Below are 111,176 nucleotides of genomic sequence, written 5' to 3' on the forward strand. Positions count from 1 at the left end.
GGCGAACGGCGGGGCGCCCGATGCGCGCCTCGCCCCGGCGCTCGAGCTGCTCCTCGCCCAGCGGCGAGCCGACGGGCGGTGGCCGGCCGGTCCGCAGCGGCCGACGCTCCGCGGCTACGTCGTCGAGGTGCCCGAGGGGCAGCCGAGCCGGTGGAACACGCTGCGCGCACTCCGCGTGCTGCGCTGGGCGGATCCCGCCGCGCTCGCGCGCCGTTGAGGCATCCGCCGCGCGCAGCCGACCGCGCGCGGACCGTCGCGCCCCCGCCGACCCCGCACCCGCCGACCCCGCGCCCGCCGACCCAACGCCGAGTTGCCCGACTTTCATGAAAGTCGGGCAACACCGCGCTGGGGCGGCTCAGCTGAGCTTCTTCCGGTAGATCGCGATCGCCGCGGCGTACGCGACGGCGAGGATGCCGACGAGCCAGGCGAGGGCGATCCAGATCTCGGTGCCGACCGGCTGTCCGGCGAACAGCGCCCGGATCGTGTTCACGATCGAGGTGACCGGCTGGTTCTCGGCGACCCAGGCGACCGGGCCGGGCATCGAGTCGGTCGGCACGAACGCCGAGCTGATGAACGGCAGGAAGATCAGCGGGTAGCTGAACGCGCTCGCCCCGTCGACCGACTTCGCCGAGAGGCCGGCCACGACCGCCAGCCAGGTCAGCGCCAGGATGAACAGCACCAGGATGCCGGCGACCCCGAGCCATGCGCCAACGGACGCCCCGGTGCGGAACCCCATGATCAGGGCGACGCCCACGACGATCGCGACGGAGACGAGGTTCGCGACGACCGAGGTGAGCACGTGCGCCCAGAGCACGCTCGACCGCGCGATCGGCATCGACTGGAAGCGGTCGAAGATGCCGCCCTGCAGGTCGAGGAACAGCCGGTACGAGGTGTACGCGACGCCCGAGGCGATCGTGATGAGCAGGATGCCCGGCAGCAGGTAGTTGATGTACGACTCGTCGGACCCGGTGTTGATGGCCCCGCCGAGCACGTAGACGAAGAGCAGCATGAGCGCGATCGGGGTGACCGCGGTCGTGATGATCGTGTCGGGGCTGCGGAGGATGTGGCGCAACGAGCGCCCGGTGAGCACGCCGGTGTCGGCGATCGCGTGGCTGGTCATCGTGCGTCCTTTCGTGTCGAGGCATCCGCCGCCGCGTCGGCGTTCTCCGCCGCGTCGGCCTCGCCCGTGTCGCCGACGAGGGCCAGGAAGACGTCCTCGAGGGAGGGCTGCTTCTCGACGTACTCGATCTCGGCGGGCGGGAGGAGCTGCTTGAGCTCGGCCAGGGTGCCGTTCTGGATGATGGTGCCGCGGTGCAGGATCGCGATGCGGTCGGCGAGCTGCTCGGCCTCGTCGAGGTACTGCGTGGTGAGCAGCACGGTGGTGCCGCCGTCGGCGAGCTGCTTGACGGTGCGCCAGACGTCGATGCGCGCCTGCGGGTCGAGCCCGGTGGTGGGCTCGTCGAGGAAGATGATCTTCGGCTCCCCGATGAGGCTCATGGCGATGTCGAGCCGGCGGCGCATGCCGCCCGAGTAGGTCGCCGCGCGGCGGTCGCCCGCCTCGGTGAGCGAGAACCGGGCGAGCAGCTCGTCGGCGATCGCGCCGGGGTTCTTCACGTGCCGGAGCTTCGCGACGAGCACGAGGTTCTCCCGCCCGCTCAGCACCTCGTCGACCGCGGCGAACTGCCCGGTGAGGCTGATCGACTCGCGCACCTCGCCGGGCGCTCGGGTCACGTCGTGGCCCTGCACGGTCGCGGCGCCGGCGCCGGCCTTCAGCAGCGTCGACAGGATGCGGACGAGGGTCGTCTTGCCCGCGCCGTTCGAGCCGAGCAGGGCGAAGATGCTGCCCCGCTCGATGTCGAAGTCGACGCCCCGGAGCACGTGGACATCCTTGAAGGACTTCTCGATGCCCCGCACCCGGATGGCAGTGTCGCTCACTTCCGATCACCTCGCTTCGCCTGGTCGATGTCCTTGACGAGCCGCGCCCGCTCCTTGTCGATCCACTGGGTGCCGCCGTAGGCCTGGGCGAACGTCTCGGCGAACTCCACGGGGTCGTCGCCCACGATCTCGGCGACGGGCGTGCCGTCGACGGCCGCGCGCTCCCAGAGGTCGGCGAGGTCGACGAACATCTGCACGAGGGTGTCGCCGTCGGTGATGCCGCCGTAGTACATGAAGTACCGGTGGCAGGCGTTCGCGGCGGTGCGGTACGGCTCGGGCAGCGCCTCGAGGCGGGCCTTCGTCTGGCGGTACTGCTTCTTCTGCTCGAGGGAGCCGGTGAGGGCTTCGATCCACTTTGCAGCCATGGTCACTTCTCTCCTTCGTGGAGCTGTTCGATACGTTCTGCGAGGAAGCTCCACGTCCTCCAGAACTCGGCGAGTTCGTCGTGCCCCTTGGCGTTCAGGGTGAACACCTTGCGGGGCGGGCCCTTCTCGGAGGGGACCTTCTCGACGTCGACGAGGCCGCGCTGCTCGACTCGGACGAGCAGGGCGTAGATGGTGCCCTCGGCGATGTCGGTGAAGCCGCGCTCGCGGAGCCGCGCGGTGATGTCGTAGCCGTAGGCCGGCTGCACCGCGATGATCGCGAGGACGATGCCCTCGAGCGTGCCCTTGAGCATCTCGGTCATCTGCTTGCCCATCGGGATGCTCCCTTCTTCTGTGTGCTCTCGGTGGTGCCTGATTCCCCAGCGCTTACTATTCAGTGTTGCTGAGTACCACTAGAAAGTAACACTGAGTACCGGTACTTAGCAACACCGAATACCAAACTTCTTCTCTTCCCCTTCGGACGTGCCCGACCTTCGGGAAAGTCGGGCAACTCGGGAGTGGTCGGGGCAGGATGAAGTCATGGCCGACGACGGCGCACTGGCCGAGATCGCCGGGGAGCTCTACGGGCTGCTCCCCGCGGAGTTCGTCGCGGCCCGGAACGCCAGGGCGAAGGAGCTGAAGCGGGGCGACCCGGCGCTCGCCGCCGCCGCCGCCGAGCTGCGCCGGCCCGCCCCGGCCGCCTGGCTCGTGAACCAGCTCGTGCGGCACCGGCGCGACGAGCTCGACTCGCTGCTCGAGCTCGGGGCCGAGCTGCGGGCCGCACAGGCCGAACTCGACGCCGCCGCGCTCACCGCCCTCGCCCGGCAGCGCCGCAGCGTCGTCGCCGCCCTCGCCCGGGACGCGGCCGAACTCGCGGAGGAGCTCGGGGCACCCGTGCGCCAGCCGGTCGTCGACGAGGTCGCCGGGACGCTGCAGGCCGCGATGACGGATGCCTCGGCCGCCGACGCCGTGCGCACCGGACGGCTGGTGCGCGGGCTGGAAGCCGTGGGCACCGAGGTTGACCTCGACGGCGCGGTCGCCGGGGGGCCCGATGCCGCCGGGCTCGGGGCCGCGTCGGCCGCCCCGCCACGGACCGCCCCGCCCGACGAGCTCGCCGAGCGCCGCAGTCGCAAGCAGCGCGAGGCGAGGGAACGCGCCGCGCGCGAGCTCGCCACGGCCGAGCGGCGGGCGGATGCCGCGGAGCAGGCGGCCGCCGAGGCATCCGCCCGGCTCGACGCGGCCGGGTCCGCGGCCGGCCGCGCCGCCGCCGAACGCGACGCGCTCCTCGCCGAGCGGCGCGAGCTCGAGCGCCGGCTGAGCGACGCCGAGGGCGAGCTGGCCCGCGCCGAGCAGGCGGTGCCGCCACTCGAGCGGGACCGCGCCCGGACCGCCCGCGCGGCCGCCGAGGCGCGCGCCGCCGCCGAGGCCCTCCGCGCCCAGCTCGACTGAGCCCGTCGACGGGAACGCTGGTTCCCTGAGCCCGTCGATGGGAAGGGCTGGCGCCCTGAGCCCGTCGAAGGGAGCGCTGGCTCCCTGAGCCCGTCGAAGGGAGCGCTGGCTCCCTGAGCCCGTCGAAGGGAGCGGCACCGACCTCGCTTCGACAGGCTCAGCGAACCACTCCCGCGTCGACACGCTCGGCGAACCACTCCCGCTTCGACACGCTCAGCGAACCACTCCCGCTTCGAAAGGCTCAGCGAACCCGCTCGCGCGTCGACACGCTCAGCGAACCAGATCATCGACCCGTCGAAACGGACCGGACTCGTCGATTTGCGGCCCGCGCCGCACTCTGGCAGGATCCCGGTACCTCGCGGCGCTCAGCGTTTCGAGGACATCGGATCGCGGCGTTTCCCTTGCTGCCCCGATGGCACGGCCGGCCCGGGCAAGCATCCCCCCGATCTCGCCCGGGTCGACCCCCCACCGCGGTGCGCTCGCACGCCGCTCGAACGGTTGACGTGCCGCAACCACCGCAGTGCGCGTCAGCATACTCCCACGCGGCACTCAGCCGACACCCCCGAACGGGCGACGCGGTCCGGTCGCATGGAACCGCTCTCAGCCAGTGCCGACGGGCGGCGGCGACGGGGAGCTCAGCGCCGCCGGCGGCGCAGCTCGGGCAGCACGGCGACGGCGCCCACCACGACCGCCGCGGCCAGCACGGCGGTGGCGAACCCGCCCGGCGCGGGGGCCGCCGCGATCGTGCCGAACACGGCGATGCCGAGCCCGGCGCCGAGCGCGAAGCCGATCTCCTGGATCGCCCCGACCTGCCCGGCCTGATCGGCGGTGGTCGCCTCGAACAGCGCCGTCGCGGCCAGCGTCCCCGCGATGCCGAAGCCGAGCCCGACGAGCACGAGCGGCGCCGCGACGAACGCCGGGTCGCTCGCCAGCCAACCGAGCCCCGCGGCCTGCACGAGCAGCGCGAGCACCGTGAGCGTGTTCGCCGACAGCCACCTGAGCAGGAACGGGGTGACGACGCCGCCCGCGGCGATCGCGGCGGCCTGCGGCAGGAGGGCGAGCCCGGCCTCCGCGGCGCTCGCGCCCCGCGCGTCCTGCAGCTGCAGGCTCACGAGGAGCACCGCCGCCGACGAGGTGCCGGCGCTCACGAGGATGCGAGTGATCGCGGGCGAGAAGCCCGCGAGGCCGAACAGCCGGACGTCGATGAGCGGCTCGCGGAGCCGGCGCTGCCGCAGCACGAAGAACACGAGGCTCGCGACGGCGACCGCCCCGGCGACCACGGCGACGAGCGGCGCGGCGACCGCCTCGTGCAGCGCGAGCACCAGCCCGCCGAGTGCGAGCATCGAGGCGAGGATGCTGGGCACGTCCCAGCTCGGCCGGCGGCTGCTGCGCGAGTCGGGCACGAGCCACGCGGCGAGCACGATCGCGACGAGCGCGAGCGGCACGGCGCCGAGGAACAGCCAGCGCCACCCCGGGCCTTCCGCGAGCGCCCCGCCGAGCACCGGGCCGAGGGCGTTGCCGACGCCGAAGGTCGCCGTCCAGAGCCCGTAGGCGACGACCCGGTCGCGCCCTGCGTAGCGGGCGCCGATGGTGGCGACGACGCCGGCGATGACGAACGCCTCCGCGATGCCGAGCAGGGTTCGCGCCCCGATGAGCATCGCGCCGCCGGTGGCGAGCCCGCCGGCGAGGTTCAGGATGGCGAAGCCCGCCAGTCCGATGAGGATGATCCGCTTGCGGCCGAACGCGTCGCCGACCCTGGCCGCGATGATGAGCGTCGCGGCCATCGCCAGCGAGTAGCTGTCGACGAGCCAGAGCGCCTCGGTGTCGCCGAGCGCGAGCTCCGCGCGGATGGCCGGCAGCGCGGTCGAGGCGCTGCTGATCGCGAGGGCCCCGATCAGGATGCCGAGGAGCATCGGCACCATCGCGAGCCACCGGCGGATCGAGGAACGGGAGTCTGGGAGCGCCGGGGAGAGGGTCACTCGACCATTCTGTGGAGTACCGTTCAGAGTGACAAGTACGGTCATTCCTGTCAGGTAGTGACCGTTCGGATACTGTGGTGGCGAGCCCGCCCTGGAGGTCAGCGATGCGCGAGAAGACGGAGCGGGTCATCCGCGAGTGGACCGACACCTGCGACGCGGAGGTGTCGATCGCCGTGCTCGGCGGCGCCTGGAAGCCGAGCATCCTGAGCCTCCTCGCCGAGCGCGAGGTGCTCCGCTTCGGCGAGCTCGGCCGCCTGCTCGACAATCCGACGGCGCGCGTGCTCACCCGCCAGTTGCGCGAGCTCGAGCAGGACGGCCTCGTCACCCGCACCGTGTACCAGCAGGTTCCGCCGAAGGTCGAGTACCGGCTGAGCGAGCTCGGCCGGAGCGCCGGTCCCCTCGTCGAGGCGCTGACGCAGTGGGGCGGGCACTACGCCGGGCTCCAGCGGGCAGCGCTCGGCTAGATCGCCGAACCGCGCAGCGCTGGGCTAACCGCAGAGCCGGGCAGCGCTCGGCTAGATCGCCGAGCCGCGCAGCACCTCGCGCAGCCGCGCCGTCTCCGCCTCCGTGAGCCCGCCGGACCGCAGGTAGCCGGCCGCGTCGCCGTGCTCGACGGCGATCCATTCGAGCGCGGCGTCGATCGCCGCCGCGGGCGACTCGGTCGCGAGGCTCCGCAGTTGCGGCACCACCGGCAGCCCGAGCGCGGTGATCAGCCCCAGGAGCGACTCGGCGAACGGGCCGGCGAGGTTCTCCCCGGTGCGGGTGTAGTCGTCGATGATCGCCCGGCGCTCCGCCCCCGCGACGGAGAGCAGGATGGCGGCCGACAGTCCGGTGCGGTCCTTCCCGGCCGTGCAGTGGAACAGCACCCCGGGTCGCGGGGTCCCCGCGGCGTCGAGCACGGTCCGGGCGAGCGTCGCGAACGCCGGTGCGCTCGAGGCGAGGATCGCGACGTATAGCTCCGCGAGGCTCGGGATCTGCGCGACGATGGCCTGCACCTCGTCGTCGGTGAAGGCGTGCGCCGCGCCGTCGGCCGGCAGCAGCCGCGCCACGAGCTCGTCCATCGCGCCGCCCTGCACCGGGAGGGCGAGGAACGCGACCCCGTCGGGCACGACGTCGGGCGCGCGATGGCGCTCGCCGTCGGTGCGCAGGTCGACGATCGTGCCGACGCCGAGCTCGGCGAGCGCGGCCGCGCCCGCCTCGGTCAGCCGGTCGAGGGCGTCGGAGCGGAACAGGATGCCGGACGCGGTCACCCCGCCTCCGGCGAGCGGGATGCCGCCGAGCTCCCGGGCGTTGTGGGTGACTTCGAGCTTCGATCGCAGGTCCACGTTCCTCCTCGGTTCCCCGCCATCGTATGCGGAGCGGGGCGCCCGGTTCGGGGGCGGCGGGGCGATCGCACCCGAACGGGGTGCGCGCCCGCCTCGCGAAGCGGCAGACTGAGAGGCCCGGCATCCCTCACTTCGACCAAGGAGCCCGCGCGCATGCCACTCTCGGAGACCTCGGAACGGGTCCGGCTGGAGATCTACACGCGCCTCGCGCGAGACGGAGCCCTGCCCGACCACGAGACCCTCGCCCACGCCGCCGGCCTCGGCCGGGCCGCGTACGACGAGGCGATCCGCGAGCTCGCCGAGACCCGCAACGTCGTGCTGCGCGACGGCGAGATCGAGATGGCCCACCCCTTCGCGACGCGCTCGTTCGGCTTCTCGGTGATGGGGCCGGCCACGCTCTGGTGGGGCGGCTGCGCCTGGGATGCCTTCGCGGTGCCGAACCTCGTGCCGGACGCGCCGTCCGTGCTGGTCGCGACGACCTGCCCGACGTGCGCCACCCCGCACGCCTGGACGGTGACGAACGAGGGCCCGCCCGCCGGCGAGCAGCTCGCGCACTTCCTGACCCCGGTCGACCGGATCTGGCCCGACGCGGCGCACGCCTGCGAGAACCAGCTCATCTTCTGCGGCCGCGAGTGCATCGACCGCTGGCTCGAGCGCACCGGCCACGAGCCCGGCTACGTGATGAGCCTCGAGACGCTCTGGAACCTCGCCTCGGAGTGGTACGCGGGTCGCCTCGACTCGCCGTACGTGCGGCGCGAGCCGGCCGCGGCGGCCGAGTACTTCCGCTCGGTCGGGCTGCACGGCCCGTTCTGGGGTCTGCCCGACTGAGCCGGGCCCGGCGCCGGCGCGGTACCGCACCGGCATCCGATCGATCCGGACCGCGGAAGTCGGGCGCCGAGCTGAGGCGACGAGCAGGCTGGACGGCGAAGGAGGAACCGTGATCGCGACGCTCAACCGCGTCGTCGAGCTGGTCGAGCAGACGCTCGACGGCCCGATGGAGCTGGCGGCGCTCGCCCGGCAGCTGGGCACCACCGAGTACCACCTGCGCCGCATGTTCTCGTCGCTCGCGGGGATGCCGCTCTCGGAGTACGTCCGACGACGGCGGATGACCCTCGCCGCCGCGGACGTGCTCGGCGACGGCGAGCTGCTCGGCATCGCCGTGCGGTACGGCTACGGCTCGACGGAGGCGTTCGGCCGGGCGTTCCGCGCGGTGCACGGCGCGTCCCCGGCCGAGGTGCGACGCGACGGCGGCCCCCTTCGCACGCAATCACAACTCAGGTTCCGCCTGACCGTCGAAGGGAGTGCACGGATGGACACCCGCATCACCGACCGCCCCGCGTTCACGCTCGCCGGGCACGCCGCACGCGTCCCGCTCATCCACGAGGGGGTGAACCCGCACATCCAGGCCCACATCGCCGCCATCGAGCCGAGCGAGCACGCCCGCTTGAAGCAGCTCGGCGACACCGAGCCACGCGGGCTGCTCCAGGTGAGCGCCGACGTCGACCCCGACGCTCGCGAGGGCACGCCGCTCACCTACCTGCACGGCGTCGCGCTCGCCGACGCCGCCGCGGCGCCCGACGGCCTCGACACGATCGAGGTGCCCGCCGGGGAGTGGGCGGTGTTCCGCGTGGCCGGGGAGTACCCGGCCGCCCTCCAGACGGCGTGGGCCGCGACCGCGACCGACTGGTTCCCGTCGAACCCGTGGCGGCTCCGCCCCGGCCCCTCGATCGTCGCGGTGCTCGACCGATCGGACGACTTCGCCACGGCGACGTGCGAGCTCTGGCTCCCGGTCGAGCGCGCCTGAGCACCCGTCCGCCTCTCCCTCCCTCACACAACTCAGGAAGCCCACCCGGCGAGCCCCGGGTTCACGGGGCTCGCCGGATCCACGACCGGCATAACCGCCAGATGTTCCTGAGTTGTGTGACGGGACGGAGGAGAGCGCTCAGACTCAGCTCGCCGCGCGGATCGCCGTGAGCACCCGTTCGATGTCGCCGAGGTCGTTGAAGCCGTGCACGCCGATGCGGAGCCGCGTCGACGCGGCGCCACTAGCGGGCCGCCGCCCCCGTCTGCCGCGCGGCCAGTTCCGCTCCCGCCCGTCGCAGCCACCGGGGCGCATCCGACCGCGCCGCCGCGGTCGACCCCGCCAGCTCGCTCAGGCTGATCGCGGCGGCGAAGTCCGTGCTCGGCGCCGAGACGCTCCCGGCGACGAGCGCGACGGGCGCGCCGACCGCCCGGGCGATGCGGACGACCTCGGAGGGCACCTTCCCGGCGGCGGACTGCCGGTCGTAGCGGCCCTCCCCCGTGATCAGCAGCTGCGCGCCGGCCGCGGCCTCGCGCAGGCCGATCACCTCCGCCACGGCCGCGGCGCCCGACGCCGCGCGGGCGCCCCAGGCGAGCAGGGCGTAGCCGGTGCCGCCCGCCGCACCCGCGCCCGACGTCTCCGGCGCGACCCGGACGCCGGCCCGCTCGAGCACCGCGGCGTAGTTCGCCAGGGCGTCCTCCAGCCGGCGCACCGTCTCGGCATCCGCCCCCTTCTGCGGCCCGAACACGGCGGCGGCGCCGTCTGCTCCGAGCAGCGGATTCGTCACGTCGCCGAGCACGGTCGCGCCACCCGCAGGGAGCGCGAGGAGCCCCGCGAGCTCGGCCGTGCGCAGCTCGGCCAGGCCGCGCCCGCCCGGCGCGATCGGCCGGCCGTCGCCCGTGCGGAAGCGCGCCCCGAGCGCGGTCAGCATCCCCGCCCCGCCGTCGGTGGACGCGCTCGAGCCGAGCGCGAGCAGCACCCGCTCGACGCCCGCGTCGAGGGCCGCGCGGATGGCCTGGCCGAAGCCGGTCGTGTGCGCGTCGAGCGGCGCGAGCTCCGCCATCAGGGTGATGCCCGAGGTGCTCGCCAGCTCGACCGCGCCGGTGCCGTCGGCCAGCCGGAGCCACCAGGTCTCGACCCGGCGGCCGTCCGGCCCGGTCACGCGCACGTGCTCCCGCCGCGCCCCCGGCGCCGCGGTCTCGAGCGCGGCGAGCGTGCCCTCGCCGCCGTCGGCCATCGGCGCCAGGACGAGCTCGTCCGCGGGCCGCTCCGCGTGCCAGCCCTCCGCGATGAAGGCCGCGGCGGCCGCGGCGTCGACGGTGCCCTTGAAGGAGTCCGGCGCGATGACGACCTTCCTGCGCGCTGCGGGGTTCACCCCTCGCGGGCAGCGGAACGCCGGGTCGCGTCGGCGAGCTCCGCCGGGCTCGCGAGCTCCGCGGCGATGGCGGCGCCGAGCGCGACCGTGGTGCCCGCGCCGCCGAGGTCGGGCGTCAGGACGGCGCCGTCGGATGTCGCGAGCACCGACTCGATCGCCGCGACCGTCGCGTCGGCGGCCTCCTGGTGGCCGAGGTGCTCGAGGAGCATCGCGCCCGACCAGATCTGCCCGATCGGGTTCGCGATGCCGCGTCCGGCGATGTCCGGGGCGGAGCCGTGCACCGGCTCGAACAGGCTCGGGAAGCTGCGCTCGGGGTTGATGTTCGCGCTCGGGGCGATGCCGATCGTGCCGGTGCACGCCGGTCCGAGATCGGAGAGGATGTCGCCGAAGAGGTTGCTCGCCACGACGACGTCGAACCAGTCGGGGTGCAGCACGAAGTTGGCCGCGAGGATGTCGATGTGGAACTGGTCGCGCCGCACCTCCGGGTGCTCGGCGGCGATCGCCTCGACCCGCTCGTCCCAGTACGGCATCGAGATCGTGATGCCGTTGCTCTTCGTCGCGGAGGTGAGGTGCCGCTTCGGCCGCCGCTCGGCGAGTTCGAAGGCGTAGCGCAGCACCCGGTCGACGCCGGTGCGGGTCATCACCGTCTGCTGCATCACGACCTCGCGGTCGGTGCCGTCGAAGATGCGGCCGCCGATCGAGGAGTACTCCCCCTCGGTGTTCTCGCGGACGACGACGAAGTCGATGTCGCCGGGCTCGCGGCCGGCGAGGGGCGAGTCGACGCCCGGCATCAGCCGGCACGGCCGCAGGCTGATGTACTGGTCGAACGCGCGGCGGAACTGGATCAGGCTGCCCCAGAGCGACACGTGGTCGGGCACGACGTCGGGCCAGCCGACGGCGCCGAAGAAGATCGCGTCGAAGCCGCGGAGCGTCTCGAACCAGTCGTCGGGGAGCATCCGCCCGTGCCGCTGCCAGTAGTCGGCCGAGGCGAAGTCGAACCACTCGTACTCGAGCGCGATGCCGAAGCGGGCCGCCGCGGCATCCAGCGCCCGGATGCCCTCCGGGACGACCTCGGTGCCGATGCCGTCGCCGGGGATCACGGCGATGCGGTGGACGGGTGCGGACATGCGGGGTTCCTGCTTTCGTGCGTCGGTCGGGAGGACGGGGAGGTGCGCGGCGCGCGGGCTCAGACGGTCGCGCGCTCCTCCGGGTAGTGGCAGGCGACGCGCTGGCCGTCGCCGAGCTCCGCGAGCGGCGGTTCGACGGCGGCGCAGAGCTCGGTCGCCTTCCAACACCGGGTGCGGAAGCGGCAGCCGGACGGCGGATCGACCGGGCTCGGCACGTCGCCGCTCAGCACGATCCGCTGGCGCCCGCGCTCGACCTTCGGGTCGGGGACGGGGATGGCCGAGAGCAGCGCCTGGGTGTACGGATGCTTCGCGTGCTCGAAGAGCTGGTCGACGGGCGCCTCCTCGACGAGCTTGCCGAGGTACATGACCCCGACCGTGTCGCTCAGGTGGCGCACCACCGAGAGGTCGTGCGCGATGAAGAGGTAGCCGAGGCCGAGGTCGCGCTGGAGGTCGTCGAGCAGGTTCAGCACACCGGCCTGGACGCTGACGTCGAGGGCGCTCACCGGCTCGTCGAGGACGATGAGCGAGGGCTCGACGGCGAGGGCGCGGGCGATGCCGATCCGCTGGCGCTGACCGCCGGAGAACTCGTGCGGGAAGCGGTCGCCGTGTCGCGGGTCGAGGCCGACCTGCTCGAGCAGCTCGTTCACCCGCGCCGCCCGGTCGCCCCGGTGCAGCCCGTGGATCTCCAGCGGCTCGGTGAGCGTCGCCCGCACGGTCTTGCGCGGGTTCAGGGAGGCGTAGGGGTCCTGGAACACGAACTGCACGCGGCGCCGCAGGCCCCGCAGCGCCGAGCCGGCGATCGCGGTGATGTCCTCGCCGTCGAGGGTGATCGTGCCCGCGCTCGGCGCCTGCAGGCGGGCCACGGTGCGACCGAGGGTGGACTTGCCGCAGCCGGACTCGCCGACGAGTCCGTACGTGCGGCCCGCGTCGACCGCGAGCCCGACGCCCGAGACGGCGCGGACGACCTCGCCGCCGCGGCCGAACAGGCCCCCGCCGCCGACGCGGTACTCCTTCACCAGGCCATCGACCTGCAGCGTCGCCGTCATCGCCCGTCCTCCTGCCATTCGCCGACGCGCACGCACGCGGCGGTGTGATCGGGCCCGACCGCGACCGGGTCGGGTACCGCGACGTCGCAGCGCCCGGCGATCGCGTGCGCGCAGCGCGGGGCGAAGCGGCAGCCGGGCGGCCAGGCCGTCGCCACGGGCGGCTGCCCGGGGATCTGGAAGAGCCGCTCGTCGCGCGAGCGCCGGTCGAGCCGCGGCAGCGAGGCGAGCAGGCCGGCCGTGTAGGGGTGCGCCGTCTCGGCGAAGAGCGGCTCGACCGGGGCCGACTCCACCACCCCGCCGGCGTACATGACGAGCACGCGGTCGGCGCTGCCCGCGACGACGCCGAGGTCGTGCGTGATCAGCATGACCGTGGTGCCCGTGCGGGCCTGCACCTCGCGGAGCACCTCGAGGATCTGGGCCTGGACCGTGACGTCGAGCGCCGTCGTCGGCTCGTCCGCGATGAGCAGCTCGGGCTCGTTCGCGATGCTCATGCCGATCATGACGCGCTGCCGCATCCCGCCGGAGAACTCGTGCGGGTAGCGCGCCATCCGCTGCTCCGGGGAGGGGATGCCGACGAGGGTCAGCAGTTCGATCGCGCGGGCCCGCCGCTCCTCGGCGCTCGAGTCGGGCCGGTGCACGCGGACGGCTTCGATGAGCTGCTCGCCGACGGTCATCACGGGGTTCAGCGCGGTGAGGGCGTCCTGGAACACGATGGCGATCTCGCGGCCGCGCACGTCGCGCAGCTCGTCGTCCGAGAGTCCGAGCAGCTCCCGCCCCCGGAAGCGGATCGAGCCGCTCACGACGGCCGTGCTCGGCAGGATGCCCATGATCGCCATCGCGGTCATCGACTTGCCGGAGCCCGACTCGCCGACGATGCCGAGGGTCTCCCCCGCGCGGAGCACGAACGAGACGTCCTCGACGGTGCGGGCGAGCCCGGCCTCGCCGGGGAAGGAGACGGAGAGGTGCTCGACCTCGAGCAGGACGTCGGCGCTCACAGGTGCTTCCCTTGCGGATCGAGGGCGTCGCGGAGCCCGTCGCCGATGAAGTTCACGGCGAGGACGGTGACGAGGATGAACAGGCCGGGGAAGTAGAGGAGGTACACCTGCGGGGTGCCCACGTAGCCCGCGGCCTGGCTCAGCATCGAGCCCCAGCTCGTCTGCGGCGACTGCACGCCGAAGCCGAGGAAGCTGAGCGTCGACTCGGCGATGATCGCGGAGGCGACGGCGAGGCTCATGCCGACGGCGATGACGCCGGCGAGGTTCGGCAGCAGGTGGGACAGGATGATCCGGAGGTTCGACGCCCCGATGCCGCGCGCCGCCTCGATGAAGTCCTTCTCCCGCAGCGAGAGGACCTGCGCGCGCACCACGCGGGCGATGTAGGTCCAGCCGAGCGCGGTGAGCGCGAAGACGATCGTGACGGGCGAGGGCCCGAGCCCCTGCACGATGACCGCGAGGAGCGCGATCGCCGGGATGATGAGGAAGAGGTCGGTGATGCGCATGAGGAGCTCGCCGAGCCATCCGCCGACGTAGCCGGCGACCGCGCCGAGCGCCGTGCCGACGAGCGTCGAGAGCAGCGCCACGAAGAGTCCGATCGCGAGCGAGATCCGGCCCGCGTAGAGGATCTCGCTCAGGAAGTCTCGACCGAGCTCGTCGGTGCCGAGCAGGTGCTCGGCGGACGGCGGGGTCGGCCCGAGCAGGAGGTCCTGCTTGCCCTGCGGGAACGGTGCGATCCAGTCGGCGCCGAAGCACACGACGATGAGCACGAGCAGCACGATGGCGCTCGCGAAGGCGAGGCGATGCTTCAGGAAGCGCCGGAGGAGCTGGCGCGCCGACCCCTGCTGCACCGCCTGATCGGCGAGCAGCTCCTCGCTCCCGGCCAGTCCAGCTCCGCTCATCGCAGCCTCACTCTCGGGTCCAGTAGTGCGTAGCCGATGTCGGCCAGCAGGTTGCAGATGACGACGGCGATCGCGACGACGATCATCCACGGCAGCAGCACGAAGACGTCGCCCGCGACGAGCGAGTCGAGGAAGAGCCGGCCCATGCCGGGGATGGCGAAGATCTGCTCGGTGACGACGAGCCCGCCGATGAGGACGGCGGAGTCGAGCGCGACGACGGTCACGAACGGGGCGAGCGAGTTGCGCACGGCGTGCCGCCAGATGATCTGCCGCCGCGGTACGCCCTTCGCCCGGGCGGTGCGCACGTAGTCGCTCGACAGGGCGTCGAGCATGGCCGCCCGGCCGAACCGGCTCCAGGTCGCGACGAGCGCGATCATGAGCGCGGCGACCGGCAGCACCAGGTGCCTCAGGTAGTCGAGGTCGAAGCCGGACTGCCCCGGGGAGTGCAGGCCGATGAAGTAGAGCGGCGGCTCCGCGAGCCCGAACTGCTGCTTCGGCCAGACCGCGAAGGTCTGGATGAGGATGAGCCCGAACCAGAACGCCGGCATCGCGATGCCGAGGTAGGAGGCGCCGGTCAGCAGGTTGTCGCCGAGCGAGTAGCGCCGCACAGCGGAGTAGACGCTGACGAGTCCGGCGATCACGATCGCGACGAGCAGGCCCCAGAAGGCGAGCTGAGCCGTCGGCCAGAGCGCCTCGCCGATGAGCTGGAACACGGGCGAGCCGGTGCGCGAGCTCGTCCCCCAGTCCCCGGTGGCGAAGTCGCGCAGCCAGAGGAAGTACTGCTCGACGATCGAGCGGTCGAGCCCGAGCCGTTCGATCTCGCGCGCCACGGCGCCGGGGTCGTGCGCCTGCCGCAGCTTCGCGAGCGGATCGAAGGTCGAGCGGACGGCCCAGAAGAGCACGAACGAGGCCACCAGGATCACCGGGATCGAATACAGCACGCGTCGGATGATGAAGGTGAACACCGTCGTCCTCTCCTGGGCCGTTCCCCGCCCGGCGTCAGCCGGCGAGACCCCAGGCCGCGAGGTTCCAGAAGGGGCCCTCGACCGGGTTGATGCTCAGCGGGCCGCCGACCTTGTCGCTCCAGAGCAGCACGTTCGGCACGGTGTCGATCGGGATCGACGGCACCTCGTCCGCGATGATGGCGTCCGCCTGCTTCGAGGCCTCGACGCGGGCGTCCTGGTCGAGCTCGGCATCGATCGTCGCGAGGAGCGAGTCGAGCTCGGGGATGTCGGCGCGGAAGAAGTTGATGCCGGAGAAGCCGTTCGCCTCGCTCGGGATGTTCGTCGAGGCGAAGGAGGCGCTGAGCGTGGGGTCCGGGAAGGTGTCGACGATCGCCCACAGCCCGGCCTGGAAGTCGCCCGCCGGGGCGATGGTGCCGAACAGGTCGGCCGGCGTGACCGCCTTGATGTCCATCGCGAAGCCGGCCTCCTGCAGCTGCGCCTGGATGACCTGCACGGTGAGGTCGCGCCGCTTGTTGCCCGCGAGGGTGTCGAGGGTGAAGGAGGCGGTCTGCCCGTCCTTCGCCCAGACGCCGTCCGCGTTCTTCTTCCACCCGTCGCCCGTCATGAGCTCGTCGACCTGATCGAGGTCGGTGGTGTACTTCGCGAAGTCGTCGCTGCCGAAGGCGCCCACGATCGGGGTGTTGAAGCTCTGCTGGGCCGACTCGATGCCGAGCTCGCCGAACAGCCGCTTCACGATCGCGTCGCGGTCGAGCGAGTAGGCGATGGCGGTGCGGACGGCCTTCGAGTCGAACGGGGCGACCGAGTTGTTGAACCAGAGCGCCTCGAGGTTGCCGCTGCGGGCGTCGATGGCCGAGCTGATGCCGGGCAGGCCCGCGTCGATCTGCTTCAGCGCGTCGAGCTGGGCGGAGGGGTAGAGCGCGTCGACCTGGCCGCTCTTCAGGGCCTGGAACGCGGCCGCCGTGTCGGGCAGGAACATGAAGGTGACCTTGTCGAGGTGCGGCTTCTCGCCCCAGTAGTTCTCGTTCGGCACTAGCGTCACCGAGGTGCCGCGGTTCCACGCCTCGATCTTCCACGGGCCACCGCTGAAGTCGTAGCCGTCCTTCATGATGGCGGCGCGGTCCTGCCCGTCGAGCAGGTGCGCCGGGAGCACGCCGTAGACGCTGAAGAGCGAGCGCCATCCGGCGTACGAGCTGCCGAGCGTCACGATCGCCGTCTGCGGGTCGGGCGTCTCGATGGACTCGATGCCGGTGTAGCCGGTCTTGTCGAAGATGTCGTCGCCGTCGCGGATCTGGAGGGCGGTGTACGCGAGGTCGGCGGAGGTGATGGGCGTGCCGTCCGACCAGACGGCGTCGGGGTTCAGGCGGTAGGTGATGACCTGCTTGTCCCCCGCCATGACCGCCTCGGGCTCCTCGCTCATGAGGTCGGAGGCGACCGGCGACCAGACGTCGTCGACGAGGCGGGTCTCGAACACGACCGGCATCGTGGGCACCTGCATGATGTAGCTGCCCCAGATGGACCCCGCGCACGTGGCGATCCAGTCGGCGCAGTCCGGCTCCTGCTCGGCGCCGATGACGAGCTCGCCGCCCTCGGTGACCGTGGTGTTGGGGGTGTCGCTCGGCGCGGTGCTCGTCGTCGAGCAGGCCGAGAACGACACGACGGCGAGCGTCGCGACGAGCGCGGCGGCGGTGCGCACGAGCCGTCGGCGCTGGGGCGGTGATACCTGGGACCTCTGCATTGGGGAACTCCGTGATCGTGTGGGAAACGTCCGGTGCCGCCACCGGCGGGGGCCGGTGGGTGGTTTGACTATAGGCGTGTTGGGTGCGGTTAGCAATGCTCATAGTCAATGTGAGTGACTAACTGTGATCGAGCGGCGCGGCGGCGGTCGGCCGCTCCGCGCCGTCGCTCCAGCGACGGCCGTCGAGCGCCCGGTGGGCGAGCTCGATCATGATCCGCTGCTCGGATTCGAGCAGCTCCAGCCCGGTCGGCTCGTGGCCGCCGTCGAAGATCCGCAGGACGACGTCGCCGCCGCGGGCGGCGAGCTCGTCGACGAAGCGCTGCACCCCGACCACCGGGGTCCTGGTGTCGAGGGCGCCCTGGTTGATCCAGACCGAGCCGCGCACCCGGTCGAGGTAGCTCACGGCCGAGTAGCGGGGCACCGCCTCCGGCGGCACCCAGGTCTGCCAGACGCCGCGGACGGCCGGGTTCATCGCGGCGATGGCCGCCTCCCAGTCCGCGATGGCGACGTGCGCGAAGCCGCCGGCGAAGAGCTCGGGCAGCCGGCCGAGGCTCAGCAGCGTGAGATGCCCGCCGAAGGAGGCGCCGGTGATGAACGTCGAGGCCGGATCGCCGAGCCCCTGCTCGCGCAGCCAGCCGACGGCCGCGGCGATGTCCTCGATCTCGCGGTCGCCGCCCGAACCCCAGAAGCCCTCGCGGAACGCCCGCCCGAAGGTCACGGAGCCGCGGTAGTTGACGGTCGCGTAGGCGAAGCCCGCGTCGATCCAGGCCTGGGCGCTCGGGCTGTACTCGTCGAGGAACACGAGGTTCGGCCCGCCGTGCACCTCGAGCACCGTGCCGACCGGCTCGCGATCCTCCGGCAGGCCGAGCCACAGCTGCACCGGGGTGCCGTCGGCGCTCGGCACCATCCGCGAGGTGAAGGCGACCCCCGGCGGGGTCGCGGCGGGCGGCAGGCCCGCGCTCGTGCCGCCGTCGGGGCCGAGCAGCTCCGCGTGGAGGGGCACGTCCCAGGCCGAGCGGAGGAGCGTGATGCCGCCGTCCCCGCGGTACCAGGACGCCCACTGGAACGCGTGCACGTCGGCGACGTCGGGATTCGCGAAGCTGCCGCCGGTCGCGACCACCCGGTGCCCGCCCGTCCGCTCGTCGAACTCCAGCAGCCGCTGGATGCCGTCCTCGACCTGGATGGCGAGGATCCGCCCGCTCGCCGCGTGCCAGTCGAGGGGGATCACCTCGCCGCGGAGCTCGGGGGCGTCGAAGTCGGTGCGGGCGCCGCTCAGCGGGTCCCACACGGCCGGACGCGCGAAGCCCGTGCGCTCGGTCGCGACGAGGAGCCGCTCGTCGCCCGGCTCCGACGAGAAGCGCACGGCGCGCACGGGACCGGCCGGCAGGTCGTCGAGGACCGCGACGGGCTCGCCGCTCGCGACCTCGAAGACGCTGACGGCGGCGCGCCGGACCCCGGGGTTGTGGTCGGTGGTGTCGTAGGAGGCCAGCCGGCCGTCGGCGGAGGGCTGGCCGTACCAGGCCTCGGCGCTCGTGCGGTGCACGAGGGTCGCGGGTCCCCAGGGGCGCGCGGGGATGGCGAGCAGGTGGTAGCCCTCCTCGTCGACGATCGAGGCGAGCACGAGCGAGCCGTCGGCGCTCGCCTCGAGCCCGCGGAGCACGAAGGGCTCGCGCCCCGGGGTGAGGTCGACGCGCTCGGCGCCGTCGAGGCTCGTCGCGACGAGCGATCCCACCTCGGAGCCCCCGCCGTCGGCGAGGTCGACGATCCAGCCGTCGCCCTCGCCCGCGATGATCGCTCCGACGGCCACCGGGAAGGGCAGCGCTCCGGACGGCGCCGCGCCGGCCCGCCAGAGCCGGGCGAACGACTCGCTCCGCTCGTCCTCCACGACGAGCGCGAGCTCGGGGTCGGCCTGGGACGGCCGGATGGCGAGCGTGTGCGGCACCGCGAACCGGGCGCGCAGCCGCTCCTCGTGGAGGTCGTTCGTTCCGGTCATCCGCCGCTCCTTCGCAAGGCCGAGTCATAGTCAGTAACGATGACTATATCGCTGACTTGAGGATGCCGACAGCCCCGGCGTCGCAAATGTCGTTGACTACGGGGAAGGCTCCCGTGGGGTACGGTGGGTGCGAATCCGCACAGATCGGGCTGCTGGCCCACCCGGGACGGCTCTGACGGGAGGACCCACGTGTCGACGGCGAAACCAGTGCAGGCGGGGGCCGCCGGCTCCGGCCGGAAGCGACGCGCGCGCGACTCCCTGAGCCGGGAGCTCATCGTCGCCGCCGCGGAGGACATCGCCCAGCGCGAGGGGCTCGACCGGCTCACCTTCCAGGCGATCGGCGAGAAGCTCGGCGCGCACCCCACCTCGATCTACCGGCACTTCCGCGACAAGGACGAGCTCATGCTCGTGCTCATCGACACCCTCCGCGCCCGCTCCTACGCGGGCGCGATGATCGCCACCGACGACTGGGTCGCCGACATCCGCGCCCAGGCGCACCTGATCCACGACCACTACATGCGCTACCCGGAGTTCGCCCTGCAGATGGCGACCCGCCGGCCCACCGACTTCGGCTCGGTCGAGTTCATGATCGGCGCGCTCCGCCGCGGCGGCTACGGTCCCGAGGAGTCCGCGCTCTACGCGCGGGCCCTCGGCCAGCTGGTCCGCTCGGCGACGAGCATCCAGGCGGCCATCGAGGCTCAGCCCGCCGAGATCCGCGAGGCCGACGAGCTCACCTGGGAGCTCGACTACCGCAGGCTCGACCCCGAGGACCACCCGAACATCGCCTGGGTCGGCCAGAGCCTCCCCGGCATCCGCGACCCGCGCGCCTGGGAGACGGCCCTCGACCTCATGATCGAGAGCATTGTGCGCCGCGCGCCCGGCCGCGACGGCGCTCAGCCGGCCTGAGCCGCGGCGAGCGCGTCGAGCGTCCCGGCGATCAGCTCGATGCGCTCGAGCGTCGAGGCGAGCGAGACCCACTCGTCCACCGCGTGGGCGCCGCCGCCGTTCGGCCCCAGGCCATCGAGGGTGGCGGCCCCGACCGCGGCCGTGAAGTTGCCGTCGGAGGCGCCGCCCACCGCGACGTCGACGAGCTCGGGCTGGCCGAGCCCCGCGCCGACGGAGCGCGCGACGGCGAGGAGTTCCCGCGCGGCGTGCGGCTCCATCGGCGGCCGGTTGATGCCGCCGTGCAGCACGAGCTCCACCTCGGGGGTGTGCGCGGGCAGGGCGAGCATCGCGCGGTGCACCCGTTCCAGCTCGGCGAGCGACCAGGCGCGCACGTCGATGCGCAGCTCGGCGTGGTCGGGGATGGCGTTCGTGACCGTCCCGGCCCGGGCGACGGTCGGGCTCACGGTGGTGCCGAGGCGGGCGTCGGCGAGCGCCGGGAGCGCCAGCACCTGATGCGCGAGCTCGGTGAGCGCGTTCCGGCCGCGCTCCGGCTCGAGCCCGGCGTGCGCCGCACGGCCGTGAACCTCGACGCGGTAGATGCTGCCGCCGCGGCGCGCGGTCTTCACGGCGCCGTCGAGGCTCGGCTCGAGCACGAGCACCGCGCCGCAGCGCACCGCCTCCTGCTCGATCAGCGCCCGCGAGGTCGTGGAGCCCGTCTCCTCGTCGCTCGTGAGGAGGATCGCGACCTCCTCCGGCCTGGCGATGCGCGCGAGGGCCTCCGCCATGACGACGATGCCGGCCTTCATGTCGAAGACGCCGGGGCCGGTGATGCGGTCGCCGTCCAGGCGGAACGGCCGCTCCGCCGCGGTGCCGCGCGGCCACACGGTGTCGAGGTGCCCGAGGAGGAGCACCGAGGGCGCGGGACCGCCGGCCCAGCGCAGATGGCGCACCCCGTCGACCTCGACGGGCTCGCCGGGACCGACGAGCGGGGCGATCCAGGCGTCGATGAGCGCGTGCGCCGCGGCCATCCCCTCGGCATCCCCCGTCGGCGTCTCGATCGAGACCAGGTCCCGCAGCCGCTCGAGCACGCGCCGCTCGCCCGCGCTCACGCGGCGTGCTCCCGTCCGAGGAAGTCGAGCAGCGCGGCCGCCGTCTCGGCGGGCGCCTCTTCGGCGAGGTAGTGGTCGGCGTCGATCGGCCTGCCTTCGACACCGGCGGCGAACCCGCGCCAGACGGCGGCGACGTCGAAGTTCCGCCCGACGTAGCTCGAGGCGCCCCAGAGGGCGAGGAGCGGGGCGGCGATCGCGCGCCCGGACTCGCGGTCGGCGCGGTCGTGCTCGAAGTCGAGACCGGCCGCGGCCCGGTAGTCGGCGCAGGATGCCGCGATCGTGGCGTCGTCGAAGCAGCGGGCGTACTCGTCGAGCACCTCGGGCGGGAACACCCCGGGCCGGACGGACCGCCCGAGGAACCGGCTCTCGAGCCAGGTCCGCGGCGCCCCGGAGATCAGGGTTTCGGGGAGGCCGCCGGGCTGGGTCAGGAAGAACCAGTGGAAGTAGCCCGTGGCCATCGCCCGGTCGACGTGCTCGAACATGTGCAGCGTCGGCACGATGTCGAGCACCGCGAGCGCCGAGACCGCCTCGGGGGCGTCGAGCGCCAGCCGGTGGCCGACCCGTCCGCCGCGATCGTGGCCGACCACGGCGAAGCGCTCGTAGCCGAGTGCCCGCATGAGCGCGAGCTGGTCGGCGGCCATCGCGCGCTTGTCGTAGCGCTCGCCCGCGGGCTTCGCCGAGTCGCCGTAGCCCCGGAGGTCGCTCGCGACGACGGTGAACCGCTCGGCGAGGAGCGGGGCGACGAGCCGCCACATCGAACTGGTCTGCGGGTACCCGTGCAGGAGCAGGACGGGCGGCCCGTCGCCCCGCACGGTCGCCGCGATGCGCACGCCGTCGCCGACGTCGACCGTCGTGCGGTCGCCCTCCACCAGCCCCATGATCGCTCCGCTCAGCATCGTTGCTTGTCAATGGCATTGACTATAACACTGGCGATCGCGCCGCCGACTCAGCGCCCGGCCTCCGCGAGGGCGAGCAGGAACTCCTCGGCGATCCCCCGGGCCTCGGGCCGGACGACGGCCGCGATGGTCCGCGACGCGAGCGGATCCTCGATCGGGATCTCGACCGTGCCGTCGCCGATCCCGCCGGAGGCGCGCGGCAGGATCGCGACGCCGAGCCCGGCGGCGGCGAGCCCGCGGGCGACCCGGTAGTCGTCGACGTGGAACGCCGCCTCGGGCACCGGACCGGCGCCGCCGAGCAGGCGGAGCACGGAGTCGTGCAGCCCGTATCCGCGGTTCAGCCGGATCGACGGCTCCTGCAGCAGCCGGGCCGCGGTGACGGATGCCGTACTCGCGAGCGGATGCCCCGCCGGCACCACGGCGACGAGGGGCTCCACGTACAGCGGCAGCACCTCGACCGTGTCGAGCTCGGGCGGATCCGCGACGAGGGCGATCATCACCTCGCCGGCCACGGCGGCCTCGATGCAGGCATCCCTCGAGCCGTGGATGAGCGAGAAGGTCACGTGCGGACGCTGCGAGCGGTAGCGTCCGATCGCCCGCGGCAGGAGGCGCTCCCCGAGCTGCGTCTGGAAGGCGACCGAGAGCTCCGTGCGCGAGAGGTCGTCCTGGGTGCGGGCCGCCGCGATCCCGAGGCGCAGCGCGGCGACCGCCTCCTGCGCGGCGCGGGCGAGCTCCTGGCCGGCCGGGGTGAGCCGGATCGTCCGGCCGTCGGGTTGGACGATCGGGATGCCGAGCGCCTCGGACAGCGCCTTCAGCCCCCGGCTCGCGGACGGCTGCGGGATGCCGAGCTCGTCGGCCGCACCGCCGACCGATTCGGTGGCGGCGACGGCCGCGAGGAGCGGTGCGTAGCGCGCGAGGGCGCGGAGCTGGCCGGTTTCCATACCGAAATGATATGAGTTCCGGTGAAACGTGCATTAGTGCCACGCACATGGCATCGGTACGGTCGGGCGCATGGCCGAACGCACCACCGCGCGCATGACGCTCGTGCTCGTCTGCGCCGGGCTCGCGACCTTCGCCGACCTCTACGCGATCCAGGGCGTCCTGCCGCTCGTCGCCGCCGAGTTCGGGGTCGATGCCGCGACGGCCGGGCTCACCGTCTCCGCCGCGACCCTGGGGCTCGGCCTCGCCGTGCTGCCCTGGGTCGCGATCGGCGAGCGCATCGGCCGGGTGCGCGCGATGCGGATCGCCGTGCTCGGCGCGGCCGCGCTCTCGCTCCTGTCCGCCGCCGCGCCGACGATCGAGTCCCTGCTCGTCGCCCGCCTCCTCTGCGGCGCCCTGCTCGCCGCGGTGCCCGTGCTGGCGATCGCCTACGTGCACGAGCAGCTCGGCGGGACCGCGGCCGCTCGGGCGGTCGCGGCCTACGTCGCCGGCACGACGCTCGGCGGCGCGAGCGGCCGTCTGCTCGCGGGGGTCATCGCGGACCCCCTCGGCTGGCGCACCGCGCTCGTCCTCGTCGCGATGCTGAGCGCGGCCGCAGCGGTGACGTTCTCCCTGCTCGCCCGCGGCGGCGCACGTACGGGACTCGCCCGCCCCGGCCTCGTCCGCGGGGTGCGGACCGCGCTCGCGAACCCGGGCCTCAGCACGATCGCGCTGCAGACGTTCCTGCTCATCGGCGTCTTCGTCGGCATGTACAGCTATCTGACGTTCCGCCTGCAGGAGGAGCCGTACTCGTTCTCCCCCGCGACCATCGCCCTGCTGACGCTCTGCTACCTCGTCGGCACCGTCACCGCGCGGCTCTCGGCGGGCTTCGTCGCCCGGCTCGGCTACCGCCGCACCGTCGTCCTGGGCGTGGCGGGGATGGCCGCCGGACTCGGGCTCACCTGTTTCGAGCCGATCCTCGCCGTCGTCGCGGGCCTCGCCGTCTTCACCGGCGCCTGGTTCCTCACGCACGCCGCCGCTTCGGCCGAGACCGGCGCGCGTGCGCCCGCCGACTACCGGGCGCACGCGAGCGCCGTCTACACGATCGCCTTCTACCTCGGCAGCGCGGTCGGCGGCTGGGCGCTCGGGCTCCTGTTCCACGCCGGCGGCTGGGCCGGCTTCGCGCTCGGCGGGGGCGCGCTCGTCGCCGTGGCCGGCGTCATCGCGCTCGCGTCGGGACCGCGCCGCGAGCCCTCGGCGGCGGCCGCGTAGCCGCGGGCGACCGCGGCTGCGGAGCTATGCCCTCCGGCGGCGGACGAGCAGCAGGCCCGCTCCCGCAGCGGCCATCGCGAGCGCGGCGATCAGGGCGCCGGCCGGAGCCGCACCGGTCTCGGCGAGCTGCTGGCCGCCGCGCGACGGCGGGGTGACCGTGCTCGGCTTCGCCGCCTCGACGGTCACCGTCTGCGAGACCGCGTCGAGGTCGTGGTGCACGGCGACCGGCGCGGACACCTCGGCCTGGAACAGGGTCTCGAAGGCGACGAGCTGCTGTCCCGCGTAGCCCGCCGGCACGGTGAAGGCCACCTCGACGCTGCCGTTCGGGGCGGTGGGCGTGAAGCTCGCGCTGCCGACGAGGCCCGTCGCGCTGCCGTCCGACTTGCGCATCAGCTCCCCCTCGAGGGTGTACGGCACCCCCGGGATCAGGTGCTCGTACTCGACTGTGTCGACGAGCCGGCCTCCGCCGGCCGGGAGCACCTGGTCGCCGTCGGCGGCATCGACCAGCGTGGTGCCGATCGCCGGGGCCGGTGCGGGTCCCGCCCACTCGGCGAGCGCGTCCGCCGTCGTCGTCGCACCGGCGGGTGCGACGAGGATGATCGACTGGGCATGGTCTGCCGCGGTCGGCGTCGCCCCGGGCGTGGTCGGCACCGAGATGACGTGCCCGTTCGCGGAGGACCCCGCGGCGGTCGCCGTGATCGTCGCCCTCCCCGCGGTCGTCGCGCCGCGCGCATCGAGGTACAGCGCCTGCCCGTCCACGACGGCGTTCACGTCGACCGGGACTCCGCCCGCGTCGGTCACGACCGTCGCCGGGTCGACCGTCACCCGCACCGTCGCCCGGTTCGTCGAGACGACGAACGGGCCGATGAGCGATCCGGCCTCCTGCGCCCCGCCGGGCGAGGAGATCGAGACGGCCGTGGCGAGCTCGGCCGGGTCGAGGCCCGCGTTCGCCTCGGCGCCGTCGGCGAGGTAGTGGTACGCAGCCTCCGAGTCGGCGTTCTCCCACGGCCAGTTGGTGTCGTACCCGACGTCGGTGTAGCGCCAGATCGCGTACTGGGTGGCCTCGACGGCATCGTTGAGCGCGATGCCGGGAGCGCCCGCGGCCGCGCCGAGCTCCTCGAGCGACACCGCGGGATAGCTGTGCGCGAGCACCCACAGCACCTTGCCCTGCACCACCGGGTCGGTGAACAGGTTCTCGCCGAGGAAGGAGCCGAGCTCGCCGACCGTGCCGTGCACGCGGGTGAGCGCCGGGATGTCGTGCTCGATGCAGTACGCCCAGAGGTCGGGCTCGCCGGGTGCGCCCGGGTCCGCCGGGGTCTCCTCGTAGATCGTGAAGGCGCCGGTGCCGCCGTAGCCCTGCTTGCCCCCGATGTAGACGGTGTCGCCGTCGTACACCGCCGCGGATGCCGCCAGGGGCGAGACGATCGCACCGGCGAGCGTCACCGCCGCCAGAGCGGCGATCCGAGCGATCCGAGACGAGTTCTTCGACCGTGCGCGCAACATTCCCCCCGAGCCGTGCTGATCCGTCGAACCGCGGGGCGCGGCACCGCACCGGCGCCGCATGCTCCCCCGCCGGGACACACGCTATCGACCGGCTCCAGGGCGGCGCTCGCGAACACGCGAACATCCCCCCGGAGACGGGGCATCCGTCCCCGATCACCCCGCCTACCGGGCGGGACGCCGCTCCCGCACCGTCGGTCCGAACAGCTCCCCGAAGCCCTCGTCCGCGTGCACCGGCTCGCCGCGGATCACGGTCAGCGCGCAGTCGTGCTGGTCCTCTTCCAGGAGCTGCTCGAGCGGCGCGATGCCCGGTTCCGCGCGGAAGACGGCGAAGTTCGCCGCCCGTCCGACGGCGATGGCGCCGTAGCCGTCCCGGCCGCCGTGCCCGAGCGCGACGGCCCCGCCCAGGGTGGCCGCCTCGAAGACCCGCACGAGCAGGTCGGGATCGCGGTAACCCTGCCGCCGCGCGATCCGCACCGCGGCGGCGGCGTCGGCGAGGACATCCAGCGACGGGCTCGACGCGAGCGAGTCCGTGCCGATGGCCAGACGGTTCCCCTCCCGGAGGTACGCGGCGATCGGCGCCTCGTCGAGACCGATCACGGCGTTCGATCTCGGGCACAGCGCGACCGACGTCTCCCGGCGCCGGAGGAGCGCACGCTCCTCCTGGTCGAAGTAGATCCCGTGCGCGACGTGCGTCGAGGAGCCGAGCAGCTCGATCGAGTCCGAGAACGCGCCGGTGCCGCATCCCGCACCGCCCGACCGCACGAGCGCGAACTCCGCGCGCATCGCCCCGTAGATCGCGAGCACGCCCGGCTTGCCGTCGACGTAGAGCGCTCGCTCCAGTGCCGACTCGGCGACGTGGCTGTGGATGCGGAGCCCCGCGTCCCGCGCGAACCGGCAGAGCTCGCGGGTGACCTCCGGATCGACGCTGTACGGCGCGTGCGGGGAGACGCCCACCTCGACCGCCGGGGCGGCTGCCGCGACCCGTTCCAGGAAACGGTCGCGTCCGCCCGCGTGCCACGACGACTCGAGCTCCGCGATGACCTCGAGGAACTCGATCCCGTCGGCGCCGACGCTCGCCACGGCCCCGCGCGCCGAGTCGTCGGTGACGATGTCGGAGAACGCGGTCGTGCCCGCCGCCACGCCGAGCCTGGCCCCGGCCAGCGCAGCCGCGCGCCACTCCGACGGATCCGCGACGAGCTCGTAGCGCGCCTCGAACGCCTCGGACCAGTCCTCGAACCCCGCGTACGCCGTACCGGCCACCTCCGCGAAGCCCGTGTACTGGAGATGCGTGTGGGCGTTGACCAGGCCCGGGGTCATCACTCCGGGCACCCGGTGCTGCGGCGCATCGGCGTACTCCGCGGGCAGCTCGGCGGCCGGTCCGACCCAGGCGAACCGCCCGCCGCGGACCGCGACGGCCGGCTGGGCCGGCGTCTCCCGGAGCTGAGGCGAGAGCAGCGCGTCGGGCCGGACGACGTAGTCGGCTACCATGCGCGCATCGCCTGCCGGATGGTCTCGGTGAGCGGCTCGAGCGCGCCGCCGTCCGCCGCGAGCCGCAGCCGCGCCACCTCCTCCTCCGCGTCGTCGTCCATCCGATGGACGCCGGCGGCGGTCGGGATGGCGCCGGTCGAGATGCGCGCGGCGGCGATCGCCTGCAGCGACAGCGAGAGGTCCATGACCTCGATGGGGTTGCCCTCGGCGGCCGAGACGTTCATGCACTCCCCGTCGGCGATCACGGAGACCGTGCGCCCGTCGACGAGATACTCGTCGACGCCCGGCCGCACCGGCGTCCGGGAGCCGGAGGCACGGAGCCGGGCCATCGGGATCTCCTCCTCCTCCCCGCCCGCGACGGCCAGGAAGACGCCGTCGCGGAGGAACGCGAGGTGCTCTGGGGTGATCGTGTCGCGGAGCCCGGTGGCGGTGAACACCACGTCGGCGTCCCGACCCGCGACGGAGATCGGAGCGACCTCGTGCCCGTCGTAGGCGGCCTGGAGCGCCTTGATCGGGTCGATCTCGGAGACGACGATGCGCGCCCCCATCGCCGCGGCGTGCCGCGCGACCCCGCGTCCCACCCAGCCGTAGCCGACGACGAGGCATGTCCGGCCCGCGAGCTGCAGGTTCGTCAGGTCGAGGAACGTCATCACGCACGACTGCCCGGTGCCGTAGAGGTTGTCGAAGAGGTACTTCGAGCGGGCGTCGTTCACGGCGAGGACGGGGATCCGGAGCTCGCCGTCCTCGGCCATCGCGCGGAGCGGCCGGACGCCGCTCGTCGTCTCCTCCGCAGCGCCCAGGAGCGTGCCGAGCAGCTCCGCGTGGTGGCTGTGCAGGCGACGGATCATCGTCGCGCCGTCGTCGATGAGCACTTCGAGGCCGCTGCTGAGGAACGCGTCCGCCAGCGCGTCGTTCTCGGCCGGGGACGCGGTGGCGGAGGCGTATACGTCGACGCCCCGCCGCGCGAGCGCCGCCGCGACGTCGTCGCTCGTGCCGCTCGGGGGGCAGTGCACCGCGACATCGGCGCCGGCGCGGGCGAGCGCGAGCGCGAGGTTCGCCGTCTTCGGCTCGAGCGTCAGGCAGATCCCGATCCGCTTGCCCGCCACGCCGCCCGCGGCCGCGATCTCCGCGGACACCGACGCCAGCACCGGCATCCGGGCCGCCGCCCAATCGAGCTTGAGGTCTCCGTCGTCCTCGAACATCGTCATTCCAGTCCTTCGCTCAGGCCCGCGAGCACGTCGTCGACGTGTCGCTGGTCGGGTTCGTCGAGAGTGATGCCGCCGGCGCGGAGCCGCGCGGCGGCGATGGCGTCATCGAGGTGCTTCGGGAGCACGTTGACCCCCACCGGCAGCTCGGTGCCCGCGAGGTGGTGGGCGCCGAGGCCCTGGACCGCGAACGTGAGGTCCATGATCTCGATGGGGTGGCCGCTGCCGCCCGCGATGTTGACCAGGGCGCCCTCGCTCAGGACGTTCACGACGCGACCGGACAGGTCGAAGGCGCGGATCTGCGGGCGCGCCTGGCGGGACGACGTCGCCGCCGACTCGAGCGCCGGCACGTCGATCTCGAGGTCGTGATGGCCGGCGTTCGCGAGGATCGCCCCGTCGGACAGCAGGTCGAACTCCGGGAGTCCGACCGCTCGGATCCCACCGGTCGCGGTGATGACCGCGGCGGCCCCGGGCAGGAGGTCCGCGGCGCTGCCGACGGCGTGACCGTCCATCATCGCCTCGAGCGCTCGGACGGGATCGACCTCGAGCACGCCGACGCGTGCGCCGAGCGCCTTCGCGTACGTCGCGATGCCGCGACCGACCCAGCCGTAGCCGACCACGACGATGCGCATCCCGGCGATCTGCATGTTGGTCAGCGCGAGCAGCGCCTGCACGGTGGTCTGGCCGGTGCCGTACCGGTTGTCGAACAGGTGCTTGCACCGGGCGTTGTTGGCGGTGAGCGCGGGGAACGGCAGCATGCCGGCGCTCGCCATCCGCTCGAGCCGGTGCGTGCCGGTCGTCGTCTCCTCGGTCACGCCCGCGAGCCGCCGGAACGCGTCGGGACGATGCTTCGCCATCCGGACGGTGAGCTCGGCCCCGTCGTCGATGACGATCTCGGGCTCGGTGTCGGCGAGCGCGAGCAGGTCCTCCTCCCACTCCGGATACCCGCCGCCCTCGCGGCCGATCACGGTGAGCCCGTCCGCCCGGAGCGCCTCGACGACGTCGTTGCGGGTGGTGAATGGGTTGCTGCCCCCGACCACGACCTCGGCGCCGGCCTCGGCGAGGATCTTCGCCAGGAAGGCGGTCTTCGCCTCGAGGTGCACGACGACCGCGACCCTCCGCCCGCGGAGGGCGCCGTCGGCGAGCGTCTCGCGGACGTACCCGTCGAGGACGGGCGAGTTGCGGCGCACCCACTCGATCTTCCGTCGTCCCTCGGCGATCGCCTCGTCCACAGCCTGCCCCGTCATCGTCGTCCTCCTACCAAAGCGGTCTCGGTGCACATCTCGTAGAGCATCGCCAGGAAGCGATCCCTGGACATCTCGCGCAGCAGTCGCACGCGAGGGGCCTCGCGTGCGGTGCGCCGGTCGATCATCAGCTGCCCGCGCGACTCGTCCGCCAGGCCGACCCGGACCGGGCGCGCCTCGGCGCCGGTCACGATCGCGGGGTCGAGCGCGACGGTCATCGCGAGCGGGTCGGGCAGATCGAACCCGCCGAGCCCCTGGACCTCGCGGCAGTACCGGTCGAGCTCCGACACGAGGGCCAGCACGAACGCGCCGGTCTCGGTGCCCAGCGCCTCGATCGCACGGCATTCCTCGGAGCCGATCACGGCGGCCTGGCGCGAGGCGTCCCAGCCGACGAGCTCGACCTCCCCGTCCGCGGAGAGCACGATGTGCGCGGCTTCCGGGTCCGCCCACATGTTGTACTCGGCGACATCCGAGATGTTGCCGTGGCCGTCGGCCGCCCCGGCCATGCTGACGACGCGGTCGAAGCGGGTCAGGAAGGCCGGATCGAGGAGCACCGCGGTCGCGATGTTCGTGAGCGGCCCGAGGGTGACGAGCGTCAGCTCGCCTTCGTGGGCGCGGGCCAGTCGCACGAGCTCCGCGGCCGCGGAGGGCTCCGACCGGGGTGCGGGCTGGCGCGGCGGTTCCGCGCTGCCCATCCCCGACTCGCCGTGCACGTCCTGCCCGGTCGTGAGGGGTCGCACCATCGGCGACGCCGCCCCGGGATGCACCGGCACGTCGCCGAGTCCGCTCCGCTCCAGCACCCAGCGTGCGTTCCGTGTGGCGACCTCGACGGGGACGTTCCCCGCGACGGTCGTGACGGCCACGATCTCGGCATCCCGGTCGAACGCGGCGAGCATGATCGCGATCGCATCATCGGCCGCAGTATCGGTGTCGATCACCAACTTGACCCCTGCGCGCTCCAGTGGCATCTTTCCTCCTGATTTCGATTGCCCGACTCTAAACGTTTAGAGCTTGCGATGTCAACGAAATCAAATCCGCCGGAAATTCAAGGAACAAGGCTTGACCTCATCTCACTAAACGTTTAGATTTGGCGACCAACGCCAGAGCTGCTGGTACGACGACGTGCACGAACTCCCCCGAAGGCCGTCGTCGTCGAGAGAGGAGATCTCCCCATGCATTCGAGTACACGCGGCGCCGTATCGCGACGAGTCATCGCGACGCTCACCAGCGCGGCGATCGCCGGCGCCCTCATCGGCTGCGCCTCGTCCGCCGAGTCGAGCGCGCTGACGGGCGGCGCCGTCCCCGACAACGAGACCACCCTCACCGTCTGGTCCTTCCTCCCCTCGAACTACGACGGCGGCGCGGAGGCCTACGCCGAGCTCATCGACCGCTTCGAGGAGCGCTATCCCCAGGTCACCGTCGACCTCGTGGACCAGCCCTACCCGACCTACTTCGACCAGCTCCGCAACGCCAGCGTGGCACGCAAAGGCCCCGACGTGGTGACGATGTACGGCGCGGCCCAGGCGTTCAGCTTCAAGAACGCGCTGTTCCCGCTGCAGGACGCGCTCGACCCGGAGGTGCTCGACGCGCTCCGCTTCGTCCCGGAGACGTACTCGAAGGACGGCAACCTGTACGTGGCGCCCGTCGGCACGTACGGGTACACGATGATGGCCAACGACGAGCTCCTCGCGGCGAACGGCGTGGACCCGGCGGAGGCCCTCTCCTCCTGGGACGCGCTCCTCGACACCTGCACCACGCTCGCGGACGCGGGCGTCCAGCCGATCGCGACCGGCTGGAAGGACGGCATCCTCCTCGAGACCTACCTCTACATGTTCACGGCCCAGCTGATGGACGAGACCCAGCTGAGCGCCTGGATCGACGGGACGATGCAGATCGACGATCCGCTCTTCGCCGAGGCGGTCGACGCGACCCTCGAGATGCGGGACGCCGGATGCTTCGGCGGCGACGCCTCGCTCGGCCGCACCATGTACACCGACAGCTTCGACCAGTTCGACACGGGCGCCGCCGCGTTCGGCATCGGCTCGACGAGCGACCAGGTGGTTCGCGCCGAGGGCGTGCTGCCGGCGGTGTCGGTGCACGCCTTCCCGCAGCTGCCCGGTTCGCACTACGAGCAGCTCATCGACGCGGGCCCCGAGGCCGGCTGGGGCGTGACCCGCTGGACGAAGTCGCCGGAGGCGGCGGTCGCGTTCGTGGACTTCCTCGCGAGCGAGGAGGCCCAGATGGTGCTGTGGGAACAGACCCGGGTCGTGCCGAACGTCGAGGGCTTCGCCGAGCCCGCCAGCACCCCGACCCAGCAGCAGTTCATCGATCTCATCCAGATGCCGGAGAACCACACGGGCTTCGCCGCGTTCCCCGTGCCGGTGCTCGCCTCGCTCGAGCGCAACGCGGTCCCGCTGATGGCCGGCGACCTCAGCACCGAGGAGCTGCTCGCGAAGGCCGCGACCGCGTCGAGGGCGGGCTAGTGGCGGTGCGAACACCGGCGGCCGCGCGAACGCGCACGCGTTCGACCGCCGAGTCGAAGACGGCGTTCCTGGTCCTGCTACTGCCGGCGATCCTGCTCGAGACCGCCGTCTTCTTCCTCCCCATGGTGTACGTGTTCGTGCAGTCGTTCTTCGACTGGCAGCCCGGGTTCGACTCCGCCTTCATCGGCGTGGAGAACTACGCGGTCCTGTTCACGAGCGCGGACTTCTGGCAGGTCGTCGGCAACCAGCTGTTCTACCTGCTCGGAGTGCCGGTGTTCGTCTTCGCCCCGCTCGTCGTCGGCTTCGCTCTCCGCGAGAAGGTGCCGGCGTCCGGCTTCTTCCGCTCGGTGTACTTCCTGCCGGCGGTGATGTCGCCCGCGATCGTGGGGCTCGTGTTCCGCACGCTCTTCGCGACCGACGGTCCGCTCAACGCCGTCATCGTCGGCCTCGGCGGCGCACCCGTCGGCTGGCTGACGGACTCCGCGATCGTGAAGCCCGTCATCGTGCTGCTGGTGCTGTGGGCCGGGTTCGGCACCGGGGTCCTGATCTTCTCCGCCGCGTTCTCGGCGGTGCCCAGCTCCCAGTTCGAGGCGGCCCGCCTCGACGGGGTGGGGTTCTGGGGCGAGTTCTGGCACATCGCGATCCCCAGCGTGCGGCCCACGATCTCGTTTTGGACGATGTTCCAGATCGTCTCGCTGTTCCTCTTCATGTTCGGCTGGGTCTACGTCCTCACCGGGGGCGGACCCGGCCTGGCGAGCGCGACCATGGACTTCTCGATCTACCAGACCTTCATGCGATTCGGGTTCTTCGGGCAGGCGGCGGCGCAGTCGGTCGTCCTGATCCTGCTGATCGTCGCGAGCGCCGCGCTCGTCGGGCTCGTCCAGCTCCCGCGCGCGATCCGAGGCCGCCGCGCGGCGGAAGGAGTCGTCCGATGAAGACGCGTACGAGCTGGGCTCGCACCGCCATCGCGATCGCGATCTGCGTGCCCTTCGTCATCCCGTTCCTGTCGCTCGTCTCGACCGCGACGCGGGAGTCCCAGGATTTCAAGAGCGCCCCCGGCGGCCTCCCGCACTCGTTCACCCTCGACCACCTGATCGAGGCGTGGACCACTGCCGACCTCGGGCGCGCGCTCGTGTCGACCCTGGTGATGGCGACCATCGCCTGCGTGATCGCGACCGGCGGCGGTCTCGCCGCCGCGTTCTGGCTGCGGCTGCACGACGGCAGGATCGCCGGGATGCTCCGGGGCCTGCTGATGATCGGGTACGCGGTTCCCGCCGTCGCCTGGCTGATCCCGGTGTTCGTCACCCTCTCCACGGCGGGTCTCACCGACAACGTCGCGGTCGCCGGCGCGGTCTACGGCATCTCGGCCATCCCGTTCTCGATCTACCTGTTCAGCACCTTCTACCGGCAGGTGCTGAACGAGGAGCTCCTGGAGGCCTGCTCCCTGGACGGCGCCGGCGTCCTGCGGACCTTCTGGAGCATCGGCGTCCCGCTCGCCCGCCCGGTCATCGCCTCGGTCGTCGCGCTCGTGTTCGTGTGGTGCTTCGGCGATCTCCTCGTGCCGGCCACCCTGCTGCAGGGGGATCCGGCGAACTACCCGCTCACCCTCGCGACGACCACCCTCACGACGCGGGAAGAGGTGAACCTGCAGGGCCAGGCGGCAGCGGCGCTCGTCTCGCTGCTCCCCGTCCTCGTCGTCTTCGCGTTCGCGCAGAAGTCGCTCGCCGCGGGCTTCGCCGAAGGGTCGGAGAAATGAGTCCGCGACACCTCCAGCCGATGCCGATATCATCGGGGCCGGCCGGGTACGGGCGCAGCTGCGTCCGCCGGGCTCGCCCGCACGACAGAGGGAGCAGCGCATGACTCGACGGCCGACGCTCGTCGATGTGGCGCGACTCGCGGGCACCTCCACCGCCGTCGTCAGCTACGTCGTCAACAATGGGCCGCGGCCGGTCTCGCCGGAGACGCGGGAGAAGGTGGAGCAGGCGATCTCGCAGCTCAACTACCGCCGCAACAATCTGGCCGGCGCGCTCGTCCGCGGCGAGTCCAACCTGATCGGGCTGCTGGTTCCGAACGCGTCGAACGCGTTCTTCGGCGAGCTCTCCCACGAGGTCGAGCGGGCGGCGCGCGCGAACGGCCTCCTCACCCTGCTCGGCAACACCGGCTACGACCGCGACGTCGAGCGCGGCTACTCCCGGGCGTTCGCCGACTTGAACCCGCGCGCGCTGATCACGGTCGCGACGAGCGAACCCGACTCCGACGACGCCGGGCCCCCGCGGGTGTACGTGCACTCGGCCCCGCGATCGACGTCGTGGCCGTCCATCGTCGCCGCCGACTTCGACGGCGCGCGTGACGCGGTCGAGCACCTCTTCGCCCACGGCTATCCGAGCATCGCGTGCGCCACGGGACCGGACGACGACGGCCCGGCCGGACTCCGCCTGGCCGGGTGGGAGGCCGCCGTGCGTGCGCACCCGGGCGGCCGCGGCAGCGTGTACCGGGTCCCGTTCGAGCGCGTCGACGCGGAGGCGGCCGCGCTCGACATCCTGCGCTCGGCCGAGCGGCCGCGGGCGGTGTTCGCGACGACCGACGAGATCGCGCTGGCCTTCGTCCGGGCGGCGCGGGTGCTGAACGTCCAGCTGCCGGGCGAGCTCGCGGTCGTCGGCTTCGACGGCATCCCCGAGGCCGTGCACGGGAGCACCCGGCTGACGACGATGGTGGTCCCGATCCACGAGATCGCGGTGCGCGCGGTCGAGGCGGCGATCGGCGAGGTGCCGGAGCAGCGCGCGGTGCTCGAGGTGACCCTGTCGCTCGGGGAGACCTGCGGGACCCACGAGCCGTCCGCCTGAGCCGGATGCGAACGCTCGCGCGGTGGAGGAGCAGCGTCAGCCGGCTCAGGCCACCGGCGCCGGCGCCGCGGCCCGGAGCCGGCGCAGCATCCGCGCGTCCTCGAAGCCGACCTCGCGCGCGGCCGCGTCGGCCGTGAGCCCCTGGGCCATCAGGTACTCGGCGCGCTCCCGGCGCAGCAGCTGCTGGTACCGCAGCGGCGTGAGGCCTGTGGCCGCGACGAAGGCGCGCGTCACCGTGCGCGGGCTCGCGTGCACTCCCTCGGCGAGTTCGGCGAGCGGGAGCGGCTGATCGAAGGCGCGGTCGATGAGATCCTGCACCCGGTGCACCAGCTCGTCGACGTGGGACCGGTGCCGCAGCAGGGCGCTGAGCTGCGCCGCGTCGCCGTTGCGCCGGGCGTAGACGACCATCTCGCGGGCGACCCCGGCTGCGAAGGCGGGCCCGTGCCGTTGCGCGAGCACGAAGAGCGCGAGGTCGATGCCGCTCGCGATGCCGGCCGAGCTCAGCACCCGGTCGTCGTCGACGTACAGCACGTCGTGGATGACGCGCGCCCCGGGGTTCCGGCGCTGCAGCTCGTGCTGGATGTCGTGGTGCGTCGTGCAGCGCCGACCCTCGAGCAGCCCGGCGCGACCGAGCGCGAACGCACCGGAGCACACGCTCACCACCGTGCCGCCGCCCTCGTGATGCGCGCGGATCCGGTGCAGCGTCGGGTCGGCGAAGCCGCCGCTGCCGGGCTGGAGCGGGGCCCGCCAGCCGGGCACGACGAGGAGATCCTCCGGCTCGAGCGTCGGCCAGGCGGTGGCGGCCTCGAGGATCAGCCCGTGCCCGGAGGCGACCCTCGCGGTCTCGGCGACGTAGTCCAGCCGGTAGTCGGCGCCCGCCCCGGCGGCCGTCGCGAACACCTGCGCCGGCCCGGCGAGGTCGAGCAGGAGCACGCCGGGTGCGAGGAGGAAGACGACGCGGGTCATGCCGGGATCGGCGCACCCGTGAGCTGCTCGGTCGTGACGATCTCGGCGAAGCCCCGCCCGCCGAGGATCGACGCGCTGCGCGCCATCAGCTCCTCGCCGGAGATCGCCCCGAAGCCGTCGCCGGCGCGGATCGGCGACGTGGTGGTGGCGTCGAGGACGAACGCGACCTCGTAGCCGAGGTCGCTCGCGACCCGCGTCGTCGTCTCGCAGCACTGCTCGGTGCGGATGCCGCAGACGAGCAGTCGGCGGATGCCGCGCTGCATCAGCTGCTGGTGCAGGTTCGTCGTGGTGAACGCGTTGATCGAGGTCTTCGTCACCTGCGGCTCGTCGGCGGCGGGCGCGAACTCCTCCATCACCCGCACGAAGCCGAGCGCGGGGTCGAAGACGTGGCCGGTGCCGGGTTCCGCGTGGGTCACCCACACGATCAGGTCACCGTCCTCGCGCGACCGTTCGACGAGTCGTGCGACGTTGGACAGGACGAGCGGGTTGGCCGTCGCGGCCCAGTCATCGGCGCGCTGGCGGAAGGACTCCTGCACGTCGATGACGAGGAGGGCGGTGTCGGTGCGATCGGTCATGCCACCATCCTCCGCGCCGCCGGGCCATCCGACGAGGTCGGATTCGGCCACGACGCGGTACGATCCGGTCACTGGCGCACCGGGCGCTTCGACACGCTCAGCGAACCGGTCGGTGGTTCCCCGAGCTGGTCGAGGGGTGCTCATTCGGCCGCCGCACCGCGCCCGATGCCGCGGCCCGCGCCGCGGGCCGGCAGCATGCCGAGCACGCCGAATGCGGCGAAGACCAGCATGAGCAGCTGCGCGGAGCGCACGAGCTCGGGGGCGGCCAGGTTGACGAGCACGCCGGCGAGCGCCGCGGCGAACGCACTCGCGATGAGGAGGACGGTGTTCACGGCCGCGGCGGCCTTCGCCCCCTCCTCCTCGCCGCTCGTGCTGCCGAGCGCGGCGACGGTGAGGTGCGGGAAGCCGAGCCCGATACCGGCGCCGGCGACGAAGAGGGTGACGAACCAGAGCACGATCACCGCGAGGGAGGGCGCGTCGTGCTGCAGCAGCCCGTACGCGGCGAGGCCGGCGGCGAGGACGAGCGGGCCGAGCAGGATGAGCGCGCGACGCGCGGTCGCCGTGACGGCGTTCGCGGTGACGACCTGCGTCACCGACCAGCCGAGCGAGAGGGCTGCGCCGAGCAGGCCGGCGGTGAAGGGGATGAGTCCGCCGATCTCCTGGCCGAACAAGGGGATGAACGCCTCGGTGCCGATGCCGAACGCGAGCACCGCGACCGTGAGGTAGACCCAGCGCAGCGAGGAGCTGCGGGCGAAGGTGACGCGGGGCAGGATGCCGTTGCCCGTCCGCCGCTCGTGCGCGACGAAGCCCGTGCCGAGCGCGATGCCGGTGAGCAGCACGACCGCGGTCCAGACACCAACGGGCAGGATGCTGGCGACGCCCACCGCCCCGACGGCTCCCGCGAGGAGCAGGAGCGAGGCCCACGGCAGCCGCTCGCTCGAGGCGGCCCGTGCGGTGCGCGGCATCCACCGGAGCACGACGAGCGCGATCACGGCCGACACGATCGCGAGCACCGCGAAGGCCCAGCGCCAGGCGTCGAGCTGCGCGAAACCGCCGCCGACGACGGGCCCGACGATGTTGCCGACGCCCCACATCGCCGAGACGAGGGCGGCGGCCCGCGCCCACAGCCGTTCGGGGAGGGCGCGCTGGATGAGCGCGTAGCCGAGCCCGGCGAGGAGGCCGCCGCCGAGCCCCTGCACGGCGCGGCCGAGGAGGAGCACGAGCATCGACGGGCTCGCGGCGCAGAGGAGGGAGCCCGCGGCGAAGAGTCCGAGGGCGAGCAGGTAGGCCTGCACGGCGCCGCGCCGGGTGAGCACGCGGCTCACGAGCATGGAGCTGACGACCGAGGCGAGCAGGAACACCGTCATCGTCCAGGCGTAGAACTCCGCCCCGCCGATCTCGGCGACGATCGTCGGCAGCAGGCTGGTGGTCAGGTAGACGTTGCTCGCCTCGAGCAGCACGCCTCCGGCGAGCACGGCGGCGATCGGCGCGTACCGACCGCCGAGCAGTTCCCGCCACGTCCCCGTGGCGGCCGAGTCCTGGTCCAGCGCGGTCATCCGTCGTCCTTCGCTTCGAGGGTCGGATGCCTCGGCATCCGAGCGCCTGAACGGCGCCGTCGGCCACGCTAATACCTCGAGTAAACTTGAGGTCAAGGAGGCGCCATGTCACTGGAACCCGAGGACCTGCTCGCGATCGGCGAGGTCTCACGACGCACCGGCGTGCCCGCCTCCGCGCTGCACTTCTACGAGCAGCTCGGACTGATCGCCTCGACCCGCACGACCGGCAACCAGCGCCGCTACCCGCGCCACATGCTCCGGCGCATCTCCCTGATCGTGGTCGCGAAGCGGCTCGGCATCCCACTCAGCGACGTGCAGGAGCTGTTCGCCGGCCTCCCGCTCGACCACGCGCCCTCGCAGCAGGACTGGCGCCGGCTCGCGAAGATCTGGCGCGCCGAACTCGACGCGCGCCGCACCCAGCTGGAGCACCTGCAACGCGAGCTCACCGGCTGCATCGGCTGCGGCTGCCTGTCACTGAAGGCGTGCCGGCTGCTGAACCCCGACGACGCACTGAGCGCCGACGGCCCGGGGCCGCGGCGCATCTGACCGCGGGCGCTCCTCGCGGGCTACGCCGACGGGCGCGCCCGCAGCCGGTCCGCAACGAGTTCCGGATCCTGCAGCGGGAGGCCGTGCCCGGCATCCGGGACGATCTCGAGCGCACCGCGTCCCGCGGCCGCCGCGAGCCGCTCGGCGGATGCGCGCATCACCCCGCGCTCCCGTCCGCCCGCCATGACGAGCGCCGCACCGGGGTACGCGGACCAGCCGTCGGGAACGGTGAAGCGGATGTTCTCGCCGACCGCGGCGAGCAGCGTGCGCCGGGAGATCCCGCGCGAGGTGCGCAGGTAGTCATCGAAGGACTCCGCGGGGACGAAGAGCTCGGCGGCCTGCAGCCGCGCGAACCACTGCAGCTTCGCGAGCCCGGCGGTCGCGCCGAGCAGCGCCAGGGTGAGCCCCGGGGCGGGGGTCGGGATGGCCTGCGCGCTCAGGACCACGACCCGGTCCACGAGTTCCGGCGCGCGCGCCGCGAGCAGGACGGCGAGCTGCGCGCCGAGGGAGAAGCCGGCGACCGCGACTGGCCCGTGAGCGCGGTCGCGGAGGAGCTGCAGCAACTCCTCGACCGTGCGGTCGTGCGAGACGTAGTCCTCCGCGGCGCTGCGATCGTGCCCGGGCAGATCCGGGACGAGGAGACGGTGATCGCCCTGGAGGCGATCGACGACCCGGTCCCACATCCAGCCGCCGACCCCGCCGCCGTGGAGCAGCAGGACGGGGGCCGCATCGGGCGGCCCCGACTCTCGTACGTGCATCGTCATGTGCCGTCCTCTCGGGTCGCGGCGAGCGGGGATCGGCACGCCTCTGGTGGCAGTCCTATCGAAGCAGAGGCGGGCGGATCATGCCCGGGCGACCGCCGGCGCGCTCAGGCGTTCGCCGGCGCCCCGATCACCGCGAGGAGCTGCAGCTTGTCCTGGCTCTCCGTTCCCGGCTCGGCCGTGTACACGAGGAGGGCGTGCGACTGCTCCGGATCGAGGAGCCGTTGGCAGGCCAGCTCGATCGGGCCGACCTCGGGGTGGATGAAGTGCTTGGTCTCGGCCGGCCGCAGCCCCACCTGCTTCTCGCCCCAGAGCTCACGGAACTCCGAACTCCGCCCGAGCAGGAGCTCCGCGTACTGCGCGGCCCGTGAGTCCGGCCCTCGGAGCGCCGTGAGTTCCCGCAGCCCCGAGGTGAAGAGCCGGCCGAGGGCGTCGTGATCCTCCGGCGCATACCGGTCTCGACTCGACGGTTCGGCGAACCAGCGGAACCCGATGCTCCGGTACGGCCCGGTCCACTCGTCCGCCGGCCCGGTGAGGGCGGCCCCGAGCGGCGTCTGGCGCAGCGACTCACCGAGTTCCGTGACGATCTCCGCCGGGGTGTCCTGGAGGCGGTCGAAGATGCGCAGCAGACCTGGGCTGATGTGCTCGCTCGCCGTCCCCCGCGCGGGCGGCCGGTGTCCGGCGAGGCGGAAGACGTGATCGCGCTCGTCGAGCGTCAGGTGCAGGCCCTGGGCGAGGGCGGCCAGCATCTGCTCGGATGGCCTCGGGCCCCGGTGCTGCTCGATCCGCGTGTAGTAGTCGGCCGACATGTGGCTCAGCGCGGCGACCTCTTCGCGGCGCAGACCGCTGGTGCGTCGACGGGCACCCCTCGGCAGGCCGACGTCCTCGGGCTGCAACGACTCGCGGCGGAGCCGCAGGAACTCGGCGAGCGCGGCACGGTCGGTCATCCCACTCCTTCCCCGGATGCGTCCTGCCAGTCTGCTCGATCGGCATCCCGGTATCCAGGGATCGGCGGACCCTGGATCCCCGGCGGCGGTGCGCCGAGAGTGGAGGCATGTCCACGAGAACACGCCACCCGCTCCCGCTCCCCGATCTCACCGGCACCCGGGCGGTCGTCACCGGCGGCAGCGACGGCATCGGCCTGGGCATCGCCGCGCGCCTCGCCGGGGCGGGCGCGGAGCTGCTGCTCCCGGTGCGGAACGCCGAGAAGGGTGCCGCGGCCGTCGACCGCATCCGCTCCGCCGCTCCCGACGCCCTGGTCTCACTGGCGCAGCTCGACCTCTCCTCGCTCGCCTCGGTGGCCGCGCTCGCGGACACCCTGCTCGCCCGGGGCGAGCCCATCCACCTCCTGATCGACAACGCCGGCGTGATGACGCCGCCGACCCGGCAGTCGACGGCCGATGGCTTCGAGCTGCAGTTCGGCACGAACCACCTCGGCCACGTCGCGCTCGTGCTGCGCCTGCTGCCGCTGCTCAGGGCGGGCTCGGCCCGGGTGGTGTCGCAGACGAGCGTCGCCGCCAACGAGGGCGCGGTGAACTGGGACGACCTGAACTGGGAGCACCGGTACGACCCCATGGGCGCCTACCGGCAATCGAAGATCGCGGTCGGGCTCTTCGGGCTCGAGCTGGACCGCCGCAGCCGCGCGGCCGGCTGGGGCATCACGAGCGCGCTGTCGCATCCGGGCGTCGCACCGACGTCATTGCTCGCCGCCCGCCCCGAACTCGGCCGCCCGCGCGAGACGACCGCGCGCCGCGTCATCGGGGCGCTGTCGCGCCGCGGCCTCCTCTTCGGCACCGCGGAGAGCGCCGGCGAGCCGGCCCTCCTCGCGGCCATCGAGCCGGACGCCGGCGGTTCGTTCTTCGGGCCGAGCGGTCCCGGCCATCTCGGCGGACGGCCGGCACGGCAGCAGCTCTACCGCCGCCTCCGCAGCGAGACCGACGCGGCGCGCATGTGGGCCGCGTCGACCGCGCTCGTCGGGGTCGCGGTCGAGTGACCGCGGGGGATGGCATGCTGGTGCGGTGGGCATCCTGAGCTATCGCTTCATCCGGACCATCGAGATCGAGGACCGGTCGCTCGCCCATCTCCGCAGCGTCATCCTCGCGAAGCTGCGCCGCGGCGAGTCCTTCGCGTTCTCGTGGGAGGTGCCCGCCGAACAGGGCAGCGGGCGGAACTCGATCTGGCTCGGTCCGGACATCCCGGTGGTGTTCGAGTTCTTCGATCAGCGCGAGCCGCGCCTCAACCCGCTCTGGCTGCGCGAGCTGACGCGTGCGGCGAACTCGCCCGCCGGACTCACTCTGGTTCCCGAGCCGGACGACCCCGCCGCGGCGGGGTAGCGCCCTCGGCGCTCAGGCCGCGGGTTCCCGCCCGGCCTCGAGCGGCTCGGGCACGATCGTGAGCCCGCCCGCGGAGTTCGCCGAACGGTTCATCGCCTGCACCCAGGCCGGGTTCAGCCGCGGGGCGCGGCCGCCGAAGTACTCGAACGCGACCGGGATCGCCGGCGAGAGCCAGACCGAGGTGCGACCGAAGCCGCTGGCGGAGGCCGACTCCGTCCAGGTGAAGGCGAAGGGCTCGCCGCGGCGCAGCTTCGCCCAGATCGCCGCCTGCAGGTGCGCGAGCACCCGATCGTCGAACGAGACGACCAGCTTGGAGTCGTAGGTGAGCGTGCCCATCAGGGGAAGGATACCCGGCGGACGACCGCCGGTCGGCATCGGCCCGCAGGAGGCCCGATCAGGCGGGCGCTGAAGCGGCGGGGCGGTACGGTACACCCTCAAGCTGAGAACGAACGATCCTTGCGCAAGGGGGTTGACATCGCGATTCTTGGGGGATGGAGCGCCGCGCATCGACCCCCGCCGCCGACGGATCGGCCGAGGAGCTGCGCCGCGCCGTCGGCCGCGGCGAGCTGATCGCGTACTTCCAGCCGCAGTACGATCTCGCGTCCGGTCGGCCGGTGGTCGTCGAGGCGCTGTGCCGCTGGCTGCATCCGGCCCGCGGTCTGGTGATGCCGGACCGATTCATCCCCGTCGCCGAACGCACGGGCCTCATCGGCGACGTCAGCCGGACCGTGCTCGACCAGGCCGGCCGCCGTGTCGCCGACTGGCACCGGCACGGGCGACGCATCGGCCTCGCCGTGAACGTCTCGCCAACCCAGCTCCGCGCCGACTTCGCCGCGGCGGTGCTGGGATTCGTCCGCGAGCTCGGGCTCCCGGCGGGCACCGTGACCGCCGAGATCACCGAGACCCCGGCGCTCACCGAGAGCTGCGAGGAGGTCGAGGCCCTGCAGTCGCTCATCGACGGCGGCGTCGGCGTCTCCGTCGACGACTTCGGCGCGGGCTTCACCTCGATCGAGGCGCTGAAGCGGATGCCGCTCACCGAGGTGAAGATCGACCGCTCGCTCATGCGGAACCACGACACCGCCGCGGACGCCCTCGCGATCGAGGCGGTCGATGTCGCCCACGCGCGGCACGCGGTGGTGGTGGCGGAGGGCATCGAGACCGCTCGCGATCTCGAACGCGCCAGGCGATGGGGCTGCGACCGCGGGCAGGGCTTCTACTTCTCGCCCGCGCTGCCGCCCGCGGAGGCGGAACGGCTGCTCAGCGCCGCCTAGGTCTCCGAGCGCCGCCGAGGACTCCGAGCGCCGCCGAGAGAACCCCTAGAGGACGATCTCGTCGCCGGATCCGCCGCCGGCCTTCTCCTCGTCGCGCTCCGAGAGGTCGCCGCCGACGTCGATCTGCGACCACGTCACCGGCATGCCGGGCGAGAAGAGGATGTCGATGCCGGGGCCCCCGCGCAGCGGCGGGATGTTGACGTACCCGCCGCCCGCCCGGATCGCCTCGAGGACCTGCTGCTTCAGCTCGGTCACGGGGTCGGGCAGGAAGTAGTCGCGGCCGTCCACGGTCAGTCGGTGCACAAGAGTCACCGGTTCAGGCTACCCCGCTCGCTTCCGCCTAGGATCGGAGCGATGGGACATCTCCACTACGGCTCGCCGCCCGCCTCCTTCGCGATCCCCGATCGCACCCTCGCGCACGTCGAGTTCGTCGTGCTCGCGAAGCTCCGCCGCAAGGAGGCCTTCGCGCTCTCCGTCGACGGCGACGCGGGGGCGCGCCAGCAGGTCTGGATCAATCCGTCCTCGACCCTGCGCTTCGAGTTCGACGGCGCGCCCGGCGAGATCAACCGGGTCTGGCTGGAGGAGCTGATCGACTCGGCGAACGGCGCGGCCGGCATGCGGATCACGCCGGAGCCATCCGCCTGAGCGGCACGCCCTGAGCTGAGCCGCCGCTCAGAGCGAGACGCGGTTGCGCCCGGCGTGCTTCGCCCGGTACATCGCCGCGTCGGCCGCCTCGAGCAGCCCGACCCGGGGCGATCCGGCCTCGGCCACGACGACCCCGCACGAGGCGGTGATCGAGAGCACGGCGCGGCTCGTCACGATGGGCGCGGCGATCGACTCGACCAGTCGCCCGGCGATCGCCTCGACGTCCTCGCCGACGACGCCGTCGAGCAGCACCACGAACTCGTCGCCGCCGAGCCGCACCACGACGTCCTGCTCCCTCGACGACTCGGTGAGCCGGTTCGCGACCTCGAGGATGACCGTGTCGCCCGCGTCGTGGCCATGCTCGTCGTTCACGCGCTTGAAGTCGTCGAGGTCGACGAAGAGCATCGCCTTCCCGCCCTCGCCCACCGGCCCGCGGGTGGCGAGCCGTTCGACGAGGTAACGGCGGTTGTACAGGCCGGTGAGCGCATCGCGCATGGCGAGCTCCGCGAGCTGCGCCTCGGCGCGCCGCTGCAGGGCGACCTCGAGCTCGTGACCGAGCTCCGCCGCCTCGTCGACGACCGTGCCCCACGGCTCGCTCCGGTCGCGCACGGTGCGCTGCCAGGCTGCGAAGGAGGTGCGCGGCGAGAGGCCGTCGGGTCGGTTCGTCCCGCTGGGGTCGCCGAGCCAGGTGATCTCGTGGGCGACCTCGCGGCGGAAGAACACCAGGACATCGCCCGTCTCGGCGAGCGGCACGATCAGCAGGCCCGCGACGCCCGGGACGAGCTCGGCGAGCTCCGGCCGGTCGGCCCGCAGGCACTCGGACGCGAAGCGGGTGCTCCCCACCCGTTCGAGCACCCGGAGGATCGCCCCGAGCGCGGGGGTCTCCCCCGCCATCCGCGAGGTCCCGGCGATGCGCACGAGCACGCCGTCGGCGGGGACGAGGTCGAGCACGGTCGACGAGCCGCCGAGGAGCGCCGCGTGGATGTCGTCGGAAGCATAGAGCGGCGCGAGCAGCTCTGCTCGCCGCTCGCGCACGTCGACCATGTGCTGGAGCCGGCTGATCTGCCGCATCGAGGCGAGCTGCAGGGCGATCTGCCCGGCCAGCACCTCGAGCGCCCGGCGGAGGAGGACCGGCAGGCGGCGCTCCCCCCGGTCGGCGCAGGTGATCATGCCGACCAGTCGGCCGCTCTCGACGATCGAGAGCGAGAAGCTGGAGCCCTGCCCCATGTTCCGCATGTACTGCAGGTGGTACGGCGAGACGGTGCGCAGCTCGGCATCCGACAGATCGATCGTCCGCGGGTCGTCGGCGAGCGAGACGAGCGGGATGCCCGGAGCCTCGGTGCTCGCGATCGTGCGCCCGATCTTCGAGATGTAGAGGGCCCGCGCCTGCGGCGGGATGTCGGAGGAGGGGAAGTGCAGCCCGAGATACGGCGGCAGCTCGTCCGTGCGCGCCTCGGCGACCACCTCGCCGTGCCCGTCGTCGTGGAAGTGGTACATCACGACCCGGTCGAAGCCGGTGATCTCGCGGATCTCGGCGACGACGGACTCGCGGAGCTCGGCCTCCGAGCTCGTCCGCGAGGTGCGCATGATCGCCCCGACGACGGCGGTTCGGGCATACTCGCCGCTCTCCGGCAGGGGCTCGATCTCGACGATCGTCAGGGCATCCCGGTGGTGCACGATCGCGTCGCACGCCTCGCCCTGCCAGGTGATCCGCACCGGGTCGATCGCCTGACCGCTGCGCACCGCGTACTCGAGCTCGACGTTGCCGAGTTCGGCAACCAGATGCCCCAGCCATCCGCTCGCGTTCTCGCTCGCGACCGCGATCAGACCGGTGCGGTCGATGCCGAGCAGGGTGCCGTGCGCCTGGATCGACCCGGGCGTTCGGATCGGCTCCTTGGCGCATTCGTCGAGCCTGCGGAGCTCATCGGGGTCGAGGGCGAGTTCGGCCGGGTCCACTGTCACTCCGTCTGCCGGAAGGGATAGGGGCGACCGGTGTGGCCAGCTTAACCGACTTGCCTGAAGCGCGCCCCGTGTCAAGGGCCCACTGCGCGGGGCGGGGTCGCGGCAGGATGCCATCGGGAAGAGGAGGCCGACCATGGAGCAGACACTGGGCATGGAGCAGACCCCGGGCACGGAGCAGACGCTGATCTGGGAGCCGCTCGCGCCGGGCGGATGGCGGCTCTGCGACTCGCGCTACCCCGCGGGTCAGGTGCAGCGGCTCGTCGCGTACGTCGAGCGGGGCGCGCGCGGCGGCTACGAGGCCGTGTGGATCGCGCGGCGTTCGGCGCCGACCTGGCACTCCTCCCGCGCGGACGTCATCCGCGAGGCGCAGCGCACCGGGTCCGAGGCGCGGACCGCCCCTGTCACCGCCCTGCGACCGGACGCCGCGTTCACTCCGACGGACGGCCCCGACCGGCATCGCGTCCTCGTCGCGTAGGCGACCCGCGGACGACCGAACGCCCTCGCTGCGCGGGGGCGTTTCGCGTGCCGGGCGCCGCGCGGCGGAGCCCGATCGGCGGGGCTCGATCGGCGGGGCTCGATCGACGGAGCCCGATCGGCGGGCACATCGGCCGAGCCTGCACTGAACTTCTCTACTTGTCTGAGGAGTTGTAGGGTGGTGCGCAGCCCGCGACCACTCCGCTCGCGGCTCGACGAGAGGACCCCATGCGCACGACCGCGACGGCGAGCCCGCCCCGCTCCCGCACGACCCTGTGGGCGCTCACCGCAACCCACGCGGGGAACGACTTCTTCACCGGCGCCGTCGCGGCGCTGCTCCCCTTCTTCGTCCTGTACGCGGGCTACAGCTACGCGGCGGTCGCGGGGATCACCCTCGCCGCGACCGCGCTCTCGAGCATCGCTCAGCCCGCATTCGGCTACCTGGGCGACCGCTTCGGATTGCGCTGGATGAGCCTCGCCGGGCTGCTCGTCGCCGGCGCGGGCGTGGCCGTCAGCGGCCTGCTGGCCGACTGGTACCCCGCCGTCTGGGCGGCCATCGCGCTCTCCGGCATCGGGGTCGCCGCGTACCACCCCGCCGCGACGATGGAGGCGCGGACCGCCGGCGGCGGCACGAGCGGGGCGATGAGCCTCTTCTCGGTCGGCGGGAACGTCGGCGTCGCGCTCGCACCCGCGGCGGTCGTGCTCGTGGTCGGCTGGTTCGGGCTGTCCGGCACCGCCCTGCTCGCCGCGCCGGCGGTCGTGCTCGGGGCCGTCTACGTGCTCGCCGCGCGGCGCGCGGCGCGATCGGTCGAGCCCTGTGCGGCCGCTTCGGAGCGGACGCCCGCCGCGGCGCCGCCGCACGCCGAGCCAGTCGTGGCGGTGCGCGAACGGGATGACTGGCGCTCGTTCGGCTGGCTCACCGCGGTCCTGGCGATGTGGTCCGTCGCCTACGTCGGGACGTCGGCCTTCGTGGCGCTGTACGCGATCGACCGCTTCGGTGCGACCCCGGAGTTCGCCTCGCTCGCGCTGTCCCTCTTCCCGGCGGCGGGGGCCGTCGGGACCCTGCTCGGCGGCTGGCTCGCCGACCGGATCGGACGGCTCCACGTCGTTCGCGGCGGCTATCTGCTCGCGGTGCTGTCGATCCTCGGGATCATCCTGGCGCCCGGCGCCGAGGCGGTCGTCGTGGCGACCGCGGCGCTCGGCTTCAGCCTGTTCCTCCCGTTCGCCCCGCAGATCACGCTCTCGCACACCTACCTCCCGAACCGCATCGGCGTCGCGAGCGGCCTGACGCTCGGCCTCACCCTCTCCCTCGGCGGGCTCGCCACGCCACTGCTCGGCGCACTCGCCGACGCGAGCGGACTGCAGTCCGTGTTCGTCGCGATGGCGTGCCTGGTGGCGGCCGGCCTCGCGCTGTCGTTCACCCTCGGCGAGCGACGCCGCCCGGGCGCGCCGAACCCGGCGCCGGAGGATGCCGCGATCCCGGCCTGATCGCGGCATCCGCTCGGGATATCCTGCGGGGATGCCGCACTCCGGTGAATTCCGCCCGCCCGCCGAGCCGACGATCGGCCACGTCGACCTCGTCGCCCTGGAGCAGTCGGTCCTGCCCGACGGCGGCCCCTTCCCGCCCAGCTACCGCGCCTTCGTGCGCACGGCGGGCTGGGGCCGGCTCTTCGGGCTCTGGCTCGTCTACCCGCCCGTGCGGGCCGGATACGCCGACGGCTGGCCCGGGCGCACGAGCCGGCTCACCGAGCGGTTCCGCGCCGCCTTTGCGGACGGCCGGGCCGAGGGCTTCGACTGGATGGTCGAGCCGGACGGCGACTGGCCGCTCGCCGAGCGCCTGCAGGTCTTCGCCTGGAGCGAGAACGGCGACGCGCTGCTCTGGGAGCTCGGCTCGAGGGACGAGCAGGGCGAACTCGTCGTCTGGGAGTCGCGGGGCCTCAACTCGCTGCACCGGCTCGGCGTCGGGCTGAACACCGCCCTCGCGATCCTCCGCGAGCGCAGGGAAGCGCTCGCGGAGGGCAGGCCGGAGCTGGACCCCCTGCCGGGAGTGCGCATCGCCGAGTGACCGGCACTGCCCGGGGGCTCCGCCGACGGAGGACGCGCACTCAATCCCAGGGCAGCTCGGCGGCAGCCCCGCTCGGAGGCCGGTGAGCACCGGGCCATCCGCCTGCCGAGCCCGCCTGCCGAGCCCGCGCCGGCTTCCGTGCTGCGGGTTACCAGCTGGAGATGTACGACGAGACGGGACGGACCTGCCCGATGACGACGGGCGCCCCCCGCTGCACCGCCTGCGTGATCCGCTCGGCGAGCGCGGGCGAGTCGATGCGGTAGTCGACGAAGTCGGCGTCGCTCCCGTAGACGCCGATCGGCAGCGTGAGCGCCTGGAAGAAGGAGAACAGCGGCCGGAACTGGTGCTCGATGATGAGCGCGTGCCGGTCGCTGCCGCCCGTCGCCGCGAGCAGCACCGGCTTGTCGATCAGCGCGTACTGTCCGACGAAGTCGAAGACGTGCTTGAACAGCCCGGTGAAGCTCGCCCGGTAGACCGGGCTCGCGACGATGAGCAGCGTCGCCTGCTCGATCGTGCGGATCGCCTCCTCGGCCGCCGGGCTCAGTTCGTCGCGGGTGAGCGCACCGGAGAACTCGCGCCCGATCTCGGAGAGCTCGATCAGCCGGGTGTCGACCGCGGCCTCCGGGCCGAGGGCGCGCTCGAGGGCCTCCGCGAAGCGCTCGAGGAGCACCCGACTCAGCACGGTGGTCTTGGACGGGGAGTGGAGGCTGCCGGAGACGGCGACCAGGGAGATGTTCGACATGGCTCGAAGCTAGGTCGCCGACCCGGTCGCCACCACCGGCGACGACGCGCCCGGTAAGGCGGTGCAACAGCGCGCCACGCGGCGCCGTACGGCGCAATGTTCCGATCCGCTCCGACGTCACGGGACGACGCGCCGGACCGTCATCCGTGCTGGTGGTCCCCCGCGAGCTTGAACGCCAGACGGCCGTGCGCATAGCCGCCGCCGGCGCGGATCGCCGTGGCCACCCACGCCGCCTCGGCGAGCTCGGCCGACGAGGCCCCGGCGGCGCTCGCCTGCTTCGCGTGCGCGTCGATGCAGTAGCCGCACTGCGTCGTGATCGCCACGGCGAGCGCGATCAGCTCGCGGAACTTGAGCGGGATCTCCCGCCCCTCCGCGGCGAACACGGCGCCGTCGAAGGCGGCGAACGCGGCGAGGATGTCGGGGGTGTGCTCCTTGTACACCCGGGTGTAGCTGCGGTCCTCGGAGTCGAAGTAGCCGGTCATGGGGTTCCCTTCCGTTCGGCCTGGGCGGCAGGCGCCCTTTCGACTCTCCCGGCGCCGCGCGACGCGGGCAACGCGTGTTCCGCCACGTCACCGCGCGTGAAGCCGGATTGCGGTGCGCGTCGTCGCGTGACCCCGCAGCCGTGCCCTCGATGTCGAACGATGACGAGCGGGACGCCCCGGATGAAGCCCGATGACCGCGCGCGGCAGCGCATGACACCGGCGCTTGCGCGAGCCGGTGCCGCCGCCGATCGTGGCCCCATGACTCCGCGACCCATCCTCGCCGTCGCCCTCGACGGGGCCGGCTGGCACCCCGCCGCCTGGCGCGATCCCTCCGCCCGGCCCGGCGAGCTCTTCAGCGCCCGCTACTGGCGCGACCTCGTGCAGTCCGCCGAGCGGGCCGACCTCGACCTGGTCACGATCGAGGACGCGCTCGGCCTGCAATCCGCTCGGCTGTGGACGCCCGACGAACGCACCGACGAGGTCCGCGGGCGGCTCGACGCGCTCCTCATCGCCTCGTCCGTCGCGCCGCTGACCTCACGCATCGGCCTGGTCCCCACGGTGACGACGACCCACACCGAGCCGTTCCACGTCGCCACCGCGCTGCAGACGCTCGACCACACGAGCCGAGGACGGGCCGGCTGGCGCGCCCAGCTGTCCGGTGCCCCGCACGAGGCCGAGCACCTCGGCCGCCGCACCCTCCCCGCCGTCGACCTCGACGCGCTCCGCCGAGGGGACTCGGAGGGCCTGCGCGCGGCGTTCGACGAGGCCGGCGAGGTGGTCGAGGTCGTCCGCCGGCTCTGGGACAGCTGGGAGGAGGGCGCGATCATCCAGGATGCCGCCACCGGGCGTTTCATCGATCGCACCCGGATCCACGGCGCCGAGTTCACCGGCCGCTGGTTCAGCGTCGCGGGCGCCTCGATCGTGCCGCGCTCGCCGCAGGGCCAGCCGCTCGTCACCGCCCTCGCCCACGCCGCGATCCCCTACGAGTTCGCGGCGGCGAGCGCCGACCTCGTCTTCGTCACGCCGCTCGAGGCCGCCGACGACGCCCGTGTTCTCCGCGAGGTCCGGGAGGCGGAGGAGCGCGTCGGCCGGAGCGGGATCGCCGAGTTCCGCGGCGAACCGCTGCGCGTGCTCGCCGACGCCGTCGTCGTGCTGGAGTCCACCGAGGCCGGTGCCCGCGCCGCCCTCGACCGGCTCGACGCGCTGCACGGCGCCCCGCTCGCCTCCGACGCGACGGTGTTCGCCGGCACGCCGGCGCAGCTCCTCGAGCGGATCGAGGCCTGGACCGCCGCCGGCTATGCGGGCGTCCGCCTGCGCCCCGCGCGGCTGCCGCGCGATCTCGAGCAGCTCGCCGACTGGGTGCTGCCGGCGCTCGGGCGGCGCGACGGCGCGGCGGCGACGCTGCGCGCCCGCCTCGGATTCCCCGAGGCGATCACCCGGCACCGCACTCGAGCAGAGGAGGCCGCCTGATGGCGACGACGAAGCGGCAGGTCCATCTCGCCGCGCACTTCCCGGGCGTGAACAGCACGACGCTCTGGGCCGATCCCTTGCACCGCAGCCAGATCGACTTCACGGCTTTCGAGCACTTCGCCCGCACCGCCGAGCGCGGCCGCTTCGACTACCTCTTCCTGGCGGAGGGGCTGCGGCTGCGCGAGCACAAGGGCGAGCTGCACGAGCTCGACGTGGTGGGCCGGCCGAACACCCTCGCGGTGCTCGCGGCGCTCGCCGCCGTGACGAGCCACATCGGGCTCGTCGGCACCCTGAGCGCGACGTTCAACGAGCCGTACGAGCTGGCCCGGCAGCTCGCGACCCTCGACCACCTCTCCGACGGCCGGGCGGGCTGGAACGTCGTCACGAGCTCCGACGCGTTCCACGGCGCCAACTTCCGGCGCGGCGGCTTCCTCGACCACGCCGACCGCTACGCCCGCGCGAACGAGTTCGTGCGGCTCGCGAAGCAGCTCTGGGAGAGCTGGCCCGCCGACGCGGTGCTCGCCGACCGGGCCGGCGGGCGGTTCCTCTCGGACGGCGCCGCCGGCGCCTTCGGCCACCGCGGTGCGCAGTTCGACGTGCGCGGCCGCTTCACGACCCCGCGCAGCCCGCAAGGCTCCCCGGTCATCGTGCAGGCGGGCGACTCGGCCGACGGGCGCGACTTCGCCTCGGAGCACGCCGAGGTGATCTTCTCGCGGCACAGCGCCTTCGACGAGGCCCGCTCCTTCTACGACGACGTCAAGGGCCGGCTCGCCGGCTGGGGCCGCACGGAGGACTCGCTGAAGATCCTCCCGGCGGTCACCTTCGCGATCGGCGACACGCAGGCGGAGGCCGAGGAGCTCGCGCGCGAGGTCTCGCTCGCCCAGGTGACGCCGCGGAACGCGATCACGGTGCTCGAGCAGCTCTGGGGCGGCGATCTCTCGGGTTACGACGCCGACGGCCCGCTGCCGGCCTTCGACCCGGGCGATGGCCCGGAGGGCACGGTCGCCAAGGGCTGGGCGCCGCGCTACCCGGATGCCGTGCGGATCGCGCGGGCCTGGCGGGAGCGGGCCGAGGCCGAGGGCCTCTCCATCCGCGAGCTGGTGATCGCGCTCACGGGCCGGCAGTCCTTCGTCGGCACGCCGTCGACGATCGCCGCCGAGCTCGACCGCTACGTGCAGCAGCGTGCGACGGACGGGTTCGTCATCGTCGGCACGACGTCGCCGCACGGCCTCGACGAGTTCGTGGACCGCGTGGTGCCCGAGCTCCAGGACCGCGGCGTGCTGCGCCGCGAGTACACCCCGGGCGCCACGCTGCGCCAGAACCTCGGCCTGCCGGAGCCGGCGGCCGCCGACCAGGAGGAGCTGTCCCATGCCGGGTGACCCCATCACCGCCAGAGCGGAGCTCTCGGTGCTCGATCTCGTGCCCATCGCGGCTGGGTCGACCGCCGGCGAGGCGCTGCACCGTTCGATCGACCTCGCCCGCGCGGCGGAAGCGGCGGGGTACGCGCGCTACTGGCTCGCCGAGCACCACCTGAACCCGGGCGTGGCCGGCTCCGCGCCGCACGTCTTCCTCGGCATCCTCGCCGCGTCCACCGAACGCATCCGGGTGGGCACCGCGGCGACGATCGTCGGCAACTCGCGGCCGCTGCAGATCGCCGAGGCGGCGGGCACCGTGGCCGCCCTCTACCCCGGTCGGGTCGATCTGGGCTTCGGCCGCTCCGGGCTGCCGCCCGCGAAGGATGCCGCGGCGCCGGCCGCGCCTGTGGCCGAAGCGCCCGGGAGCGGGGAGGCCTCGAACGATGCGCCCGTGGCCGAGGCGCCGAACACCGTGGTCGACGGCCTCGTCGTGCCGCCGGCCCGGCCGTTCCGCTTCGACCGGGCGCGGTTCGCCGCCCAGGCCCGGCTGCTCGGCCGCGTGCCCGGCGACGCAGCCCGCTTCGCCGAGGACGTCGACGCCGTGCGGGCGTTCCTCGCCGGCCCGGTGGGGGTGCAGCTCGAGGACGGGCGCGAGGGCGACGGCGCCGAGGTGCTCGTCGACGCGCAACCGGCGACGGGCGCCGACGTGCAGTTCTGGGTGCACGGATCGAGCGCCGGCGAGAGCGCGCGTCTCGCCGGGCGGCTGGGCCTCCGCTTCGGCACGAACTACCACGTCGCGCCGAGCGGCGTGCTCGACGCGGTCGCCGAGTACCGGCGCAGCTTCCGGCCCTCCGCCGAGCTCGAGCGCCCGCACGTCATCGTCTCGGTCGATGTCGTCGTCGCGGAGACGGATGCCGAGGCCGAGCGACTCGCCGCCGGCTACGCCGAGTGGGTGCTCTCCATCCGCGAGGGCGCCGGCGCGGTGCCGTATCCGGCGCCGGAGCAGGCGCGCCCGCTCGCCGACTTCGCCCCGGCGGAGCTCGCCGCGGTGCGCGACCGGCTCGACACCCGGTTCGTCGGCTCGCCGGCCACCGTGGTGGCCGCGCTCGAGACGCTGCAGCGCGTGACGGGCGCCGACGAGCTGCTCGTCACGACGATCGTGCACGACCACGAGCTGCGGGTCGCCTCCTACCGGCTCCTCGCCGAGGCGTGGCGGTCCGGCGCGGGCGGGCGGCCCGCCGCCGATGGGCGAACGACCGCGGACACCGCCGCGACGGGGCTCGACCGCGCGGCGTTCGCCCGCGACTGGGAGACCTGGCACCGCGCCCACGAAGCGGCCCGCGCGGCCGAGCACGGCTTCCTCGCCGTCACCGGGCTGCACTGGCTCGGCTCGGAGCCCGCCCGCTTCCCCGGCACGCCCGGAGCCTGGTCCACCGGCCCCGGCGGCCCCGTCGTGGAACTCGACCCCGGCGAGGTGCTCGAGCTCGACGGCGCGCCGCTCGAGGGCCGGCACGCCTTCGGCCCCGTGCCCGAGCGCGGCGGGCTCACGCTCCGCTCCGGGCCGCTCGCCATCGAGCTCGCTCGGCGCGGCGGCCGCGATCTCGTCCGGCCGCGCGATCCCGCGTTCCCGTTCCGGGCGGCGTACCCGGGCACGCCGAGCTACCTGCCGAACCCGCGCTGGCTGGCCTCCGGCCGCTTCGTGCCGTTCGACGAGCCCGAGCAGGTGACCGTCGACGCCGCCGTCGAGGGGCAGCAGCACGTCTACGAGGCGCCGGGACGGGTCGAGTTCGAGCTGCGCGGCGAGCCCTTCGCGCTCACCGTCTTCAACGGCGCGACGCCCGGCTCCCTCTTCGCCCTGTTCACCGACGCGACGAGCGGGCTCACGACGTACGCGGCGAACCGCAGCCTCGCCATCGACGCCCCGGACGAGGACGGCGCCGTCCAGCTCGACTTCAACCGCGCGGTCAACCTGCCCTGCGCGTACACGGACTTCGCGACGTGCCCGCTGCCGCCGGCCGGCAACCGGCTGCCGATCGGCATCGAAGCGGGCGAGAAGACGCCGCTCGCCAGGCAGGGGGCGTGAGCCGTGCGCTTCCAGCTGCTCGACATCGTCCCGTACACCCCGAACCCGGTCACCGCTCGGCTCGTGAGCCCGGCCGAGCGGCTCGAGCAGACCGTCGAGTCCGCCCGACGGGCCGAACGCCTGGGCTTCGACGTCTTCTCGGTCGGCGAGCGCCACGCCGGGCGCTTCCTCTCCTCGGCCCCGTCGGTGCTGCTCGGCGCCGTCGCGGCCTCGACCTCGCGCATCCGCCTCCAGACCGGGGTGACCGTGCTGTCCGTGCTCGACCCGGTGCGGGTCGCCGAGGACTACGCGACGGTCGACCAGCTCTCCCGCGGCCGGCTGGAGCTCACCATCGGCAAGGGCAACGAGGCGGCGCAGTTCCCGCTCTTCGGGCTCGAGATCGACGAGCAGTGGGAGCTGCTCGCCGACAAGTACGCGCTGCTCCGCCGGCTCTGGCGGGAGACCGAGGTCGACTGGCCGGGCACCGCGTACACCCGCCCGCAGCGCGGGACGACGACCCTGCCGAGACCCTTCGCCGGGCCGCCGCGGGTGTGGCACGGTTCCGCGACGACCCTCGCCTCGGCGGCGCTCGCCGCGAAGTGGGGCGATCCACTGTTCAGTGCGAACGCGATCCAGCCGCTGCCGAACTACGCCGTGCTCGTGCGGCACTACCGCGACGAGTACGCCCGGCACGGGCACGATCCGCGGGGCGCCTACGTCGGCGCCGGGTCCGGGGCGCTGTTCATCGCGGACACCACGCAGGAGGCGAAGGCCAAGTACGGGCCGGTCTACGATGCCTTGGTGAGCGCCACGAACGTCCCGGGGAACAACACCCCCTTCCGCGACATCGATCATGCGATCGCCGAGGGGCCCGCGCTCGTCGGGAGCCCCCAGCAGGTGATCGACAAGATCGCACGGTTCCACGAGGCGCTCGGCCACGACCTGCAGTCGGTGAGCCTGCCCACGACGCTCCCCGTCGAGGAGCAGCACGAGCAGCTGGAGCGGCTCGCGGGCGAGGTCTTCCCCGCGCTCCGCGAGGCGCTGCCGACGACGCTCTGGGGGGCGGGCGACCCGTACGCCGCGCGCCCCGCCTTCGCCGGCGGCGTCGAACCCCGGACGACGGATGACGCGGGGCGGCCCGAGTCCGCCGGCCGTCTCGCCGGCGTCCCGGTGGCGAGCCGGTGAGCGCCGCCGCACCGGTGCTCGTCCGCGACGCACGGCCCGAGGAGTACCCGGCCGTCGGCCGGCTGACGGAGCGCGCCTTCGCGCACGGGCCGTACGGCCACCTGCCGGTGTCGGCGGCACGGCGCGAGCTCGTCCACGGCGTCGGCGTGCGCGCCGCGACCGGTTCGGTGCTCGTCGCGACGGGCGCCGACGGCGCGCTCCTCGGCACCGCGAGCGTGCTCCGCCACGATTCGCCGCACGCGCGCCTCGCCCGGGCGGGCGAGGCGGAGCTGCGGCTGCTCGCCACGGCACCGGAGGCGCGCGGCCGCGGCATCGCTCGCGCGCTCGCGCTCGCCGCCCAGGAGGACGCCCTCGCCTGGGGCGCCGACGCGCTCGTGCTCGACACGGGCACCCTGAACCACGCCTCGCAGCGGCTCTACGCCCGTCTCGGCTACCGGGAGTTCCGCCCCGCCGCGACCGGCGGTGCCGCGCCCGAGGCATCCGCTTCGACGACCGGCCCGGATGCCGACGGCGGCATCGACCACCTCGACTTCCGCCTGCCGCTGCAGCCGCGCGCGGACGTCGTCGTCCGCCTCGCCCGCCCGGACGAGGTCGAGGAGATCGCCGGGCTCTCGCTGCGCGCCTACGAGGCGGCCTACGAGCTGTCGGCCGAGTACCGGGCGTCGATCCTGGACGTCGGCGAGCGGGTCCGCGAGCACCAGGTGTGGGTCGCCGCGGATGCCGCGAGCGGCCGGCTCCTCGGCACGGTCGCGACGCCGCGGCGCGGTCGCACGATCTCTCCGCTCGCCCGCGACGGCGAGCTCGACTTCCGCCTCCTCGCCGTCGATCCCCCGGCGCGCGGTCGCGGGATCGGCGCCCTGCTCACCCGGCACGCGGTGGAGCTCGCCCGGCTTCGCGGCCTCGACCGGGTCGTCATGAACAGCGGCGAGCAGATGACCGGCGCGCACCGGCTGTACGAACGGCTCGGCTTCGCCCGGCTCCCGGAGCGGGAGCACGACCTCGTCGTCGACGGCGGCCGGCGCATCCGGCTCTTCGCCTTCTCGCTCGACGTCCCGGCGGAGCGCGGGAGCATCGCCGCCTGACGCCCCTCGCCGGCCGGTCGCCCCTCGGCGCGGACGCGCGGATGCCGCGCGGGCACGAAGCCCGCGCGGCATCCGCCTGCGACCCGGCGCTCAGTCGGTCTTCGGCAGCCCCGGCGGGTTGAGCTCCGAGGCGTCCACGGCCTCGCTCGTGAGGCCCCAGCGCTGCAGCACCTCGTCGTAGGTGCCGTCGTCGATGATCGACTGCAGCACGAGCTGCACCGGCTCGATGAGCCCGTTGCCCTTCGCGGTGCCCGCCGCGATCGGCGCCGTCTCCGGCCAGCCGCCGTTCAGCGTGCCGACGAGCTTCGTCTCGCCCGTCGTCGCCGCCTTGTAGGCCGCCGTCGCGTTCGGCCCGAACGTCGCGTCGACCCGGCCGGAGGCGACCGCGAGGTCCCCGGCGGCCTGGTCGTCGTAGTAGACGAGCTCGGCGGGCTCCTCGCCGGCCGACTCGAGCTCCTCGTTCCAGGCGAGCAGGATCTTCTCCTGGTTCGTGCCGGAGCCCACGACGATGCTGAGGCCGGAGATGTCCGCGGCCTCCTCGATGCGGTCGATGTCGCTGTCGGCCTTCACGTAGAAGCCGAGGAGGTCCTGCCGGTAGCTCGCGAAGTCGTAGAGCTCCTTGCGCTCCTCGGTCACCGTCACGTTCGAGATGACGAGGTCGTACTTGCCCGACTGCACGCCGAGCGGCCAGTCGGCCCAGTTCACCGCGACCGGGTGGTACTCGAGGCCGAGCCCGTCGGCGACGAGCGAGCCGAAGTCCGGCTCGGTGCCGATCGGCGTCGCGTCGTCGTCCGAGGCGAGCACGCCGAGCGGCGCGGCGAAGGGCGAGACGGCGACGGTGAGCTTGCCCGGCTCGATCGGCGTGAACCCGCTCGCGGCGAGCGCGTCGACCGCGGCCTGCACCGGTTCGATGCGGGGGCGGTCGGCCGCGTTCTTCGAGGTGAGGTCGAACTGGGTCGCCGCCTCCACCTGCTCCTCCGTGGCCGGCTTCTCCGCGGCATCCGCGGTTCCCGCGCCGGCGGCCACCGCCCAGGCGATGCCGCCGCCCGCGAGGGCGAGCGCGGCGACGCCGGCCACGATCACCCCGATCTGCTTCCTGTTGAGTGCCATGGGCCTCTCCTCGTGTCTCGTGTCGTGCCTGTCCCGGGCGCCGGGCGGCGCGCGGGGTCCCCGGTGCGGCGCTGCGTGCCGCACCGGACTCTTCTCGCGGGGCGCTACAGCACCTTCGCGAGGAAGTCCTTGGTGCGCTGCTGCCTGGGGGCGCGCAGCACCTGCGCCGGCGGGCCCTCCTCGACGATCTCGCCGGCGTCGAGGAAGACGACCCGGTCGGCGACCTCGCGGGCGAAGCCGATCTCGTGGGTGACGATGATGAGCGTCGTGCCCTCGCGGGCGAGCGTGCGGATGACGTCGAGCACCTCGCCCACGAGCTCCGGGTCGAGCGCGCTCGTCGGCTCGTCGAACAGCAGCACCTTCGGCGACAGTGCCAGCGCGCGGGCGATCGCGACCCGCTGCTGCTGGCCGCCGGAGAGCTGCCGCGGGTACTGCTCGGCGTGCTCGGCGAGCCCCACCCTGGCGAGGAGCGCCCGCGCCGACGCGATCGCCTCGGCCTTCGTCTGCCGCTTCAGCGCGAGGGGCGCCTCGATGACGTTCTCGATGGCCGTGAGGTGCGGGAACAGGTTGAAGTTCTGGAAGACCAGCCCGAACTGGGTGCGCCGGCGCAGCACCTCCGCCTCGCGGAGTTCGTACAGCCGCTCGCCGCGCCGCTCGTAGCCGATGTACTGGCCGTCGAGCGTGACGGCGCCGCGGTCCACGGTCTCGAGGTGGTTGATCGCCCGGAGCAGGGTGGACTTGCCCGAGCCCGAGGGGCCGAGCAGCACGACGACCTGACCGGGTTCGACGGTGAGCGAGACGTCCCGGAGCACGCGGTGGACGCCGTAGGACTTCGAGACGTCCTCGACGACGACGCGGCCGACGGTCGCCGCCGGCCGTCCCGGCGTCCACTGCTCGTCGAAGGAGGGGGCGAGATACGTGGTCACTTGGCACCTCCGGTGCGTGAACGGGTGGCGTCGGCGAGGGCGATGGCGAGCCCGGCGTCGGCCGCGGCCTCGGTCCGCTCCGCCGGCGCGGACGAGGCGGCGGGGGTGCGGTCCGGCGTCCGGGTCCGGGGCGGCGCCGTCGATGCGGTCGGGGGTCCGTCCGGCGGGTCCGCCGCCGCGGCATCCCCGAGTCCGGCCCAGGCGGCCGCGATCCAGCGCCGCGCCCGCTGGATCGGGGTCGGGGGCAGCTCGCGCACGGTTCCGCGGGCGAAGCGCCGCTCGACGTAGTACTGGGCGATCGAGAGCACGGTCGTGATCACCGCGTACCAGACCACCGCGACGAGGAGCAGCGGGATGACCCGCTGGTTCCGGTTGTAGATCACCTGCACGGTGTAGAAGAGCTCCGGCAGCGCCACGATGAACACGACCGAGGTGCCCTTCACGAGGCCGATGATCTCGTTGAACGCGTTCGGGACGATCGCCCGCGCCGCCTGCGGGAGGACGATGCGGAAGAAGCGCACGCGCCGCGGCAGGCCGAGCGCGGCGGCCGCCTCGAGCTGGCCCTGGTCGACGGACAGGATGCCGGCGCGGATGATCTCGGCCGAGTACGCCGCCTGGTGCAGGGAGAGTCCGATCGTCGCCGCGGCGAACGCGCTGACGAGCGTCGTGGTGGGGAACTCGACCAGCCAGAAGTCGGTCGTGAACGGAGTCCCGAGGCCGAGCGTCGGGTAGAGGTAGCCCAGGTTGTACCAGACGAGGATCTGCACGACGAGGGGCACAGAGCGGAAGAACCAGATGTACCACCACGCGGCCGCGTTCAGCAGCGGGGAGCGGGTCAGCCGGAAGACGGCGAGCACCGCGCCGAGCACGAAGCCGATGACCCCGGAGATCGCGGTGAGGCCGAGGGTGAGCAGCAGCGAGTTCAGCACGGAGGGGCTGAAGAAGTACTCCCCGAACACGTCCCACTGCCACTGCGGATTCGCGCCGAGCGACCAGAGGAACTGCAGCACGACGAAGGCGACGAGCGCCGACAGCGCCCACCTCCCCCAGTGCTTCACGGGGACCACCTTCAGGCCGTGGTGGGTGGCGGTGGCGGTCATGCCGGGACTCCTTCGGGTCGCAGGGACTTGCGGAACGCGTGGATGCCGATCTCGGCGGCCGGCTGCGTCTGGTCGAACAGGGGCGCGTAGCCGCTGCGGAGGTAGAGGCGCACCGCCTCGGGCTGCTTCGGCCCGGTCGTGAGGAAGACCGCCGAGTAGCCCCGGCGCACCGCCTCGGCCTCGAGCGCCGCGACGACGGCGCCGGCGAGCCCCCGCCCCCGCCGGTCCGACCGGGTCCAGATCCGCTTCAGCTCCGCGGTCCGCTCGTCGAAGCGGCGGAACGCGCCACCCGCGACGACCTCCTCGCCGCCGCTCGCGCCCGGCTCCGTCAGCACCACGAACGCGCCCGACGGCGGGGCGAACTCGCTCACCGGGTACCGGGCGAGCTCCGCGCTCGCGGGCTCGCCGAAGTCGTCGCCGTAGCGGGCGTCGTACTCGCGCTCGAGGTCCTCGAGCATGGGTCGCGCCAGCGGGTCGTCCGCTGCGACGAAGCGCACGATCGTCTCGCTCATCGCGCCTCCAGGTCGTCATCCGCCGGGGCTCTCCCGGTGCGGTGCCTCGAAGCTAGGCAGTCGCCGGAGCGGGTGCAATCGGCCGGTTCACGGGGTGACCGATACGGTCACCGTCGGTCACGAGGCGCCCCGCGGGCGCGGCATCCGGATGTCGTATTCGTCACGCTTCGACATCGCCCGACGCGGTGGGCCGCCGTGTTACGCCGCGGGTCGCCGGGCGATCGGGATGGCCGGACGGCGGGGACGGCCGGGGAATGGGGATGGCCGGATCCGCTGGATGCCGCGCCCGGCGGGCCTCCCCCGCCGTCGGACCGGGCGCTGCCACACTGGGTCGCGTGCCGACCCGTGTGAACGTAGACAACTTCGCCGCCGCCGAGACCCACCGGATGATGCGCGACCTGCAGCTCGACGCCGGCGGGGTGAACCGGTTCCTCCACAACCGGACCCCGGCGGCCGTCGACAAGCAGACCGTGATCCGCCTGAACCGCGACACGCTCTACAGCTTCGCCGTCGTCGACCTCCAGGGCGGCGCATCCTTCACGATCCCCGAGCACGGCGAGCGGTACCAGTCCGCCATGATCGTGAACGAGGGGCACTACGTGCCCGAGATCCTGCACGACCCGGGCCGATACGAGCTCACGGCCGACCGCTTCGGCTCGCGCTACGTCGTGCTCGCCGTCCGCACCCTCGTCGATCCGAGCGACCCGGCGGACGTCGCGGCGGTGGCCGCGATCCAGGACGGCCTGGCGCTCACCGCGGCGTCGGCGGAGCCGTTCGAGATGCCCGACTACGAGGAGCAGAGCTTCGACGAGACCCGGTCCTCGCTCCTGGCGCTCGCCCGGAACCTCTCCTCGTTCGACCGGACGTTCGGCTCGCCGGAGGAGGTCGGCGAGGTGCGTCACCTCATCGGCACCGCCGCGGGCTGGGGCGGGCTGCCGACGAGCGAGGCGGTCTACGTCGGCGTCGATCCGCGGCTGCCGGTCGGGCGCTACGAACTGACGGTCGGCGAGGTCCCGGTGGACGGCTTCTGGTCGGTCTCCGTCTACAACCGCGACGGCTACTTCGAGCCGAACGACCGCGACGCGTACACCGTGAACAACATCACCGGCACCCGGAACGACGACGGCACGCTGACGATCCGGTTCGGCGACTGGCCCGTCGGCACGCCGAACGCGGTGCCCGTCACCGAGGGGTGGAACTACCTGGTGCGGCTGTACCGGCCCCGCGCCGAGGTGCTCGACGGGACCTGGACGTTCCCGGCGCTGCCGGCCGGCGCCTAGGCCCGGCCCAGCCCCGCCGCGCGGGCCCGGCGCACGGGTCCGGCGCACGCCGTCCGGCGCCCGCCGCGTGGTACCGTGACGGCGCACGTGGAAACGTTTCCGAGCGGGGACCTGGATGAGCACGATTCATGATGTCGCGCGGCTCGCCGGCGTCTCGATCGGCACGGTGTCGCGGGTGCTGAGCGGGAACCCCGCCACCTCGCCGGAGTCGCGCGAGCGCGTGCGCGAGGCCGCCCTGCAGCTCGGCTACACCCCGAACGCGCGGGCGCAGTCCCTCCGGCTGGCGCGCACGGGGGTGATCGGCCTGTCGATCTCCGACGTGCGGAACCCCTTCTTCGCCGACGCCGCGCACGGGGCGGAGCAGGAGGCGCTCGCGGCGGGACGGGTGACGATGCTCGCGAACGCGGACGAGGACTCCGCGATCGAGGCGAGGTATCTCCGGGCGTTCCGCGCGCAGCGCGTGGACGGCGTGCTGATGTCGCCGCAGGGCGGGAGCGCCGACGGCGCGCGGTCGCTCGTCGAGGCCGGGATCCCGGTCGTACTGCTGAACCGCACGCTCGACGGCGTCGACGCCCCGGTCGTGACGTTCGACGTGCGGCAGGGGATCGAGCAGGCGATCACGCACCTGCGGGATCGCGGGCACCGGCGCATCGGCCTGATCGCCGGCCCCGTGTCCGTCTCGACGGGGCGGGCGCGGGTCTCGGCGTTCGAGGCGATCCGCGACGAGCTCGGGCTGGATCCGGCGCCGGAGCTCGTGCAGCTCGCCGACGGGCGGCGCGGCGGCGGTGCGGATGCCGCCGAACGGCTGCTGGAGCTGAGCCCGGCGCCGACGGCGGTGCTTTCATCGAACGCGCTGATGAGCTCCGGGGCCTTCGAGGCGATCCGCGCCCGCGGCGCGGCGGTCGAACTGGTCTCGTTCGACGACCAGGACTGGATGCGCCTGGTGGAGCCGCCGCTCTCGGTGATCGAGCAGGATGCCGCACACATGGGCGCGGTCGCGATGCGCCTGCTGCTCGAGCTGATCGACGGGGGCACCCCCCGGTCGGTGACCCTGCCGACCCGGCTCATCCCGCGCGGCTGACCCGCGCGACTTGACAGCGCGGGCCGGCGGAGGTTAACTCTGTGCAGTCGTGTAAACGTTTCCATGTAAACGTTCACATCCGCTGGGTGAAGGAGTTGCCGGATGAGAGTCGCCCTGGGCGCCGACCACGCGGGGTTCCCGCTGACCGGGTTCGTGAAGGAGCAGTTGACCGCCCTCGGTCACGAGATCGTCGACGTCGGCACCTTCGACGAGACTCCCGTCGACTTCCCCGACATCACCGCCCGCACCGCGCACGCCGTGCTGTCGGGCGCGGCCGAGCGCGGGGTGCTCGTCTGCGGCAGCGGCGCCGGCGCGATCATGGCCGCGAACAAGATCGACGGCATCCGCTGCGCGCTGACGCACGAACCGTACTCCGCCCACCAGGCCGTGGAGCACGACGACGCGAACCTGATCGCGATGGGCGCGTGGCTCGCGCCCCGCGCGCTCATCCGCGACATCCTCGACGCCTTCCTCACGGCGACGTTCGACGACGACGAGGACACCCGGCGCCGCGTGCAGAAGCTCCGCCTGCTCGAGCAGCGCACGCTCGCCGAGTACCTGAACGACACCACCCCCTGACCCCACCACCGCGCAATCGAAGGAGATTGGGTATGACCAGCACGACCAGCACCGCCCCGAGCCCCCTGGGCTCGCCCGACCGGGTGAAGACCGCGATCGCCGCCGCCGTCGGCACGAGCGTCGAGAACTACGACTTCATCGCCTACGGCACCGCGGCGGCCTTGTACTTCGGCCCCGTGTTCTTCCCGAACGAGGATCCGGTCGTCGGCACGCTCCTCGCGTTCGCGACGCTCGCCGTGGGCTTCCTGATGCGCCCCATCGGCGGCGCGATCGGCGGATACCTCGGCGACCGCTTCGGCCGCAAGCCCGTGCTGGTCGGGGCGATGCTCGTCATGGGCGGTGCGACCTTCGTGATCGGCGTGCTCCCCACCTACGCGACCGTCGGCATCCTCGCCCCGATCCTCCTCGTCGTCATCCGCATGATCCAGGGGCTCGCGTTCGGCGCGGAGTGGGGCGGGGCCGTCACCATGGCGTACGAGCACGCCCCGTGGAACCGGCGAGGGATGTTCGCCGCGATCCCCCAGTCCGGCAACCCGCTCGGCATCGCACTCGCCAGCCTCATGTTCCTCGTCTGCGCGAACCTGCCGGGCGACTGGGCCTGGCGGGTGCCGTTCCTGCTGAGCCTGGTCCTCGTCGTCGCGGGCCTGATCGTGCGCGCGCAGCTCTCGGAGTCGCCGGAGTTCGAGGAGGCGAAGGAGACCGGGAAGATCGAGAAGAACCCGTTCCTCGCGACGCTCCGCAAGGACTGGCGGGGCATCCTGCGGGTCATCGCGCTGCGCATCGTAGAGTCGTTCGCGTACTACCTGACGGCGACGTTCCTGCTCAACTACCTCACCACGAACCATCCCGACACCCGCTCGGTCGCGCTCGCCGCGATCACCGTCGCGAGCGTCGTCGCCATCGGCACCACCTTCCTCGCCGGCTCGCTCAGCGACCGCTTCGGCCGCCGCCCGCTGTACATCGCCGCGTGCGTCACCGCGATCCTGTTCGCGTTCCCGATGTACTGGCTCACGAACGACGGGGTGCCGGCGCTCATCTTCGCCGTCTTCGTGTTCGGCATCGCATTCATCCACGCCACGCTCACCGGGGTGCAGGGCTCGCTGCTGTCCGAGCAGTTCGGCACGACCAGGCGCACCTCGGGCGCATCCATCGGCTACCAGGTCGCGGCCTCGCTCGGCGGCTTCGCCCCGCTGCTCGCGACGCTGCTGACCGGCGTGTTCGGATGGCCCGGTGCGGCGATGCTCTACATCCTCGCGGCCGTGATCGGCCTCGCCGGCATCCTGACCGCCCGCGAGACCTGGGGCCGGGCGCAGCGCGCGAAGGTCGCGGCGCAGATCGAGGAGGCGCGGCGCGAGACCGTGACCGCCTGACCGGGCGCGGCGTTCCGCGCGGTCAGGGCACGATGTGCCCGGCCGCGCGGAACAGCTCGTACCACTCGCTGCGGCTGAGCCGGAGGTCGGAGCCCTGCGCGGCGGCGGCCAGGCGGGCCGGCTTCGTCGTGCCGAGGACGACCTGGATGCCGGCGGGATGCCGGGTGAGCCACGCCGTCGCGACCGCGATCGGCTCGACGCCGTACCGGGCCGCGATCCGATCGATGACGGCGTTCAGCTCGGCGTGCTGATCCGAGCCGAGGAACACGCCCGCCGGCCCCTGGAAGGGCGCCCAGGCCTGCAGGGTGATGCCGTGCAGGCGCGCGTAGTCGACGATGCCGCCGCCGTCGCGCACGACGGACTGCTCGTCGGACATGTTCGCGGCGACGCCCTGGGCGATCGCGAACGCGTGCGCGAGCGAGAGCTGGATCTGATTGACCACGATCGGCTGGTTCAGCGAGCGCCGGAGCAGCTCGATCTGGCCGGGCGTGTGGTTCGAGACGCCGAAGGCGCGCACCTTCCCCGCCGCGTGCAGTTCGTCGAACGCCCGCGCGACCTCGTCGGGTTCGACCAGCGCGTCGGGCCGGTGCAGCAGGAGCACGTCGATGCGGTCGGTGCGGAGCGCCTCGAGCGAACCCTCGACCGAGTCGACGATGTGCTCGTAGGAGAAGTCGAAGGCGCTCTCGCCCTTCACGATGCCGCACTTCGTCTGGATGGTGAGCTCGTCGCGCTCGGCGGGGCTGAGCCGGAGCGCCTCGGCGAAGCGGCGCTCGCAGCCGTGCAGCTCCCGGCCGTAGATGTCGGCATGGTCGATGTAGCTGATGCCCGCGGCGCGCGCGGTGTCGACGAGCTCGCGGATCGCGGCGTCGTCGAGGTCCTCGATGCGCATGGCGCCGAGCAGGAGGTTCGGGACCTCGAGGCCCGTGCCGCCGAGCGGGACGCGCTTCACGGACGGCTCGGGGGCGGCGGTGGCGGTCATCCGGGATCCTTCGTTCGGCGGGAGAGCGGGGGCCGCGGTCGGCCCCACCCGACGTTACCCCTCGATCGACGTCGAGCGTCTGCGCTCGATCATCGAGTGGAACGCTCGACTTAATAGAGATCGGTCTCTATTATTGGCTCGGATGCAAGGAGCCCCGATGACCTCGTCGACCCGCCCCCGGCCGGGACCCCCGTGGAGCTGGGGTCCGCCGATCCCCGGCGGGCCGATCCCCGGCGGGCCGAGCCACGGCGGATCGAGCCCCGCCGCTGCCCTCCCCGACCCCCGCACGATCGCGACCCGCGCAGTGCGCACGACCGCGACGCCCGAAGCGTTGTACCTCTGGCTGTGCCAGCTGCGTCGCGCCCCGTACAGCTACGACTGGATCGACAACTTCGCCCGCCGCAGCCCGCAGCGCGCCGATCCGGCGATGACCCGCCTCGCCGTCGGCCAGCGGTTCATGACCATCTTCACCCTCCTCGACTTCGAGACCGACCGCTCGCTCACCCTGGGCATGCGCCCCGGCGCACCGTCCCGGCTCTTCGGCGCGCTCGTCGTGGAGTACCGCATCGACCGGATCGCCGACGACGAGCGTCGGCTCGGCGCCGTCCTGCGGATGCCGACGGCCGGCCGCGCGGCCGCGGCGCGCAACACCGCCCTGGCCTGGGGCGACCTCCTCATGATGCGCAAGCAGCTGCGCGAGCTCAGCCGGCTCGCGGAACAGGAACCACCGATCGGAAAGGCGGCGCACTGATGGGGCGAGCAGCGAAGTACTCGGAGCAGGACATCCTGGATGCCGCGCTCGAACTGATCGCGGAGGACGGCGCCCACGCGGCGACCGCCGTCGCGGTCGCGAAGCGGCTCGGCGCGCCGTCGGGCTCGATCTACCACCGCTTCCCCTCCCGGGACCTGCTCGTCGCCACGCTCTGGGTGCGTACCGTGCAGCGGTTCCAGCGCGGCTTCCTCGACGCGCTCGCCTCGGCCGATCCGGGCATCGCCGCCGAGCGCGCCGTCCGCCACACGCTCGACTGGAGCACGGAGCATCCGACCGAGGCGAAGCTCCTCACCCGGCACCGCCGGGAGGACCTCATCGCGCTCTGGCCGGACGAGCTCGGCGAGGAGCTCCGCACCCTGAACGATGACGTCGCCCGCGCGATCCGCCGCTTCGCGGCAGCGCGCTTCGAGCGCGTCGACTCGGCCGCGCTCGGCCGCACCCGACTCGCCCTGATCGATCTCCCGTACTCGGCCGCGCGCCTCGTCATCCGGGAATCCGCGCAACCGCCCTGGCTCATGCCGTCGGTGCTCGCCGCCTCGGCCGCCGTGCTCGATGCGGATGCCGAGGCGCCCGCAGGCGGCGGGGCCGCGACATGATCGGCGACCGGCTCGGTTCGCTGCTCGGCCGCCGTCTCGCTGCACGGCTCTTCCGCCCACCGAGGAGACCTCACCACCGTCATCCCGCCGACTTCGACCTCGAGGCGAGCGAGGGCACCGTCCGCACCGCTGACGGCATCGACCTCCATGTCTGGCTCGTGCCCGGCCGGGGAAGCGGCACCGCGATCGTCGGCCACGGCATCGGGCTGACCAAGTCGGCGAGCCTGCGCCACGCCGAGCTGCTGCACCGACTCGGCTACCACGTCCTGCTGTTCGACCACCGGAACCACGGTCGCTCGGGGACCGACCGGGCGCGGCGCGAGCTCGCCGATCGGTTCAGCCGGGACATCGCGGCCTGCCTCGCGGCGGCCTCCGAGCGGTGGCCGAACGCCGGACCCGTCGTCGTCTGGGGATTCTCGTTCTCGACCTTCCCGACGCTGTACTCCTTGCGATCCCCGGCGACCCCGATCCAGGCGATCCTCTGCGACAGCGGTCCCGGTCTGGAGCTCGAGCCGATGCTCCGGCGCTTCGTCTCGGACGGCGGCGCGCAGCTGCCCGCCCTCGCCCGCTCGGCGCTGCGCCATCCGTCCGCCGTCGCCGCGTTCGCCGCGACCGCCGTCTCGATGCTCGGAGCCGAGTGGCCGCCGGACGCGAGCGCCTCCGCCTCGGGAACCACTCCGATGCTCTTCCTCGTCGGTACGGAGGACGCGGTGCTCGACCCCGCCCAGGTCCGAACCCTCAGCACCCGCTACCCGCACGCGAAGGTCGCCGAGCTGCCGACCGGCCACCTCCTCGGCCTCAAGGACGCGGAGCCCGAGTACCGCACCGCGGTCGCCTCGTTCCTGGCCGCGCTGAGCAGCCCGCGCCGTGCGGAGGAGCGTCCGGTGAGCCGAGCGCCCCGAGCGGACGCGAGTACCCTGGCGTGCAGCGGAGGGTCGGCCGCCGATGCAGATCGAACCGGCCGCCCGAGCACCTCGGCCACGACCACGGAGGCACGATGAACGACGTACCCGAGATCGCCCCCGCCACCGACCCGACGGACGTCGCGTTCCTCCGACGCTGCGTCGAGCTCGCACGGGAGGGGCTGGAGGCGGGCGACGAACCCTTCGGCTCGCTGCTCGTCGACGCCGCCGGGGCGGTCCGCTTCGAGGACCGCAACCGGGTCGCCGGCGGCGACGAGACCCGCCATCCCGAGTTCGAGATCGCGCGCTGGGCGGCCGAGCACCTCTCCCCGGCCGAGCGTCGGAACGCGGTCGTGTACACCTCCGGCGAGCACTGCCCGATGTGCTCGGCCGCGCACGCCTGGGTCGGCCTCGGCCGGATCGTCTACGCCACCGCGTCCGCGCAGCTCGCGCAGTGGCGGGCCGACTGGGGTCTCGCGCCCGGGCCCGTCGCCGCGCTGCCGATCAACGCCGTCGCCCCGCGGATCCCGGTCACCGGCCCAGCTCCCGAGCTCGTCGACGAGGTCAAGGAGCTGCAGCGCCGGCTCGTCGAACGTGAGGGGTGACGCGCGGTCCGTCGCCCCACCCGCCCCCTGAAACCGCGAACGCCCCCGCAGACTGCGGGGGCGTTTCGAGTGGCGGAGACGGCGGGATTTGAACCCGCGGTCCCCTTACGGGGACTCCACCTTAGCAGGGTGGTGCACTCGACCGGACTATGCGACGTCTCCATGCGAACGCTTGCGCGCACGCGACTGCCATCATAACCCGACGGCCCCGCGAATCACGATTCGAGGGCGCGCGGGCGCCAGCCCTACTGGTCGGCGAGCGTGCGGCCCGCGGAGCAGCGCACCTCGTCGGCCGTCTGCCCGGTGACGTCGCCCGGCAGCGAGCCCGGCGGCGGGGTCGACTCGACCGGCGCGTCGCTCGACTCGCCGTCGGCGGGCGCGTCGCTCGAGTCGCCCTGGGCGGCGACGTCGGCGTTCGGCGCGCTGGACGCCGCCGGCGCGTTCGGGTCGGCCGCAGAGGCGAAGTCAGTCTGGTCGGCGTTCGGGTCGAAGGTGATCGGCTCGTCGTTCTGCAGCGCCTGGTTCACGAGCTCGGCCGACTCCGCCGGCACGACCCCGTCGTCCATGTAGCCGGTCGGGTACTGGATGAACGCGATCTTCGAGAGGTCGACGTCCTTCATCGCCTTGGCGATCGAGATCATGCGCGTCGGGTCGGTGAGACTCGACGAGAGCTGCATGTTCGCGAGCGCGACCTTGGCGATGCTGTAGAGCTTCACCGGGTCGCCGAGCGTGCCGTCGGACTGGAGCTTCCGCGCGAGCGCGGAGAGGAACACCTGCTGGTTCGAGATGCGGCCGAGGTCGGAGCCGTCGCCCACGCCGTGCCTGGTGCGGAGGAACTGCAGCGCCTCGAGCCCGGCGAGCTCGTGCATGCCGGCGGAGAGGTTCAGGTCGGTGTACTCGTCTTCGATCGGCTCGGCCACGCAGACCTCGACGCCGCCGACCGCCTCGGAGAGCCCCGCGACGCCCATGAACTGCACGATGCCCGCGAACGGGATCGTGACGCCGGTGAGCTCCTCGACCGTCTTGACGACGCAGTCCATGCCGCCGTAGGAGAGCACGCTGTTGAGCTTCACGCTCGAGAGCGCCGACAGCTCCTCCGAGGGATCTGCGGGATCGGTGCAGGTGCCGGGAACGGAGACGTACATGTCGCGCGGGAAGCTCACGACCTCGACGTGCGAGTGGTCCTCCGCGATGTGCAGCAGCATCGTGACGTCGTTCAGCACGGCGGTGTCCTCGTCGGGATCGCCGAAGCCGTTGCCCTGCCCCTGGCGGCTGTCGCTGCCGATGACGAGCAGGTTCACGCCGCCCTCGATCGCGCCCACGTCGGGGACGCCCTCGAGCACCTTCTCGCTGTCGAGGGTCACCGTGGGCTGCGCCGAGGCGGCGAGGTCCCACGCCGCGTACGCGGCGACGGCACCGCCGGACACGAACACGACGGCCGCGGCCGCGGCGACGCCCTTCAGGACCGTCTTCCACGCCGCGCTGCGGCGGAGCCGGCCGTGCCGGGCGAGCGAGGGCGTCTTGGCGGAGCGCCGCGAAGTGGGCTGCACGTCGTGAGGCAAATCGCGTTCCTTCCGTCTGCCTGGCTCAAGGGGATTGGACGACGCGGAGGGCGTGGGATTCGAACCCACGAGGCATTGCTGCCCACTGGTTTTCAAGACCAGCTCCATCGGCCGCTCGGACAGCCCTCCATGCCCGCGATCCCGTCGCGGCGAGGACTTCACCTCGACACGCCGGAGACGGACAGGCCCCGATTCTACCGAACCACGTCACCCAAAGCCTGCCATCCGGGCCTGAGAAGGCGCTGAGGCAAGCTCGGATCCCCTGATCAGCCGGCGTTCGCGGTCGAGCAGCGCACCTCGTCGCCGGACTGCCCGGTCACGTCGTCGGGGAGCGTCGGAGGGTCCGTCGCGGCGGCCGTCGCCCCCGCGGCATCCGTCGCCCCGTCGGTCGTCGCCTCACCGCCCGCAGCCTCGGCGTCCGGATCCGGGGCGGCCGGCGTCTCGGGCGCCGGCGTCAGCGGCGCCGTGCCGAAACTGGCGTCGTCGGTGGCGGTCGTGGCGAGCGTGATGGGGGCGTCCGCCTGCAGCGCCGCGTTGATCGCCTCGGCCGAATCGGACGGCACGACGGCCGAGAGGTCCTCCGTGTACCGCGTCGGGTACTGCACGAAGACGATCTGCGAGAGGTCGAGATCCTGCACCGTTCGGGCGATCGAGATGAGCGTCGCCGGGTCCTGCAGATAGCTCGAGAGCTGCATGTTCGCGAGCGCGGCCTTCGCGATCGAGTACATCCGCACCGGATCGTCGAGCACGCCCTCCTCCTGCACCTTCCGCATCAGCGACGCCATGAAGGCCTGCTGACTCGAGATGCGCCCGAGGTCGGAGCCGTCGCCGACCGCGTGCCGGGTGCGCAGGAAGGCGAGCGCCGTGTACCCGGAGATCGAATGCGTGCCCGCGGCGAGCGTCAGCCCCGACCACGGGTCGTCGATCGGGTCGACGAGGCAGACCTCGACGCCGCCGATCGCCTCGCTGATCGCGGCGACCCCGGCGAACTCGACGACCCCGGCGAGCGGGATCGGGATGCCGACGAGCTCCTCGACCGTCTCGGCGACGCAGCCGAGGCCGCCGTGCTGGAAGACGGTGTTGATCTTGACGCTCGACATCGACGACAGGGTCTCGCCCTCCGCGCCGTTCGGGTCGGCGCACTCGGGCACGCTGACCAGCAGGTCGCGCGGGAAGCTCACCACCTCCACGTGCGAGTGGTCCTGCGCGATGTGCACGAGCAGGTTCACGTCGTTCAGCACCGCCGAGTCCTCCTCGGGGTCGCCGAAGGACCCGTCGGCGGGCCGCTTGTCGATGCCGGCGAGGAAGAACGTGAGGCCGCCGTCCATCACCCCGATGTCCGGGATGTCGGCGAGCACCTCCTCGCTCTCGAGCGTGAAGCTCGGCGGCTCCTGGACGTCGTCGTACAGGTCGGCGACGGCGTAGGCGGCGACGCCGAGGGTGGAGACGAGCAGCACCGACACGCCGACGGCGAGGCCCTTCCCGAGCGCGCGCCACGCGCTCGGGCGCCGCTGTCTGCCGTGCCGTGCCGCCATGGCTGCGCTCCCCGGACCGACCAGGTCGATGGCCGTCTGGGTGTGAGGATAGCGGGATGCCGCGCCGTCGCGGCGGCGCTCAGGGCAGCGAGTCGAGCACGGCCGCGAGACCGGCGTCGTCGATCGCGCCGGCGACCTCGCCCGCGACCCCGCGCACCTCCTCCGGCGCCTGCCCCATCGCGACGGCGCGACCGGCGGCGCCGGCCCAGCGGAACATCTCGATGTCGTTGCGGCCGTCGCCGACGGCGAGCACCCGGTCGATGGGGTGGTCGATCCAGCCGCGCACCCGCTCGAGCGCGGTCGCCTTGTTCACCCCGTCGGGGGCGATGTCGAGCCAGGCCGTCCAGCCGATCGCGTAGCTCACGTGGTGCAGGCCCATGCGGTCGACGATCTCGAAGAACTCCTCGAGCCCGTGCTGACGGCTGCGCACGACGACGCGGGTGGCCTCCTGGCCGAACAGCTCGTCGAACGGCACCTCGCGGGCGCGGTCGAGGTTCCACTCGGTCATTCCGGCCGTGTAGAGGCGGAAGCCGTCGCCGAGCTCGATCATGAACTCGCCGGCCGGCAGCACCGCGCGGATGCGCTCGAGCACGGCGGTCGGGTCGAAGACCTCGACGAACTCGCGGCGGTAGCCGTCGTCGGCGCTCGCATCGCGGCGCATGGTGACGGCGCCGTTCGCGCAGACGACGTACTCGGGGTCGAGGCCGAGCGAGCGGAGCACCGGCCCCGTCGTCGACCAGGAGCGCCCGGTCGCGAGCGTCACGTGGTGCCCGCGTGCGACCGCGGATGCGACGGCCTCGGCGACCGCGTGGTCGATCGACTCGTCCTCGTGCATGACGGTGCCGTCGACGTCGAGCGCGACGAACCACCGCTCCTCCGGCGGCAGGGGCGCAGCCTGCGGGCGCGAGCCCGCCGAGGCATCCGCCGTCTGCTCGACGATGGTGCGCACCCGGGGCTCGCGACGGTCGCTCATCGCCGAACCGGCTCCAGCACCTCGAGGCCGCCGAGGTAGCCGCGCAGCGCCTCCGGGACCACGACCGAGCCGTCGGCCTGCTGGTGCGTCTCGAGGATGGCGACGATCCAGCGGGTGGTGGCGAGCGTGCCGTTGAGGGTCGCGACCGGCGCGGTCTTGCCGCTCTCGGTGCGGTGGCGGATGTCGAGGCGGCGCGCCTGGAAGGTCGTGCAGTTCGAGGTGGAGGTGAGCTCGCGGTAGGCGCCCTGGGTGGGCACCCAGGCCTCGACGTCGTACTTGCGGGCCGCGCTCGAGCCGAGGTCGCCGGCGGCGGTGTCGATCACGCGGTAGGCGAGGCCGAGGTCTTGCAGCATGCCCTCCTGCCAGCCGAGCAGGCGCTCGTGCTCGGCCTCGGCATCCGCCGGGTCGATGTAGCTGAACATCTCGAGCTTGTTGAACTGGTGCACCCGGATGATGCCGCGGGTGTCCTTGCCGTGCGAGCCGGCCTCGCGGCGGTAGCAGGTCGACCAGCCGGCGTACCGGATGGGCCCCTCGGAGACGTCGAGGATCTCGCCCTGGTGGTAGCCCGCGAGCGCGACCTCGCTCGTGCCGGTGAGGTAGAGCTCGTCGTCGGGGAGGTAGTAGATCTCGTCGGCGTGGGCGCCGAGGAAGCCGGTGCCCTGCATGATCTCCGGCTTCACGAGCGTCGGCGTGATCAGCGGGATGAAGCCGGCCTGGATGGCCCGGTCGAGGCCCATGTTCATGAGGCCCAGCTCAAGGCGGGCGCCGACGCCCTTCAGGTAGTCGAAGCGCGCGCCCGACACCTTGGCGCCGCGGGCCATGTCGATCGCGTCGAGCAGCTCGCCGAGCTCGAGGTGGTCGCGGGGCTCGAAGTCGAACGCCGGGATCTCGCCGACCTCGCGGAGCACGAGGAAGTCGTCCTCGCCGCCGGCGGGCACTCCGTCGATTACGACGTTGCCGATGCGCTGCACGACGGCCTGGAACGCGGCGTCGGCCTCGTTGGCGGCGTGATTCGCGTCCTTCACGGCCTGCGCGAGGCGCTGGGCCTGGGCGACGAGCCCGGCCTTCTCCTCCTTGGGGGCCTTCGCGACCTGCTTGCCGAAGGCGTTCTGCTCGGCGCGGAGCGTCTCGAACGCGGTGATGGCCGTGCGGCGCGCCGCGTCGGCGGCGGCGGCCTCGTCGACCAGCTCGGGAGACTCCCCGCGCAGCTCCTGCGAACGCTTGACCAGCTCGGGGTTCTCGCGGAGCAGCACGGGATCGATCACCCCGCAAGTCTAGCCGGGAGCCGCACACGGGGCGGTCGGGGCATCCGGCTCCCCGGTCCTGCGCCGCGGATGCCGTACCGTTGGCGTGTGGCGAGCGAAACGACCGCCGGCGGCCCGGCGACCGACGACCAGTCCGAGCGCCCGCGCGCCGCCGTGATCAGCAACCCGACGAAGCAGGGCGTCGATGCGCTCCGCGCCGCCGTCGAGCGGGCGGAGGAGCGACAGGGCTTCGCGCCCTCGCTCTGGATCGACACCCTCGAGGACGACCCCGGCAAGGGCATGGCCCTCGAAGCGCTCGAGGCCGGCGTCGACCTCGTCATCGCCGCGGGCGGCGACGGCACCGTGCGCTCGGTCGCGGCAGGCCTGAGCGGCAGCGGCGTGCCGATGGGCATCGTGCCGCTCGGCACCGGCAACCTCTTCGCCCGCAACATCGACGTGCCCGTGAACGACGTGGACGACGCGGTCGTGCTCGCCTTCTCCGGCGGCGACCGCACCGTCGATGTGCTCGTCGCCGACGTCGTGCGTCCGAACGGCGCGAAGGAGTCGCACACCTCGCTCGTCATGGCCGGCATCGGCATCGACGCCGCGATGATCTCGAACACGAACCCCGAGCTGAAGAAGCGCGTCGGCTGGCTCGCCTACGTCGACGCCGGGCTGCGCTCGCTGCCGGCGTCCCAGCCCTTCCGCATCGCGTACCGGATGGATGCCGGACGCCACCACCGCTCGAAGGTGTCGAGCATCCTCGTCGCGAACCTCGGCTACCTGCCCGGCAACATCGAGCTCGTGCCCGATGCCGAGATCGACGACGGCCGCCTCGACGTCGTGCGCCTGCAGCCGCGCAACCTCTTCGGCTGGCTGTTCGTGTGGCGCACCGTCGCCTGGGAGAACCGCGTGCTGCGCAAGAGCGCCTTCGGCCGGCAGCTGATGGATCTCACGGGCGGCGACCGGCACCGCGCCGTCGCCTACTCCCGCGGCCGCTCCGTCGAGATCGACATCGACGGCGAGCCGCAGGAGTTCGAGATCGACGGCGACGAGTTCGGCGAGATCGTCTCAGCGCACTTCCGCGTCGATCCCGCCGCGCTCACCATCCGCGTCCCCCGCTGAGGCGGGTGCCGCGGGCGGCTCGGCCGGCTCGGCACGGCCGGCGATCGCCGAGCGGGCGCCGATCACGAGGATGCCGAGCACGGCGAAGACGCCGACGCGCACGGCGATCGGCGCGAGCACGGAGCGCAGCACCGCCAGTGCGGCCTCGCGACGCTCCTCCTCACCCCAGCCGGCGGGATCCGTCGCGTAGACCGTGTTCGTGGTCGGGCCCGTGCCGGTCCACAGCAGGAGCAGCACCGCAGCGGCCGCGATGGACGCCAGCCCGATCACCGGCGCGGACCGCAGCGACTCGCCCCGGGCCGCACCGCGGACGCCGAGCCACACGGCGAGCGCCAGCGCACCGAGCACGCCCGCTTCGATGAGCCCCGGCGCGACCAGCCAGCGCAGCTCCTCCCAGGCACCCGGCGGGACCGGGCCGGCGAAGTACGACTCGTCGCGGTAGACGCTCACCCAGGCCGCAGCGACGCCGGCGACGAGCGCGATCCCGCAGACGGCGAATGCGGCCCAGAGCCAACGGCGCATGCGCCCGCCCTCGGCTGCGCCGGGATCGCCTGCGGACGCGGCCTCCGCGCGCGGCTGCGCATGGGCGTCGGACTCGACGCCAGGCGCGGGCGGCACCGGGTCCGCCGCAGCCGACTCCGGGATTCGGGGCGCGACCGCCGCACGCTCCGCCGTCCCCAGCGCCGGCGAGGCATCCGCTCGCGGGTCCTCCTCGCCCGACCCTGGAACGTAGCCGCGCTGGAAGCGCGGGTCGAAGCGGGGGTCGAGCTCGGTCATCTCAGGCGTCCGGCTCCCCGGAGAGGATGCCGCGCAGCCAGTCGCGGGCCTCGACGAACACCCCGTCGTCGTACTTCGAGTGGTAGGCGATCTCCCGCCGGTCGGCCCGCGGGTAGGAGCCGAGGAAGATCACGTTGGGTGAAAAACGCCGGAGGCCGAGCAGTGCGTCGGCGACGCGCTCGTCCTGCACGTGCCCCTCGAGGTCGACGACGAAGCGGTAGCGCCCGAGGGCGTCGCCGATCGGGCGCGACTGGATGAGCGAGAGGTTCACCCCGCGGGTCGAGAACTGCTCGAGCATCGCGAGCAGCGCGCCCGGCTCGTCGTCGGGCAGCTCGACGATGACGCTCGTCTTGTCGGCGCCGGTGCGCTCGGGGAGCTCGCGCGAGCGGCCGACGAGCACGAAGCGGGTCACGGCGTTCGGGTTGTCGCCGATGTCGCGGGCGAGCACGTCGACGTCGAGGAGCTCCACGATGCCGGGCGGTGCGACGGCTGCGTCGGCGCGGTCGCCGTCCTCGAAGAGGCTCGTCGCGGCCTGCACGTTGCTCGTCGCGGGGATGTGCCCGTGCTCCGGCAGCTCCCGCTCGAGCCATCCGCGCGACTGGGCGTAGGCGACCGGGTGAGCGTTCACGACCCGCACCTCGGCGAGCGCGGTGCCGCGTCGGGCGACGAGCAGGAAGTTCACGGGCACCAGGTACTCGCCGATGATGCGGAGCCCGGGCACGGTGGCGAGCGCGTCCTGCGTGGCGCTGACGCCGCCGTCGACGGAGTTCTCGATCGCGATCATCGCCGCGACGGAACGGCCGGAGACGACGTCGGCGAGCGCCTCGCCCACGTTGTTGACGGGGCGCCAGGGCCGGCCCTGCGCCTCGGGGACCTGCTTCAGCGCGGCCTCGGTGAACGTGCCGGCCGGTCCGAGGTAGGAGTAGCTCGGGTCGGTGGGGGCCCCGGCGGATGCGCCGGGCGCCGCGGGCGCGTCCGTCATGCAGCGAGCCTAGTCGAGCGCCGGGGGCCGCCTTCGCCCCTTCGACAACTCAGGAAGCACCCCGCCCGCTCGCGCGCGGCGAAGCCGAAGGACGAACGGCACGCCGGGCATAACCGGCGGATGTTCCTGAAATACTGCGAGGCATGCAACGGGTCGTTCCGAGCGACGCGGAGCGCCGCGCCGCGCTCCGCCGGATGAAGACCATCGCGACGGCGCTCCTCATCGTCGCCGCGCTCGTGTTCGCGGTGTCCTTCGCCCTGCAGGACCGCATCGAATGGCTCGGCTACGTGCGGGCCGCCGCCGAGGGCGCGATGGTCGGCGCGATCGCCGACTGGTTCGCGGTGACGGCGCTGTTCCGCCGGCCGCTCGGGCTGCCGATCCCGCACACCGCGATCATCCCGACCCGCAAGAACGAGATCGGGGCGAGCCTCGGCGCCTTCGTCGAGCACGAGTTCCTCTCCGACGAGGTCGTGCTCGGCAAGCTCCGCTCCGTCGAGCCCGCCCGCCGCGCCGGCGAGTGGCTGCAGCGGCCCGAGCACGCCGAGCGGCTGGCCGCCGAGGCATCCGTCGCCGCGAACGCGCTGCTCGAGCTGCTCGGCGACGACGACGTCGAGCAGCTGCTCGAGCAGCTCGCCCGCCGGCACCTGCTCGGTCCGGAGTGGGCGCCCGCCATCGGACGGGTCGGCGCCCGGCTGGTCGCGGCCGACCAGCAGCGCCCGGCGATCGACGCCCTGCTGGCGCGCGCGGAGGCCTGGCTCGAGGCGCACCCGGAGGCGTTCGGCAGCATGGTGAGCGAGCGGCTCCCCCGCTGGGTGCCGAAGCTCGTCGACCGGTTCGTCGACGAGCGCGCCTACCGCGAGGTGCTCGCGTTCGTCCGGGCGGTGCGCGCCGACGACGACCACCCGCTCCGGCTCGCGATCGACCGGTACCTCGGCGACCTCGCGGAGGGGCTGCAGCACGACCCAGAGACGATCGCGAAGGTCGAGCGGCTGAAGGCCGAGCTGTTCGACAGCCCGCGGGTGCGCGAGTTCGCGGGCGAGGCCTGGGCGGCGGTCAAGGGCTCGCTGACCCGGGCGCTCGCGGATCCCGAGAGCGAGCTGCGCCGGAGCATCCGCCAGGCGCTGGTCGAGCTCGGCGCCCGCCTCGCCGCCGACCCGGCGCTGCAGGCGAAGGTCGACGGCTGGCTGACGGATGCCGCGGCCTACGTGGTGCGGAACTACCGCTCGGACATCGCCGGCGTGATCACCGAGACCGTGGAGCGCTGGGACGCTCGGGAGACGACCGAGAAGCTCGAGCTGCAGGTCGGCCGGGACCTGCAGTTCATCCGCATCAACGGCACCGTCGTCGGCGCGCTCGCCGGCCTCGCGATCTTCAGCGTCGCGACCGCGCTGCACGGCCTGCTCTGATCGCGCTGCGCGCGTCGGGGCGGAGTGGAAGACTGGGCGCATGCACGAGCGAGCGGGAACCCCGGCCCTCGAGGCCGATCTGATCGATGTCGACGCCCTGGTCCGGGCATACTACGAGCTGACGCCCGACGTGTCGGTGCCGGCGCAGCGCGTCGCCTTCGGCACCTCGGGCCACCGCGGCTCGAGCCTCACCTCGAGCTTCAACGAGACGCACATCCTCGCGATCACGCAGGCGATCGTCGAATACCGCACGGCGCAGGGCGTCACCGGCCCCCTCTTCATCGGCTCCGACACGCACGCGCTCTCGGCTCCGGCGCAGACGACCGCGCTCGACGTGCTCGTCGGCAACCGGGTGCGCGTGCTCGTCGACGAGTTCGACGACTACGTGCCGACGCCGGCCCTGTCCCGCGCGATCATCGCGTGGAACGCCGACCCTGTCCGCCGTGCCGAGGGCGAGGCCGACGGCATCGTCATCACCCCCTCGCACAACCCGCCGCAGGACGGCGGTTTCAAGTACAACCCGCCGCACGGCGGCCCGGCGGACAGCGACGCCACGAGCTGGATCGCGAACCGGGCGAACGAGCTGATCGAGGGCGGGCTCGTCGAGGTGAACCAGGCCGAGCCGAGCGCGGTCGAGACGTACGACTTCCGCTCCGCCTACGTCGAGGACCTCGCGAGCATCATCGACTTCGACGCCATCCGCGAGTCGGGCATCCGCATCGGCGCCGACCCCCTCGGCGGCGCATCCGTGAACTACTGGGCCGCCATCCGCGACCGCTACGGGCTCGACCTCACCGTCGTGAACGAGCTCATCGACCCCGCCTGGTCGTTCATGACGCTCGACTGGGACGGCAAGATCCGCATGGACCCGTCGAGCCCGAACGCGATGGCGTCCGTCGTCGCGAAGGCCGGCGACTTCGACCTGCTGACCGGCAACGACGCCGACGCCGACCGGCACGGCATCGTCACGCCCGACGGCGGACTGATGAACCCGAACCACTACCTCGCCGTCGCGATCGAGTACCTCTTCGCGCACCGGCCCGAGTGGCGGGCGGATGCCGCGATCGGGAAGACGCTCGTCTCCAGCTCGATGATCGACCGGGTCGCGGCCTCCCTCGGCCGACGCCTCTGGGAGGTGCCGGTCGGCTTCAAGTGGTTCGTGCCCGGCCTCATCGACGGCTCGGTCGGCTTCGGCGGCGAGGAGAGCGCCGGGGCATCCTTCCTCCGCTTCGACGGCTCGGTGTGGACGACCGACAAGGACGGCATCCTGCTGTGCCTGCTCGCCGCCGAGATCCGCGCGGTCACCGGGAAGTCGCCGTCGGAGCTCTACCGCGGCCTCGTCGAGCGCTTCGGCGACCCCGCGTACGAGCGGACGGATGCCGCGGCCACCCCCGAGCAGAAGGCGGCCCTCGGCCGGCTCGACGGCGAGGCGATCGCGGCGAGCGAGCTCGCGGGCGAGGCGATCACGGCGAAGCTGTCACGGGCGCCCGGCAACGACGCCGCGATCGGCGGCGTGAAGGTCGTGACGGACGACGCGTGGTTCGCCGCCCGGCCGAGCGGCACGGAGGACGTCTACAAGGTGTACGCGGAGTCGTTCCGCGGGCCCGAGCACCTGCGGCTCGTGCAGGCGGAGGCCCAGCGCATCGTCGGCGAGGCCCTCGGCGGGTAGTGGGGCTGGGTCTGGCTTCCCCTGCACCCCTGCTCCGCTGCTCCCCTGCTCCCCTGCTTCCCCTGCTTCCCCTGCTTCCCCTGCTCCGCGGGAGGAGATTCGCGCGGCGGGAGGATGATTCGGGGCATCCGCACCTCCCTCGGCGCGAATCTCCTCCCGCGCGGTGGGCGCGACTGGCCCGGCCTGCTACTTCACGGAGAAGTAGTTGACGGTGCCGCCGCCGGCGATCGCCTCGTCGACATCCCAGTAGTCGGCGTCCTTGGTGTGCCCGCCGACCCAGATCCGGGTGCCGGCGTCGCTGCGCTCCACGCGGGTCACGATCGCCGTGTGGTCGCGGTCGCCCGAGGCATCCCAGTCGAACTGGGCGATGTCGCCCACCTTCACCTGCGCGCGCTGGGAGTCGTCGAGCGGGGTCGCGAGATCGGGCCGGCCGAGCAGCCAGTCGCGCATCGCGGTCGAGCTCGACCAGCTGGCCGACATGGCGCCGGTGCCGGCGTCGTAGTACCAGTCGCCGCTCATCGTCCAGCCGCGGGCGATGAGCGACTGGCTGGTGAAGTTCGCGCAGTCGTTGCCGGAGATCACGGTGTAGCCGTCGGTGTTGTAGTCGCTCCAGTACGCGAGCACGTAGCCGAGCTGCGCGTCGATGCCGGGGTCGCTCGTGTAGGTCAGGCTGAGCTCCGACGGCACGGCGACCGGGGAGGCGGCCGCGACCTGGGGGTGCGCCGCGGTGAAGGAGGCGGTCGCGGGCGAGGCCGGGGTCTCGGCGGCGACCGCGGTGCCGTCAGCCTCGGTCATGGTGACGGCGACCGAGCCGAGCGCGGTGTCGGCGACGGCGGGAACCGCGAAGGTGAGCTTCGTCTCGTCGGCGGACACGATCGTCGCGGCGGCCCCGCCGACCTGCACGGCGGCGACCTCGTCGAGACCCTCACCCTCCACGGTGACCTGGGTGCCGCCGGTGAAGGGCGCGGCGGCGACGGAGAGCCCGCTCGTCACCACGGGCGCCTGTTCGACCTGCGAGACGGTGGATCCGCCGGGGGTGACGCTGAGCTCGTCGCTGTTCGCGACGTGCGGGGTGACGTCGGCGGCGATGGACTCGGATGCCGGCGACTCGGAACCGGTCGCTCCGGCGGCCGAGACCGCGCCGAAGGCGGTCACGCCGAGGATGGCGCTCGCCCCGGTGAGGGCGGCGGCGCGGCGGATGCCTCGGGCTCCCGCACGGCGGTTGCCGGCCGGTGCGGCGCGGTGCTTCGGGCGACGCGCGGCGGGACGGGCCGCGGTGCGCGCGGGCGCCGCGCTGGCGGGCGCCACCTCGGCGGGCGCGGTCGCGGCGGGCACGGCCTCGGCGGGCGCCGTGTCGGCGGGCGCCGTGTCGGCGGGCGCCGTGTCGGCGGGCGCCGCCTCGGCGTCGCGGTCGGTACCGCTCAGGTCGCCGGGGAGCTGGGTGGGCTCGGCGGGCACGAAGTTGGAGCGGCGGCGGGCAGGGGCATCGGGGGAGAGTTCAGGCACTGATTCGGGAGTCCGGGTTGGGGGAAACGGAACCTGGACACCCCATCATGCGATTTTGTGAGGAATCTTCCCGAATGCTGGGAGGCCCGTGAGAGCGCGGCCACGGGGCATCGGCTTCGCGGGCGCCTGCCCGGGCTGGGCTGGAGTGGGCTGGGCTGGGCTGGGCTGGGCTGGGCAGGGCTGGGCAGGGCTGGGCGGGGCTGGCGAGAGCGGGCTGGGTTGCGGCGGCGGGCGGAGGAATTCGTCACCCAGGGAGGATGCTCCGAGGCATCCAACCCTCGCCCGGCTCGAATCTCCTCCCCCGGCGCGGGAAGGAGGCACCTCGGCACGGGGAAGGAGGCACCCCGGCGCGGGGAGGAGGCACCTCGGCACGGGGAATGGGCAGCGGCAGATGCGGGGGCCAGCGGCGCGGGCACCCGGCCGCGCTACTCCGCGTACTCGGGCGCGGCCGGCAGGCCGAAGAACTCCTCGAGCGTCGTGATGCCGCGGTCGTGCATCTCGGTCGAGAGGTCGACGCCGACGTAGCGGAAGTGCCAGGGCTCGTATTCGTAGCCGGTCACGTCCATCTTGTCGGCGGGGTACCGCAGGATGAAGCCGAAGCGGTACGCGTTGTCGCGCAGCCAGACGCCCTCGTCGGTGTCGCCGAAGCAGGCGTCGAGCGAGCAGTCGCCCGACTCGGCGCCGATGTCCATCACGAGCCCCGTCTGGTGCTCGCTGTAGCCCGGGCGCGCGGTGAGCGTGTCGTCGCCGTCGTAGATCTCCTCCTGCGTGGAGTACGAGCGGTAGGCGCTGTTCGAGGCGAGCGCGAGCCCGGCCTCGCTCGAGGCGGCGTCGAACATCGCGACGATGGCATCCGAGGCCTCCTGCCGCATGAGCGGCTCCCAGGTGTGCGCGACGGGCACCTCGACGAGGTCGGCCGGCTCGTAGTCCTGCGGATCGAGCGGGCGGAGCTTGTCGACGACGACCCAGATGCTGTCGGGGTCGTCGATGGAGTGCGCCGTCATGTCGAAGACGGGCACCGATTGCGCGGGCGGAGCGCTTTCGGGCGCGGGGCGCGGCGTCGGCGTCTCGCTCGCCGGAGCCTTCGTGCCGCCCGCCGAGGCACCGGCCGGTCCACCGGAGGCCGCACCCACGACGAAGGCGGCGACCCCGATCAGCGCCGCGGTGAGGGCGAGCGCGACGATCATGCGGCGACGGTGCACCGCCTCGCTGACGGCTGGGCGGTTGGAGCTCTCGGACACCCTCCGAGTGTACGTCCGGCCCGATCGGCCTCCCTGGGAATCGAAGCGTGAGAGCGCTCTCTTGACAGCGCGCGGCACCCCGCCTAGAGTCGCAGCGCCGAGTCCCGAAGCGCGTCAGCGCGGGGAACGCGGGCTCGCGCGACGACGACACCGACCCCCTGGAGGCACGCCCATGACCGATGCGACGGAGCTGTCCCGTCCGGGCGAGCCGCGGCCGGACCGCGCCTTCCCCGACTCCTTCCTCTTCGGCGCCGCGACCGCCGCGTTCCAGATCGAGGGCGCCGCGTTCGAGGGCGGCCGCACCGCCTCGATCTGGGACGCCTTCTGCCGGGTCCCCGGCGCGGTCATCAACGGCGACACCGGCGACGTGGCCTGCGACCACTACCACCGGATGCCGGCCGACGTCGCGCTCATGCGCGAGCTCGGCCTGCAGACGTACCGCTTCTCGACCTCCTGGTCGCGGGTGCGTCCCGACGGCGGCCCGGTGAACCCGGAGGGCATCGACTTCTACTCGCGGCTCGTCGACGAGCTGCTCGGCGCCGGCATCAAGCCCTGGCTCACGCTCTACCACTGGGACCTCCCGCAGGCGCTCGAGGAGCAGGGCGGCTGGACGAACCGCGACACCGCCGCGCGCTTCCGCGACTACGCCCTGAGCGTGCACGACGAGCTCGGCGACCGCGTCGAGGTGTGGACGACGCTGAACGAGCCCTGGTGCTCCTCCTTCCTGAGCTACACGGCCGGCGCGCACGCACCGGGACGCTTCTCGAAGGAGGACGGCCTGCGCGCCGCGCACCACCTCATGCTCGGCCACGGGCTCACCGTCGAGGCGCTGCGGGAACGGGATGCCTCGCTGGATCTCGGCATCACCCTGAACCTCACCGTCGCGAAGCCCGTCGACCCGAGCCGGCCGGGCGACGTCGACGCGGCCCGCCGCATCGACGCGGGCTTCAACCGGGTGTTCCTCGACCCGGTCCTCCGCGGCGAGTACCCGGTCGACTTCCTCGACGACCTCGACGACCTCGGCCTCGGGCACGTGCTCGACGAAGCGGTGCACGACGGCGACCTGCGCACCATCAGCGCCCCGATCGACACCCTCGGCGTGAACTACTACCACGGCGAGCTCCTGAGCGACCGGCCGGCGGAGCATCCGCTGCCCGCCCAGGCGCCGACCGCCCGCGCGACGGGCTCGCCCTTCCCGAACGGCGACGACGTCCACTGGCACCCGCAGGGCCTGCCGCTGACCTCGATGCAGTGGGAGGTGCAGCCGCACGGGCTCACAGAGCTGCTCACCCGGGTACACCGCGAGTACACCGGCGAGCGGGGCATCCGGCTGTACGTCACGGAGAACGGCGCGGCGTACGACGACGTGGTCGAGCCCGACGGCACGGTGCCCGACGTCGAGCGCGCCGAGTTCCTCGAGCTGCACCTCGGCGCGATCCTCGACGCGATCGACGAGGGCACCCCCGTGCACGGCTACTTCTACTGGTCGCTGCTCGACAACTTCGAGTGGGCCTGGGGCTACGAGAAGCGCTTCGGCATCGTGCGCGTCGACTACGACACTCAGGAGCGCACGGTGAAGCAGAGCGGGCGGGCGTACCAGCGCGTCATCCGGGACCGCGCCCTCTGATCCCGCCCCGGCTTGCCCGAATTCCATGAAAGATGGGCAACTCGTGGTCTGAAACAGGCGGCGCGCGCGACCTAGACTTGCCGCATGGCGAAGGATGCCGCGGGCGGAGCGCCCACGCTCGAGATGGTCGCGCGCCGCGCCGGAGTGTCCCGCGCGACCGTGAGCCGGGTCGTGAACGGCTCCCCCAAGGTGAGCCCCGAGGTCGTCGCCGCCGTGAACGCCGCCGTCGCCGAGCTCCGCTACGTGCCGAACCGGGCCGCGCGCTCGCTCGCCCGCCGCTCCACGAGCTCGATCGCGCTGATCGTGCCGGAGGACGTCACCGTCTTCTTCGGCGACCCGTACTTCGCCTCGGTCGTGCAGGGCATCATGGACCGGATCGACGACAGCGAATACGTGCTCAACCTCCTCGTCGCCTCCGCCGACCCGCAGCGGAAGACGCGCGGCTACCTGGAGTCGGGCGCGGTCGACGGGGCCATCGTCATCTCGCACCACGCCGGAGACGAGCTGTTCGAGCACGCCACCGTGCCCCTCGTCTACGGCGGCCGCCCCTCGACCGCCTCCGACGCCTACGTCGTGGACGTCGACAACGTCGCCGCGGCCGTGAGCGGCACCGAGCGGCTGATCGAGATCGGGCGCCGCCGGATCGGCACGATCTCGGGTCCGCTCGACATGCCGGCCGGCATCGACCGGCTCGACGGCTTCCGCCGCACGGTCGCCGCGGCGGGGCTGCCGGACGAGCTCGTCGAGACCGCCGACTTCACCGCCGAGGGCGCGGCGGCCGCGACCCGGCGGCTGCTCGACCGCGTCGGCGACGGACGCGACGGACGCCCGCTCGGCATCGACGCCCTGTTCGTGGCGAGCGACCTGATGGCGACCGGCACCCTCGCGGTGCTCGCGGAGCGGGGCCTGATGGTCCCGGACGACGTCGCGATCGTCGGCTTCGACGACAGCCCGGCCGCGCTCCGCGCCGGGGTGCCCCTCACGACGGTCGCCCAGCCGTCCGCCGAGCAGGGGCGTCTCATGGCCGAGCTGCTCATCCGGCTGATCCGGGGCGACGAGACGGTGCCGCGCCGGACCATCCTGCCGACCCGGCTCGTGCTCCGCGAGTCGGCCTAGCCCGGCCGCCGGCCTGGCCGGACCCCGCCCGCCCGGCCGCCTACCGCCCGCCGCCCGCCCGCCCGTCGGCCGCCCGGACCGCGGGCCGCCCGACCCCGCACGCCCGCCCGCCGCCCGCCCGGACCGCGGGCCGCCCGACCCCGCACGCCCGCCCGCCGCCCGCCCGGACCGCGGGCCGAAGTCGCACGAACCGCTCGCCCCCGGCCGTTCGACGAACCGTTCGCGCGACTCCACGATGCGGAGTCGCACGAACCGCGCTTCCGGGCGCTTCGAACCAGCCGTTCGCGCGACTTCGCGACCGGGCGGCCGGGCGACCGGGCGACCTCGCGACCGCGCGACCGGGCGACCTCGCGCTACCCGAGCGCGCGGAGCGAGCGCTCGATGAGCCCCCAGAAGCGGTCGACGTCGAGGTCGAGCGCGACGGTCGCGTTGTGCTCGCGGCCGAGGATGTCGATGAGGTCCGTGCTCGTCGCTCCGCGGGTCTCGGTGCCGGCGAGCTCGACGTCGATCCGGGTGCGCACCGTCGTCGCCACGGCCGGGTCGGCGAGGAGGGCGACGGTGATCGGGTCGTGCAGCGGGCCGTCCGGCATCCGTTCCGCCCGCTCGTAGGTCGAGCAGAAGAACTCGAGCAGTTCGACGCCGAACGCCGAGAGCGGGGTGCCGATCGCCGAGAGGCGGTCGCGCACCTCGCGCGTGATGAGCGCCTGGTGCGAGATGTTCAGTCCCACCATGGTGAAGTCGATGCCGCTGTCGAGCGCGATCTTGATCGCCTCGGGGTCGGTCCAGGCGTTGAACTCGGCGTACGGGGTGACGTTCCCGCGCGTCGTCGAGCCGCCCATCCAGACGATGCGGGCGATCCGCGGGGCGAGCTCGGCGTGGTCGCGCAGCAGTACGGCGACGTTCGTGAGGGGTCCGGTGGCGACGATCGTGACGGGCTCGGCGGCCGCTTCGAGGACGTCGCGCATCAGGGTGATCGCGTCGCGCTCGTCGAGGGGCACGGTCGGCTCGGGCAGCACCGGGCCGCCGAGGGCGTTGTCGCCGTGGATCCAGTCGGCGGGGTGCAGCTCCCCGGCGAGCGGGCCCGCGGCTCCCGCGGCGATCGGCACGCCCTCGATGCCGGCCACGGTGCAGGCGATGCGGGCGTTCAGCGTGGTGTGCTCGAGCCGGCCGTTGCCGCCGACGGTGGTGATCGCCAGCAGCTCGATCGCGGGGTCGCCGGCGGCGAGCCAGATCGCGAACACGTCGTCGTGCCCGGGGTCGCAATCGAGGATGATGGGGGTGGTCATGAGCGCTCCGGTCGTCTCGGGTGCAGGGGCGCTGGATGCCGTCGCGGCATCCTCGCCAAGCTGCACAAGCTTTGCGTAATCGATTGCACTCTTCGGCGTCGGATTTGTCAAGCCCTTCCCCGGCCGAGCCCCCGAAACCCCTACAGTGGGAGCGATGCGCCCCGCCGCGGTGCGCAAGACCGGAGCAGACGATGCCGCACGCCGTGACCCTGCAGGAGGTCGCCGATGCCGCGGGCGTGTCGGTCGCCACCGCCTCGCGCGCGCTCTCCGGCAAGAACCGGGTCGCCGCCGCCACCATCGCGAAGGTGCGCGCGGTCGCCGCCGAGCTCGGCTACCGCGTCGACCCCATCGCCCGGGCGCTCCGCGAGGGCTCGACGCGCATCGTCGGCATGATCGTGCCCGTCATCGGCAACCCCTACTTCGCCCAGCTCGTCGATGCCGTCGAGCACGAGCTGCACCGCGGCGGCTTCGAGCTGCTGCTCGCCGACTCGCACGGCGAGCTCGCCGAGGAGTCGCGTCGACTCACCGTCTTCGGCGACCGCAAGGTCGACGGCATCGTCATCGTGCCCTCCCACCGACAGCGCTCGGCCGGTGCGCTGCGAGCCGTCGGCGCCGAGATCCCGCTCGTGCAGATCGACCGATCCGCGGGCGTCTCGCTCGCCGATTACGTGGGCGTCGACAACGAGATCGGCATCGGCCTCGCGGTCGAGCACCTGCACGAGCGCGGTGCCCGCTCGCTCGTCTACGTCGGCGCGGACGACGTCACCTCGAGCGGCGTCGAGCGCTGGAACGCCTTCGACCGCGGGGTCGACCGCGAGGTCTTCGCCGTCGGCGAGCCGTTCCGCGGCGACTTCAGCCTCGCCGCCGGCGCCGCCGCGGCGGACGCGCTCGTCGGCCGCGGTGCGCTCCCCGACGCGGTGGTCGCGGCATCCGACCTGATCGCCCTCGGCCTCATCGGCCGGCTGCGCGAGCACGGCGTCGAGGTGCCGCGCGATCTGCTCGTCACCGGCTTCGACGGCACCGAGCTCTCGCAGGTGCTCGCGCCGACGCTCACGACCGTCGTGCAGCCCATCGAGGCGGTCGCCGCCGACGCGATCGGCTTCCTGCTGTCGCGGGTCGCCGGATCCACGGCGCCCGTGCGCAGCAGCCGGGTCGCGCCGACGCTGCTCGTCGGCGGCTCGACCACCCGCTGAGCGCCGGCGCCGCCAGGGCGCGGTCGCACCCGCTCAGCGCCAGCGCGGTGACGCGGCAGTCGCGCAGACGGGCGGATGCCGCGGGGCGCCTCGAGCCCCGCGGCATCCGATCCCGGATGAACCGGTTACGCCACCGCTACGGTGCGTTGACCGACTCGACGACGATCTCGCCCGAGATGATCTGCTCCCGGATGGCGTCGACGGCGGCGGCGAGCTCCGGGCTCACCGAGCCCTCGAACTCGTGGAACGGCGCGATCGCGACCCCGTCGTTCGCGAGCTCGCCGATGAACGGGCTGTTGTCGAACTCGTCCTCGACGGCCTGGCCGATGAGCTCGACGACCGCGTCGGCCATCTGCTTCATCACCGAGGTCAGCATGACGTCGGCGAGGTCGGGCGAGAGCTCGACCACGTCGTTGTCGACGCCGACGAGCACGACGTCGCCCGGGGCCTCGTGCGCGGCCTCGCCGCTGCCGAGGTAGAGCGAGCCGGCGACCGGCATGATCACGTCGGCGCCCTGGTCGATGAACGTCTGGGTCAGCGTCTTGCCCGCCGCGATGTCGGTGAAGGTGCCCGAGAAGGTGCCGTCCTGCGCCGCCTTGTTCCAGCCGAGGAGCTTCACCTGCGTGCCGGCGTCGGCGTTGTAGCGGTCGACGCCGTCGGAGAAGCCGTCCATGAAAAGGAGCACGGGCGGGAACGGCTGGCCGCCGAACACCGCGACCGTGCCGGTCTTCGAGTAGCCGGCGGCGAGGTAGCCGGCGAGGAACGACGCCTGCGCCGTGTCGAAGACGACGGGCTTCACGTTCGGCAGGTCAATGGACGAGTCGTCGATGATCGCGAAGCGCGAGTCGGGGTTCTGCTCGGCGGCCGATTTCGTCGCCTCGGCGAGCGAGAAGCCGACGGTGACGGTGAAGTCGCAGCCCTGGTCGATCGACTGGGCGAGGTTCGGCGCGTAGTCGTTCTCGGTGGTGGACTCGAGGCGCAGGGTCTCGACGCCGTACTGCTCCTCGGCGGTGTCGAGGGCGGCGAGCACGGCCTGGTTGAAGCCGCGGTCGTCGAAGCCGCCGAAGTCGGAGACCATGCAGGCCAGGAAGTCGCCGTTCGCCGCGGCGGCGTCGCCGCTCGCCTCGGGCGGGGCTGCCGAGCAGGCGGTCAGTGCGGTCGCGAGGCCGCCGATGGCGGCGAGCGCGACGGCGGTGCGGGTGCGGTGCTGTCTCACGGGTACTCCTTCGTCTGGCGAGGCAGGGGGGATGCAAGGACGGATGCCTCGATCGCGTCGAGTGTGCCGGGCGGATCCGGCGGGCCAGGCTGCACCCGCACCATCGCCTCAGCAAATTCTGCGCAATCGATTACGCATCACGTGGCACCATGATACTGCTGCGGCCCCGCGCCGCAAGAGGTCAGCCCGGGCCATCCGTCCCCCTCCCGCGCCGCGCCTCGCACCGCGCCGCCCCTCGCGGGCCAGGCAGGCGGGCCGCACGAGCTACGCGCCGGCGACCTGCTCCCCGGCGAGGTACGTGCCGTGCACGACGGTCTCAGCGAGCTGCTCGGCCGGGACGGTGACCGGGTCGCGGTCGACGATGATGAAGTCCGCGAAGCGGCCGGGCTCGAGCGCGCCGATCTCCCGCTCGCCGAAGAGCTGCCACGCCGCGTTCGCCGTGTGCGCCCGCAGCGCGTCGGCCCGCGACACCGGGGCGCCGCCCGGCATCCGCCGTCCGTTCCGCGTCAGCCGCGTCTCGGCCACCGCCATGTTCCGGAACGGCTCGTTCGGCGTCACCCAGCCGTCGTTGTGGAACGTCGCCCGGTGCCCGGCGGCGAACGCGGCCCCGGCATCCGCCCAGGCGCCGCCGTGCTCTGGCCCGAACAGCCCGTCGACGAGCACCTCGCCCCAGTACCGCACGTGGTCGACGAAGACGCTGACCGTCACCCCGAGCGCGGCCGCCCGCGCGTACAGCTCCGGCGTCGCGGCCCCCACGTGCTCGAGCCGGAACCGGTGGTCCACGAGCCCGTGCCGCGCGATGAGCCGTTCGTACACGTCGAGCGTCGAGGCGATCGCGAGGTCGCCGTGCGCGTGGCAGGCGAGCTGCCAGCCCGCGGCGGCGTACGGCTCGGCGATCGCGAGCAGCTCCTCGCTCGAGTAGTTCGCGCGGCCCCGGTGGCCGGACTCGAGGCCGATCGAGCGGGTCGCCTCGGTGTCGAGGTAGGGGAAGCTCGTGGCGATGTTGCCGACCCAGGGCGAGCCGTCGCTCCACGTCTTCACGCCGATCTGGCGGAACACGGGATCGAGCACGGCATCCCGGCCGGGCGCCTCGGCCGGTGCGCCGCCCGGACGCGACATCTCGTACCACCGCAGCCGCAGCGGCAACCGCCCGGCGCCACCCCCGGAGCCGCGCAGTGCGTCGACGACGGGGTTCAGCGCGGGGTCCCAGGACAGGTCGGCGACGGTCGTGTAGCCGAGCGCCGACAGCTCGGCGAGGTGCGCCGCGAACAGCCGCGGGAACTCCGCCCGCCCCCGGGCGAGCAGCGGCGCCATCACGCGCTCGACGGCGCCGGCCTCGAGGGCGATGCCGTCGAGGTCGCCCCGCGCATCGCGGCCGAAGCTCGCGCCGACCGGGTCGGGCGTCTCGCGGTCGAGTCCGGCGAGCCGGGCGCCCGCGGTGTTGAAGTACGCCGAGTGGCCCGAGTTGTGCACGATCACGATCGGTACCTCGCCCGCGAGCTCGTCGAGCCAGGCCCGGTCGGGGGCGGGCAGGCCGCGCTGCAGCAGCCCGTCCCAGCCGTTGGCGAAGATCGGCCCGCCTGCCGCGACCGCGCGCCGCAGGGCCGCGAGCACGCCATCGGCGTCGGGCACCACGACCGGGCGGATGTCGACGACGAGCTCCGAGCACAGCACCGCGGCGGTGCCCGGGTGCCCGTGCGGCTCGATGAGCCCGGGCATCGCCCAGCCGTCGAGCGCGACGCGTCGCGCGCCGGGGTGCGCCGCGGCGAGCGCGGCGTCCTCCCCCACCGCGGCGATGCGGCCGTCGTCGCCGACGAGCAGACCCGTCGCCGGCTCGGATGCCTCATCCGCCAGTGTGCGGAACCGCCCCGTGTACAGCGTCTCGGTCATCCCCGCCCCCTCGCTCCGCGTCCCGCCCGCCCCGCTCGATCGCCCGCTCAGGCGAACGCCGGCACGACCTCGGCCGCGATGAGTTCGAGCACCTCGAGGTCGTCGAAGTCGAGCAGCTGCAGGTAGAGCGTCTCGACGCCGAGCTCCGCGAGCCCGCCGATGCGGTCGACGACCTCGGCGACGGTGCCGCCGATGCCCTCGCGGGCGAGCTCCGCCGGATCGTGGTCGATGGCGGCCGCACGCCGCCGGTACGCGGCATCCGTCTCCCCCACGGTCGTCGTGAGGGCCGCCGAGTAGACGAGCGAACCCGGGTCGCGGCCGAACTCCTCCGCTGCCCGGCGCACCCGCCCGAACGCCTCGGCGATCTCCTCGTTCGTGCTGAACGGCACGTTGTACTCGTGCGCGAAGCGCGCGGCGAGCGCCGGTGTGCGGCTCCGGCCGGTGCCGCCGACGATGATCGGCACCGGGTCCTGCACGGGCTTCGGCAGCGCGGGCGAGTCCTGCAGCGTGTAGTGGTCGCCCTCGAAGGAGAAGCGCCCGCCGAGCGGGGTCGCCCAGAGGCCGGTGATGACCTCGAGCTGCTCCTCGAGCAGGCCGAAGCGCTGCGCCGGGAACGGGATGCCGTAGGCGGAATGCTCGGCGGCGAACCATCCGGTGCCGAGCCCGAACTCCACCCGGCCGCCGCTCATCGCATCGACCTGCGCGACCTGGATCGCGGTGAGACCGGGATGCCGGAACGTGAGGCTCGTGACGAGCGTGCCGAGCCGGATCGTCGACGTCTCCCGCGCGAGCGCCCCGAGCGTCACCCAGGAGTCGGTCGGCCCCGGCATCCCGTCGCCGCCCATCGTGAGCAGGTGATCGCTGCGGAAGAAGGCGTCGAAGCCGAGCCGTTCGGCGGCGAGCGCCATCGCGAGCTGCTGCTCGTAGCTCGCCCCCATCTGCGGTTCGGTGAAGATCCGGAACTTCATGCGCGCTCCTTCGCGTCGAGCGCCGCGGACGGCGCGGTCGGTGGTCCTTCGAAGACGACGCCCGGCACCGCGCCGAGCCGCGTCCGCATCACGGCGACGGCGTCGGGGTGCTCGTCGACGAGCACGAAGCGCCGGCCGAGGGCGGCGGCGACCGCGCCCGTCGTGCCGGAGCCGGCGAAGAAGTCGAGCACCCAGTCGCCCTCGCGGGTCGAGGCCTGCACCATGCGGCGCAGCACGCCCTCGGGCTTCTGCGTCGGGTAGCCGGTCTTCTCGCGCCCCGTCGGCGAGACGATGGTGTGCCACCAGACGTCGGTGGGCAGCTTCCCCGCCGCCGCCTTCTCGGGCGTGACGAGCCCGGGCGCCATGTACGGCTCGCGGTCGACGCCCGCGGAGTCGAACCAGTACCTCGCCGGATCCTTCACGTACACGAGGATCGTGTCGTGCTTCGTCGGCCAGCGGCGCTTCGTCTTCGCGCCGTAGTCGTACGCCCAGATGATCTCGTTGAGGAAGCACTCGCGGCCGAAGAGCGCGTCGAGCAGCACCTTCGCGTAGTGCGCCTCGCGGTAGTCGAGGTGCAGGTAGAGGGTGCCGTCGTCGGCGAGGAGCCGCCACGCCTCGACGAGGCGCGGCTCGAGGAACGCCCAGTAGTCCTCGAAGCGGTCGTCGTAGCGCAGCAGGTCGCCGCGCACCCGCTCGTAGCGACGGCCGGCGAAGCCGCGGACCGTCGCGGGCGCGGGCCGGGGCTCGTCGCCGGGACCGTCGGCTGCCTCGTCGGGCTCGGACGCCTCGGGGCGCTCGGATGCCTCGTCGGACTCGGCTGCCTCGTCGGGGGCGGATGCTTCGTCGGGCTCGACGATGCGCACGTGGCTCGTCGCGCGACGCTCCTGCGGCCGGCCGGTGTTGAACGGGGGGTCGAGGTAGATCATCGTGAACCCGCCGTCGGGCAGCGTCGGCAGCACGTCGAGGTTGTCGGCGTGGATGACGCGGTTCGGTTCGGCGGCGGCCACGACCCCAGTCTGCCAGCACGGCCCGGCCCGCGAGCCGCGGACGCCTGCGCCCGCTACGATGCCCGCGGGAGGCCCGGATGCGCACGCTCGTCGTCTACGAATCCATGTTCGGCAACACCGCCGCGGTCGCGGCCGCGATCGCCGCTGCGCTCGAGCCCGCCGGGCCGGTCCGCCTCGAGCTCGCCGATGCGCGGCCCGCCGTCGGCGACGCGGAGCTCGTCGTCGTCGGCTCCCCCACGCACGGCTTCGCCCTGCCGAGCCGGCTCTCCCGGCGCGCGGCGCAGGCCCAGGGGGCGGATGCCTCGGCCGCGGCCCGGTCCGGCATCCGCGAGTGGCTCGCCGCGCTCGAGCCGACGGACGATGCCGCCGGCCGTCCGCCGTTCGCCGCCGCCTTCGATGTGCGGCAGGCGCCGGGCAGCGCCGGTGCGCCCTCGCACCGTGTGCGGCGCCGCCTCGACCGGCTCGGCTTCCGCGTCGTCGGCGAGCCGGCGTCGTTCCACGTCGGGCCGACCGCCGGGCCGCTCCGCGACGGCGAGCTCGACCGCGCGTCGGCCTGGGCCGAGGCGCTGCACGGCCTGGTTCGCTGAGCCCGTCGAAGCGAAGGCCCCACCGCGCTTCGACGAGCTCAGCGGACCAGCGCTTCGACGAGCTCAGCGAACCAACGCTTCGACGAGCTCAGCGGACCAGGCGTCAGTGCCCGTGCGCGTGCGCGTCGTCGAGCTCCCGCCCGGCGGCGGGGTCGACCGCCGCGGTCGCGCCCACCGGATCGGCGATCGCGCCGAGCGAGTGCACCACCCGGCCGCCGACCACCGTGACCTCGGCGTGCTCCCCGAGGAGCCCGGCGGGATCGTGCTCGTGCGCGTGGAGATCGCCCGACCAGACGACGAGGTCGGCGTCCATCCCGACGGCGAGCCGCCCGCGCGAGCCCTCGAGGTGCCAGGCACGGGCGCCGTGCACGGTGTACGCCTCGAGCGAGCGGTCGATCCCGACGCGCTCGGCGGCGGTCCAGGCATCCGCGCCGTCGAGCGCCGCCCGCGTCGCCGCCGAGAAGACGCCCACGAGAGGATCCATCTCGCCGACCTGCCAGTCGCTCGAGAACGCGACCGTCGCACCCGAGTCGAGGAGGCTGCGGAACCGCCAGGCCCGTTCCCAGCGCTCCTCGCCGACGTTCTCCATCCACGTGCCGGCCACGAGGTCGGGCGAGCAGTGCCGCGGCTGCATCGCGGCCGTCACGCCGAGTTCGGCGAAGCGCGGCAGGTCGTCGGGATGCAGGCACTCGACGTGCACGACGCCGTGGCGGCGGTCGTGCGTGCCGTTCACGCGCTGCGCGTGCTCGATCGCGTCAAGCGCGAGCCGGATGCCCCCGTCGCCCGTCGCGTGGGTGTGGGTCTGCAGCCCGAGCCGGTCGAGCTCGGCGACGACGTCGAGGAGCTCGCGGCCGCCGTTGCCGGCGTAGCTCGGGCGTCCGCGCCGGCCGGGCCGGTTCGCGTAGTCGTCGAGCATGAGCGCGGTGTGCGGCTCGATCACGTCGTCGGCGTACAGCTTGATCGGCCCGAGGCGCAGCAGCCCCTCGGCATCCGCCTCGGTTGCGGCGCGATCGATCGTCTCGCGGAGGCGCGCCCGGAAGGCGCCGTCCGCGCCGACCGGGTGGAACAGCGCCGCGATCACCCGCGAGCTCAGCACCCCCTCGGCGAGCGCGCGCTCGAACAGCGGCAGCTCGGCGAGCGGCACCTGCGGCTCGACGACGGTCGTGATGCCGAGCGCGGTCGCCATGCGCATGCTCGACTGCAGCTTGCGGTACCGGCGTTCGGGCGAGTACATCGGGATGTCACGCTGCAGCTCGGCGAGCCCCGCCTCGGTCATCGCGCTCGTGTAGAAGTCGGTGACCCACCCGGTGGGCTCGCCCGTCGCGGCGTCCCGTTCGGCGCGGCCCCACGCGATCTCTCCCCCGGCGGCGATGCCGAGCGCTCGCAGCGCGGCATCGTTCAGCCACACCGAGTGCTGGTCGTACGTCGTGACGAACATCGGCCGGCCGGCCGGGTCGAGCCCGGCGAGGTCGGCGGCGTTCGGGCGACGGCCCTCGACGACGGCGTAGACCGCGTTCTCGGCGCAGATCCACGGGAGTTCGGGGCGCCGCACCGCGAACTGCGCGATGCGGCGGCGCACCTCATCGAGGGTGTGCGCGCCCTCGAGCGACACCGCGTCCTCGTCGAAGCCGAGCAGCAGGTGGTTGTGGCTGTCGATGATCCCGGGCGTCACGAGCCGCCCCTCGACCGCCACCGTACGGCGCGCGGCGGGCGCCGCGTCGGCGGTGCCCACGTAGGCGACGCGCCCGTCGGCGATGCCGACCGCCTCCGCCCACGGCGCGGCCGGGTCGAAGGTGCGGACGCGGGCGCCCGTGATCAGGGTGTCGAGGGTCATTTCACGGAGTCCAGTTCGTCGTCTTCGGGCTCGAGCAGGTGGGCGGCGCCCGGGTTGGCGCGGAGGTAGAGCAGGTAGTAGAGGAAGCCGGCGACGACGATGCCCGCGGCGATGCCGAGGCTCAGCCACTGGCTCGGGTCGAGGATGCCGATCACGAAGATCGCCGCGATCGCGATCAGGGCGATGACGGGCGGCAGCGGCCACAGCGCCATGCGGAAGCCGCCGGCGGGCACCGTCTCACCGGCCCGTCGGCGCCGGACGACGAGCGCGGCGAGCGCGATGAAGCCGTAGCTGAACGCGAGGGTGGAGCCGGTCGCGTTCAGCAGGATGTCGAAGGGCACGAAGCAGGCCGCGAGGGCGATGACGCCCATCACGATCGTCGCGCGCACCGGCATCAGCGTCTTCGGCGAGATCGTCGCGAGCGGGCGGGCGATGGCGGCGGGCATGGCCTGGTCGCGGGCGGCGGCGAAGAGCAACCGGCCCGACTGGAGCGCGATCGCGATGATCGCGTTCACGATGGCGAGGGCGATGACGACCAGGATGACGATCGAGACGGTGTCGCCGGCGCGTGCCGTGAGGAACGACTCGACGGGGAGGCCGGCGGCGAAGAGCTCCTCGAGCGAGTCCGCACCGAGCAGGATGGCCGACAGCGGGATGAGCTCCGCGACGACCGTGATGAGGGCGGCCCAGAGCACGGCGCGGGCGATGGTGCGGCGGGCGTTGCGGGTCTCCTCGGCGAAGTAGATCGCGCCGCCGTAGCCGTTGTAGGAGAAGATCCCCTGCGTGACGGCGAGCACGAGGCCGGCGATGCCGAGCGGGGCGAGGCCGCCCGTCGCGGCGTCGAGGGCCTGCGGGTCGAAGAGGGCGGTGACGGGGCGTTCGATGTGGATGAAGCCGAGCATGGCGAGGAACGCGAGCGCCGCCATCTCGATGAAGAGGAAGGCGCCGGTGACCCATGCGTTCGTGCGGATGTTGAAGCACGCGGTGATCGTCGCCAGCGCGATCACGATGAGCGCGGTCCACATCGGGTCGAGCCCGGCGATCGCGACGCCGAGGTAGTCGGCGACGCCGATGCCGAAGATCGCGACGATGAGCGGCAGCGTGATCAGGTTGATGAAGAAGACGGCGGCGCCCGCCGCGGGGCCGAGCACGCGGTTGACGAGCGTGTAGTCGCCGCCGGCGATCGGATGCCGCGAGCCGAGCTCCGCGTAGCAGAGGGCGACGAGCAGGCTGATCACCCCGGCGAGCGCGAAGCCCCAGAAGACGCCGGTGCCGTAGGTGGCGAGCGCCGCACCGCCGAGGATGAACACGCTCGAGGCGGGCGAGATGCCCGAGAGCGTGATGAGCACGTTGCCGCCGACGCCGAGCGAGCGCGAGAGCTGGGCGCCGTGGGTCGTGGTGGCGGCGGTGTCGAGCGCCGGCGGACCGGGCGGGGTGGGGGTGGTCATGGGCGTTCGGTCTCTCTTCGTCGGGGAACCGTGGCCGAGTCGAGTCCGGCGTGCCGGTCGGCTGCACCGGCGGGGGCCGGTCGGCTGGGCGCCGGCTGAGCCGGCCAATTCTTTGACGTTGGAGTCAAAGAATTCACCGAGTCTCGCAAACGCGTCGGCTAGTGTCAAGGTCATGGCCCGACCCCGCGATCAGCGCGCCCGCCGCGAAGCGCTCATCGAGGCGACGTATGCCGCCGGGCGCATGCACGGGCTGCGGTCGCTCTCGCTCACCGATGTGGCGGCGCAGGCCGGTCTCACCCGGGGCGCCATCCTGTACTACTACGAAGACCTCGACGCTCTCCTCGTCGAGGCGCACGCCGCCGGGGTCGAGCGCTTCTGCGACGCCCGCGACACCGCCGTGGCGGCGCTCGACGACCCGCGCGAGCAGCTCTCGGCGGCCATCGCGGGCGGCCTGCCGAGCGGTCCCGACGACGCGCTGATGAGCCTGCTCTACGAGTTCGACGTGCTCGCGGGCAACTCCGAACTCCACGACGAGCTCGTGCAGAAGCTCTACCTCCGCCAGCTCGCCACGTACCGGGGCGTCCTCGCCGCGGGGCGCGCGAGCGGCGCCTTCACCCCGCGGCTCGACGACGAGCAGCTCGCCATGACCTTCGTCGCGCTGGAGGACGCGTACGGCCTGCACATCGTCGGCGGCAACGCGCTCATGTCGGTCGAGACGGCGGAGACGGCCATGCGCGCCGTCGCGGCCGACCTCGGCTGCCCGCCGCGGTAGTCGCCGACTGGTTCCCCGAGCCCGTCGAGGGGACGACTGGACCCCCGAGCCCGTCGAGGGGCGCTTCGACGGGCTCGGCGAACCGGCAGCCTCAATCCTCCGTCCGCACGTCCACGATCGCGGGCAGCCGCCGGGTCATGACGTGCTCGACCGCAGCGGCCAGCACGGTATCGAGCTCGCCCGCCTCCTCGACGCGCCATCCGGCCTCGATCCCCATCGAGGCCGCGAGCGCGACGAAGTCGACCGCGGGGTCGTCGATGCGCGTGCCGATGCCGGCATGCTCGGTCGAGCGCCCGCGCAGCTCCGCGATCTTGACGGCGTGCATGAAGGAGTTGCCCCACATCCGGTTGTTCTCGACGACGATGAGGAGGGGCACTCGGTGCCGGGCCGCCGTCCAGAGCGCGCCGGGCGTCATCATCGCATCGCCGTCGGACTGGATGTCGATCACCAGCCGGTCGCTGCCGCGGTGCGCGAGCGCCGCGCCGATCGAGGCGCCGAGCCCGTAGCCGAGTCCGGCGCCGCCGCTCGAGCCGAGGTAGCGGTCGACGCGGTCGATGTCCCAGATGCGGTGCACCCAGTTGTGCAGGCTGCCGTTCGCGAGCACCCGCTCGTGGTCGCGGGTGGCGGCGTCGAGCCGCGCGGCGAGGAGCGCCGGCGTGAGCCGCTCGGACCCGGCCGCCGTCGCCGCCCACTCCCCCCGCTGCCGGGACGAGTGCGCCGCGAGGCGCTCGCCGCGCAGCCCGGCCCGCTGCCGTGCGGCGGGCTGCTCCCCGGCGAGGCGGCGCACCGCGGCGAGGAGCGGCGGCAGCAGCGCCGACACCTGCGCGGGCACGAGCAGCTCGGCGGCCTGCACGCGCTGCAGATCGGCGGCCCAGGCCTTCGGCGCGAGTCCCGACGTCGTCACCTGCAGCACCGTCGTCCCGGCGTCGAGCCCGGGGACGACGTCGACGTCGCGCACCTCGAGGGCGAGCACGACGTCGGGAGACTGCGGCAGCGGCATCCCGGTGAGGTTCAGCGGATGCCGCGTCGGCATGCACAGCTCGGTGCGGTTGTAGTCGCGCTGCACCTCGACGACCGCGGCCCCGAGCAGCTCGGCGAGCTCGACGAGCTGCTCGAGCGCGGACTGCGTCCGGTCCACGGACTCCACGGCGATGAGGGGCGACTCCGCGGCGAGGAGCCGGCTCGCGATGGCCTCGACCGCCGCCGCCGAGGGGGCGATCGGCTCGGCCGCGGGGTAGCGCCCGGCGTCGAGCACGCGGAACCCCTCCGGCACCGGGTTCTCCTGGATCTCCGAGTCGATCGTGAGGTAGACCGGCCCCTGCGGTGCGGCGACGGCGAGCTGCTTCCCGCGCACGATCGCCTCCATGGCGGCGGGCAGCGACGCGGGCTGATCGTCCCACTTGGTGTAGTCCCGCACCTGGGTGGCCTGGATGTTCGCCGTGTGGATCCAGTCGATCCACGGCCGTCGGAGCGCGGCATCCACCGGTCCGGTGCCGCCGAGCAGGAGGAGCGGCACACGGTCGCACCAGGCGTTGTAGATCGCCATCGTCGCGTGCTGGAGTCCGACGATGTCGTGCAGGGCCGCCGCGGCGGGCCGGCCCGTCGCCTTCGCGTAGCCGTGGGCGACCGCGACGGAGATCTCCTCGTGCAGGCACTCGATGATCTCGGGGGCGTCCGGCCGGCCGTTCACGAGGGAGTCGTGGATGCCGCGGAACGTCGCGCCCGGCGCGAAGGGGAGCAGATCGATCCCGAGGTCGACGAGCAGCTCGACGATCGCGTCCGAGCCGAACTGCGCCCGGTCCGGCGCCGCGCCCGGCTGCGCCCGGTCCGCCGCGCTCACGCCGCCACCACGTTGATCGCCCGGAGCTGCGTGTAGCTCAGCAGCTCGTCCACAGACTCCTCCCGGCCGATGCCGGAGAGCTTCCAGCCGCCGAACGGCACGCCGGGGAAGTGGGTCGAGGTGTCGTTCACCCAGACGTAGCCGGCTTCGAGGGCGCGCGAGACGCGAAGCGCGCGGTCGAGGTCCCGGGTCCAGACGCTGCCGGTCAGGCCGTACTCGACGTCGTTCGCGATGCGCAGCGCCTCCTCCTCGTCGCGGAAGCGCAGGAGGCTGACGACGGGCCCGAACACCTCCTCCCGCGCCACCTCGGAGTCCGGGGCGACCCCGCCGAGCACCGTGGGTTGCACGAAGCAGCCGTCGCCCGGCCCGCGCCCTCCGCCGCTCAGCACCTCGGCGCCCGCGGCGACGGCGCGCTCGATGAAGCCGAGCGCCCGCTCCTGCTGCCGGCGGGACACCATCGGGCCGATCTGCACGCCCTCGTCCCACGGCCGCCCGATCCGCAGCGCGTCGACCGCGCGAACGAAGCGCTCGGTGAACTCCTCGGCCAGCGACTCGTGCACGAGCACGCGCGAGGTCGAACCGCACGACTGCCCGGCGAAGGCGAAGTTCATGCCCTTCACGGCGGCCGGCACCGCGCGGTCGAGGTCGGCGTCGGGGAAGACCAGCATCGCGTTCTTCCCGCCGAGCTCGAGGGAGACGTGCTTGATCCCGGCGTCGGCTCCGGAGCGCTGGATCGCCCGGCCGACCTGGTGGCTGCCGGTGAACGCGATGCGGGAGACGGCGGGATGCCGCACCAGCGCCTCGCCCGTCTCCGGCCCGCCGTGCACCACGGAGAAGACGCCGGGCGGGAGGATGCCGTCGGCGAGCTCCCCCATGCGGAGCGCGGAGAGCGGCGTGAGCTCGGACGGCTTCAGGACGACCGCGTTGCCGGCGACGAGCGGGGCGGCGAGCTTCGACGAGGCGAACATGAAGGGGTGGTTGAAGGGGATGATCCGCGCCACCACCCCGAACGGCTCGGGGAAGGTCAGGTGCAGGTTGCCGGCGCTCGCCGGGATCGTGTGGCCGACGAGCGAGTGAGCGAGGTCGGCGAACATCCGCATCCGCTCCACCCCCGTCGCGGCGTCGATCCGCATCATCCAGAGCGGCAGGCCGGCGTCGATCGTGTCGAGCCAGGCGAGCTCCTCGGCGTGGCGCTCGAGGACGTCGGCGAAGGCGCGCACCGCGGCGGCCCGCTCGCGCGGGGTCGTGCGGCCCCAGGCGGCCGCGCCCGCGGCCGCCCGCTCGACGGCCTCGCGCACGTCCTCGGCGTCGGCCGTCGCCGGCGCCGCGAGCACCGTGTCGTTCGTCGGGTCGGTGATCGGGAGCGTCGGCCCGCGACCGGTCCGCAGCTCGTCGCCGATGCGCTGCCGCCACGGCCTCGCGCCGATCTCCTCGATGCGCCGCCGCGCCTCCGCGTCAGGCTCCGTCGTCATGTGGATCGTCTCCTCTCCGTCGCGGGCCGGGCGGCCGCGAGCGTCGTCGTTCGCCCGGCGGCGTCGCCGGGCCTGGTCTGGTCGAAGCGGCGCGGCGCACGCCGCGCGAGATCGCGGGTACGCTGCCCGCCCCGGCGAGCCCGAGCACGCCGACGACCGCGATCGCGCCGCCGAGCGGGACCGCGACGGTCAGCGCGCCGAGCAGGGCCGGGGCGACGAGCTTGCCGAGATTGCGGATCGAGCCCGTCGCGCCGAGGAACGCCGAGCGGGCGGCGGGCGGCGCCGCGAGGCTCGCCGAGACGTTGTTCAGCACGCCGAGCATGCCGTCGCCGAGCCCCGAGACGACGACGAGCGCGACGAGCAGCGCGCCGCCGAGAGCGCCCGCGACTCCGGTCACCGGGACGAGGGCGATCGGCAGGGCGGCGAGTACGAGGGCGGCGAAGGTCAGGGCGCCGACGCTCCATCGGCGGAGCAGCGCCGGCACGAAGACGGCGACCGAGGCGGCGACGAAGGCCGAGGCGCCGATCATGACGGCGATCTCGAGCGGCGACAGGCCGAACGCGTCCGCCGCGAGCAGGGGGACGTAGCTGAGGATCGTGAACTTCACGAAGAAGCGGACGAAGCCCGGCACCTGCACCGCTGCGCCGAAGGGGGTGCCGAGGGCGCCGAGGGCGGCGCCGACGAAGCCGCCGCGCGGGGTGCGATCCGCCTCCGCGGGCCCGGCGACCGGCGGAGGCGCGGGGCGCGCGGCGGGCAGCGCCCACCAGCACAGCACGGCGACCGGCAGCGCGACGGCCTGGAGGGCGAAGACCCACTGCCAGCTCGCGAAGAGGAGCACGGTCCCCGAGACGAGCGGGAAGACCACTTCGCCGGCGGCCATCGCCACGAGCCGGGTGCGCTGGGCCCGGGCGAGCTCGACCGAGTCGACCGAGTGCGACACGGCGGCGATGCTGAGCGAGAGCACGACGCCGAACGCCGCGCCCTGCACGAACCGCACCGCGACGAGCGCGGGCAGCGCGTCGACGAGGAACACCGCGGGCCCGCACGCGGCGAACACGAGGAGCGCTCCGGCGATGACGGGACGCTCGCCGTAGCGGTCGCCGAACGCGGAGACGGGGAACGCGACGAGCGCCGCGGCGAGGACGTACGCGATCGTGACGAACGAGATCTCGGCGGCGGTGATCCCGAGGTCGGCCTGCAGCGCCGGCAACGCCGGCGCCACGCCCTGCACCCCGGTGAGGCTCACCGTCGCCGCCGCGGTGACGGCGATCTCGAGGCGTCGCATCGCTCTCCTCTTCTCTCTCGTCGTTCGCTGAGCTCGTCGAAGCGAGGCGTCCGCTTCGACGGGCTCAGCGAACCATCCGTGTCGTGTCCGCTTCGACGGGCTCAGCGAACCATCCATCCCGAACGCGGGCGACGGGCGCGGGGCCATCCCTCCCCGCGCCCGCCCGCGCCCGTCAGCCCTGGATGACGCCGTTCGCCAGTTCGACGGCGCGGTCGAGGGTCTCGCGGTCGACGAGCTCCGCGGCGTCGAGCGGTTCGCTCAGCACGCCCGAGGCGGTCGCGACCTCGACCATGAACTCCATGCTGTCCTCGCTGAGTCCGCCGTCCTCGGTCCAGAAGGGGTACTCCTGGATGAGGTCGAAGAGCACCCGCAGGGCGTCCTCCTCCGGCGGGTCCTCGACGTAGGTGTTCACCGCTTCGACGAAGAGGTCGAAGTCGGACTTCAGCTGGTGCATCGCGACGAGGGTCGTGGCGCAGTACTTGGCGGCCAGCTCGCGGTTCTCCTCGAGCCATCCGGCCTCCGCGGCCTGCACCTCCTTCACGAAGGTGTCGACGTCCTCGTAGAGCGTCGCGATGCGCACCGGGTCGGTGACCTCCCCCTCGGCCTGCTCGTACTGGTCCTCGTGGATCACGGTGGAGTCGACCTCGCCCGCCGCCCACGCGGCGGTGCGCAGGCTGGAGCTCTCGATGATCTGCTGGTTCGGGATCTCCTGGATGCTGCGGGTCTCGCCGCTGCCCATGAGCAGCGCGTTCAGGATGATCGCGCCGGCGCCGCCCGGGCTGTCGATGCCCACCCTGGTCGACTCGTCGAAGAGCTGGTCGATCTCCGTGACGCCGTTCGCCCCGGTGAGCACGAAGTCGTCCATGCTCACGTACGGGCAGAAGATCTTGAAGTCCTCCCCCTGCTGGCGGGCGGCGAGGATCGAGGAGATCGACGAGCCGAGCACGTTCGCCCGGCCGCCGAGCACGGTCTGCGCGGCGGTCGTGTGCGAGTCGAAGATGGTGACGTTGTCGTCGACGCTGAGCTCGAGTCCGAACTCGCCGCCGTTGGTGTCGACGCCGTAGACGAGCGGCACGAGCGAGGCCTGGGGGTTCGCGCTCAACGCGATCTGAACGGTCTGCGGTTCGGCGTCGCTGCCGCTCCCGCCGGACGCGCAGGACGAGAGGGCGAGCACGGCGACGGTGCCGAGCGCGAGGGCAGTGGTGGTGCGCCGCCTGAGGCGGGGTGATGCTGACATGCCATTCCTCCTTGTGGTGCTGGTGAACCTGGTGGGGGATGCCGCCGGCGGCGCCGACGGCCTGGGATGCGGTCGCCTCAGTGCTGCAGGTGACGGGTCGCCCGGCGCTCCACGAGCGTGGCGATGCGCATGAGCGCGAGGCCGAGCAGCATGACGAAGATGATCGCGGCGAGCAGCTTCGGGATATCGAAGAGCGAGCCGGCGAAGAGGATGACCTCGCCGAGGTTCGCCGCCGACAGCAGGAGCTCGGCCGTCACCGCCCCGCGGATGGCGCGGCCGACGCCGATGCGCAGGCCGACGACGACGAGCGGCAGCGCCGCGGGCAGGATGACTCCGGAGTAGAGCTTCGTGCCGCCCGCGCCGTACGCCCGGCCCATCTCGATGAGCGGCACCGGGGTCGAGCGCACGCCCGAGATCGTGCTCACCATAATCTCGAACAGGCACCAGAGCGCGGTGAGCGTGACCCGCCCGTTCAGATCGAGCCCGGTGTAGATGCCGATGACGGGGATGAACAGCGAGACGGGTGTCGCGTAGGCGGCGTGCACGAGCGGCTCGAACACGTTGCGGGCGAAGCGCGACGATCCGATCCAGAGCCCCATCGGCACGCCGATCGCGACGGCGATCGCGTAGCCGAGCACCATCGTGAGCAGCGTGCCCGCCGCGGCGACGAGGAACTCGCCGGAGACGATGCCCTCCCAGAACGCCTCGGCGACGTCGAAGAACGGCGGGATGGCGAAGGAGTCGCCCTGGGTGCCGTACCACTGCCAGGCGCCCAGCACCCCGAGGAGCAGGGTGATGCGGACGGTCCAGCCCCACACCTTCCAGGGCGGGAGCGGCGCGCGCACGGCGCGGCCGACGACGGGCGAGGCGGCGGTCGAGAGCTGCGCGGTCATCAGCGGGCCCCCGAGACGGCCTGCTCGACGTCGCCCGCCCATGGCGTGAGCTTCCGCTGCCCGTAGAGCAGCAGGGCGGTGAGGAACGCGCCGATGAGGACGACGGCCGCGGCGGCGGCGAAGAACTGCCCGAGCTCGCGCGCGTAGCCGAGGCTCAGCAGCTTCCGGCCCGTGCCGATCGACACCCAGAGCTCGGCGACCACCATGCCCTGCACGGCCTGGCCGAGGCCGAGCCGGAGGCCGGTGATCACGAACGGCAGCGTGCCCGGGAGCGTGATGCTCCAGAGCCTGCGCACCGGTCCGACGCCGAAGGAGGTGCCCATCTCGGTCACGCCGCGGTCGATCGACCGCACGCCGGCGGCCGGCGTGATGATCAGATAGAAGACGGCGAAGAGGAAGACGACCGCGACGCGGAACTCGAACCCGGTGCCGAACAGCAGGATGATGAAGGGCAGCAGCGCGGCGAGCGACGTCACGAAGAACGCGTTGACGAACGGTCCGATGACGAAGTCGACGAACTTGAATTGACCCATGAGCAGCCCGAGCGGGATGCCGACGACCGCCGCGAGGGCGAAGCCGATGAGCATCTGCTGGAAGCTCGCGAGCACGGTCAGGTAGGTGCCGTCGGCGAAGGATTCGACGGCGCCGGCCAGCACCTCGGGGATCGTGGGGAAGAAGAACGGCCCCACGTTCATGGCGAACAGCTGCCAGGCGACGAGGATGCCGCCCCACACGAGCGTGCGCTGGAACCAGGCCCGGTGCCGGAGCGGGAGGCGGGCCTGCCGCCCGCGGACGTACTGCACGCTCACGCCGGTCGTCGCCGTCGCGGGCACCGCGTCAAGCGACATCGGCGTTCATCCCTGCCTGGAGCGCGTGCCAGAGGCGCGTCTTCAACCGGCCGAACTCGGCCGTGCCGCGGAGCTCGTAGTCGCGCGGGCGGTCGAAGGGGATGTCGACCACGTCGACGACGCGGCCGGGGCGGCTCCCCATGACCACCACGCGGTCGGCGAGGTAGACCGCCTCCTCCATGTCGTGCGTAATGAGGATCGTCGTCTTCTGCTCCGTGCGCCAGAGCCGTTCGAGGTCCTCCTGCAGCACGACCCGGGTCTGCGCGTCGAGGGCACCGAACGGCTCGTCGAGGAGCAGCATGCTGGGCCGGACGGCGTAGGCGCGGGCGATCCCGACGCGCTGCTGCATGCCGCCGGAGAGCTGGCCCGGGTAGTGGTTCTCGAACCCGCCGAGTCCGACGAGCTCGAGCACGTCGCGCACGATGCCGTCGCGCTGGCCCCGGTCGACGTGCAGGCATTCGAGCGCGAACTGGATGTTCTTCCCGACGGTGCGCCAGGGCAGCAGGTTCGGCTGCTGGAAGACGACGCCGCGGTCGGGCCCCGGCCCCGTCACCTCCTGGCCGCGGAGCAGGACCTGCCCCGAGCTCGGGAAGTCGAGGCCGTCGATGAGACGCAGGAGCGTCGACTTGCCGCAGCCGCTCGCGCCGATGATGGCGACGAACTCGCCGTCCTCGACCTCGAGGTCGACGCCGGCGAGGGCATGGGTCGAGGTCTGGGTCCGGTTCGTGCGGACGGTGAACGTCTTCGAGACGTCCCGGATCGAGAGGATGCCGGTCATCGCCGTCCCCTCGGGTCCGCCTGCTGATCGCGCCGCTGCCGCCCCGCGAGCGAGCCGACGTCGTTGTTGGTTCGTTCGTGCTGAGTCTCCATGCCGGACACGATAGGGAGTCTCAGCTTTTTAATCAAGGATTCTGGATACGGGATCCCTCAAGACTCTTCCGTCGAGCGGGCGGCATCATGCAGACTGAACGCGGAAACGGAGGCCCAGGTGAACGAACTGCCGTCGACGAGCCCGCTGGCCGCACTCGGCGAGCCCGCGTCGAACGAGTACGAGCTGCCGGATCGCACGTCCTCGAGCCTGCAGGCGACGGCCGAGCGGATGGCGAGCCGTTACCGCTCCGTGGGCGACACTGTGGTCGAGGTACTCCGCGCCGGCATCCTCGACGGCACGCTCGCCCCGGGCCAGAAGCTCCGCCAGGCGACCGTCGCCGAGATCCTCGGGGTCTCTCGCGTGCCGGTGCGTGCCGCGCTCATCCAGCTCGAGGCCGAGGGCCTGGTCGAGGCCGACGGACGCCGCGGCGCGCACGTGAAGTCATTGACTCCGCGGCAGGCTCGCGAACTCTACGACGTCCGCGCGGTGCTCGAGGCGGAGGCGCTCCGCCAGGCGATGGCCGAGATGACCCCCGAGCGGCTCGACCGGCTCCGCGAGCTCGCGCGCATCGCCGACGACGAAAACCACGGCGCCGGCTTCGTGGCCGCGCGGGCCGCCTTCTACGGCGAGCTCTACGACGCCGAGGAGCGCGCCGTGCTCTGGGACACGATCGAACGGCTGCGGCTCAAAGTCGGCCGCTTCGTCCTCGGCTGGCAGCTGCACGACGCGCCCGAGCACGAGCGCACGCACACCGCACTGGTCGAGGCCGTCGCGACGGGCGACGTCGAGCGGGCGACCGCGGTGCTGCGCGGGCACCTGGCGGGCATCCGCGACGCCGTCGTCGCCAGGCTCGAAGCGGACGTGCCCGACTAGGGAACCGGTTCCCCGAGCCCGTCGAGGGGCGCTTCGACAAGCTCAGCGAACCAGGCTCAGCGAACCACGACGCTAGACGTCGAGGCGGATGCTGCCGCGGAACCGGTCGGACGGGTCGGGCTCGGCCGAGGGGTCGCCCTGCTCGTCGGCGAAGGCGATGCCCTTGTCTCCGTCGGGCGTCGGCGCGGGCGTCGGCAGGCGGTTCTGCTTGTCCATCTCGAGCTGCGCCTCGTACTTGCGCGGCGCGAAGACCTCGTCGCCGATCATCAGCACGGCGTTTCCGGAGGGCTTGCCGCGCTTCGTCTTGTCGGAGAGGTCGATCCAGCCGCGGCGCACGAGGAACGACGCCACCGCCACCACGACGACGGCGATCAGCGCCCAGGCCCACCACTCCATCCGGGCGATTGTAGCGTCCGACGCTGAGCGTTCCTCGCGGCATCCACCCTGCCCCGCCTCGCCCGACCCCGCCCCGCCCCGCCTCGCCCCGCCCCGAAGGCAACCCCGAGGTCGCACGAACGGCGGCTTCCGGGCCTGCCACCGCGCGCTTCGTGCGACTTCACATCGTGGAGTCGCGCGAATGGATGCCTCGGGCCGCTCGTCTGCACCGTGTGCGCGACTTCGCGGTGAGCGCCAGTGAACGACCTGCCGACTACGGGACCCGGTTGAGCCACTCCGGCGTCGCGAACTTCGCGGCGACGAGCTCCTCGGCCTCGGCGAGCTCGTCGGGCGCGACCGTGCCGGCCTGCGCGCCGTACAGCGAGACGAAGGTCTGCTTCAGCCGATCGATGATCTCGGCGCGACTGAGGCCCGTCTGCGAGCGGAGCGGGTCGACGCGCTTCGCGGCGGAGGCGATGCCCTTGTCGCTGATCTTCTCCCGGCCGATGCGGAGCACCTCGAGCATCTTCTCGTTGTCGAGGTCGTACGCCATGGTCACGTGGTGCAGCACGCCGCCGTTGCCGAGCCGCTTCTGCGCGGCGCCGCCGATCTTGCCGGCGGGGCTCGCGATGTCGTTCAACGGCTGGTACGTCGCCTCGATGCCGAGCGAGCGCAGCCCCTGCAGCACCCAGTCGTCGAGGAAGGCGTAGGAGTCGGCGAAGCTCATGCCCTGCACGAGCTCGGCGGGCACGTACAGGGAGTAGGTGACGACGTTGCCTTTCTCCATCATCATCGCGCCGCCGCCGGAGATGCGGCGCACCACCTCGAAGCCGTGCTTCGCGGCGCCCTCGGGGTCGACCTCGTTCTTCACCGACTGGAACGAGCCGATCACGACGGCCGACTCGTCCCACTCCCAGAAGCGCAGCGTGGGCTTGCGCCGCCCGTCGCCGACGCGGCCGGCGAGCACCTCGTCGAGGGCGAGGTGCAGGCGGGGCGGAACGGCCGGGTCGTGCACGACCTCCCACTCGTAGTCGGCCCAGCTGCGCGCCTCGGTCAGTGCGCGGCGCACGACGACCGCGATCGCCTCGGGCGAGAATCCGAGCAGCACCGCGTCAGGTCGGAGCCCGTCGGCGACGGCCTTCGCGATCGTCTTCGCATCGGATGCCGCGGGCAGGCCGTCGAGCGCCCGGTCGATGTCGCCGAGCGCCTCGTCGGGTTCGAGGAAGAAGTCGCCGGCGACCCGCGGGCTGCGGATCAGTCCGTCGACGACGTCGAAGTCGACGATGACGAGCTTGCCGCCGGGGACCTTGTACTCACCGTGCATGACCCAAGCCTACGGATGCCGGGGCATCCGCGCGCAGCGCCCGCACCGCCGTCCACCGCCAGCCGAAGGCGACCGCGGCGGCGGAGACGAGCGCGGCCGGGACCACGAGGAGCGACGGGCCGTTGCCCATCGCCCCGGTGGCGTTCCACGAGGCGACGACCCCGATCGCCAATCCGAGCGTCGCGAACGCCGCGAGGTGCAGCCCGAGGGCGCGGACGCGCTGCATCGCCCAGCCGAGCAGCCAGGCGAGAACGCCGCCGCCGAGCAGCGCGCCGAGCGTCCACGGGGTCTGGAACAGGAAGGCGTAGAACGCCGAGACGAGGCCGAGGCCGATCGACTGGGCGACGGAATCGGGCGTGGCCGGGGCGACGATGCTCCCGATGGTCCCCACGAGCGCGAAGACCACGGGGTACGCCAGCTGGAACGCGAGCCAGGCCATGCCGGCGCCGCGCGCGAACTCGCCGAAGGTGAACGCCATCGGCCGCTCCGGGGTGCGCAACGTCCGGCCGTACCGCGCGGCGAGCAGTTCGGCCTGCGTCCCGGCCGGGGCGGCGGCCACGCACTCGGCATCCACGGACGGGGCCGGCCGGTCGCGCTCCGGCCCGGTCATGCGCGCACCCCCGCGACGAGGTCGACCAGCTCACGCAGGGGTCGGCGCAGCAGCGGCAGCCGGGCGAGCGGCAGCGCCAGGCCGAGCAGCCGGAGTCCGCCGTCGAGCAGGCGCAGCGTGCGTTCGCGGCCGGGCGAGCGGTCGTACGCCCAGAACAGCGCCAGCAGCAGATACCCGAGCCAGAAGACCTCGGGGAGCCCGCGCGCGAGGTCGTCAGGGAGGGAGTGGCGCGCCCCCGAGACGGCGTCGCGGAAGAGGCCGACGGCGAGCTCCCGCGCCTCGGCGGAGTCCTCGGCGAGCGGGTTCAGCGGCGAGCGCGGCGAGATCGCGGCGGTGAGGAATCCGGGCGCGAACCCGTGGAACGGCTCGAGCGTCGCGAGCCCGGTGCGGTACACGACGCCGAGCCGCTCGACGAGCTCGTCGCTGCCGGCGAGCAGTTCGGTGGCGGCGGCGCGGTGCTCGCGCTGGACCTCCGCGTAGAGCTCCTGCACCAGGTGGTTCTTCGTCGGGAAGTAGTAGTACGCGTTGCCGAGCGAGACGGCGGCCTCCTCGGCGATCAGGCGCAGCGTCGTGTCGTCGTAACCGCGCTCGCGGAAGGAGGCGAGCGCGGTGTCGCGGATGAGCGCGCGGGTGCGCTCGGCCTTGCTCCCGAGCTTCCGTCCCAGCGGCGTCGCCGCATCCTGCCGCTCACCGTTCCCATTTTCGAACATGTTCAAAACATACGCCCACCCCGGCGGGAGCGCCAGCCCCACCGCTACGCTTGGGCCATGACGACGTTCTTCCTCGCTCGCCACGGCGAGACCGTCTGGCACGCGGACCACCGTTACGCGGGCAACTCCGACGTCGCCCTCACCCGGCACGGGCTCGGCCAGGCGGCGGCCCTCGGCGCCTGGGCGGTCGACGCCCGGCTCGACGCGATCGTCGCCTCGCCGCTCAGCCGGGCGCAGCGGTCGGCGGCCCCCTCCGTCGAGACGACGGGGCTCGAGCTCCGCACCGAACCCCGGCTCGTCGAGATCGACTTCGGCGTCGCCGAGGGGCTCACGCCCGACGAGCTGGCCGAACGGTTCCCGGCCGAGTGGGCGGCGTTCTGCCGCGCGCCCGCGTCGAGCCCGTTCCCCGGCGGCGAGTCCGGTCGCGGGGGGGGCGCCCGGGTGATGCCCGCGCTCGACGAGCTCGTGGCGGAGTTCCCCGACGGGCGGGTGCTGATCGTCGCGCACGCGACCCTCATCCGGCTGCTGTTCTGCGAGCTCGCCGGCATGGACCCCGACGGCTACCGCGACCTGCTGCCCGTGCTCGGCAACTGCAACGTCACGACGATCGTCTACCCCTGGTCGATGGAGTCCAGCACGAGGCATCCGACCCATCCGCGGATGCGCCTGCTCGGCTTCGACGTCCCGCCCGACCGCGCCGCCACCTGAGCCGCCCCTCAGTCGACGGCGAAGCGCTCGTCGAGCCAGGCGACGAGATCGGCGCGCACCTCTTCGCGGTTCGTCTCGTTGAAGATCTCGTGCCGCGCGCCCGCGTAGACGATGAGCTCCACATCGACGAGCCCCGAGCGCTCGACGTACGCCTCGGCGAGCCGGCGGGCGCTCTCCTCGCCGCCGAGCGGATCGTCGTCGCCGACCATGATGAGCAGCGGCAGCTCCTTCGGCAGATTCCGCGCCGGGCGGCCGAGGAGCCGCGCGGCGTCGGCGAGCCCGAAGAGCTTCTGCAGCGAGACGTCGGTGGTGTACGGGTCTGCCATGAACGCCTCGGCGACGGCGCGGTCGCGCGAGAGCCACTCGACCGTCGTCGGACCGAGGTGCGCGTGCCGCTTGTTGAGGTCGCCGCCGTTCATGTGCCGGAGCGTGCGGAACGCGGTGCCGGTGAGCACGACCCCGTCGTAGCGCTCGGCGTGCCGGTTCACGATGATCTGCCCCATCAGCGAGCCCCAGGAGTGCCCGAGGTAGACGAGCGGCAGCTCGTAGCCCTCGGTCTCACGGATCACGTCGGTGAACTGCTCGACGGCCGCGATCGTGGCCCGGAGCCCGCCGGGACCGAGTCGCCCCATGCGGGTGAGGTCGCCGCCGTGCTGCTCGAATCCCGTCTTGCCGTGACCGCGGTGGTCGTCGGCCCAGACCGAGTAGCCGGCGGCGTTCAGCGCCTCGATGAGCTCGGCGTAGCGGCCGATGTGCTCGCCGACGCCGTGCGCGAGCTGGATCACCGCGTGCGCATCGGGCACCCGCCACGACTCGTAGTGGATCCGGACGCCGTGCGAGTCGGTGAAGGTCGCCATGCGCTCATCATGGCAGGCGGGCCCCGTCGGTGCACGGGTGCCGATCCGCGGGGCGGTCGCCGCGCAATTTACTTAGCGACACTAATTTGTTAGGCTAACGATCATGACGGATGCCGCGACCAGCACCGCCTCG

The 111,176-nt window shown here is 73.1% G+C and carries 107 protein-coding genes and 2 tRNA genes (2 of these 109 only partly in view); 43 read left to right on the forward strand and 66 right to left on the reverse strand.

Annotated elements, in window-relative coordinates:
* Positions 1 to 217: the 3' end of a hypothetical protein gene (locus tag ROT00_RS11470; RefSeq protein WP_404774968.1), read on the forward strand. The gene continues 749 nt to the left of window position 1, outside the view; only the last 217 of its 966 coding nucleotides appear in the window; its start codon lies off the left edge, out of view; the stop codon is at positions 215 to 217.
* A 138-nt stretch (positions 218 to 355) separates the two neighbouring features.
* Here the strand turns inward: ROT00_RS11470 and ROT00_RS11475 are convergent, their stop codons facing one another.
* The 4 genes from ROT00_RS11475 to ROT00_RS11490 are packed head-to-tail and all read right to left on the reverse strand — an operon-like array spanning position 356 to position 2,632.
* A complete protein-coding gene (locus ROT00_RS11475; protein WP_404774970.1) occupies positions 356 to 1,120 on the reverse strand; it encodes an ABC transporter permease in 765 nt (254 codons plus the stop codon).
* Entirely contained in the window at positions 1,117 to 1,935 is an 819-nt protein-coding gene (locus ROT00_RS11480; protein ID WP_404774972.1) for an ABC transporter ATP-binding protein, read from the reverse strand. Before ROT00_RS11480 ends, ROT00_RS11475 begins: the two co-directional genes overlap by 4 nt.
* Positions 1,932 to 2,300 (reverse strand): DUF1048 domain-containing protein, encoded by a 369-nt coding sequence (locus ROT00_RS11485; RefSeq protein WP_404775212.1) that lies wholly within the window; start codon positions 2,298 to 2,300, stop codon positions 1,932 to 1,934. Before ROT00_RS11485 ends, ROT00_RS11480 begins: the two co-directional genes overlap by 4 nt.
* A 2-nt stretch (positions 2,301 to 2,302) precedes the next feature.
* Entirely contained in the window at positions 2,303 to 2,632 is a 330-nt protein-coding gene (locus tag ROT00_RS11490) for a PadR family transcriptional regulator (RefSeq protein WP_404774974.1), read from the reverse strand.
* Between the two features lie 205 nt (positions 2,633 to 2,837).
* Between ROT00_RS11490 and ROT00_RS11495 the strand changes: the two genes are divergently transcribed.
* A complete protein-coding gene (locus tag ROT00_RS11495) occupies positions 2,838 to 3,746 on the forward strand; it encodes a transposase (RefSeq protein ID WP_404774976.1) in 909 nt (302 codons plus the stop codon).
* A 635-nt stretch (positions 3,747 to 4,381) separates the two neighbouring features.
* Here the strand turns inward: ROT00_RS11495 and ROT00_RS11500 are convergent.
* Entirely contained in the window at positions 4,382 to 5,725 is a 1,344-nt protein-coding gene (locus ROT00_RS11500) for an MFS transporter (RefSeq protein ID WP_404774978.1), read from the reverse strand.
* 104 nt (positions 5,726 to 5,829) lie between these two features.
* Here ROT00_RS11500 and ROT00_RS11505 point away from each other — a divergent pair, with 104 nt between their 5' ends.
* Positions 5,830 to 6,189 (forward strand): winged helix-turn-helix transcriptional regulator, encoded by a 360-nt coding sequence (locus tag ROT00_RS11505; RefSeq protein WP_404774979.1) that lies wholly within the window; start codon positions 5,830 to 5,832, stop codon positions 6,187 to 6,189.
* Positions 6,190 to 6,240: 51 nt separating this feature from the next.
* On the opposite strand, the gene ROT00_RS11510 is transcribed toward ROT00_RS11505, so the two are convergent.
* Positions 6,241 to 7,050, reverse strand: coding sequence for a tyrosine-protein phosphatase (locus tag ROT00_RS11510; RefSeq protein ID WP_404774981.1), 810 nt, complete (start codon positions 7,048 to 7,050; stop codon positions 6,241 to 6,243).
* 153 nt (positions 7,051 to 7,203) lie between these two features.
* On the opposite strand from ROT00_RS11510, the gene merB reads away from it, so the two are divergent.
* Both merB and ROT00_RS11520 read left to right on the forward strand, forming a co-directional pair.
* Positions 7,204 to 7,878, forward strand: a complete 675-nt coding sequence (merB, locus tag ROT00_RS11515) for an organomercurial lyase (protein ID WP_404774983.1) — start codon at positions 7,204 to 7,206, stop codon at positions 7,876 to 7,878.
* Between the two features lie 109 nt (positions 7,879 to 7,987).
* Positions 7,988 to 8,854: an AraC family transcriptional regulator gene (locus tag ROT00_RS11520; RefSeq protein ID WP_404774984.1), complete on the forward strand. Its 867-nt coding sequence runs from the start codon at positions 7,988 to 7,990 to the stop codon at positions 8,852 to 8,854.
* A gap of 241 nt (positions 8,855 to 9,095) precedes the next feature.
* On the opposite strand, the gene ROT00_RS11525 is transcribed toward ROT00_RS11520, so the two are convergent.
* From ROT00_RS11525 to ROT00_RS11560, 8 genes are all read right to left on the reverse strand, one after another.
* A complete protein-coding gene (locus ROT00_RS11525) occupies positions 9,096 to 10,226 on the reverse strand; it encodes a glycerate kinase (protein WP_404774986.1) in 1,131 nt (376 codons plus the stop codon).
* Positions 10,223 to 11,353 carry a tartrate dehydrogenase gene (locus ROT00_RS11530; protein ID WP_404774987.1) on the reverse strand — a complete coding sequence of 377 codons (1,131 nt, stop codon included), beginning with the start codon at positions 11,351 to 11,353 and terminating at the stop codon, positions 10,223 to 10,225. The genes ROT00_RS11525 and ROT00_RS11530 overlap by 4 nt, the downstream gene beginning before the upstream one ends.
* A 59-nt stretch (positions 11,354 to 11,412) precedes the next feature.
* Positions 11,413 to 12,399: an ABC transporter ATP-binding protein gene (locus ROT00_RS11535; RefSeq protein ID WP_404774989.1), complete on the reverse strand. Its 987-nt coding sequence runs from the start codon at positions 12,397 to 12,399 to the stop codon at positions 11,413 to 11,415.
* On the reverse strand, positions 12,396 to 13,394 hold the full coding sequence (locus ROT00_RS11540; RefSeq protein WP_404774991.1) for an ABC transporter ATP-binding protein: 999 nt from the start codon (positions 13,392 to 13,394) through the stop codon (positions 12,396 to 12,398). The genes ROT00_RS11535 and ROT00_RS11540 overlap by 4 nt, the downstream gene beginning before the upstream one ends.
* A complete protein-coding gene (locus tag ROT00_RS11545; protein ID WP_404774992.1) occupies positions 13,391 to 14,293 on the reverse strand; it encodes an ABC transporter permease in 903 nt (300 codons plus the stop codon). Before ROT00_RS11545 ends, ROT00_RS11540 begins: the two co-directional genes overlap by 4 nt.
* Entirely contained in the window at positions 14,290 to 15,258 is a 969-nt protein-coding gene (locus ROT00_RS11550) for an ABC transporter permease (RefSeq protein ID WP_404774994.1), read from the reverse strand. Before ROT00_RS11550 ends, ROT00_RS11545 begins: the two co-directional genes overlap by 4 nt.
* 34 nt (positions 15,259 to 15,292) lie before the next feature.
* Positions 15,293 to 16,993, reverse strand: a complete 1,701-nt coding sequence (locus ROT00_RS11555; protein WP_404774995.1) for a peptide ABC transporter substrate-binding protein — start codon at positions 16,991 to 16,993, stop codon at positions 15,293 to 15,295.
* Positions 16,994 to 17,111: 118 nt separating this feature from the next.
* Entirely contained in the window at positions 17,112 to 18,986 is a 1,875-nt protein-coding gene (locus ROT00_RS11560; protein WP_404774997.1) for a S9 family peptidase, read from the reverse strand.
* Between the two features lie 189 nt (positions 18,987 to 19,175).
* Between ROT00_RS11560 and ROT00_RS11565 the strand changes: the two genes are divergently transcribed.
* Positions 19,176 to 19,892 (forward strand): TetR/AcrR family transcriptional regulator, encoded by a 717-nt coding sequence (locus ROT00_RS11565; RefSeq protein ID WP_404774999.1) that lies wholly within the window; start codon positions 19,176 to 19,178, stop codon positions 19,890 to 19,892.
* On the opposite strand, the gene ROT00_RS11570 is transcribed toward ROT00_RS11565, so the two are convergent.
* Genes ROT00_RS11570 through ROT00_RS11580 form a run of 3 tightly spaced genes read right to left on the reverse strand, consistent with a single transcriptional unit; the run spans position 19,880 to position 22,817 of the window.
* Positions 19,880 to 20,980 (reverse strand): M20 family metallopeptidase, encoded by a 1,101-nt coding sequence (locus tag ROT00_RS11570; protein ID WP_404775000.1) that lies wholly within the window; start codon positions 20,978 to 20,980, stop codon positions 19,880 to 19,882. The genes ROT00_RS11565 and ROT00_RS11570 overlap by 13 nt on opposite strands.
* The gene (locus tag ROT00_RS11575) at positions 20,977 to 21,876 is read right to left on the reverse strand and encodes an alpha/beta hydrolase (RefSeq protein WP_404775002.1); all 900 of its coding nucleotides are present in this window, start codon (positions 21,874 to 21,876) and stop codon (positions 20,977 to 20,979) included. The genes ROT00_RS11570 and ROT00_RS11575 overlap by 4 nt, the downstream gene beginning before the upstream one ends.
* 50 nt (positions 21,877 to 21,926) lie before the next feature.
* Positions 21,927 to 22,817 (reverse strand): LysR family transcriptional regulator, encoded by an 891-nt coding sequence (locus ROT00_RS11580; RefSeq protein ID WP_404775004.1) that lies wholly within the window; start codon positions 22,815 to 22,817, stop codon positions 21,927 to 21,929.
* Positions 22,818 to 22,887: 70 nt separating this feature from the next.
* Between ROT00_RS11580 and ROT00_RS11585 the strand changes: the two genes are divergently transcribed.
* Positions 22,888 to 24,066: an MFS transporter gene (locus ROT00_RS11585; RefSeq protein WP_404775005.1), complete on the forward strand. Its 1,179-nt coding sequence runs from the start codon at positions 22,888 to 22,890 to the stop codon at positions 24,064 to 24,066.
* A 24-nt stretch (positions 24,067 to 24,090) separates the two neighbouring features.
* Here the strand turns inward: ROT00_RS11585 and ROT00_RS11590 are convergent, their stop codons facing one another.
* The 5 genes from ROT00_RS11590 to ROT00_RS11610 all read right to left on the reverse strand — a co-directional run bounded on the left by ROT00_RS11590 (position 24,091) and on the right by ROT00_RS11610 (position 30,444).
* Entirely contained in the window at positions 24,091 to 25,509 is a 1,419-nt protein-coding gene (locus ROT00_RS11590; RefSeq protein ID WP_404775007.1) for a VaFE repeat-containing surface-anchored protein, read from the reverse strand.
* A 222-nt stretch (positions 25,510 to 25,731) separates the two neighbouring features.
* Positions 25,732 to 27,057: an amidohydrolase family protein gene (locus ROT00_RS11595; RefSeq protein ID WP_404775009.1), complete on the reverse strand. Its 1,326-nt coding sequence runs from the start codon at positions 27,055 to 27,057 to the stop codon at positions 25,732 to 25,734.
* A complete protein-coding gene (locus tag ROT00_RS11600) occupies positions 27,051 to 28,265 on the reverse strand; it encodes an adenosylhomocysteinase (RefSeq protein WP_404775010.1) in 1,215 nt (404 codons plus the stop codon). The genes ROT00_RS11595 and ROT00_RS11600 overlap by 7 nt, the downstream gene beginning before the upstream one ends.
* Complete coding sequence (locus tag ROT00_RS11605) at positions 28,262 to 29,509, reverse strand: adenosylhomocysteinase (RefSeq protein ID WP_404775012.1); 1,248 nt, start codon at positions 29,507 to 29,509, stop codon at positions 28,262 to 28,264. Before ROT00_RS11605 ends, ROT00_RS11600 begins: the two co-directional genes overlap by 4 nt.
* Complete coding sequence (locus tag ROT00_RS11610; RefSeq protein WP_404775013.1) at positions 29,506 to 30,444, reverse strand: nucleoside hydrolase; 939 nt, start codon at positions 30,442 to 30,444, stop codon at positions 29,506 to 29,508. Before ROT00_RS11610 ends, ROT00_RS11605 begins: the two co-directional genes overlap by 4 nt.
* Before the next feature lie 234 nt (positions 30,445 to 30,678).
* Between ROT00_RS11610 and ROT00_RS11615 the strand changes: the two genes are divergently transcribed.
* The 4 genes from ROT00_RS11615 (at position 30,679) to ROT00_RS11630 (ending at position 34,832) form a co-directional block, all read left to right on the forward strand.
* Positions 30,679 to 31,989, forward strand: coding sequence for an ABC transporter substrate-binding protein (locus ROT00_RS11615; protein ID WP_404775015.1), 1,311 nt, complete (start codon positions 30,679 to 30,681; stop codon positions 31,987 to 31,989).
* On the forward strand, positions 31,989 to 32,924 hold the full coding sequence (locus ROT00_RS11620) for a carbohydrate ABC transporter permease (RefSeq protein WP_404775017.1): 936 nt from the start codon (positions 31,989 to 31,991) through the stop codon (positions 32,922 to 32,924). Before ROT00_RS11615 ends, ROT00_RS11620 begins: the two co-directional genes overlap by 1 nt.
* Positions 32,921 to 33,745: a carbohydrate ABC transporter permease gene (locus tag ROT00_RS11625; RefSeq protein WP_404775019.1), complete on the forward strand. Its 825-nt coding sequence runs from the start codon at positions 32,921 to 32,923 to the stop codon at positions 33,743 to 33,745. Before ROT00_RS11620 ends, ROT00_RS11625 begins: the two co-directional genes overlap by 4 nt.
* 100 nt (positions 33,746 to 33,845) lie before the next feature.
* A complete protein-coding gene (locus tag ROT00_RS11630) occupies positions 33,846 to 34,832 on the forward strand; it encodes a LacI family DNA-binding transcriptional regulator (protein WP_404775021.1) in 987 nt (328 codons plus the stop codon).
* A 45-nt stretch (positions 34,833 to 34,877) separates the two neighbouring features.
* Here ROT00_RS11630 and ROT00_RS11635 read toward each other — a convergent pair whose 3' ends face one another.
* The 3 genes from ROT00_RS11635 to ROT00_RS11645 form a co-directional block, all read right to left on the reverse strand.
* Positions 34,878 to 35,798 (reverse strand): GlxA family transcriptional regulator, encoded by a 921-nt coding sequence (locus tag ROT00_RS11635; RefSeq protein ID WP_404775022.1) that lies wholly within the window; start codon positions 35,796 to 35,798, stop codon positions 34,878 to 34,880.
* Positions 35,795 to 36,373, reverse strand: a complete 579-nt coding sequence (locus ROT00_RS11640; RefSeq protein ID WP_404775023.1) for a cysteine hydrolase family protein — start codon at positions 36,371 to 36,373, stop codon at positions 35,795 to 35,797. Before ROT00_RS11640 ends, ROT00_RS11635 begins: the two co-directional genes overlap by 4 nt.
* A gap of 140 nt (positions 36,374 to 36,513) precedes the next feature.
* Positions 36,514 to 37,929 (reverse strand): MFS transporter, encoded by a 1,416-nt coding sequence (locus ROT00_RS11645; protein ID WP_404775025.1) that lies wholly within the window; start codon positions 37,927 to 37,929, stop codon positions 36,514 to 36,516.
* A 105-nt stretch (positions 37,930 to 38,034) separates the two neighbouring features.
* On the opposite strand from ROT00_RS11645, the gene soxR reads away from it, so the two are divergent.
* Positions 38,035 to 38,475, forward strand: coding sequence for a redox-sensitive transcriptional activator SoxR (gene soxR, locus ROT00_RS11650; RefSeq protein WP_404775027.1), 441 nt, complete (start codon positions 38,035 to 38,037; stop codon positions 38,473 to 38,475).
* A gap of 20 nt (positions 38,476 to 38,495) precedes the next feature.
* Here soxR and ROT00_RS11655 read toward each other — a convergent pair whose 3' ends face one another.
* Positions 38,496 to 39,239 carry an alpha/beta fold hydrolase gene (locus ROT00_RS11655; protein WP_404775029.1) on the reverse strand — a complete coding sequence of 248 codons (744 nt, stop codon included), beginning with the start codon at positions 39,237 to 39,239 and terminating at the stop codon, positions 38,496 to 38,498.
* A 104-nt stretch (positions 39,240 to 39,343) separates the two neighbouring features.
* Positions 39,344 to 40,183, reverse strand: a complete 840-nt coding sequence (locus tag ROT00_RS11660; protein ID WP_404775031.1) for a helix-turn-helix transcriptional regulator — start codon at positions 40,181 to 40,183, stop codon at positions 39,344 to 39,346.
* Positions 40,184 to 40,290: 107 nt separating this feature from the next.
* Between ROT00_RS11660 and ROT00_RS11665 the strand changes: the two genes are divergently transcribed.
* Positions 40,291 to 41,229, forward strand: a complete 939-nt coding sequence (locus ROT00_RS11665; RefSeq protein WP_404775033.1) for an SDR family oxidoreductase — start codon at positions 40,291 to 40,293, stop codon at positions 41,227 to 41,229.
* A gap of 25 nt (positions 41,230 to 41,254) precedes the next feature.
* On the forward strand, positions 41,255 to 41,569 hold the full coding sequence (locus tag ROT00_RS11670; protein ID WP_404775035.1) for a DUF7882 family protein: 315 nt from the start codon (positions 41,255 to 41,257) through the stop codon (positions 41,567 to 41,569).
* A 12-nt stretch (positions 41,570 to 41,581) separates the two neighbouring features.
* Here the strand turns inward: ROT00_RS11670 and ROT00_RS11675 are convergent, their stop codons facing one another.
* The gene (locus ROT00_RS11675) at positions 41,582 to 41,905 is read right to left on the reverse strand and encodes a DUF7882 family protein (protein WP_251203382.1); all 324 of its coding nucleotides are present in this window, start codon (positions 41,903 to 41,905) and stop codon (positions 41,582 to 41,584) included.
* 155 nt (positions 41,906 to 42,060) lie between these two features.
* Between ROT00_RS11675 and ROT00_RS11680 the strand changes: the two genes are divergently transcribed.
* Positions 42,061 to 42,840, forward strand: coding sequence for an EAL domain-containing protein (locus ROT00_RS11680; protein WP_404775037.1), 780 nt, complete (start codon positions 42,061 to 42,063; stop codon positions 42,838 to 42,840).
* Between the two features lie 45 nt (positions 42,841 to 42,885).
* Here the strand turns inward: ROT00_RS11680 and ROT00_RS11685 are convergent, their stop codons facing one another.
* A complete protein-coding gene (locus ROT00_RS11685) occupies positions 42,886 to 43,152 on the reverse strand; it encodes a hypothetical protein (protein WP_404775039.1) in 267 nt (88 codons plus the stop codon).
* A gap of 42 nt (positions 43,153 to 43,194) precedes the next feature.
* Between ROT00_RS11685 and ROT00_RS11690 the strand changes: the two genes are divergently transcribed.
* On the forward strand, positions 43,195 to 43,485 hold the full coding sequence (locus tag ROT00_RS11690) for a DUF7882 family protein (RefSeq protein WP_404775040.1): 291 nt from the start codon (positions 43,195 to 43,197) through the stop codon (positions 43,483 to 43,485).
* Between the two features lie 27 nt (positions 43,486 to 43,512).
* On the opposite strand, the gene ROT00_RS11695 is transcribed toward ROT00_RS11690, so the two are convergent.
* Entirely contained in the window at positions 43,513 to 45,441 is a 1,929-nt protein-coding gene (locus tag ROT00_RS11695) for a bifunctional diguanylate cyclase/phosphodiesterase (RefSeq protein ID WP_404775042.1), read from the reverse strand.
* A gap of 139 nt (positions 45,442 to 45,580) precedes the next feature.
* On the opposite strand from ROT00_RS11695, the gene ROT00_RS11700 reads away from it, so the two are divergent.
* The 3 genes from ROT00_RS11700 (at position 45,581) to ROT00_RS11710 (ending at position 47,986) form a co-directional block, all read left to right on the forward strand.
* Entirely contained in the window at positions 45,581 to 45,922 is a 342-nt protein-coding gene (locus ROT00_RS11700) for a hypothetical protein (protein WP_404775044.1), read from the forward strand.
* A gap of 227 nt (positions 45,923 to 46,149) precedes the next feature.
* Positions 46,150 to 47,409 (forward strand): MFS transporter, encoded by a 1,260-nt coding sequence (locus ROT00_RS11705; protein WP_404775046.1) that lies wholly within the window; start codon positions 46,150 to 46,152, stop codon positions 47,407 to 47,409.
* Positions 47,410 to 47,440: 31 nt separating this feature from the next.
* The gene (locus ROT00_RS11710; protein WP_404775048.1) at positions 47,441 to 47,986 is read left to right on the forward strand and encodes a hypothetical protein; all 546 of its coding nucleotides are present in this window, start codon (positions 47,441 to 47,443) and stop codon (positions 47,984 to 47,986) included.
* Between the two features lie 148 nt (positions 47,987 to 48,134).
* Here ROT00_RS11710 and msuE read toward each other — a convergent pair whose 3' ends face one another.
* Positions 48,135 to 48,728 (reverse strand): FMN reductase, encoded by a 594-nt coding sequence (gene msuE / locus ROT00_RS11715; protein ID WP_404775050.1) that lies wholly within the window; start codon positions 48,726 to 48,728, stop codon positions 48,135 to 48,137.
* A 140-nt stretch (positions 48,729 to 48,868) separates the two neighbouring features.
* The gene (locus ROT00_RS11720; protein WP_404775051.1) at positions 48,869 to 49,210 is read right to left on the reverse strand and encodes a carboxymuconolactone decarboxylase family protein; all 342 of its coding nucleotides are present in this window, start codon (positions 49,208 to 49,210) and stop codon (positions 48,869 to 48,871) included.
* Positions 49,211 to 49,468: 258 nt separating this feature from the next.
* On the opposite strand from ROT00_RS11720, the gene ROT00_RS11725 reads away from it, so the two are divergent.
* Genes ROT00_RS11725 through ROT00_RS11745 form a run of 5 tightly spaced genes read left to right on the forward strand, consistent with a single transcriptional unit; the run spans position 49,469 to position 56,364 of the window.
* Positions 49,469 to 50,680 (forward strand): LLM class flavin-dependent oxidoreductase, encoded by a 1,212-nt coding sequence (locus tag ROT00_RS11725; protein ID WP_404775053.1) that lies wholly within the window; start codon positions 49,469 to 49,471, stop codon positions 50,678 to 50,680.
* Complete coding sequence (locus ROT00_RS11730) at positions 50,680 to 52,059, forward strand: NtaA/DmoA family FMN-dependent monooxygenase (RefSeq protein WP_404775055.1); 1,380 nt, start codon at positions 50,680 to 50,682, stop codon at positions 52,057 to 52,059. Before ROT00_RS11725 ends, ROT00_RS11730 begins: the two co-directional genes overlap by 1 nt.
* Positions 52,049 to 54,118 carry an LLM class flavin-dependent oxidoreductase gene (locus tag ROT00_RS11735; RefSeq protein WP_404775057.1) on the forward strand — a complete coding sequence of 690 codons (2,070 nt, stop codon included), beginning with the start codon at positions 52,049 to 52,051 and terminating at the stop codon, positions 54,116 to 54,118. Before ROT00_RS11730 ends, ROT00_RS11735 begins: the two co-directional genes overlap by 11 nt.
* A 3-nt stretch (positions 54,119 to 54,121) precedes the next feature.
* Complete coding sequence (locus tag ROT00_RS11740; RefSeq protein WP_404775059.1) at positions 54,122 to 55,282, forward strand: LLM class flavin-dependent oxidoreductase; 1,161 nt, start codon at positions 54,122 to 54,124, stop codon at positions 55,280 to 55,282.
* Entirely contained in the window at positions 55,279 to 56,364 is a 1,086-nt protein-coding gene (locus ROT00_RS11745) for a GNAT family N-acetyltransferase (RefSeq protein WP_404775060.1), read from the forward strand. The genes ROT00_RS11740 and ROT00_RS11745 overlap by 4 nt, the downstream gene beginning before the upstream one ends.
* Positions 56,365 to 56,454: 90 nt before the next feature.
* Here the strand turns inward: ROT00_RS11745 and ROT00_RS11750 are convergent, their stop codons facing one another.
* From ROT00_RS11750 to ROT00_RS11765, 4 genes are all read right to left on the reverse strand, one after another.
* Positions 56,455 to 57,474, reverse strand: a complete 1,020-nt coding sequence (locus tag ROT00_RS11750; RefSeq protein WP_404775062.1) for an ABC transporter substrate-binding protein — start codon at positions 57,472 to 57,474, stop codon at positions 56,455 to 56,457.
* Between the two features lie 104 nt (positions 57,475 to 57,578).
* Positions 57,579 to 58,400 carry an amino acid ABC transporter ATP-binding protein gene (locus ROT00_RS11755; protein WP_404775064.1) on the reverse strand — a complete coding sequence of 274 codons (822 nt, stop codon included), beginning with the start codon at positions 58,398 to 58,400 and terminating at the stop codon, positions 57,579 to 57,581.
* On the reverse strand, positions 58,397 to 59,500 hold the full coding sequence (locus tag ROT00_RS11760; protein WP_404775065.1) for an amino acid ABC transporter permease: 1,104 nt from the start codon (positions 59,498 to 59,500) through the stop codon (positions 58,397 to 58,399). Before ROT00_RS11760 ends, ROT00_RS11755 begins: the two co-directional genes overlap by 4 nt.
* Complete coding sequence (locus ROT00_RS11765; RefSeq protein ID WP_404775067.1) at positions 59,497 to 60,012, reverse strand: GNAT family N-acetyltransferase; 516 nt, start codon at positions 60,010 to 60,012, stop codon at positions 59,497 to 59,499. Before ROT00_RS11765 ends, ROT00_RS11760 begins: the two co-directional genes overlap by 4 nt.
* Before the next feature lie 335 nt (positions 60,013 to 60,347).
* On the opposite strand from ROT00_RS11765, the gene ROT00_RS11770 reads away from it, so the two are divergent.
* The 4 genes from ROT00_RS11770 (at position 60,348) to ROT00_RS11785 (ending at position 64,322) form a co-directional block, all read left to right on the forward strand.
* On the forward strand, positions 60,348 to 61,292 hold the full coding sequence (locus ROT00_RS11770) for a DUF1214 domain-containing protein (protein ID WP_404775068.1): 945 nt from the start codon (positions 60,348 to 60,350) through the stop codon (positions 61,290 to 61,292).
* Positions 61,293 to 61,407: 115 nt separating this feature from the next.
* Positions 61,408 to 62,373: a LacI family DNA-binding transcriptional regulator gene (locus ROT00_RS11775; RefSeq protein ID WP_404775070.1), complete on the forward strand. Its 966-nt coding sequence runs from the start codon at positions 61,408 to 61,410 to the stop codon at positions 62,371 to 62,373.
* A 102-nt stretch (positions 62,374 to 62,475) separates the two neighbouring features.
* Positions 62,476 to 62,952, forward strand: a complete 477-nt coding sequence (locus ROT00_RS11780; RefSeq protein ID WP_404775072.1) for an RpiB/LacA/LacB family sugar-phosphate isomerase — start codon at positions 62,476 to 62,478, stop codon at positions 62,950 to 62,952.
* 32 nt (positions 62,953 to 62,984) lie between these two features.
* Positions 62,985 to 64,322 (forward strand): MFS transporter, encoded by a 1,338-nt coding sequence (locus ROT00_RS11785; protein WP_404775074.1) that lies wholly within the window; start codon positions 62,985 to 62,987, stop codon positions 64,320 to 64,322.
* Positions 64,323 to 64,344: 22 nt separating this feature from the next.
* Here ROT00_RS11785 and ROT00_RS11790 read toward each other — a convergent pair whose 3' ends face one another.
* Positions 64,345 to 65,301 carry an aldo/keto reductase gene (locus ROT00_RS11790; RefSeq protein WP_404775076.1) on the reverse strand — a complete coding sequence of 319 codons (957 nt, stop codon included), beginning with the start codon at positions 65,299 to 65,301 and terminating at the stop codon, positions 64,345 to 64,347.
* A gap of 157 nt (positions 65,302 to 65,458) precedes the next feature.
* On the opposite strand from ROT00_RS11790, the gene ROT00_RS11795 reads away from it, so the two are divergent.
* From ROT00_RS11795 to ROT00_RS11810, 4 genes are read left to right on the forward strand one after another with little or no spacing between them, the layout of a single operon-like run.
* The gene (locus ROT00_RS11795) at positions 65,459 to 66,052 is read left to right on the forward strand and encodes a hypothetical protein (RefSeq protein ID WP_404775077.1); all 594 of its coding nucleotides are present in this window, start codon (positions 65,459 to 65,461) and stop codon (positions 66,050 to 66,052) included.
* Entirely contained in the window at positions 66,052 to 66,669 is a 618-nt protein-coding gene (locus ROT00_RS11800; protein WP_404775079.1) for a TetR/AcrR family transcriptional regulator, read from the forward strand. The genes ROT00_RS11795 and ROT00_RS11800 overlap by 1 nt, the downstream gene beginning before the upstream one ends.
* A complete protein-coding gene (locus ROT00_RS11805; protein WP_404775081.1) occupies positions 66,666 to 67,670 on the forward strand; it encodes an alpha/beta hydrolase in 1,005 nt (334 codons plus the stop codon). Before ROT00_RS11800 ends, ROT00_RS11805 begins: the two co-directional genes overlap by 4 nt.
* Positions 67,667 to 68,176 carry a nucleoside deaminase gene (locus ROT00_RS11810; protein WP_404775083.1) on the forward strand — a complete coding sequence of 170 codons (510 nt, stop codon included), beginning with the start codon at positions 67,667 to 67,669 and terminating at the stop codon, positions 68,174 to 68,176. The genes ROT00_RS11805 and ROT00_RS11810 overlap by 4 nt, the downstream gene beginning before the upstream one ends.
* A 70-nt stretch (positions 68,177 to 68,246) precedes the next feature.
* On the opposite strand, the gene ROT00_RS11815 is transcribed toward ROT00_RS11810, so the two are convergent.
* The 6 genes from ROT00_RS11815 to serS form a co-directional block, all read right to left on the reverse strand.
* Positions 68,247 to 68,338, reverse strand: a tRNA-Ser gene (locus ROT00_RS11815).
* Positions 68,339 to 68,421: 83 nt separating this feature from the next.
* Positions 68,422 to 69,726, reverse strand: a complete 1,305-nt coding sequence (locus tag ROT00_RS11820; protein ID WP_404775085.1) for an LCP family protein — start codon at positions 69,724 to 69,726, stop codon at positions 68,422 to 68,424.
* Between the two features lie 56 nt (positions 69,727 to 69,782).
* Positions 69,783 to 69,867 (reverse strand) — tRNA-Ser (locus ROT00_RS11825).
* Between the two features lie 137 nt (positions 69,868 to 70,004).
* Positions 70,005 to 71,273, reverse strand: a complete 1,269-nt coding sequence (locus tag ROT00_RS11830; protein ID WP_404775087.1) for an LCP family protein — start codon at positions 71,271 to 71,273, stop codon at positions 70,005 to 70,007.
* Positions 71,274 to 71,352: 79 nt separating this feature from the next.
* Positions 71,353 to 72,246: an HAD family hydrolase gene (locus ROT00_RS11835; protein WP_404775089.1), complete on the reverse strand. Its 894-nt coding sequence runs from the start codon at positions 72,244 to 72,246 to the stop codon at positions 71,353 to 71,355.
* Positions 72,243 to 73,511, reverse strand: a complete 1,269-nt coding sequence (gene serS, locus ROT00_RS11840; RefSeq protein WP_404775091.1) for a serine--tRNA ligase — start codon at positions 73,509 to 73,511, stop codon at positions 72,243 to 72,245. Before serS ends, ROT00_RS11835 begins: the two co-directional genes overlap by 4 nt.
* An 87-nt stretch (positions 73,512 to 73,598) precedes the next feature.
* Between serS and ROT00_RS11845 the strand changes: the two genes are divergently transcribed.
* Positions 73,599 to 74,615, forward strand: coding sequence for a diacylglycerol/lipid kinase family protein (locus ROT00_RS11845; RefSeq protein WP_404775092.1), 1,017 nt, complete (start codon positions 73,599 to 73,601; stop codon positions 74,613 to 74,615).
* Here the strand turns inward: ROT00_RS11845 and ROT00_RS11850 are convergent.
* Together ROT00_RS11850 and pheA are read right to left on the reverse strand one after the other, a co-directional pair.
* Positions 74,562 to 75,392 (reverse strand): hypothetical protein, encoded by an 831-nt coding sequence (locus ROT00_RS11850; protein WP_404775094.1) that lies wholly within the window; start codon positions 75,390 to 75,392, stop codon positions 74,562 to 74,564. The genes ROT00_RS11845 and ROT00_RS11850 overlap by 54 nt on opposite strands.
* 1 nt (position 75,393) lies before the next feature.
* The gene (gene pheA / locus ROT00_RS11855) at positions 75,394 to 76,374 is read right to left on the reverse strand and encodes a prephenate dehydratase (RefSeq protein ID WP_404775096.1); all 981 of its coding nucleotides are present in this window, start codon (positions 76,372 to 76,374) and stop codon (positions 75,394 to 75,396) included.
* A gap of 143 nt (positions 76,375 to 76,517) precedes the next feature.
* Here pheA and ROT00_RS11860 point away from each other — a divergent pair, with 143 nt between their 5' ends.
* Positions 76,518 to 77,780 (forward strand): DUF445 domain-containing protein, encoded by a 1,263-nt coding sequence (locus ROT00_RS11860; protein WP_404775098.1) that lies wholly within the window; start codon positions 76,518 to 76,520, stop codon positions 77,778 to 77,780.
* 40 nt (positions 77,781 to 77,820) lie between these two features.
* Positions 77,821 to 79,449, forward strand: coding sequence for a phosphoglucomutase (alpha-D-glucose-1,6-bisphosphate-dependent) (pgm, locus tag ROT00_RS11865; protein WP_404775099.1), 1,629 nt, complete (start codon positions 77,821 to 77,823; stop codon positions 79,447 to 79,449).
* 186 nt (positions 79,450 to 79,635) lie between these two features.
* Here the strand turns inward: pgm and ROT00_RS11870 are convergent, their stop codons facing one another.
* Positions 79,636 to 80,955 (reverse strand): amidase domain-containing protein, encoded by a 1,320-nt coding sequence (locus tag ROT00_RS11870; RefSeq protein WP_404775101.1) that lies wholly within the window; start codon positions 80,953 to 80,955, stop codon positions 79,636 to 79,638.
* 425 nt (positions 80,956 to 81,380) lie between these two features.
* Positions 81,381 to 82,196 carry a M15 family metallopeptidase gene (locus ROT00_RS11875; RefSeq protein ID WP_404775102.1) on the reverse strand — a complete coding sequence of 272 codons (816 nt, stop codon included), beginning with the start codon at positions 82,194 to 82,196 and terminating at the stop codon, positions 81,381 to 81,383.
* Between the two features lie 172 nt (positions 82,197 to 82,368).
* On the opposite strand from ROT00_RS11875, the gene ROT00_RS11880 reads away from it, so the two are divergent.
* Complete coding sequence (locus tag ROT00_RS11880; protein WP_404775103.1) at positions 82,369 to 83,823, forward strand: GH1 family beta-glucosidase; 1,455 nt, start codon at positions 82,369 to 82,371, stop codon at positions 83,821 to 83,823.
* Positions 83,824 to 83,907: 84 nt separating this feature from the next.
* Positions 83,908 to 84,939, forward strand: coding sequence for a LacI family DNA-binding transcriptional regulator (locus ROT00_RS11885; RefSeq protein WP_404775105.1), 1,032 nt, complete (start codon positions 83,908 to 83,910; stop codon positions 84,937 to 84,939).
* 353 nt (positions 84,940 to 85,292) lie between these two features.
* Here the strand turns inward: ROT00_RS11885 and ROT00_RS11890 are convergent, their stop codons facing one another.
* On the reverse strand, positions 85,293 to 86,225 hold the full coding sequence (locus tag ROT00_RS11890; RefSeq protein ID WP_404775106.1) for a nucleoside hydrolase: 933 nt from the start codon (positions 86,223 to 86,225) through the stop codon (positions 85,293 to 85,295).
* 191 nt (positions 86,226 to 86,416) lie between these two features.
* Between ROT00_RS11890 and ROT00_RS11895 the strand changes: the two genes are divergently transcribed.
* Positions 86,417 to 87,418: a LacI family DNA-binding transcriptional regulator gene (locus ROT00_RS11895; RefSeq protein ID WP_404775107.1), complete on the forward strand. Its 1,002-nt coding sequence runs from the start codon at positions 86,417 to 86,419 to the stop codon at positions 87,416 to 87,418.
* A gap of 136 nt (positions 87,419 to 87,554) precedes the next feature.
* Here ROT00_RS11895 and ROT00_RS11900 read toward each other — a convergent pair whose 3' ends face one another.
* The 4 genes from ROT00_RS11900 to ROT00_RS11915 form a co-directional block, all read right to left on the reverse strand.
* The gene (locus ROT00_RS11900) at positions 87,555 to 88,634 is read right to left on the reverse strand and encodes a BMP family lipoprotein (protein ID WP_404775108.1); all 1,080 of its coding nucleotides are present in this window, start codon (positions 88,632 to 88,634) and stop codon (positions 87,555 to 87,557) included.
* A 264-nt stretch (positions 88,635 to 88,898) separates the two neighbouring features.
* On the reverse strand, positions 88,899 to 90,524 hold the full coding sequence (locus ROT00_RS11905; RefSeq protein ID WP_404775110.1) for an amidohydrolase: 1,626 nt from the start codon (positions 90,522 to 90,524) through the stop codon (positions 88,899 to 88,901).
* A gap of 47 nt (positions 90,525 to 90,571) precedes the next feature.
* Entirely contained in the window at positions 90,572 to 91,492 is a 921-nt protein-coding gene (locus ROT00_RS11910; protein ID WP_404775111.1) for an LLM class F420-dependent oxidoreductase, read from the reverse strand.
* Positions 91,489 to 92,499 carry a DNA-methyltransferase gene (locus ROT00_RS11915; RefSeq protein ID WP_404775112.1) on the reverse strand — a complete coding sequence of 337 codons (1,011 nt, stop codon included), beginning with the start codon at positions 92,497 to 92,499 and terminating at the stop codon, positions 91,489 to 91,491. Before ROT00_RS11915 ends, ROT00_RS11910 begins: the two co-directional genes overlap by 4 nt.
* Before the next feature lie 77 nt (positions 92,500 to 92,576).
* Between ROT00_RS11915 and ROT00_RS11920 the strand changes: the two genes are divergently transcribed.
* The gene (locus ROT00_RS11920; protein ID WP_404775113.1) at positions 92,577 to 93,086 is read left to right on the forward strand and encodes a flavodoxin family protein; all 510 of its coding nucleotides are present in this window, start codon (positions 92,577 to 92,579) and stop codon (positions 93,084 to 93,086) included.
* Positions 93,087 to 93,189: 103 nt separating this feature from the next.
* Here the strand turns inward: ROT00_RS11920 and ROT00_RS11925 are convergent, their stop codons facing one another.
* Together ROT00_RS11925 and ROT00_RS11930 are read right to left on the reverse strand one after the other, a co-directional pair.
* Entirely contained in the window at positions 93,190 to 94,920 is a 1,731-nt protein-coding gene (locus ROT00_RS11925; protein WP_404775115.1) for an amidohydrolase, read from the reverse strand.
* Positions 94,917 to 96,368 carry an APC family permease gene (locus ROT00_RS11930; protein ID WP_404775116.1) on the reverse strand — a complete coding sequence of 484 codons (1,452 nt, stop codon included), beginning with the start codon at positions 96,366 to 96,368 and terminating at the stop codon, positions 94,917 to 94,919. Before ROT00_RS11930 ends, ROT00_RS11925 begins: the two co-directional genes overlap by 4 nt.
* 172 nt (positions 96,369 to 96,540) lie before the next feature.
* Between ROT00_RS11930 and ROT00_RS11935 the strand changes: the two genes are divergently transcribed.
* Positions 96,541 to 97,140 carry a TetR/AcrR family transcriptional regulator gene (locus ROT00_RS11935; protein WP_404775118.1) on the forward strand — a complete coding sequence of 200 codons (600 nt, stop codon included), beginning with the start codon at positions 96,541 to 96,543 and terminating at the stop codon, positions 97,138 to 97,140.
* 91 nt (positions 97,141 to 97,231) lie between these two features.
* On the opposite strand, the gene ROT00_RS11940 is transcribed toward ROT00_RS11935, so the two are convergent.
* The 7 genes from ROT00_RS11940 to ROT00_RS11970 form a co-directional block, all read right to left on the reverse strand.
* The gene (locus tag ROT00_RS11940) at positions 97,232 to 98,980 is read right to left on the reverse strand and encodes a thiamine pyrophosphate-binding protein (protein ID WP_404775119.1); all 1,749 of its coding nucleotides are present in this window, start codon (positions 98,978 to 98,980) and stop codon (positions 97,232 to 97,234) included.
* A complete protein-coding gene (locus tag ROT00_RS11945; protein WP_404775120.1) occupies positions 98,977 to 100,452 on the reverse strand; it encodes an aldehyde dehydrogenase family protein in 1,476 nt (491 codons plus the stop codon). Before ROT00_RS11945 ends, ROT00_RS11940 begins: the two co-directional genes overlap by 4 nt.
* Positions 100,436 to 101,737, reverse strand: coding sequence for an MFS transporter (locus tag ROT00_RS11950; RefSeq protein WP_404775121.1), 1,302 nt, complete (start codon positions 101,735 to 101,737; stop codon positions 100,436 to 100,438). Before ROT00_RS11950 ends, ROT00_RS11945 begins: the two co-directional genes overlap by 17 nt.
* 172 nt (positions 101,738 to 101,909) lie before the next feature.
* Positions 101,910 to 102,974: an ABC transporter substrate-binding protein gene (locus ROT00_RS11955; RefSeq protein WP_404775123.1), complete on the reverse strand. Its 1,065-nt coding sequence runs from the start codon at positions 102,972 to 102,974 to the stop codon at positions 101,910 to 101,912.
* A gap of 77 nt (positions 102,975 to 103,051) precedes the next feature.
* Positions 103,052 to 103,867, reverse strand: coding sequence for an ABC transporter permease (locus ROT00_RS11960; protein WP_404775124.1), 816 nt, complete (start codon positions 103,865 to 103,867; stop codon positions 103,052 to 103,054).
* Positions 103,867 to 104,715 carry an ABC transporter permease gene (locus ROT00_RS11965; RefSeq protein WP_404775125.1) on the reverse strand — a complete coding sequence of 283 codons (849 nt, stop codon included), beginning with the start codon at positions 104,713 to 104,715 and terminating at the stop codon, positions 103,867 to 103,869. Before ROT00_RS11965 ends, ROT00_RS11960 begins: the two co-directional genes overlap by 1 nt.
* Positions 104,705 to 105,493 carry an ABC transporter ATP-binding protein gene (locus ROT00_RS11970; RefSeq protein ID WP_404775127.1) on the reverse strand — a complete coding sequence of 263 codons (789 nt, stop codon included), beginning with the start codon at positions 105,491 to 105,493 and terminating at the stop codon, positions 104,705 to 104,707. Before ROT00_RS11970 ends, ROT00_RS11965 begins: the two co-directional genes overlap by 11 nt.
* 210 nt (positions 105,494 to 105,703) lie before the next feature.
* Between ROT00_RS11970 and ROT00_RS11975 the strand changes: the two genes are divergently transcribed.
* Positions 105,704 to 106,459 (forward strand): GntR family transcriptional regulator, encoded by a 756-nt coding sequence (locus tag ROT00_RS11975; protein ID WP_404775128.1) that lies wholly within the window; start codon positions 105,704 to 105,706, stop codon positions 106,457 to 106,459.
* Between the two features lie 72 nt (positions 106,460 to 106,531).
* Here the strand turns inward: ROT00_RS11975 and ROT00_RS11980 are convergent, their stop codons facing one another.
* The 4 genes from ROT00_RS11980 to ROT00_RS11995 form a co-directional block, all read right to left on the reverse strand.
* Positions 106,532 to 106,855, reverse strand: coding sequence for a hypothetical protein (locus ROT00_RS11980; RefSeq protein WP_404775130.1), 324 nt, complete (start codon positions 106,853 to 106,855; stop codon positions 106,532 to 106,534).
* A gap of 253 nt (positions 106,856 to 107,108) precedes the next feature.
* Complete coding sequence (locus ROT00_RS11985; protein WP_404775131.1) at positions 107,109 to 108,158, reverse strand: lipoate-protein ligase LplAB; 1,050 nt, start codon at positions 108,156 to 108,158, stop codon at positions 107,109 to 107,111.
* Positions 108,148 to 108,768 (reverse strand): hypothetical protein, encoded by a 621-nt coding sequence (locus tag ROT00_RS11990; protein WP_404775133.1) that lies wholly within the window; start codon positions 108,766 to 108,768, stop codon positions 108,148 to 108,150. Before ROT00_RS11990 ends, ROT00_RS11985 begins: the two co-directional genes overlap by 11 nt.
* Positions 108,765 to 109,478 carry a TetR/AcrR family transcriptional regulator gene (locus tag ROT00_RS11995; protein WP_404775134.1) on the reverse strand — a complete coding sequence of 238 codons (714 nt, stop codon included), beginning with the start codon at positions 109,476 to 109,478 and terminating at the stop codon, positions 108,765 to 108,767. Before ROT00_RS11995 ends, ROT00_RS11990 begins: the two co-directional genes overlap by 4 nt.
* 57 nt (positions 109,479 to 109,535) lie before the next feature.
* Between ROT00_RS11995 and ROT00_RS12000 the strand changes: the two genes are divergently transcribed.
* A complete protein-coding gene (locus ROT00_RS12000; protein ID WP_404775136.1) occupies positions 109,536 to 110,186 on the forward strand; it encodes a histidine phosphatase family protein in 651 nt (216 codons plus the stop codon).
* A gap of 8 nt (positions 110,187 to 110,194) precedes the next feature.
* Here ROT00_RS12000 and ROT00_RS12005 read toward each other — a convergent pair whose 3' ends face one another.
* Entirely contained in the window at positions 110,195 to 111,043 is an 849-nt protein-coding gene (locus ROT00_RS12005) for an alpha/beta hydrolase (protein ID WP_404775138.1), read from the reverse strand.
* 103 nt (positions 111,044 to 111,146) lie between these two features.
* Between ROT00_RS12005 and ROT00_RS12010 the strand changes: the two genes are divergently transcribed.
* Positions 111,147 to 111,176 carry the 5' end (the start) of a MarR family winged helix-turn-helix transcriptional regulator gene (locus ROT00_RS12010; protein WP_404775139.1) on the forward strand. 453 nt of this gene lie beyond the right edge of the window, so only the first 30 of its 483 coding nucleotides appear in the window; the start codon lies at positions 111,147 to 111,149; the stop codon falls past the right edge of the window.

Origin of the sequence: Agromyces mediolanus (assembly GCF_044917495.1) — a bacterium.
GTDB lineage: Bacteria > Actinomycetota > Actinomycetes > Actinomycetales > Microbacteriaceae > Agromyces > Agromyces mediolanus_B.

Coding starts and splice junctions, on each gene's coding strand:
- ROT00_RS11475 (WP_404774970.1), bottom strand. CDS start 1,120: ATGACCAGCCACGCGATCGCCGACACCGGCGTGCTCACCGGGCGCTCG.
- ROT00_RS11485 (WP_404775212.1), bottom strand. CDS start 2,300: ATGGCTGCAAAGTGGATCGAAGCCCTCACCGGCTCCCTCGAGCAGAAG.
- ROT00_RS11490 (WP_404774974.1), bottom strand. CDS start 2,632: ATGGGCAAGCAGATGACCGAGATGCTCAAGGGCACGCTCGAGGGCATC.
- ROT00_RS11495 (WP_404774976.1), top strand. CDS start 2,838: ATGGCCGACGACGGCGCACTGGCCGAGATCGCCGGGGAGCTCTACGGG.
- ROT00_RS11505 (WP_404774979.1), top strand. CDS start 5,830: ATGCGCGAGAAGACGGAGCGGGTCATCCGCGAGTGGACCGACACCTGC.
- merB (WP_404774983.1), top strand. CDS start 7,204: ATGCCACTCTCGGAGACCTCGGAACGGGTCCGGCTGGAGATCTACACG.
- ROT00_RS11530 (WP_404774987.1), bottom strand. CDS start 11,353: ATGTCCGCACCCGTCCACCGCATCGCCGTGATCCCCGGCGACGGCATC.
- ROT00_RS11535 (WP_404774989.1), bottom strand. CDS start 12,399: ATGACGGCGACGCTGCAGGTCGATGGCCTGGTGAAGGAGTACCGCGTC.
- ROT00_RS11545 (WP_404774992.1), bottom strand. CDS start 14,293: ATGAGCGGAGCTGGACTGGCCGGGAGCGAGGAGCTGCTCGCCGATCAG.
- ROT00_RS11555 (WP_404774995.1), bottom strand. CDS start 16,993: ATGCAGAGGTCCCAGGTATCACCGCCCCAGCGCCGACGGCTCGTGCGC.
- ROT00_RS11560 (WP_404774997.1), bottom strand. CDS start 18,986: ATGACCGGAACGAACGACCTCCACGAGGAGCGGCTGCGCGCCCGGTTC.
- ROT00_RS11575 (WP_404775002.1), bottom strand. CDS start 21,876: ATGCTGAGCGGAGCGATCATGGGGCTGGTGGAGGGCGACCGCACGACG.
- ROT00_RS11580 (WP_404775004.1), bottom strand. CDS start 22,817: ATGGAAACCGGCCAGCTCCGCGCCCTCGCGCGCTACGCACCGCTCCTC.
- ROT00_RS11585 (WP_404775005.1), top strand. CDS start 22,888: ATGGCCGAACGCACCACCGCGCGCATGACGCTCGTGCTCGTCTGCGCC.
- ROT00_RS11595 (WP_404775009.1), bottom strand. CDS start 27,057: ATGGTAGCCGACTACGTCGTCCGGCCCGACGCGCTGCTCTCGCCTCAG.
- ROT00_RS11600 (WP_404775010.1), bottom strand. CDS start 28,265: ATGACGATGTTCGAGGACGACGGAGACCTCAAGCTCGATTGGGCGGCG.
- ROT00_RS11605 (WP_404775012.1), bottom strand. CDS start 29,509: ATGACGGGGCAGGCTGTGGACGAGGCGATCGCCGAGGGACGACGGAAG.
- ROT00_RS11615 (WP_404775015.1), top strand. CDS start 30,679: ATGCATTCGAGTACACGCGGCGCCGTATCGCGACGAGTCATCGCGACG.
- ROT00_RS11625 (WP_404775019.1), top strand. CDS start 32,921: ATGAAGACGCGTACGAGCTGGGCTCGCACCGCCATCGCGATCGCGATC.
- ROT00_RS11630 (WP_404775021.1), top strand. CDS start 33,846: ATGACTCGACGGCCGACGCTCGTCGATGTGGCGCGACTCGCGGGCACC.
- ROT00_RS11635 (WP_404775022.1), bottom strand. CDS start 35,798: ATGACCCGCGTCGTCTTCCTCCTCGCACCCGGCGTGCTCCTGCTCGAC.
- ROT00_RS11640 (WP_404775023.1), bottom strand. CDS start 36,373: ATGACCGATCGCACCGACACCGCCCTCCTCGTCATCGACGTGCAGGAG.
- ROT00_RS11645 (WP_404775025.1), bottom strand. CDS start 37,929: ATGACCGCGCTGGACCAGGACTCGGCCGCCACGGGGACGTGGCGGGAA.
- soxR (WP_404775027.1), top strand. CDS start 38,035: ATGTCACTGGAACCCGAGGACCTGCTCGCGATCGGCGAGGTCTCACGA.
- ROT00_RS11655 (WP_404775029.1), bottom strand. CDS start 39,239: ATGACGATGCACGTACGAGAGTCGGGGCCGCCCGATGCGGCCCCCGTC.
- ROT00_RS11660 (WP_404775031.1), bottom strand. CDS start 40,183: ATGACCGACCGTGCCGCGCTCGCCGAGTTCCTGCGGCTCCGCCGCGAG.
- ROT00_RS11665 (WP_404775033.1), top strand. CDS start 40,291: ATGTCCACGAGAACACGCCACCCGCTCCCGCTCCCCGATCTCACCGGC.
- ROT00_RS11675 (WP_251203382.1), bottom strand. CDS start 41,905: ATGGGCACGCTCACCTACGACTCCAAGCTGGTCGTCTCGTTCGACGAT.
- ROT00_RS11680 (WP_404775037.1), top strand. CDS start 42,061: ATGGAGCGCCGCGCATCGACCCCCGCCGCCGACGGATCGGCCGAGGAG.
- ROT00_RS11690 (WP_404775040.1), top strand. CDS start 43,195: ATGGGACATCTCCACTACGGCTCGCCGCCCGCCTCCTTCGCGATCCCC.
- ROT00_RS11700 (WP_404775044.1), top strand. CDS start 45,581: ATGGAGCAGACACTGGGCATGGAGCAGACCCCGGGCACGGAGCAGACG.
- ROT00_RS11705 (WP_404775046.1), top strand. CDS start 46,150: ATGCGCACGACCGCGACGGCGAGCCCGCCCCGCTCCCGCACGACCCTG.
- ROT00_RS11710 (WP_404775048.1), top strand. CDS start 47,441: ATGCCGCACTCCGGTGAATTCCGCCCGCCCGCCGAGCCGACGATCGGC.
- msuE (WP_404775050.1), bottom strand. CDS start 48,728: ATGTCGAACATCTCCCTGGTCGCCGTCTCCGGCAGCCTCCACTCCCCG.
- ROT00_RS11720 (WP_404775051.1), bottom strand. CDS start 49,210: ATGACCGGCTACTTCGACTCCGAGGACCGCAGCTACACCCGGGTGTAC.
- ROT00_RS11725 (WP_404775053.1), top strand. CDS start 49,469: ATGACTCCGCGACCCATCCTCGCCGTCGCCCTCGACGGGGCCGGCTGG.
- ROT00_RS11730 (WP_404775055.1), top strand. CDS start 50,680: ATGGCGACGACGAAGCGGCAGGTCCATCTCGCCGCGCACTTCCCGGGC.
- ROT00_RS11735 (WP_404775057.1), top strand. CDS start 52,049: ATGCCGGGTGACCCCATCACCGCCAGAGCGGAGCTCTCGGTGCTCGAT.
- ROT00_RS11750 (WP_404775062.1), bottom strand. CDS start 57,474: ATGGCACTCAACAGGAAGCAGATCGGGGTGATCGTGGCCGGCGTCGCC.
- ROT00_RS11760 (WP_404775065.1), bottom strand. CDS start 59,500: ATGACCGCCACCGCCACCCACCACGGCCTGAAGGTGGTCCCCGTGAAG.
- ROT00_RS11765 (WP_404775067.1), bottom strand. CDS start 60,012: ATGAGCGAGACGATCGTGCGCTTCGTCGCAGCGGACGACCCGCTGGCG.
- ROT00_RS11775 (WP_404775070.1), top strand. CDS start 61,408: ATGAGCACGATTCATGATGTCGCGCGGCTCGCCGGCGTCTCGATCGGC.
- ROT00_RS11780 (WP_404775072.1), top strand. CDS start 62,476: ATGAGAGTCGCCCTGGGCGCCGACCACGCGGGGTTCCCGCTGACCGGG.
- ROT00_RS11785 (WP_404775074.1), top strand. CDS start 62,985: ATGACCAGCACGACCAGCACCGCCCCGAGCCCCCTGGGCTCGCCCGAC.
- ROT00_RS11790 (WP_404775076.1), bottom strand. CDS start 65,301: ATGACCGCCACCGCCGCCCCCGAGCCGTCCGTGAAGCGCGTCCCGCTC.
- ROT00_RS11795 (WP_404775077.1), top strand. CDS start 65,459: ATGACCTCGTCGACCCGCCCCCGGCCGGGACCCCCGTGGAGCTGGGGT.
- ROT00_RS11800 (WP_404775079.1), top strand. CDS start 66,052: ATGGGGCGAGCAGCGAAGTACTCGGAGCAGGACATCCTGGATGCCGCG.
- ROT00_RS11805 (WP_404775081.1), top strand. CDS start 66,666: ATGATCGGCGACCGGCTCGGTTCGCTGCTCGGCCGCCGTCTCGCTGCA.
- ROT00_RS11810 (WP_404775083.1), top strand. CDS start 67,667: ATGAACGACGTACCCGAGATCGCCCCCGCCACCGACCCGACGGACGTC.
- ROT00_RS11830 (WP_404775087.1), bottom strand. CDS start 71,273: ATGGCGGCACGGCACGGCAGACAGCGGCGCCCGAGCGCGTGGCGCGCG.
- ROT00_RS11835 (WP_404775089.1), bottom strand. CDS start 72,246: ATGAGCGACCGTCGCGAGCCCCGGGTGCGCACCATCGTCGAGCAGACG.
- ROT00_RS11850 (WP_404775094.1), bottom strand. CDS start 75,392: ATGACCGAGCTCGACCCCCGCTTCGACCCGCGCTTCCAGCGCGGCTAC.
- pheA (WP_404775096.1), bottom strand. CDS start 76,374: ATGACGGACGCGCCCGCGGCGCCCGGCGCATCCGCCGGGGCCCCCACC.
- ROT00_RS11860 (WP_404775098.1), top strand. CDS start 76,518: ATGCAACGGGTCGTTCCGAGCGACGCGGAGCGCCGCGCCGCGCTCCGC.
- pgm (WP_404775099.1), top strand. CDS start 77,821: ATGCACGAGCGAGCGGGAACCCCGGCCCTCGAGGCCGATCTGATCGAT.
- ROT00_RS11880 (WP_404775103.1), top strand. CDS start 82,369: ATGACCGATGCGACGGAGCTGTCCCGTCCGGGCGAGCCGCGGCCGGAC.
- ROT00_RS11885 (WP_404775105.1), top strand. CDS start 83,908: ATGGCGAAGGATGCCGCGGGCGGAGCGCCCACGCTCGAGATGGTCGCG.
- ROT00_RS11890 (WP_404775106.1), bottom strand. CDS start 86,225: ATGACCACCCCCATCATCCTCGATTGCGACCCCGGGCACGACGACGTG.
- ROT00_RS11895 (WP_404775107.1), top strand. CDS start 86,417: ATGCCGCACGCCGTGACCCTGCAGGAGGTCGCCGATGCCGCGGGCGTG.
- ROT00_RS11905 (WP_404775110.1), bottom strand. CDS start 90,524: ATGACCGAGACGCTGTACACGGGGCGGTTCCGCACACTGGCGGATGAG.
- ROT00_RS11910 (WP_404775111.1), bottom strand. CDS start 91,492: ATGAAGTTCCGGATCTTCACCGAACCGCAGATGGGGGCGAGCTACGAG.
- ROT00_RS11920 (WP_404775113.1), top strand. CDS start 92,577: ATGCGCACGCTCGTCGTCTACGAATCCATGTTCGGCAACACCGCCGCG.
- ROT00_RS11925 (WP_404775115.1), bottom strand. CDS start 94,920: ATGACCCTCGACACCCTGATCACGGGCGCCCGCGTCCGCACCTTCGAC.
- ROT00_RS11930 (WP_404775116.1), bottom strand. CDS start 96,368: ATGACCACCCCCACCCCGCCCGGTCCGCCGGCGCTCGACACCGCCGCC.
- ROT00_RS11935 (WP_404775118.1), top strand. CDS start 96,541: ATGGCCCGACCCCGCGATCAGCGCGCCCGCCGCGAAGCGCTCATCGAG.
- ROT00_RS11945 (WP_404775120.1), bottom strand. CDS start 100,452: ATGACGACGGAGCCTGACGCGGAGGCGCGGCGGCGCATCGAGGAGATC.
- ROT00_RS11950 (WP_404775121.1), bottom strand. CDS start 101,737: ATGCGACGCCTCGAGATCGCCGTCACCGCGGCGGCGACGGTGAGCCTC.
- ROT00_RS11955 (WP_404775123.1), bottom strand. CDS start 102,974: ATGTCAGCATCACCCCGCCTCAGGCGGCGCACCACCACTGCCCTCGCG.
- ROT00_RS11960 (WP_404775124.1), bottom strand. CDS start 103,867: ATGACCGCGCAGCTCTCGACCGCCGCCTCGCCCGTCGTCGGCCGCGCC.
- ROT00_RS11965 (WP_404775125.1), bottom strand. CDS start 104,715: ATGTCGCTTGACGCGGTGCCCGCGACGGCGACGACCGGCGTGAGCGTG.
- ROT00_RS11970 (WP_404775127.1), bottom strand. CDS start 105,493: ATGACCGGCATCCTCTCGATCCGGGACGTCTCGAAGACGTTCACCGTC.
- ROT00_RS11980 (WP_404775130.1), bottom strand. CDS start 106,855: ATGGAGTGGTGGGCCTGGGCGCTGATCGCCGTCGTCGTGGTGGCGGTG.
- ROT00_RS11985 (WP_404775131.1), bottom strand. CDS start 108,158: ATGCACGGTGAGTACAAGGTCCCCGGCGGCAAGCTCGTCATCGTCGAC.
- ROT00_RS11990 (WP_404775133.1), bottom strand. CDS start 108,768: ATGACCGGGCCGGAGCGCGACCGGCCGGCCCCGTCCGTGGATGCCGAG.
- ROT00_RS11995 (WP_404775134.1), bottom strand. CDS start 109,478: ATGTTCGAAAATGGGAACGGTGAGCGGCAGGATGCGGCGACGCCGCTG.
- ROT00_RS12000 (WP_404775136.1), top strand. CDS start 109,536: ATGACGACGTTCTTCCTCGCTCGCCACGGCGAGACCGTCTGGCACGCG.
- ROT00_RS12005 (WP_404775138.1), bottom strand. CDS start 111,043: ATGGCGACCTTCACCGACTCGCACGGCGTCCGGATCCACTACGAGTCG.